Here is a 115,343-nt window from a genome sequence, read left to right as displayed (position 1 = left end):
GAGAAACGTTTTGCTGCTGCCAGATTATCTGTATCAAGATAACAAAATTTGACTAATTCCTTATGTTCTGACTGATTCCGTATCCATTGAATTGATTCTTCGTATGTCAAATTATAAGTCATATCTATTCACCTAAAACAACAGCTTAAGTTATCAACTAATATTGATCAACTTCATCCATTCATGTCTAATTAGTAGAATTTTCTAATCGTTATACTATATAAGTCATGCCTTTTTACTTACGGTAAACATATTATGCTCATTAAATATTCAATTGCAACTCATATGCAACTGTGATGATCAGCAGAAGTATTCTTGAATTAGACTGACCATTGTGCTGCTGATAGGATTCATTTGCTACCAAAATCTACTACTTTATCTAGCAGCATTTTCTTTGTAACACTTTGGTTTGATTAATAAAAAACTTGGAAAATAAGAGCCTTACTGAATAAAGGTTTTAGTCTCATTATGCTTTCTAAATTCAACTCTAATTGAGAATATTTAAAATTAAATAGTTTTTATAATTCATTATGCCAATTAACTTAATTATCTTAATTGACAGAACTATAATTTGAATTAAGTAAATTTACATAATTAAGCTTTGAGTTTACTGTTTTCTGCTGACTATACTTTAGATTATAGGGTAGTTTATTATACTTACAGCTAACTAAATACTAGAGTAAGCTATCCAGGCAGGAAAAGGCAATACATGATAGAATTATATCAGAATATGGCAATTATTCAAGAGAAATTTAGAATAATTTGGTGCTGTGTCGATTAAAAAAGCTAAAATCTACGATTTTTGGAGATTTTTAGGTTATGACAACCTCACAGGAGAGGATTATCCCGACAGACTTGCGAAACGAAATGTCGCAGTCTTATCTGGAATACGCCATGAGCGTGATAGTGGGTCGGGCGCTGCCAGATGCGAGGGATGGTCTAAAACCTGTGCATCGTCGCATTCTTTATGCAATGCACGAGCTAGGTTTGCTGCACGATCGCCCGTTTAAGAAATGTGCCCGTGTGGTGGGGGAAGTGTTGGGTAAATATCACCCCCACGGTGACACGGCTGTGTACGATGCCTTGGTGCGGATGGCGCAGGATTTTTCCATGCGATCGCCTTTAGTTGACGGGCATGGTAACTTCGGTTCGGTGGACAACGATCCCCCAGCGGCAATGCGGTATACAGAATGCCGTTTGAAAGCTTTAACTAGTGCTGGTCTACTGCACGACATCGAATCTGAAACTGTAGACTTCGCCGATAACTTTGACGGTTCCCAGCAAGAACCGACAGTGCTACCAGCCCGGATTCCCCAACTGCTGCTCAATGGCTCCTCTGGAATTGCCGTGGGTATGGCAACCAATATTCCACCGCACAACTTGGGGGAGTTAATTGATGGTTTGGTGGCACTGATTCACAATCCAGAAATCACTGATATCGAATTAATGCAATATGTCCATGGCCCCGACTTTCCTACTGGGGCACAAGTTTTAGGGACAGCAGCGATTCGGGAAGCTTACACCACCGGGCGTGGTTCGATTACCATGCGCGGTGTTGCGAGCATTGAAACCATTGAACAGCGGGGACGCCCAGATCGAGAAGCAATTGTGATCACCGAATTGCCCTATCAAACCAACAAAGCGGCGCTGATTGAAAAAATCGCCGAAATGGTCAATGAAAAGCGGCTAGAGGGCATCGCAGATATCCGAGATGAAAGCGATCGCGATGGAATGCGGGTTGTGATTGAACTCAAGCGTGATGCTTATCCCCGCGTTGTTCTAAACAACCTCTACAAACAAACCCCACTGCAAGCCAACTTCGGCGCAAACATGCTGGCGTTGGTGAATAGCGAACCGCTAGTACTCACCCTCAAGCAGTTCTTAAGCGTCTTCTTGGATTTCCGCATTGAATCCATTGCCAGACGCACTCGCTACGAACTGCGAAAAGCCGAGGAACGCGACCACATTTTACAAGGGTTATTGATTGCCCTGTCTCACTTAGATGCAATTATTAATTTGATTCGCCATGCACCAGATGCACCCACAGCCAAAGGCGAGTTAATCGCAACTTACGGACTTTCGGAAGTGCAAGCAGATGCTATTTTGCAGATGCAATTACGGCGGTTGACTGCCTTGGAAGCAGACAAAATCCGTCTAGAACATGAAGAATTACAAGCCAAGATTGCCGACTTGCAAGATATTTTGGCAAAGCGGGAGAGGGTGCTGCAAATCATTGAGACCGAAGTCACCCAATTAAAAACTAGCTTCGCCACGCCCCGGCGGACGGTAATTTTACCAGGGGAAGGTGAAATAGACGAACGTGACTTAATTGCCAACGATAAAGCGGTAATTTTACTGACGAAGCAAGGCTACATTAAACGGATGCCCGTCAATACCTTTGAAGCCCAAAGCCGTGCTACCAGAGGTAAAGCCGCAGCCAAGGTCAAAGATGATGACACCGTTGAGCATTTCTTAACTTGCTGCGACCACGATAGTGTTTTATTCTTTAGCGAACGTGGCGTAGTTTACTGCCTGAAAGCTTATCAAATTCCCGTAGGTTCTCGTACCAGTCGTGGTACACCCATCGTCCAAATGCTACCGATTCCCAAAGAAGAAAAAATCACTTCCATCGTCCCCGTTGACGAATTTAGCAACGAAGAATATTTGGTGATGCTTACTAAAGGCGGTAACATTAAGAAAACCGAATTGGCAGCCTTTAACCACATCCGCGCCAATGGCTTGATTGCCATTTCTTTAGAAGAAGGTGACCAACTGCGGTGGGTACGACGCGCCAGAGTAGAAGACAGCGTGATTATTGGTTCTCGTCAAGGAATGGCGATTCACTTTAGGTGCAACCACGAACAATTGCGTCCGTTAAGTCGGGCTACTCGTGGGGTGAAAGCCATGAAGTTGAAAAGTAAAGACGAATTGGTGGGTATGGATATTCTGCCTGCGGCAATTCTCGATACTTTGGATACAGTTACAGAAGCGGAAATTGAAGAAATCGAAACAGAAGAGATTGAAATTACTGAAGAGTCCGCAGAAGTACCTGGCAACGGTAGTGTTGGTCCTTGGGTATTGGTAATTACAATGGGAGGATATGGTAAGCGCGTACCAGTCGCCCAATTCCGCCTGCAAAATCGTGCTGGTCAAGGTTTAATGGCAACCAAATTTAAAAACCGTAAAACCAAAGACCAATTGGCAACCCTACGCATTGTCAACAACGATGACGACGAAATTATGATGGTCACCAATCGCGGTATTATTATCCGTCAAGCGGTGAATGCGATTTCGGTACAATCGCGATCGGCAACTGGGGTAAGAGTGCAGCGTTTAGATGAAGACGATGCTATTACCGGAGTGGCAATCGTTCCACCTGATAGTGGCGATGCGGAAGAAGCAGAGTAAACAACACAGGGAGGGGTTAACTTCCTTACTCCCTTACTTAATTGCTTTAGCTAGCGGCATTTTAATGGGGCTAACCGTTGCCCCTGTCGGCGCATGGTTCCTAGCTTGGATTGCCCTAGCTCCCCTTTGGGCATTAGTTATTACTTCCTCCAAATCCAAAAACCAATCCTCCCACATCTCCCCTTCCCCCCATCTCCCCATCCCCCCCTCCTTCCTCTGGGGTATCGCCTATCACGGAATCGCCCTCTCTTGGATTACGGGAATTCATCCCATGACTTGGTTGGGCGTTCCTTGGTTGCCAAGTTTGGCAATCACACTTTTTTGTTGGGGATTCATTAGTGTCTTAGGAGGGATATTCCTGACTATTTGGGCGGCTGTAATGGTTCGTCTAGGTGGGCAAAAATCCTGGCTACGTGTACTGATTGGTACAGCAGTGTGGTGCGGGTTAGAGAGTCTGTGGAGTGCTGGCCCCCTGTGGTGGACTTCTCTTGCTTACACTCAAAGCCCGCATAATCTCGTGATTGTACACCTTGGTCAACTTTCTGGGCCTAATACTGTGACAGGGGCAATAGTTGCTGTGAATGGCTTGATTGCCGAAGGATGGATAAACCGTAGAAGTGCAGCAGACACAGAGGAAATTACCTCTGCGTCTGTGAGGTTGTTTAATAAATACTTAGCTACTGCCACCGGACTATTAGTTACCTTACACCTGATAGGTTTTATCTTATACAGCCGTCCCATTGCCCAACCACCAGAAGCGGCATTGAAAGTGGGGATTGTGCAAGGTAATATTCCTAACCGACTTTTGCGGAGTTCTGAAGGGTTTCGTCGCGCCGAAGAAAACTACACTACTGGATATATAACTTTAGCAAATCAAGGTGTAGATGCAGTTCTCACCGCAGAAGGAGCCTTACCTATTTTCCAGCGTGACTTGATGGCAACTGCCTTAGTTGCAGCAGTGAAGGAAAAACTTGTAGTTGCTTGGATTGGCGCTTTTGGCGAACGGGGACGCAGCTATACAATTAGCTTATTTACTTTTGATAGTGAAGGTGAAATTGTCAGCCGCTACGACAAAGCGAAATTAGTACCTTTGGGAGAATATATTCCCTTTGAAGGAATTTTAGGTGGAATAATTCAGCGGTTATCGCCTTTGGATGCACATCAAGTTCCTGGTTCGGCAAATCAGGTATTTGACACTCCTTTTGGGAGAGCGATCGCTAGTATATGTTATGAATCTGCTTTTGCAGAACAGTTTCGCTACCAAGCTGCGGCGGGTGGGCAATTTATCCTCAGTTCTTCTAATGATGCTCATTATACTCAGTGGATGCCACTCCAGCATCACGCACAGGATATCATGCGGGCAATTGAAACTGATAGATGGTCAGCACGGGCAACTAATACCGGATATTCTGCTTTTATAGATCCTCACGGGCGAACTTTGTGGATATCTGGATATAACACCTACGAAACTCATGCCCAAACAATTTATCGCCGACAAACAAAGACTTTATATGTGCGTTGGGGTGATTGGTTGACACCGTTATTGTTAATATCGTCTGGAGGATTTTGGCTATTTGAAAAAGTAAAACGAAATTAAATTGTCAACAGTTATCATTAAGAAACTCTCAAATTAACAATTTTCAAGAGGTCTAAAAATGAAAACTGAACAAGAGCGCGAACAATTAATTAAAGTATATTAACTTACTGTTATATCAAGCTTATGACAGTACCTTAGACGAAATCTATGCCGTACTTAAAAAAATCGAAGAAGAAGATTTAAAAGCTTATGAAAAAGCTAAAAAAGATGTTGAAATTAACGGTAGTGTGTCATGGGAAGAAGCTAAAAAAGAACTTAAGGCAGGAACAAAAAAGGAAGTTGTGTGAGTTATCAAGTTGAAATTTCCCAGGGTGCATTAAAACAACTAAAAAAATTATCGTCAGAACTTCAAGAACGGACACAAGTTAAAATTGATGATTTAGCCACAGAACCCCGTCCAAACGGGCTGAAAAAGCTAAAAGGTAAAGAAAATGCTTATCGGATTAAAGTAGGTGACTATCGCGTTATATACAATATTTTGATGATGTTCTACTGGTGAATGCTGTGGAAGTCGGACATCGTAGTAAGATTTATAAATATAAAAGTTGAAAAACAATTCACTTGTTAAATATCTGTGAGAAATCTTGCTTTTCTCAAAAGAAACTGTAACACTGTTTCTTGAGAAGAAATAATATCTGCTCTACCTTCCATGCCCGATTGAATTGCACAGTGGCGATCGCCAACTCTTAATACTAGCTTTTCTGGTTGAATAGTTACTTGGTAATTAGCGGCATTTTTATCCTGTTGAGATACAATTGCATCTGGAGAAATGCTACTGACTTTACCTTTCAAAGTTCCATATTCAGTATAAGAACAACCAGAAACCCGCAGTTGTACTTGTTGACCTGTTTCTACTTTCCGGATATCTTGAGATTGCACTAATGCCTTAATTATTAAAGGTGAATCGTTAGGAGAAATTTGAGCAACAATATCGCCAGAACGCAACACTTGAGAAGGATTACGCAAATTTAATTCCTGAATAATACCAGATGCAGAGGCACGAATCACTGTATCTGCAATCTCTCGAAGAATTTGTTGTAGTTCTTGTTCATCCCGGCTGAATTGCTTTTGAATTTCTACTTTTTGTTGTAATAATTGCTCTCGTTCTTGATTTAATTTTCCCAAACTGACTTTACCTGTAGCACTTTCAGCAGCAACCTTCTCCTGAGAAATTGCCACATCAGCATCGTTAGGATTGAGATTAACCAATACCGCTTGTAATTTAGCTGTGGCTGCTTCTACTGCTTGTTGTTGTTGTTGAATTGCTTGTTGTTGTTCTTCTACACTAGCTTTTTGAGATTCTAAAAGTTGTTCTTGTTGTTCAACAGCTAGCTGCACTTCTTGAAATTGATCCTGAGAAATCGAGCCGGTTTGGAGTAAAGGTTGATATCTGTCTCGCTTGGCTTTTGCTGCTCTTAGGGAAGCATCGCTAGACTTTAAATTCGCTATTGCTGATTTTAACTGTGTTTGAGTTTTTTGTAATTCCTTGTGAGCTTGGCTTAAATTTGCTTTAGCTTCCCTGACTTCGGCAATTGAAGTGGTTCGCCTGTCTTGAATATCACGTTGACTGCGATTGAGTTCAGCTTTAGCTGAGGCAATAACTCGGTTAGTGCGATCGCTTTCTGCTACTATTTGCCCATCTAACGCTAGAATTTGGGCATCAAGTTGAGATAGTTGCAGTTTGGCTTGCTGAATATTCGTTTGCAATTGGCTTTTTTGAGTTTGAAGACGATTATCGTCTATCAAGGCAATAATATCTCCTTTTTTCACTGGCTGATTTGTCTGCACAGCAATGCTTTTAATCGTTCCTTCTGTTGCTGCTTGTACTAAACGCAGTTCTCCAGCAGGGCGAACAGTCGCCGGGACTTTGACTGTAATTTTATATTTAAGAACGCTTGCCAGGATAATGCTTGCAGCAAAAATGGTAAGTAGAACTATGCCGCCGACAGTTGTCCAATTATTGATAGGAGGCAAAAATTCATTAGGATTAGCTGGACGGAGAAATTCGGGATTAGTTACCATCTCTGCGTTGGAATCGGAAACAGCAGGTAAAGGTAAGTTTGCATCAGCCATTTTAGAATTCAATACTTCAACTGTGATTATTTTGACACATAGCTGTTCCTACATGGGTAAAGTAACTTGTGTAATTAATTTTGTAAAACCTCAGCGATCGCCTGTGAAATCGGTAAGCCAGGACAGCGTTCCAGCCAGAAAAACTCGCCAACTGGGTTAACCTCAAGAAATACATACCGATTATCAGGAGTTAAAATAATATCAATAGCTCCATAATTCAAACGGAATTCTGCCATTAGTTTGAGCAGTTTCTCTTCAACATCTTCAGGTAAACTGTGTGACTCCCAAGCATTGAGTAAAGCAATTCCCTGTTTGCGCCAATCGTAACGTGCTTTATCCAAAGCTTGAGAATCAACCGCAGCCGTCAGCACGCGTTTACCTACAATAATTGTCCGCAACTCCAATGCTTTGGGAATTTTTTCTTGGAATGTCATAGGGCAAAAACGTAGGCCATCGAGGTTGTCTAAATCCTCAGATGAAATTGGATTTGTAAATACAACTTTTTCTCGTCCTTGTTCATCATAAATAGCGAAGGAAGAGAGCATTTTTGTAATTATTTCCTGCTGACACTCTTGGGCAAATTGCTTTACTGCCAGTGGATTATTTGTAGTCAGGGTGTATGGGGTATCTAAACCTATCTTTCTTGCTATTTGTAATTGCAATTGCTTATTTTCGGCTCGGCGAATATTCGGCAGAGGGTCGAGATGAAAACCTTTGATACTGGCAATCATTCCTTGAATGGTGACACGAGATTCTTTGAGTGAAGCTTGTCTGAATTGTCTATCCATATCAGGGATTTTTGAGCCAATGGCAATGCGTCGATACCAAACTGCTGACACCTCATTTAAATCTAATGTTTGGTCATCAACGCTAAGAGTAACCCGTTCGGTTTTGCCATAATAAACATCTAGCTGTATTTCTGTAGGAAATCGGTCTGTATCAAAACGAAATGCTTTTCCTCCTTCGGCTTCAATTGCGTGAATAACTAAAGGAATACTTTCGTTGTCTTGGCTGTGAGTAATGATTAAAACAGTCATTTCAAGAATGAATCAGTTGGTTTTAGATTTTTAAAAATGCGTATTATCTTTAGGATTTTTTGCAAGTAGCGCATCAGCGATCGCCGATGCAATCGGATAGTCTAAATCTCTCTCTAACATTCCCCACTCTCCTGTAGGATTAATTTCTAAAAAAATATATTCTCCTGATGGTGTTTTAATTAAGTCAAATGCTCCAAAAACCAGTCCAAATCTTGCCATAAAACCATCTAGACAACGAATTAGGTTATCAGGTAATTGATATGGTTGCCAGGTCAAAACTTCTTTTGTTCCACGTCGCCAATCTTGAGTAGATGCTGCATATTCAGATGCATCTAACGCCCCAACAAACAGATTACCATTTACATACACTGCGCGTAATTCTAACTCTTTGGGGATTTGTTCTTGAAATACAACTGGACAATAACGCAGTGTTTCAGCATCAATTAAGTCTTCTTCTTTAACGGCGCTAGTGTACATGAAAAAAGAAGAGGCTTGCATACCATAAGAAAGAGGTCTAAGCAGCTTGGCAACCATTTTTTTGTTAACTTGGTGGAAAAACTCTCGTGCTTGTTGAGGATTGTTGGTTACGAGAGTTTGAGGTATCACAAGACCTACTTCTGATGCAACCCGCAGTTGACGCAACTTGTTTTCAGCTGCACTGATGCGCTGTAAATCATCCACCCAGGTAGCTGTCCTGAGGCTGTCCCAAAAGCCATTTAATACTGCGAGTGATTCATTAGAGCAGGCTGCTTGAAACTGTGGAGCTAATTCTTTACCTAAATCGGGTTGCCAGATTCGCCGCATCCATACTGCTTGTACTTGCTTGGTGTTGAAGGAGCTTTCTTTATATTTGAGTGTATGATTACTGCCAGAGTTGCTTAAATTAGCCTGGAGTTGAACTGCTGTTGGAAACTTATCAGTATCAAGACGAAATGGCTGTGCGCCTCGTTTGGATACAGCTTCGGCAACTCTATCTATTGTGAAGTAATCACCACTGTGGCTGATTAATAAAACTACATCGCGCTCAAGGTGCATAAAATATTTTCATTCAATTTTTATACTTTCCCTATTGTCAACTTTTAAGGAAGCAAGGTATTAAAAAGGTGAACTTAGTTTTAATGGGAAGCCAACCCCTAGATGGGGTTGGCAAAGCTAACAGTATTTTATTGTGATAATTTTTCAAAACCGCACCATTTGATGTACTCAACAGTATGCAGTTATTCTACAGGAAAATTATGATCGTCCCCATCTGAAGGATACTTATTAGTATAAGCCTCATCAGAATCAGAAGGTGCTTTTTTAGTTGCTATTGGGCTATCTTCTTGATCGGATGGATACTTCAGAGTTTGATTGACTTCATTAGCCTTCTTCTTAGTTACACCACATTTTCCACCACTAAGCGCTTGTGATTCTTCATCAGATAAGTCTTCAAAGCTTTGCCCTTCTAAAAATCGGGCAAAGAAGGGTATTGCTTGTGAATTTGGTTCTTCTGGTTTGTTTTCAGGCATAATTTTTGATTACGGTAAACTAAAGATAAATTTACACTCGTATCAATGATATTACATAGTACTTAATCTATCAAGTAATAATTTAATCTTAAATTATTCTTAATATTTACATAAAAATACTTATTTACTTATTTAAAGTTTATTATCTATTGATACCAAGTAATATTTCAAGAACAATGTCAGACATACAGGACTACCATTTGATTGGGTGAAAAAATAACTTGTACCTCAAGTAACAAGCAAGATGCAATTAATACTTTCGCCATGCTTATAAATTCACAAATTAAACAGGAGTGTTATAGAAACAATGAAATATCAACTCGTGCTGCAACATAGTGAGGAAGATTGTGGAGCAGCGTGTATTGCCAGTATAGCTAAACATTACGGACGTAGTTTTGCGATCGCTCGTGTTCGGGAAGCTGTTGGTACGGGAGCGCAGGGTACAACTCTTGTGGGTTTGAAACGTGGTGCCCAAAGCCTTGGGTTCAACGCTCGTCCAGTCAGGGCTACACCAAAACTAATTGAGAAACTCCATGAAGCACCTCTCCCCGCGATTATCCACTGGAAAGGATACCACTGGGTAGTTTTATATGGAAAAAAAGGTAAAAAATATGTAATTGCCGATCCTAGTAGTGGTATCCGCTATCTGACTCTTGAAGAATTAACTATAGGTTGGGCAAATTACGTCATGTTACTGTTATTTCCAGATGAAATCGGTTTTTATCAACAAGAATCAGATAAAATTACGGGTTTCAGTCGCTTTTTAACGCGAGTTTTACCTTATCGGCATATTTTAATTGAAGCAATTTTAATTAACATAGCAATAGGAATCTTTTCCCTTGCAACTCCTTTTTTAATTCAAATTCTCACCGACGATGTATTAGTTAGAGGAGATACCCAACTTTTAACAACAGTTGCTATTGGTGTAGTAGCGATAAATCTCTTTACCAGCACACTAACACTCGTACAGTCTAACTTAATCGCCCACTTTGCTCAACGTTTAGAGTTAGGACTCACTTTAGAATTTGGCAGACAAATTTTGCGCCTTCCTCTTACTTACTATGAAACCCGTCGTAGTGGCGAAATTGTTAGCCGTCTCCGAGATATTCAAGAAATTAATCAGATGGTTTCCCAGGTCGTTATTGCCATTCCCAGTCAGCTTTTTGTAACGGCAATTTCACTAGTTTTTATGGTATTTTATAGTATAAAGTTACTAAGTTTATCTGTAATAGTCGCCCTATTAATGTCTTTATCAACTATTATCTTTCTGCCTACTTTACGGCAAAAAATCCGTACTCTCCTTGTTACACAAGCCGAAAATCAAGGAATGCTGGTAGAGATTTTTAAAGGTATACTGACTGTAAAAACTGCTAATGCTGCTCCCCAAGCTTGGGAAGAGATTCAAAGCCGTTTTGGTAATTTGGCTTATCTGAGTTTTGGTACTATTCAAATTGGTATTATTAATAATGTATTTTCGGGATTAGTCTCTGGTTTTGGAAATCTTGCTATACTTTGGTTTGGTAGCAGTCTAGTTATTAACCAAGAATTAAGTATCGGTCAACTGTTAGCATTTAATGCAATGAATGCTAATTTTAATATATTGATTACTACAATTATTAGTTTTGTAGATGAATTTGCCAGAATCCAGACTGCAACCCAACGGATTACCGAAGTAATTGAAAGTACGCCCGAAGACCAAAATGAAGAAAAGAAGCCTTGGGCAGTAATCTCTGGTAATACTGATATTATTTGTACTAACATTAACTTTCACCATACAGGTAGAGCAGACTTATTACAAGACTTTTCCCTAACTATTCCTGGAGGTAAAGTCACAGCACTGATTGGTAAATCTGGCTGTGGAAAAAGTACTTTAGCTAAATTGATGGCTGGGTTGTATCCCTTGCAATCAGGTAATATTCGCTTTGGTATTTATAACCAGAAAGATTTATCTTTAGAATGCCGGCGACAACAGATAGTATTAGTACCGCAAGAACCCCACTTCTGGAGTCGTTCAATTTTAGAGAATTTTCACTTTAGCTATCCTCAAGCTACATTTGAACAAATAGTTCGGGCTTGCCAAATTGCTGGTGCTGACGAATTCATCTGCGAATTACCAGATAATTACCAAACTGTATTAGGCGAATTTGGTGTAAATATTTCGGGTGGACAAAAGCAGAGATTAGCCTTGGCCAGAGCAATAGTTGCACAGCCACCAATACTAATTTTAGATGAATCTACTAGTGCATTAGACCCAATATTAGAATCACAAGTATTAGATAAACTTTTACATTACCGACAAGGTAAAACCACAATTATGATTAGCCACCGTCCTAGAGTTATATTGCGTGCAGACTTTCTGGTTCTATTAGAGAAAGGGCAGTTAAAAATGCAAGGTGTTGTTAAAGAAATGCAACTTCTATCTGGAGAACATTTAGATTTTTTAACTCCGTAAAAGTGACTGGGGACTGGGGAACTCGGCGCTCCCATGAAGTGGGGATTAGGGGCAATGGAGACAGACGGGCAAGGATGCAGAGGTGAAAATTTTTAACTGCTAACTCGCTGTTATAAAATTGAACTACACAGTTTTATTTAATTAACAATCATTCATAAGAATGAAATTTTAATAGATAATTTCATACCAAATTAAGTTTAAAAAAACTGTATGAGCGATAATTTCCTGATTTTAAAGTGTTTTAATAAAGTTATTACTAAAGTTTTAGAGAAGCAAAAGCATGAAAGGTTTCAGTCAGCTATCCTCGATAGCATTATTGTTATTTGCCTTTGTGTATCCACCCTCAATAGTACAAGCGAAGGATATTTCTCTAAATAATGCTGTTAATGAACAGAGTATGACGCCAGAGGCTAACCTAGTTGGAAATGGAAAAGCAGAGCTTTTAATTGCTCGGCGGCGGGACTCAGGACGATATCAGATTATTAGACGGCGGGACTCAGGACGATATCAATTTATCCGACGCCGCCAGTTCCCTACACGATACCAAAATATCCGACGACGGGAACGGTTTGAACGATACCAAAATATTCGAGAGATACAGTTAAGACGACAACGGGAGTTAAGACGACAACGAGACTACAGGCATCAATGGTATTAAGGACATCCGAGCCAAAATTAATTGGCGTTGAATATTTGCAGGATGGGTAGGAGAGCTTGTCCCTTGTATTTTTGTGCGGGCTTTCTTGCCTATCTGGGTAAGTATCATAGCCTATTTTATGCAACGCCAGTTAATAATTGGTTAGTGGTTTCCTATTAACCACTAACCATTAATTGTTGTCACATTTTAATGACTTGCTACAACCTCTGTTTCCAGGCGAACTAGTCTGTCTGCCAAAAGTTTTTCTAGGTCTTCTAGTGCCTTAGTGAAACCTTTGATGCCTTCGTCTAGTTTTTCATTTGCCATGCGGTCAGCAGCGTGCATCTTGTCATAGGCAGCTTTGTCAATGGATAATTTTTCAATTTCCAAGTTTGCTACTTTGGCAGGGTCGAGTTTGCGTGGTAGATCTCCGATAGTTGCGTGTAATTCCGCCAAAAGCGATGGGGAAATTGTCAACAAATCACTACCTGCAAGTTCAGTAATTTCACCAACGTTACGGAAGCTAGCTCCCATGACTTCGGTTTTATAGCCGAATTTTTTGTAGTAGTTGTAGATTTTGGTGACCGACAAAACTCCTGGATCTTCGGCTGCTGGATAGCTATCGCGTCCGGTATCTTTTTTGTACCAGTCGAGAATCCGACCAACGAAGGGAGAAATTAGGGTAACGCCGGCTTCTGCACAGGCGATCGCTTGGTGCAAACCAAACAACAAGGTAAGGTTACAATGAATACCTTCTTTTTCCAGAATTTCCGCAGCGCGAATGCCTTCCCAGGTGGTGGCAATTTTAATTAACACGCGATCGCGGCCAATTCCAGCAGCTTTATACTGAGCAATTAATTCCCGTGCCTTCTCAACGGTCGCTTCAGTATCATAGGACAATCGAGCATCTACTTCCGTAGACACGCGACCAGGAATAATTTGCAAAATCTTCAATCCAAAAGCCACTGCTAGACGTTCAAACGCCAGAGAAGCTATTTGTTCTTGGGTAGCTCCGGCTCCAGCATCTTTTTTTGCCTGAAGTAAAGTCTGATCGACAACTTCCTGATATTCTGGCATCTGCGCCGCAGCTGTAATCAGGGAGGGATTTGTAGTGGCGTCTTGGGGTTTGAACTTTTCAATTGCTTGAATATCCCCTGTATCTGCAACCACAACAGTTATTTCTCGCAATTGCTCTAGTAAACTTTTAGACATAAAATACTCCGTGATGTTTGTTTAGGATTTACTTAATTCCTTAGTAAGTGTTGACTGTTGACTGTTGAGTGGAGCTAGAGATTCCGAAGCAAGGCATAAGGAGTTATATATTTTCTGTTTTGCTCCCTGTCTCTCAAGCCCCTCACCTCCTCATCTCCCTACCTCCCCATCTCCCCTTATCCCCAGTCCCCAGTCTCTCCAATTCTGATTCTGGCAATTTTTCTTAACGATTGCCTAATTTTGTTTGCTATCCAGAGCCACAGCCCTATTCTAGATGCCTATGCAGAAATTGGTTGTCCAATGGAATGCACTTTGATTAAACTGGTTGTTCCTGATTTACCAATTGGAACGCCAGAGGTAATCACGACCTGATCTCCCTTGTTCGCTAGACCCAAATCTAGGACTCTGTTCACCACATTTGTAAACATTTCTTCAGCATTGTGCACTGGTGGCATTAACAAAGGTTCAACTCCCCAGGAAAGCGCTAGCTGGCGGTAAGCGGTAGCATCAGCAGTCAAGGCAATAATTGGAGAAGTTGGGCGATATTTTGACACCATTCTCGCCGTACTTCCTGAGGTTGTGTTACAGAGAATTGCCCGTGAGCCGGTTTCATAAGCGATGCGACACACTGCTTCTGCCACAGATTCGGTGACGCTGAGACTACCAGGTTCATGACACCAGGAATGTCTGCCGCCCTCATCTAAAGCCTGTTCTGTTCGTATGGCAATGTTATGCATCATCGCGACAGCAGCGATGGGATATTCTCCCACGGCAGTTTCACCAGAAAGCATTACCGCATCTGTACCATCCAAAATGGAGTTAGCAACATCGGTGGCCTCGGCGCGGGTGGGGTCGGGGGCGCTAATCATCGACTCTAGCATTTGCGTGGCTGTAATCACGGGCTTGCCAGCTTGATTGCAACGGCGAGTGATATCTTTTTGAATCAGAGGGACTTCATGAATCGGCATTTCCACACCCAAATCGCCACGGGCAATCATGATGCCGTCGGCAACTTTCAAAATGGAGTCAAACTGCTCTACTGCCTCTGCTCTTTCAATTTTGGCAATTAAGCGGATAGAAGCGCCAGCAGCTTCAATCATCCTTTGAGCGGGTTCTAAATCTTGTGGCGATCGCACAAAAGACACCGCCACCCAGTCTACACCCAACTGAATCCCAAAACGCAAATCTAGCAAGTCTTTTTCGGTGATTGAACTCACGGGCAAAGGAGTTTGTGGCAGGTTTACTCCTTTGTGGGTGGAAATTAACCCGCCAATTTTCACCTCTGCCCGGATGCGATCGGCATCGCGATCGGTGACAATCAACTTGACACGACCATCATTAATTAAAATTGGTTCGCCTGGTCGCACCATTGCAAACAAAGTCGGCAACGGTAAAGGCAATTCGTCAATACTCTCACCCTTGTCTTGTAAAACAAAGGTAACTTCACTCCCAGCTTCCACATTTAACCCTTCTGGTGGTAAGATACCCAAACGGATCTTTGGCCCACACAAATCTTGCATAATAGCGATCGGCCTTTGTTGCTCAGCACTAATCTGCCTCAAGTACTGAGCCGTTTTGGCATGGAATTCATAGGCTCCGTGGGAAAAATTCAATCGCGCTACATTCATTCCAGCTTCTACTAAAGCTTGGAGTTTTTCAGGTGCAGATGTAGCAGGCCCAACAGTACAAATGATTTTGGTTCGACGCATAGGGATTAGGGGTTGAGGAATAACCTGCGACATTGATGCTTGATACCAATTAACAGACTTCAAATTTAATTTAGGTTTCCCGGTTTAAATCTTGAGTCTGCTTTTAGAGAATTGGTATCATGCGATGCGATCGCATAAAGCATCTCAACTCGCAGGTTTTTCATATCACTGGTTTGCTAAGTAAAAATACTAGATTGCGTTTTATTTTCAGGTATTTACCATTTGACCTAAATCCCAAAAGGCAATGGGCAAAAGTCAAAAGTCAAGAGTCAAAAGCTAATGACTAATGACCAATGACTAATGACTAATGACGAATTAAACCACAGCAGGCGTCGGTGCGGGTTGTTCTTTTTGTGACATGGATAACATCAAGTCAACCACGCGATTCGAGTAGCCCCACTCATTGTCATACCAGGCAACCACTTTAAAGAAGTTAGAATTCAACTCAATACCAGCACCAGCGTCGAAGATGCTGGAATGGGTATCACCTTGAAAATCTGTAGAAACTACTTCTTCGTCTGTGTAGCCCAAGATACCTGATAACGAGCCTGCGGCAGCCTCTTTCATGGCAGCACAGATTTCCTTGTAACTGGTGGCTTTGGCAGTTTTGAAAGTTAAATCAACTACAGAGACATCAGGAGTGGGAACTCGGAATGCCATACCAGTTAACTTACCCTTCAATTCTGGCAAAACCAGTGCTACAGCTTTAGCCGCACCTGTGGAGGAGGGAATAATATTCTGGGCTGCACCTCGACCACCCCGCCAATCTTTTTTACTCGGGCCATCTACAGTTGGCTGGGTGGCAGTCATAGCATGAACTGTGGTCATCAAGCCTTCAGTTAACCCAAAGTTATCATTGATGACTTTAGCAATCGGGGCTAGGCAGTTTGTAGTACAGCTAGCATTGGAGACAATTAGATCCTTGCTGGCATCAAATAAGTGATGATTAACACCCATAAGTAGGGTAGGAACTGTATCTGGATCTTTAGTAGGAGCAGAAATTACCACCCGCTTTGCACCTGCTTTCAAGTGGTTCGCTGCCCCTTCATAACCAGTGAATAGTCCCGTAGATTCCACGACATAATCAGCACCTAATTGTCCCCAAGGCAACTCAGCAGGATTCCTCACAGATATGCAAGGAATAAAGTGACCATCAATGACGATACCATCATCCTTGGCTTCAACCTTGCTCGTCAATTTACCGTGGGTTGAGTCGTACTTTAATAGGTAAGCGAGGTTATCTGGTGGTACCAAGTCGTTAATGCCAACAAACTCGATATCAGGGTTATCAATGCCAGCGCGAAGCACAAGTCGCCCAATTCGACCGAAGCCATTGATACCAACTTTTAATTTAGTCAAGATTAAACCTCCTGTTGTGGAAAGTTGAACAAAAGGAGAAAGTTAAAAGTCAAAATAGATTGCCTTTTACTCTTTACTTTATGATCGTGACAGTCTCAGTCAGCGAAGGCATATTTACTTGGCATATTTTAAGGTTTGGGCAGGTGGAAAGACGCGGGGACACAAAGAAAAACAAATGACTAATGACCAATGACTAATTTTTTTGATACCGCATCCCTGGTAGTTGGGAGAGTAAACCCATAAGTTCTAACTGTAACAAAGCGCTGGAAACTGAGCCAGCAGGCATATCGGTTTGTTGGACAATTAAATCGAAGGGTAAAACATCAAAAGCGATCGCATCCATTACCCGTTGCAATTCAACTGATAAAGTTGGTATTAACTGTTGTGCTGTTGACAATTGCTCAAGTTCATCAATTTGTGGTATTGCTCCCAGCATTGTTAATAATTCATCTAATTCTTTGAGAATCAGAGAAGCACCTTGAGTTAGTAACTTTAAGCAACCTTGGGATGGATAATCGTCCACTCTCCCTGGTAATGCATAGACATCTCTACCAAATTCATTAGCGTAGGTGGCTGTAATTAAAGCGCCAGATTTTAATGGGGCTTCTATCACCAGGATAGCGCGGCTCATTCCTGCAATAATCCGGTTGCGCCGGGGAAAATGAGTGCGATCGGGTGGGGTTTTTGTGGGATACTCACTCACGACTAAGCCAGCCGTCAAAATTTGCTTGTACAAATCTCGATTTTTCTGGGGATAAATAACATCTACACCAGTTCCTAAAACTGCGATGGTTCTTCCACCAGCTTTCATGGTGGCGGCGTGGCTTTCTGTATCAATTCCCTCTGCCATTCCAGAAACCACTGTAAAGCCATTTTTCGCCAAAGCTGTGCTAATTTGACGAGTCCAACGAATCCCATATTCTGAAGGGCGGCGGGTTCCGACAATCCCAACTAAGGGTTTTTGTCCGAGATTTTCTTGCAAATCGACTTCACCGCGATAGTACAAAATCGGCGGTGGACTGGGAGTTTCCAGTAGTAAGCGGGGATAATCTGCATCTGCTGGAGTCCAGAAATTAGGATTTTCCTGTTGGTGTTTGGTGAATAGCTGTTCTGGATGTAAGCGCGCTCGCTGTTGTACTATTTTTTCAAGTGTTTGAAAACCAAAACCCTCTACWTCTCCTAACTGTATCTTAGTAGCGTTCCAAGCGGTTTCCAGGGCGCCAAAATGCTGTTGCAGCCGTCGCAATAATACCGGGCCAATCCCGGAAATTTGCGACCAAGCTAGCCAATACGCACTTTCTTCTACCACTTTTTTATCCTCACGCCTACTGATTTGAGTATTCCCAAAATCAAGTAATAAATTCTTGACTGTTGACTCTGAAACATTGAATATTAACTATTGACTATTAGTTCTCTCACTAACTTTTGTGATGAAATCTTTTTATCGTCTTTTAGTTTGCCTATCTGGTTACTCAATCTTTCCACTACTGCATAGTCTTTTTGGTGTATCGCCTAGTTTAGCAGCGGAGAAAGTTGTTGTTAGATACGGTTTATTTGAGCAATCGATTCCTGTGGCAGATATCCGCAATTACGGTGAGACACAAAAAGTTTCTGACGATTTGCAATCTATCTTAGGTCATCTTAGCCCTGAAGAAAAAGAAAAGCTTCAAGATGCATTGCAAGTGAAGATGTCACTTGATATTGTGGCTTTAGACAAGCTAGTAAACACACAAACGGGCAAGCAAATTTTATATTTTGTTTCCCAAGCGATCGCCCGTCGTGACCAAGCCAGTATTCCCGCGCTACGAGCTGCTATTATCTTAGGAGCAAAATCACCAGAAGGTTTAGGACTCCTGACATTTTTAGAAGCTTATCCCAGTAATGAATTAGTCATTGATGTGTCAAAAATTTCTCGATTAGTCGGCATGGCAGATTCATCTTCTGGTTCTACTAATACACCTCCAAAGGACAATGTAACTTCTTCTCCTTTAGGGAAAATTGCATTGCAATATCAGACAATCGCTGCCCAAGATAAACAGTTTTCAGGTTGTTTATTTGGTGATTCTGTTTCGGCTGAACTTGGCAATACCCTTGGTAGGGGTACTTTTAACTTTGGGTTAAATGGCTTGAGTACAATTTCATTATTAGAACAGCTGAAGACTTTAATTCCTACTAAGGTAAAATGCGAAAAAGCGATTATTGCCGTAGGTGGAAATGATGCTTGGTATGGAATTAGTAATGAATTGTTTAGCAAGAATCTTCAAGAGGCGATCGCACTTGTCCGCACAATGGGAACTAAAGAGGTTTTTCTGATTCCCGCCTTTTATTCAACAGCTGAAGTTAGTTCAAATCCAACTGTTGCGGCACCCAATTCTCGAGTCGAACAAATTAATACTCTAATTAATCAAATTGGCGAAACAGAAAAAGTACCAGTTGCCACAGCCGGAGTAGCACCATTGTATGAGAATAACGTTCTGAAAAAAGATTTCACCAATGATGGCGACCATCTCAATACAGAAGGATTAAAGATTTATCGACAAGCATTACTACAAATTTTAGGAAAGTAATCTCAAAAGCGATCGCTGTTTAAATTTTTTTTTAAATCCTAATAACTGCGATCGTTTTTTTTATAATCTTTGTTTAAAAATAGTCAAAACAACCAATAATGCTTTCATACGGCGAGACTCAATCTTTTACAAAATATTTCAACAATCACCAACATTATTATTTCAATTATTGACAAATCGTCCAATGAATGCTGATAATTATCGATTTGATTCAGTCGCCATCAAAGAACCAAAATTTGAAATTGACGGGGTATTTTTACCACCAGAGAATCAAGGTGCGGGTGTTGTATATTTCTGCGAAGTACAGTTTCAGAAGAACGAACAGCTTTATGAAAGAGTATACTTGAGGGTTTGAGATAATCGCCAAAAATGCGATCGCCCCTTCAGATAGCAGAATTGGTTAATTTAGGAGCAAAGCAAGACAAAGTAAAGCGCAGAGGTACGCCAAGAAAAAACTCTACCTATGATTGCGTTTAACCTCTGCTTGTCCACCGTACCCCTGCTCTTACAGCTATTTTCAGGTAAATGAACCATATCTTTTTTATCTCACGCAAAGCCGCAGAGGCGCACAGAGAAATACAAGAGTGTGGTCTAAATACATGAAAACTGCTGTAAGCTAGTTAGTAACAGCGTCTTTCAAGGAGAAGTTATGATCGCCCCAAACCAAGCTCATACTTTTCTGTGCGTTAAAAAATGATTTATGCAAATTATTCGCTCATTCATCCCTGATTAGCAAAACAATTTTACCTGTTACAGTGCCACTTTCAACTAATTGGTGAGCTTTAACGGCTTCTTCTAAAGGAAACTTGTGACTAACATGAATTTTTAACTTACCTTCGTCGATCCAAGTGGCAGATTGTTCGAGAATTTCTGCATGATGCTGGAGACTTTCTGATAATCCTAGTAATGCTGGTGCTAGCATTATTTCTAAGCCGATGCGGAGATTACGTAGTCTAGCAGTTTTCCAAATAGTATTGGCATCTGGTTCGAGAATCGTCACAATATCACCATATACTCGTACTGCGGGAAAAGTTTTGTGAAAAGTTTCGCCGCCTACGGTATCAAAAGCTAACTCTACGCCTTCGCCGTTAGTCCAATCTAATACCGCTTGCACAAAGTCGGTTTGTTTGTATAAAATTGCATGGTCAGCACCTAATTGTTTAACGAAATTAGCTTTCTCCTGAGAACCCACAGTGGTAGAAACAGTAGCACCTTTAATTTTCGCCAATTGAATTGCTACATGCCCGACACCACCAGCACCGGCATGAATCAAAACTCGTTCCCCAGGTGCCAATCGTCCCCGTTCGTATAAAGCTTCCCAAGCTGTAATTAAGACTAAAGGTGCTGCTGCTGCTTCGGCAAAGGAGATAGACGCAGGTTTACGTGCCACAAACCGCTCATCCACAACGGTAAATTCAGCATAATTGCCTTGATCTGCGCCCAAACCACCATAGCAAAAATATACCTCGTCGCCTGAGCGAAAACGTTGCACACTAGCACCCACAGCTTCCACAATACCTGCACCATCACATCCTAAAACTGTTGGCAAGCGATCAGGGTAAAAAGTACCTCGGCTACGAAGTTTGGTATCAATAGGGTTCACACCAGCCGCCACTAAGCGGATTAAAAGTTCAGTATTTCCTACGGGAACACCAGGGTTTGGCACTTCTTGTACTTGCAGAACTTCCGGACTGCCAGCTGCTGTCATCAAGACTGCTTTCACGACTTTTTCCTCTTGCCTCTAGATGCACGGTTATTTGCAACTTTAGCGCAATCGGGTGGACACAGAGTCGAAAAATTACGAATTAGTAATTATTCGGTCATGGCTAAGGAAAAACTGTGATCGCATTTAGGACTAATATCATTTTATTTAGTAATTGACCCTTCAATTCCTTCAACATACCAATCCATCGCCAGTTGTTGCTTATCATCTAATACTTTACCTTTTAGTACTCGCACTACACCTTTTTGGTCTTTTATCGGTCCATCAAAAGGATGGGCAATACCTTGAATAAACTCACCGCGCTTATCATTTACTAATTGCTGCACATCAGCCGGAATTACTTGATTCATTGGAGAAATATCTACCATTTCTTGACCAATACCATCCCAAACATCTTGAGATTTCCAAGTATTAGTCATTACAGCCAAGGCTTTCTCTGTATAGAATTTGCCCCATTTATTAATAGCTGATGTCAGATGAGCTTTTTGACCAAACTTGCTCATGTCAGTGTTATAGCCAAAAGCATAAATGCCTCTTTCTTCAGCAAATTGTACAACAGCGCTAGAGTCAGTATGCTGCGTCAGCACATCCGCACCTAAATTGACCAAAGCTTGAGCCGCTTCTTTTTCTTTAGCTGGATCGTACCAAGTTTGCACCCAAAGTATCTTAACTATTGCCTGGGGATTTGTTAGCCGCACTCCTTGAGTGAACGCACTGATTCCCCGAATTACTTCAGGAATTGGATATGACCCAATAAAACCAATTACATTTGATTTTGTCATCTTGCCAGCAATCATGCCAGTTAAATAACGCGGTTCTTCAAAACGTCCCAAATAAGTGCCAACATTAGCAGCACGTTTGTATCCCGTACACTGTTCAAAGATAATATCAGGAAACTCCTTTGCAACTTTCATTGTTGGGTTTATGTAGCCAAAGGAAGTTGTAAAAATCAACTTGTTGCCATCTAATGCTAGTTGGCGAATTACTATTTCAGCATCAGCACTTTCATTCACATTTTCCACAAAGGTAGTTTTTACCTTATCTTGAAGATTGGCTTCCATGTGTCTGCGACCTAAATCATGAGCATAAGTCCAGCCAAAATCACCCACAGGTCTGTGATAAACAAATCCCACTTTCAGAGGTTCATTTACTGCCACAGACGATGCCAAAGGAGATACTTCACCAGGCGAATTGGAATTTCTGCCTTGAATACAACTAGTTAAGGCAAAGCTAGATCCTGCTAAAGTAACATAGTTGAGAAATTTCCGACGATCCATATTTATTGATTTGATTCAGCAGCAGAAAAAACTTTTTTTAATTGTTAGTAGCGACAGACACAATATTTACTTAATTTTAGCTCTTAATTTTTCGTGACTGGGGAAGGTGGGGTTCCCTCTGGGGATAAGGGGTAATGGGGACTAGGGACTGAGGAACGAATTAAAATAATTCTTTCCCGGTCCCCAATACTCAATACCCAATACCTAATCCCCAATACCCAATCTTTTTTGGAGGTTTTGAAATGAATTTATTTGAGCTTTTAGCAGGAGAAGACAATCATTTAGCCCTGGTTACCCCTGAGGGGCGATCGCTAACTTATAAGCAATTGCGCGAAAATGTTACTGCGCTGGTATCTCAACTCCACAGCTTTGGATTGCAAAAGAGCGATCGCATTGCCATTGCCATGACTAATGGTTCACCTATGGCAATTACCTTTTTGGCTGCTGCTTTATGTGGCATCGCTGCACCCTTGAATCCCAAATACAAGCAAGAAGAATTTGCCTTTTACTACGCAGATACCCAAGCAAAAGCACTAATTACCCTGTCTGAAGAACCAGAAGTAGCCATTACCGCCCTCACACCGGATATGATGCTGATTAATGCCAATGTCAATACTGACGGGACTTTAAGCTTTGAACTCGCGACTGGGCATAAGGCATTTCCCTCATCTCCCCATCTCCCCACCCCCCAACCTTCCTCTGACGATATAGCAATGATTCTCCACACCAGCGGCACCACGAGTCGTCCCAAGCGTGTGCCAATTCGTCATCGTAACCTGATTGCCTCTGCTAACAACATTATTGGTGCTTACTCACTCGCCGCAGCTGACACTACACTTTGTTTAATGCCCCTATTCCACGTTCATGGTTTGGTGGGCTGTTTGTTGGCAACTCTGGGTTCTGGCGGTACACTGGTTTGTCCCAATGGTTTTAATGCCCTAGAGTTTTGGAAATTGGTAGATACTTACAAACCTACTTGGTACTCCGCAGCACCAACGATGCACCAGACAATATTGGCACGCGCTAGCCGCAATACAGAAATTGTCCAAGCGAATCGCTTCCGTTTTATTCGCTCTAGTAGTGCTTCTTTACCGCCAATTATCATTGAACAGCTGGAGGCAACTCTGAATGCTCCTGTGGTGGAATCTTACAGCATGACTGAAGCATCCCACTTAATGACTACCAACCCTATACCGCCGAAAGTCCGCAAACCGGGTACTGTCGGTTATGGCTTCGGCGTAGAAGTCGGCATTATGGACTCGGAAGGTAACCTGTTACCCCAAGGAAGTTTGGGTGAGGTGGTGGTAAAAGCACCAAATGTGATTGATGGCTATGAAAATAACCCAGAAGCCAACGCCACTGCTTTTGTAAATGGTTGGTTTCGCACAGGGGATCAAGGCACACTTGATGAAGATGGCTATCTTCGCCTGACTGGACGGATAAAAGAATTGATTAACCGGGGTGGGGAAAAAATTTCTCCTTTAGAAGTAGATGATATTTTGTTGCGCCATCCCGCCGTCGCTGAAGCCTTAGCCTTTGCTGTTCCTCACAAATCTTTAGGAGAAGACATCCATGCAGCTGTTGTCCTGAAAGCAGAAGCTAGCGAAAAAGAACTTTTAGCCCATTGTTCAAGTATGCTGGCAAACTTTAAAGTCCCTAAGCAAATTCATATTTTAGAGCAACTACCTCGTGGTGCAACTGGGAAATTGCAACGGTTAGCGATGGCGAAATTGCTTGAGATCGGTGAGTAAGCAGTGGAGGATGAGGGAGATTGGTGCGACCTAAAAGCCTAAGCTATCTATCAGGGAACAGAGGGAAGCTGAAGTTCAATTCCTAATTTGCTTCCTAAATCTAGAGCGTTATTAGTAAAATCAGTAATCCCGGCAATGGGAGTGGCAATCATTGTACCAACTGCTGCTAAAGCGAGTAGACGCTTTTTCAAACGCGTTCCATTACGTTGATTTTCAGGCTTTTTAATTTCTTGCTCTACATCATCAATGTCAACAATTATTTCGTCTTGAATGTTTTTTGGAAATTGTGCGGCTGTTTGACGCATAGTAGCAATAATTTGCAGAAGTTCAGCAGTGCTGGCACCACTGGTTTGGCTAAAGTTAGATGCTGTGATTTGAGCATTATCTTTCGCTTGATTAACAAAATTAGCGATGTTTGCACCTTGATTATTATTTGTAATATCACTCATAGGTTTATAATTTCCTTGATTATTAGTGTTATATATATTGTTAACTATCTGTAGCTTATCATTGAATTCAAATTCTCTTTCTGGCGTCTCTATATCAGCTGAATCACCATCTCTTTTTCGGCGTTTTTGTCGCATTTCTATTGGTTCATAACCATCCAGAAGTTGACGCAAATTGACCTTGATTCGCAGTTTACCAATGGGATATTCTATTTCTCCCATTGCCTCTAGCCCAAGCAGTTCTTGATAGTCGAGGGGTGGGTGGTCGGGATAGCCGGGAACAGGAACCCACTCACTGATTTCAGGTTTACTGAAAGTGTTGTGAATTTTGTTGAATACATCACGAATCATTAATAGAAATGAGCGCCGCGTAGCTTCACGACCGTCAATGGAGATGAAAATTTTCTTATCTTCAGTATCAGCTTTGATGCGGGCAACGTTGTAGGTTTCTTTGCTTTCAACATATGCCAGCATTACCCCACTGCGCCAGTAGATTTGATTGTGAATTTTTTCGTGGGCGAGAACGATGAAGCGAGACATGATGCTTTCTGGCAAAACGCGATAGTGATATTGGAATTCTAGAGTGTTGCCTGTAAGATTCGTGTCGCTGGGTTCATCTTTGGGTAAGAGTCCAGGAATTAGAAATTTTGGTTTAGGGCAGTCGGGAAGCTGAAAGCAAATCTGAAATTCTTTCATCAACTCAGTCAGGAAACAGTGACGCTTTTCAGGGTAGCGTTTTAGGTCAAGAATACGGTTGGTGTCGTCGTAGGTGATGATGCCTTTAGTTTTAGTTTTTAGTGTTTCATCGCTGAGTAAAGCGTAAATACCTTCAGTAACCCAATCGGGGTTAAGGACGTTGGTGGATTGAAGGATGGGGTGGTCGTGKAAGTGAAGCACCAAGCCAAGCCGATGTAGCAGGTCGATGAGTTGTTCTTGATTGCGTTCTTCAGAAATATTTTTCCCTTGACAAATAGAGGTATATTGAACGTAACTAATGAAATCCTCATTCATCTTTTCGAGGGATTCTTTAACCTCAAACCACGAAAGAGGCAGCAAATCGTATACCTCCTTCATTTCTCCAACTTCACGGGTAATGGCTTGGCAGAGTTCATCAATACCTTCGTTGTTTTCGCACGAGGTTTCGATGATGGCTTTGATATTAGGATATTTTTCGCGTAATGCTTTAGTGTTGATGTCTAAAGGTTGTTCATCTTTTTTGTTTCCTACAATAATTACAGGCGACTGATCGCCGAAGGTTTCAATCAGTTTCAGCCAGTATTCAAGGCGGTTTTCCTCTTCGCTAATACGACAATTACACACCAAAAGATAGAGACTTCGTTTGGTGAGAAAAAACTGGTGGGTGGCGTGGTAAACTTCCTGTCCGCCAAAATCCCAAACGTTAAGGCGTACATCTTTACTGTTAACATGGATAGTCCAGTTTGTGACACCGAGACCATCGGTTTTAGACTGATTGGGGTTGAAGGTGTTATGAATCAGACGATTGACTAAAGAGGTTTTACCAACACTACCTTGACCAACTAATAACAACTTTGCTTCGTTCAAAGGGCGAACATCGCCGCTACGAAGTTGGCGACAATAGTTAAATATTTCTTGGATAGAACCAGGGTCTCGATCTAAGTCCGGCAAACCTAGAATTTCTGGGGAAACAGGTAGAGGATTTCGCCGCAGGTCTAGTTTTTGAAGATTTGGCAATTTTTCCAGATATTCTGGAATTTCAGTTATTTGGTTTTCGTCGAGGTAAAGCTCGATCAGATTACTTAATTGTCTTATGCATTCGGGAATTTCTGTTATTTGGTTTTTGTGGAGGTAAAGCTTTATCAGATTACTTAATTTTCCTATACATTCGGGAATTTCTGTTATTTGGTTAGTGTGGAGAAAAAGCTCAGTCAGATTGCTTAATTGTCCTATCCATTCGGGAATTTCTGTTATTTGGTTACTACTAATAGAAAGCAGGGTCAGATTACTTAATTGTTCTATACACTCAGGAATTTCTGTTATTTGGTTTTTGAAGAGAAAAATCTTGGTCAAATTGCTTAATTGCCCTATGCATTCGGGAATTTCGCTTATTTGATTATTGTGGAGGGAAAGCTCGGTAAAATTGCTTAATTGTCCTATACATTCAGGAATTTCTGTTATTTTGTTAGTGTGGAGATAAAGCAGGGTCAGATTGATTAACTGTCCTATCAATTTGGGAATTTCTATTATTTGGTTTTCCTCGAGCCCAAGCTTGGTCAGATTGCTTAATTGTTCTATCCATTCGGGAATTTCTATTATTTGGTTATTACCTAGAGAAAGCTCGGTCAGATTGCTTAACTGCCCTATGCATTCAGGAATTTCTGTTATTTGGTTATTAGTGAGGTAAAGGTTTGTTAGATTGCTTAATTGTCCTATGCATTCGGGAATTTCTGTTATTTGGTTATTACTAAGGTAAAGCTCGGTCAGATTGCTTAATTGTCCTATGCATTCGAGAATTTCTGTTATTTGGTTATTACTAAGGTAAAGCTCAGTCAAGTTGCTTAACTGCCTTATCCATTTAGGAATTTCTGTTATTTGGTTATTACCTAGAGAAAGCTTTGTCAGATTACTTAATTTTCTTATGCATTCGGGAATTTCTGTTATTTGGTTATTACTAAGGGAAAGCTCGGTCAGATTGCTTAATTGTCCTATCCATTCGGGAATTTTTGTTATTTGGCTACTACCAATAGAAAGCAGAGTCAGATTACTTAATTGTTCTAAACACTCAGGAATTTCTATTATTTGGTTTTTGTAGAGAAAAATCTCGGTCAAATTACTTAATTGCCCTATGCATTCGGGAATTTCGCTTATTTGATTATTGTGGAGGGAAAGCTCGGTCAGATTGCTTAATTGTCCTATGCATTCAGGAATTTATGTTATTTTATTATAACCGAGGTAAAGCTTTGTCAGATTACTTAATTTTCCTATACAGTCCGGAATTTCTGTTATTTGGTTAGTGTGAATATAAAGCTCGGTTAGATTGCTTAATTGTCCTATCCATTCGGGAATTTCTGTTATTTGGTTACTACCAATAGAAAGCAGGGTCAGATTACTTAATTGTTCTAGACACTCAGGAATTTCTGTTATTTGGTTTTTGTAGAGAAAAATCTTGGTCAAATTGCTTAATTGCCCTATGCATTCGGGAATTTCGCTTATTTGATTATTGTGGAGGGAAAGCTCGGTAAAATTGCTTAATTGTCCTATCCATTCGGGAATTTCTGTTATTTGGTTATTATCGAGGGAAAGCTGGGTCAGATTGCTTAATTTTCTTATCGATTCTGAAATTTCGGTTATTTGGTTATTACCTAGAAAAAGCTTTGTCAGATTGCTTAATTGTCCTATCCATTCGGGAATTTCGGTTATTTGGTTATTACCTAGAGAAAGCTTTGTCAGATTGCTTAATTGTCCTATCCATTCGGGAATTTCTGTTATTTGATTAGTGTAGAGGTTAAGCTTGGTCAGATTGCTTAATTGTCCTATCTCTAGTGGCAGTTCTGTTAAACCTTTCCCCGATAGGTCTAGCTCTTTCCACCCCTCATCCAATGCCTGATTAATCAGAGGCAATACATCTTCCATTAGACTCGCCCAGAATACAATCTAAGTATAACGCCAATAAATTGAGCCTTTGAGGCTAACATTTGAGTCTTTGAAGTTAAAAGTTAAACCAATGACAAATTACAAATAACAAAATGAAAATCTGTATTGTTGGTGCAGGTGCAATTGGTGGATATTTAGGAGCAAAATTAGCACTGGCTGGTGAAACAGTGACGCTGATTGCTCGTGGTTCTCATTTGGAAGCAATTAAAAAAGATGGGCTGAAATTAGTCATGGCGGACGGTTCTAGCCAAGTTGCTCATCCGGCTTTGGCAACTAATAATATCCAAGAAGCGGGTGAACAAGATGTAGTAATTTTAACTGTTAAAGCTCACAGTGTTCCAGCGATCGCCCCCTCCCTCTCTGCACTCTACAATCCCCACACGACAGTTATCACAGCCCAAAATGGTATTCCTTGGTGGTACTTTCGTCATCATGGCGGCGAGTATGAAGGTACGCGCATTCAATCAGTTGACCCGGAGGGAATTGTTGAAGCTGGTATCGGTATTGACCGCGCTATTGGTTGTGTTGTTTACCCGGCAACAGAAATAATTGAACCAGGTGTAATAAAGCATATTGAAGGCGATCGCTTTACTCTCGGTGAAATTGACGGCAGTAAAAGCGATCGCATTCAATTATTAGCCCAAACTCTCAAACGAGCAGGCTTCAAAGCTCCAATCCGCAATCAAATTCGCACGGAAATCTGGATTAAATTGTGGGGCAATGTGGCCTTTAATCCCATTAGTGCCCTAACTGGTGCGACTTTAGAGGATATTTGCCGTTATCCCCTCACCCGCGAACTAGCGCGGCAAATGATGAGTGAAGTGCAAGCGATCGCTGAAAATTTGGGTATTAAATTTGGCATTACTTTAGAACAGCGAATTAATGGGGCTGAAAATGTCGGTGCCCACAAAACTTCCATGCTACAAGATATTGAAGCTGGACGCCCCACAGAAATAGATGCGATCGTTGGGGCGGTGACAGAATTAGGAAAACTGACTCAAATTCCCACACCCCATATTGATGCTATCTACGCCAGTGTTAAGCTGCTGGAAGCCACTAAACAAAAGATTTAATGATTACGAATTATATTGACTGTTTTCGCCAGTTGTGTTTAAAAAACTTTGTCTGCAACGATTCCATGTAGGTGTAGAAAACGGGGGTTAAATAAAGTGTCAAGAACTGCGAGAACACTAACCCGCCAACTACTGCCAAACCAAGGGGACGGCGTGTATCTGCTCCGGCTCCCAAACCAAGGGCAATGGGTAATGTGCCCATCAGCGCTGCCATTGTAGTCATCATGATTGGGCGGAACCTCACCAAACAGGCTTGATAAATCGCATCATAAGGAGTTTTGCCATTCTGACGGGCTTCAATTGCAAAGTCAACCATCATGATCCCGTTTTTCTTGACAATGCCAACCAGCAAAATGATGCCCACGAACGCGTAAATATTCAAGTCAACTTGAAACAGCAACAAAGTCAGCAGTGCCCCAAATCCAGCCGAGGGTAAGCTAGAAAGAATGGTCAGGGGGTGAATGAAGTTCTCGTAGAGAATTCCCAACACGATATAAATTACCAAAATGGCAACCAGGAGTAATATTCCTAAACCTTGAATTGAAGACTGGAAAGCTTGCGCTGAACCCCTAAAGCCTGTACTAATGGTAGCTGGTAGCGTTTCCCGGGCTAGTTGTTCAATTTTCCCAGTGACATTACCTAGTGAGATTCCTGGTTTGAGATTAAAAGAAAAGGTGACTGAAGCTAGCTGCCCTTGGTGGTTAATGGTCAGCGGCCCCACGTCTTTGGTTAAAGTGGCTACAGCATTGAGAGGTACAAGTTGTCCACTGGGGGCGCGAACTGAGAGCAAATCTAGGCCACTGGAATTTTGCTGATATCTTGGTTCCACGCCCATAATCACTTGATACTGGCTATCGGAGGCGTAGATGGTGGAAACTTGGCGAGTACCATAAGCATTACTCAAGGCAGTTTCGATTTGATTGGCAGTCAAACCGAGAGATGAAGCTTGGTCGCGGTTAATATTTACTTCGACTTGAGGATTTTTGATTTGTAGGTCACTGTTGACATCTTGCAAATCTGACAGGGTACGGAGTTTAGTTTCCAGAAGTGGGGCGTACTGGTAAAGCTCTTGAATATTGGGACTTTGGAGAGTAAATTGATACTGTGCTTTTGTCTGTTGTCCGCCGATATTAATCGCGGGAGGGTTTTGCAAGAACACTTTGATTCCAGGCACACTTGATAACTTGGGCCGAAGTTTCTCAACTACTTGATCGGCACTGAGATGGCGCTCATGGATAGGCTTGAGTTCGATTAAAAGTCGTCCGCTGTTAGCAGAAGCATTTGGGCCGCCAGCCCCAACACTGGAGTTGATGGAATCGACATTCGGATCGTGATAAGCGAWCGCAGCTACAGCCTGTTGATGTTTTACCATTTCATCAAAGGAGATATCCTCTGATGCTTGAGTGGTTGCAGTAATTTGTCCAACATCAGCGTTGGGAACAAATCCCTTGGGCACAATTGTAAATAAATACACCGTCGCTAAAAGAATCGCACCCGAAATCACCATTGTTGTCCGGTGATACTTCAGCGATTTCTTTAAACTCCAATCGTATCCCCGCAACAACGAATTAAAGAAGCTTTCCGAAATATTGTAGAGACGAGTTTGGAAATTTTGAGATTTTGGTTTTTGGATTTGGGATTGCGAATTGAGAATTTCTCCTTCATCTCCCTCATCTTCCTCATCTCCCCTACTCCCCTGCTCCTCTGCTGCCTGATTCTCCTCCTGATTATGAGGTGGACGCAGGAATCTAGAACACAGCATTGGAGTTAGACTCAAGGAAATTACGCCAGAAACCAAGATGGCAACGCTGATGGTAATGGCAAACTCGCGGAACAGTCGCCCCAGAATCCCTTCCATGAACAGTACGGGAATAAATACTGCTACCAAGGAAATGGTCATAGATAAAATTGTAAAACCAATTTCTCTAGAACCATTTAGAGATGCTTCCAAGCGGCTCTCACCCATCTCCATGTGGCGGACAATATTTTCTAGCATGACTACAGCATCATCCACCACGAAACCCACTGATAAAGTTAATGCCATCAGCGAGAGGTTATCGAGTGAAAAGCCCAGCACTAACATCACTGCAAAGGTCGCTACGATTGATAGCGGTACTGCCAGACTGGGAATGACTGTAGCCGAGATATTACGAAGAAACAGAAAAATTACCAGTACTACCAAAGCGATGGTGAGCAACAGCGTGAATTGTACATCATCTACCGATTCGCGAATTGATTGGGAGCGATCGTAGAGAATATTCATGTTCACAGCCGCCGGAATCTCTTTTTGAAAGTTAGGCAGCAGTTTTTTAATTGCATCTACCACTTGGACAGTATTAGTTCCTGGTTGGCGCTGAATTGCCAGAACGATCGCCCGCACGCCAGAATTTYGGATTTGGGATTTTTGATTTGAGATTGAAGACTTCTCCCCTGCTCCCCTGCTCCCCTGCTCCCCTGCTCCCCTGCTCCCCTGCTCCCTATTTCCCTTCTTAGTAGGAAAATACCAACTGGCAATCTTATCATTTTCCACGCTGTCTAGCACTTGACCGAGTTCACCTAGCTGCACAGGTGCGCCGTTTTGATAAGCTACAGTTAAAGAGCGATAACTGGCGGCATCGTTGAGTTGACCGTTTGCTTGAATTGTATAATTCTGCTGTTGCCCGTAAAGCGTGCCGGTTGGTAAATTGACATTGCCGTTAGCGATCGCATCAGCCACTTCATCGATTCCTATGCCTTTAACACTCAATGATTCTGGGTCAAGCTGAACCCGTACAGCGTACTTTTGCGAGCCGTACACCTGTACTTGCGCCACCCCATCCACCATTGACAGACGTTGTGCCAACAGCGTTTCGGCATACTTATCTACAGTTGACAGTGGCAAAATAGATGAATTTAAAGAGATATAGAGGACTGGTTGATCTGCTGGATTTACCTTGCGGAAAGAAGGAGGACTGGGCATATTAGTTGGCAACTGCCTCGCTGCTTTAGAAATAGCAGACTGTACATCCTGTGCTGCCCCGTCAATATTCCGATTCAGGTCAAATTGCAGCGTAATTTGGGCACTACCTAAAGAGCTGGTAGAGTTCATTGAACTCAATCCGGCTATGCTAGAAAATTGCTCTTCTAAAGGAGTTGCAACCGAAGAAGCCATCGTTTCTGGACTGGCTCCGGGCAGACTAGCCGTTACCTGGAGTGTTGGATAATCCACATTGGGCAAGTCACTAACAGGTAACTGTTGGTAACTCATCAGCCCAAATATTAAGATGCCAACCATCAATAGGGTTGTCATGATTGGACGGCGGATAAATAGCTGGGAAATGTTCATTTTAGTAGAGAGTGGGGAGTGTTGACTGTTGAGTGTTGACTACACTTCTTGCAAAAGTCCTTGTTTACGTTCTCTTGTGTGCGCCTCTGTCTTGAAAAGTCTGTAGACGCTTGTGCGTGAGACAATAAAATGTTTATGCAAGAGGTCTACTGTTGAGCAAAGCCGGAGACGCGTGGCCAAGATGTGAGAAGTTATTCTCCCCTCTGCCCCTCTGCTCCCCTGCTCCCCTGCCCCTCTGCCTCTCTGCTTCCTACTTCCGGTTTCACCTGCACTGCGGCACCAGGTACTAGATTGAATTGTCCATCGGTGACGATTTGCTCACCTGGTTGCAACCCTTGTTTAATCGCCGTTTCGTTGCCAATGGTGTCGCCTACGGTAACTGGACGCATTTCTACTGTTTTATCCGCTTTCACTAAAAAGACAAATTGCCCCTGCTGTCCAGTTTGGATGGCTGGAGAAGGCACAGTTATTACATTCGGTTCTTCAGCTAACTTAAGTACTACGTTGACAAACTGCCCTGGAACTAGGCGTTCCTCTGCATTGGCAAAGGTCGCTTTAAGTTGAATCGTGCCTGTTTGGGTATTAAGTGCGCTATCAACAAAGGTAAGTTCACCCTGTACCGGACGCCCTGTCTCTTTCGGAGGTATGGCGTTGACTTGTAATTTGCCGTTATTAGCACTGTACTTCTTCAAGTCTGGCAGTAACCTTTGAGCAATGGAAAAGGTAACGTAAATCGGGTGGATTTGGCTGATGGTAATTAGCGGATCGGTAGCATTCGCCTGTACCAAATTGCCTTGATTAAGCTTCAGACTACCTGTGCGTCCAGTAATTGGTGAGTAGATAGAACTGTAGGAAAGCTGAACTTTGGCATTGTCGATCGCCGCTTCGTCTGCTGCTACTGCTGCTTTGGCATTTTGCACATCTGCTTCGGCTGCCACCACTGCTGCTTCGGCGTCTGCTACTCCATTTTGATCTGCGTTCACTGTTGCCCGTTGAGCATCAGCTGTTGTCTGGAATTGATCCGCTTGTTCCTTACTGATTGCCCCTTTCTGGAGTAAGCTGTTATATCTTTTGGCTTGGACATCTGCATTTTTGGCTTGAGCGATATCCTTGGTTACATTCGCTTTTGCCTGGTTGACTTGAGCGATCGCTTTGGTCACATTTGCCTGTGCCTGTTTCACCTGCGCTAAATCTTTAGCTTTTGCAGCATTAGCTTGCATCAGCGCTGCTTGTAGAGAACGGGAATCAATTTTAAATAACAAGTCTCCTTTTTTCACATTCTGTCCTTGCTGAAAATAAACCCCAGTAAGTTGTCCACCTACCTGGGACTTGACAGATACCGTGGAATATGCTTCCACCGTTCCCGTAGCTGATAGCTGTATTGGAATAGTCTTTTGAGTCGCAGCAGCAACCACCACAGGCACAGGTCGCTTTTTAGCTGCTTTTCCACTTGATTGTGCATCGCTAGCATTACAAGCAGCACACAAGTAGGTCAAACCCAGCAGCAGTAGCCACAACCGTCCTCTTGGAATTAAGCTGTAAAGACGAGGAATACTTTGAGCAACCAAAGAAAAAGGTTTTGTCGTCTCAACGGAGTTCAAACAGCGCATATCAACAATCAGGAGAAAGGGAAAGCATACAAGACACGTAGCAGCACAGTAGTTTTATTAGAGTTAGCCACAGCTAATACTAATTCGTAATTCGTAATGACGCTCGTTCCGACGCTCCTCCGTCGCTAACGCTTCGCTATCGCTACCGCTTCGAAGACAGTAATTCGTAATTAAGAAAGTCTGATTTGGTCTGGCTTCGTGGGTTTGGATTTGTATCATTATTTTTGGGAAATGGTATAAACGAGTAGATTAATCGCCTAACCTTAGCAATTTCGGAGAACGAGCCTCACCAAGTCCCAAAAGGGTAGAGTTCGTTACCAGACATTGCATTTTATGCAAAATCGTTGCAGTCAATTTTCAGTAGTTCGACTTAATATTAGTTAATCTAAATATTAGCATACTAATAATTATGAATTTCGCCTAGCTCTTGAGACAGAAATTTATCCGAAGCTTTTTTCACTTAAGTAGGAATCTGTTGTCAGATTTGTAATAAGTAAACGTATTTTAAATCGCCGCTTTTTGAAGTTAATCCTATTGAAATTGGATAAGTCCTAAGCTAAACCACATCTAGTTTGCATATCTAAAGTTTATATAACTCTTGTGGAGTGGGCATCTTGCCCGCTCTAATTATGCAAGTTAAATGTGGAATAGCTTACTTAGACATAAACTTGATCGCTATCACAACTTTCGCTGACCTACTTAATATTGAGGTTTTGGTATTAGTTCTTTAACTTCGCAACCATTTGAGCGCCTGACTTTTCATGTTATGTGGAATCATGAGCGAGGGTGTGGGGTTGCAGTTATTGCGGTGTAGTGAGGCTTTCTTCTTTCCCGTGTCTTGAGAGAGGTTTTAGGACTTCCTGGGAAAAGTCAGAAAAATGGAGCGATCGCGCTTGATATTCAACTGTTTCCCCAAAATTAAAGATTTTCTCAAATTAAAGATAATTTGCAAGCAAACAAGGGATAACTAAGGATAGTTTCATGTATGGTGACTATTTTTTGAGTTTTCTATGACCTATTGCCTGAGAATTGCCGACTTACCTACAAATGAGCGTCCGCGTGAACGACTAATGACGYATGGTGCCAAAATTTTAGGCACAGCCGAGTTAATCGCAATTCTACTAGGCACCGGTCAAGGGCCGGGAAAACTGTCGGCTGTCGGTTTGGGACAATATATTTTGAGTGAGTTAAGTAAACATCAACGCGATCCTTTGGCAGTTTTGCGAGAAGTTACACCCGCACAATTGATGCAAATTCCTGGCGTTGGCCCAGCGAAGGCGACAAGTATTTTAGCAGCAATTGAATTGGGTAAACGCGCCTTTCAATCTCGTCCCAATGATGGCACACTAATTGATAGCCCACTTGCTGCTGCTGCTACCCTCAGTCAAGATTTGATGTGGCAAACAAAAGAACGTTTTGCAGTCTTACTATTAGATGTTAAGAATCGTTTGCTGGGTACGCAAGTAATTACTATTGGCACTGCAACCGAAACCCTAGCCTCTCCGCGTGAAATCTTTCGGGAAGTTATTCGCCAAGGCGCAACGCGGGTAATAGTTGCTCACAACCATCCTTCTGGTAACCTGGAACCCAGCCAAGAAGATATAGAATTGACGCGCCAGTTGTTAGCAGGAGCGGAGTTTTTAGGCATTCCCATACTAGATCACCTGATTTTGGGTAATGGCAATCATCAAAGTTTACGGGAATTGACAACCTTGTGGGATGAGCATCCACAGGAGGATTAAGGAACTTCCAATCAAAAAATATTCTATCGCTTTGAGGGCAGGGGAGCAGGGAGCAGGGGGAGAGAAAGTCGTTTTGATAGACGTGAAATGGGATAATTTATTTTCTGGAAGTCCCTAAGAGGAGATGGGGAGGTGGGAGAATAAACAATGCTTAATGCTCTATTTGCGACTCTGGTTTAATTTTTAACTTTACAAACATTTATATAAGATTTCTTAACTTCAGATACTAAATTCCTAAAATTTGGTTGTATAGAATAAGAGTTATATTGCATCATTCAAATAACCACATTTGTGGAGATCATCTATGTTGATGATGCAAATCAGGAGCAGGATTGACCGAAAATTCAAATTACTGTTGCAGTAGCTGTAAGTTTTTGCTGCTGCTTGTAATTTGGCACTGAATTTCTGATCGCGACCATCTCTTTTAGAGGTTATTTATAAAGTAAATATTAAATTTAAGTTATGCAAGGCAGGATGCATGGTGAATTCTGCTGCTAATAGCTGCTGTTGTGTTAACGTGAGTTCGATAGCTCATATCCTAAGCTCAATCAAAAAACCTCTCCCTGGTTTTACTACACAAAACCGTCCCTCTCCGATTCAAAGAAGGACAGACTCGAACTTTAGTTTAAGGCAGAGAGAGGTTCGTCGAACTCACGTTAATCTTTAATGCACACTTCAAAACAAATCCAAATCCGTCACCGCACCAATACTACTAGAAGATACCAACTTCGCATATTTTGCCAACACACCTTTAGTGTAACGCGGTACTGGAGGTTGCCAGTTTGTACGACGGCGAGCTAATTCTTCATCGGAGATATTTAACTGCAATAAACGAGCGGGTGCATCAATCGTAATGCGATCGCCTTCTTCAACAAGAGCGATCGCACCTCCAACTGCGGCTTCTGGTGCAACGTGACCAACTACCATCCCATAAGTACCGCCAGAAAATCGCCCGTCAGTAATTAATCCCACCGCATCGCCCAAGCCAGCACCAATAATTGCTGAGGTAGGAGCTAACATTTCCCGCATTCCAGGGCCGCCCTTAGGCCCTTCGTAGCGAATTACTAAAATATCACCTGGTTGAATCTTACCCGCTAAAATGGCGTCTAATGAAGCTTCTTCCGATTCAAATACCCGCGCAGGCCCGGTAATTACTGGCTTTTTCACTCCAGTAATTTTAGCTACAGCCCCTTCCGTTGCCAGATTCCCTCTGAGAATCGCTAAATGTCCTTGAGCATACATGGGATTATTCCAAGGACGAATCACATCTTGGTTAGCAGCTGGTTCTTCTGGGATATCTACTAATATCTCTGCAATGGTTTGACCGCTGATAGTCAGGCAATCAGTGTGTAGTAGATCGTGTACGAGTAGCATTTTCATCACTTGGGGAATGCCGCCAGCTTTATGCAAATCTGTAGCTACATACCTACCACTTGGTTTTAAATCACATAAAACAGGGACACGAGCGCGGATAGTTTCAAAGTCGTCTATAGTTAACTCTACCTCGGCAGCACGAGCGATCGCCAAGAAATGCAATACTGCATTTGTGGAACCACCCACTGCCATAATTACAGAAATCGCATTTTCGATGGATTTACGGGTGATGATTTGCCGAGGTAAGATTTGTTTCTTGATGGCTTCGACCAAAACAAATGCTGATTTTTCTGTACTGTCGGCTTTTTCGGCATCTTCAGCTGCCATTGTGGAAGAATAAGGCAAACTCATTCCCAGGGCTTCAAATGCTGAAGACATGGTGTTAGCCGTGAACATTCCCCCACACGAACCAGCCCCAGGACAAGCCTGAGTTTCAACTTCTAATAATTCCTTGTCGTCAATTTTTCCAGCACTGTATTGACCAACAGCTTCAAAAGAACTGACAACAGTTAAATCGCGTCCGTTGTAATGACCGGGTTTAATTGTGCCACCGTAAACAAAGATAGCAGGGATATTCATCCGAGCGATCGCCAGCATTGCTCCTGGCATATTTTTATCGCAACCACCAATTGCCAATACCCCATCCATACTTTGTCCGGTACAGGCGGTTTCAATGGAGTCAGCAATCACTTCCCGCGACACCAGGGAATATTTCATCCCTTCAGTTCCCATTGAAATCCCATCGCTAATGGTAATCGTGCCGAATAGTTGCGGCATCGCTCCGGCAGATTTGACCCCAACTTCTGCCCTTTGCGCCAGTTTATTAATCCCCATGTTACAGGGAGTGATTGTACTATAGCCATTGGCAATGCCGACAATGGCTTTGTTGAAATCTTCATCTTTAAAACCAACTGCACGCAGCATAGCTCGATTTGGCGATCGCTGCACTCCTTGAGTGACAATTTGGCTTCTCAAGTTCTCCTTAGTCATATTACTTCAAGACCCCTAGAGTATATTTTTCTGACATAGTTACATCATCCTATGACTCCGATGTATGAGTATCATAAGTAGCAATTTTTCCGCTGTCCAATATATATTTATGAATATTTGAGACTTATAAAATATCAAAACTATGGAACTCCGACATTGGGTCAAGAAATGATATCAAGTCCGGCTAATTAGTTATAATTTCTAAATCTATGCAGAAAAGCCAAAACCCTTCCCCTCTGTTTCCTGCTCCTCTGCTGCCTTAATGAGAAGTTTATCACCGGACACGAGATAACACCCCGCTCCCTACTTCCTTTTTTAAAACAGACATGGAAAGAGAAATCAAAGATTCAGATGGCATTACCTGGACTTGTATTCAAGCATTTTCAGGTCTTTCTGATATAGCAGAAGCTCAAGATGCAGCTCAAGTCAAAGATGAACCAAATACTTATTGGGTTGTTTGTACTCCCAGTGGCGGCGCGCGGTCTGTGCGGTTAAAGCTAAAAGACAAATGGCAAGAAAATTATTCTGATGAGGAGTTACTTCAGGAAATTAAGACACAACAGTAATTAGCGACTGACAAATAAAAAAATATCCCAAATTTTCTTGTGGGATGGGTATCCTCACCCGTCCTATATTTAGTGCGGGCAAGATGCCAAAAAGAATTGACAGTGTTCAGGAAATTACCAACCTGAAGCTTAAAGTAAACTTGATTGATATTAAATTCGCTACCCACCTCTATCTAGTAAATATAAATTAGAAAGCTACTAAATCAATCCTTTTAATGATATTAGAAGATTTTTCTTAATACAAATGACCTGACGAAATTACGAACTTATACTTCAATTGTCAGGATTTATTTACCAATATATTTGGTAAATACCTATTTTACTGGTAGAATTTCATCATTCTATCCCTTTTGCTCTCTGTTTAAGTAAACCTACTGGAAAATCATCAATTTTCATCGCTGGAAACGCTTTCGGCAATTCTGGCTTTGTTTTTTGTTTCCAGGTATTGATATATGCGAGTGATGGGATTTCATCTCCAACTATGACTTTATGAACAGAAGAAGACTTATTGCTTGGATTGCTACAGCAGTTACCAGCATGATGTTGGTAATAGGCTTACAGTTTGTCAATTTATCCCCAGCAAGCTCCACAACCACACTTAACGTGTTTGCAGCTGTCAGCTTGACAAACGCGCTCAATGACATTAAGACTCAGTACCAAAGTGCTAACCCAAGCGTCAATATCGTCTATACCTTTGGCGCTTCTGGTACCTTGCTCAGCCAAATACAAGCAGGCGCAGCAGCAGATATTTTCATTTCTGCCGCCACTGACCAAATGGATGTCTTGCAGAATTCAAGCCCAAGTAAATTGGTTGCAGGTAGTCGTAAAAACATTGTCAAAAACCGTCTAGTTTTGATAGCTCCTACAACAGCTCCTGTTAGTGCAGGTAGTGCTGCACTAACAAGCTTCAATGGTTTGACCAATGCCAATATTACTGGCATTGCTATAGGTGATTACACAGGTACTCCGCCAGTTGTGCCAGCAGGAAATTATGCCAAACAAGTTCTGACTAGCCGAGGTATTTTCACTACTGTTAGTCCTAAAACATACCTTGCCAGCAATGTCCGTAACGTCTTAACTGCTGTTGAAAATAAAACTCTTGTAGTTGGAGGCGTAAGTAAAACTATTGATGCAGGTGCCGTTTACAAAACTGATGCTGCAATTTCTAGCAAGGTAAGAGTCGTAGAAACTGCCCTAACAACAGAGAGCGATCCGATTGTCTATCCACTGGGTATACTCACCAGCACTACAGTTTTATCCACGGCACAAAGTTTTTCTACCTACTTAAGTGGTACTACTGCTCAGAATATTTTCAAAAATACTTACGGGTTTATCTTGCCTTAATCACCACAAAGTAAATCAATCCAGTACTAGTTGTCGTGAATTTTGAACTATTTGGAGTTATGTCTTGTGAAGTTCACTAAAAAGCTCTCAATTATTGTTTGTGGTTTGACTACTGCTCTCCTTAATACTGCTGTGATTACCAATACTTATAAGTCAGCAGCACAAGCAGATGGATCAGAACTGATTACCAACGGGGGATTTGAAACCGATGGTCTTGTAGATCCTAATAATCTCAACGCTACAAATCCTAATATTACAGGATGGATTAAAAATGGCGATCCGATAGATACATCAGGTACTAGGATTGACAATTTTGCTAACACTGGTAAGCAAGGTTTATCACTTGGTGGATTTTCAGACTTGAGCTACATATCACAGAATGTCCCTACAGTCGTTAATCAATACTACCGACTTACTTTCTATTTAGCATCCACAGAAGAAGCACCTGATCTGGATAATAGATTTCAGGCTTTTATACGTGAAAAGCCGGTTTGTACCAAAAAAAATACTTCTTACCAACCCTACACACAATACACGTTTTATTTTCAAGCCAAAGAAACATCCACCGAGATCAGGTTTGCTTCCAGAGCCAGGTATGCATTTTTATATTTGGATGATGTGAGTTTCAAATCTGTAGATCAACAAGAGCAAAACTCTGTATGTGAATGATGCTTCTGGGTGTGAATAAGCCGCACATCGCGAGCTAACCCTCATCTCTTAAAATCCCAAGCGATATCTGGCTCTATAGTGTTGAGAATGCCACTTAAATTCATCTGAATTAAAAAACTTGAGCGTCGGTTTATGGAGAGATTATCTATGGTGAATAACGAACTCTTATAAACCTGAATAAAGTATTTATTTTTTGACACCAATTAGAGCCAGTATAAATGTAACTATCAACTCGTTTGAATTGTCGTGATTTTGAATTATTTGGAGTAAACTTTAATGAAGTTCATTAAAAAACTCTCAATTATTGTTTTTAGTTTTGCCACTACCTTAGCTAGCACTGCTGTGATTACTGGTACTTATATTCCAGTAGCACAAGCACAATATAATCCCAACTATGTTGTAGATCCTCAAGACCTTGTTTATAACGGAGGATTTGAACTCGACCCTCTCGTAGATCCTAACAATCCCAACACTACAAATCCCAATGTTACGGGATGGAATAAGTCTGGCGATCCGTTCGATACATCAGGAATTAAAATTAGCAATTTTCCCCAAAGTGGTAACCAAGGTTTAGCAATTGGTTCATTTGTAAATCCCGCTTACATATCGCAGAATTTTGCTACGACTATTGGTAGTAACTATAGTCTGAGTTTCTTTTTAGGAACGGACGAAGATGGTAGTGAAGTTGATAATATATTTCAAGTTTTTGTTGATGAAAGCAAAGTTTTTGAGAAAATAAATAGTGCAAATACTGTTGGAAATCCGTTCACACAATATAACTTGAATTTTGTCGCGACAAAATCATCTACAGAGTTAAAGTTGGGTGGTAGAGCTAGTTACGGTTTTCTATATTTGGATAGTGTGAGTGTAATACCTGTGCCTGAACCATCGACTATTGGAGGAATAGCAATTGCTGCTGGGTTGTTGGGAATATGGATAAATAAAAAGAAGGTAATAAGCTAGAAAGAATAATTTTTTCGTCATTTTGGAAAACAACAGAGCGATGACTACATAATTTAAATAAAAAAGCTGTGTCACTGCACAGCCCATTGTAGACATCGCGTTACTTTTTATATAGCTGAACAAAGTTGAAGATGCCAAAACTACAAATTTAAAAATAACATCTTGTTTCTATCTCTATTTTTATTAAAAATTATAGTTTAGTCAATTATAAACAACAGAAACTTATTTAAGATCCTTACTTGAATAATTCATCGATCCTTCTTTTGCTTTTTGATGACTTTTTTAGCAGATCCTAAGTAAATTACCAACCTGAAGCTTCAAATAAACTTGGTTGGTATTTAATTGGCTATCCACTTCTATTTAGTGAGATATAGGCTACAAAGCCACTAAATCAATGCTTTTTAACCTTTATTTACATATCAGAAGATTTTTATCGGTGCAAGCGAACTGAGGAAATTACGAACTTATACTTCAATTGTCAGGGTTTAATTACCATATTACTTGGTATACACCTACTTTACTGGTAGAATTTTATCATTCTATCCCTTTTGCTCTCTGTTTAAGTAAACCTACTGGAAAATCATCAATTTTCATCGTCGGAAAAACTTTGGGCGATTCTGAATGGTTGTTTCCAGATATCGGTGTATGCGAGTGATCGGATTTCGTCTCAAACTACAACTCTCTATGAACAGAAGAAGATTTATTACTTGGATTGCTACGGCAGTTACCAGCATGATGCTGGTAATAGGCTGGCAGTTTGTCAATTTCTCACCAGCAAAGTCCGCAACCACACTTAACGTCTATGCGGCTATTAGCTTAACAAACGCGCTCAATGACATTAAGACTCAGTATCAAAATGCTAACCCAGGTGTAACCATTAATTATACATTCGGTGCATCTGGTACTTTATTAACTCAAATACAAGGAGGAGCACCAGCAGATATTTTCATTTCTGCTGCTACCGACCAAATAGATGTCTTACAGAATTCAAACCCAAGCAAAATAGTAGCAGGTAGTCGTAAGAACATTGTCAAAAACCGTCTAGTTTTGATTAAACCCACGACACCTCCTCTAAGCGCTGGTACCACTGGCCTCACTAGCATCAATGGTTTGACCAATGCCAACGTTACTGGTATTGCTATAGGTGACTACACAGGTACTCCTCCAGTTGTGCCAGCAGGAAATTATGCCAAACAAGTTCTTACTACGCGAGGTATTTTCACCACTGTTAGTCCTAAATTATCCCTTGCACCCAATGTACGTGCTGTCTTAACTGCTGTAGAAAATAAAACTATTACAGTTAACGGTGTCACTAAAGCTATTGACGCAGGTTTTGTTTACAAAACTGATGCTGCCATTTCTAATAAAGTAAAAGTCGTCGAGACTGCCGGTGCAACAGAGAGCGATCCGATTGTCTATCCACTGGGTATACTCACCAGAACCACAGTTCTATCTACGGCACAGAGTTTTTCTACCTACTTAAGTGGTACTACTGCCCAGAATATCTTTAAAAATACTTATGGGTTTCTTCCTCCTTAATCACTACAAAGTAAATCAATTAAGTAGTCGTTGTCGTGAATTTTGAACTATTTGGAGTAATGTTTCGTGAAGTTCACTAAAAAATTCTCAATTCTTGTTTGTAGTTTGACCACTGCCTTTGTTTCTACTGCTGTGATCACCAATACTTATAAGTCAGCAGCACAAGCGGAAGGACAGGAATTAATTTATAACGGTGGATTTGAAATCGACCCTCTGGCAGATCCTAATAATCCCAACGGTGTAAATCCTAATGTTACAGGATGGATTAAATCTGGTGAGGCAATAGATCAAGCGGGTGTGACAATTAGCAACTTTCCTCACGATGGTAACCAAGGTTTATCCCTTGGTGCATTTTCAGGTCTTAGCTACATAGCACAGACTATTCCTACAATTCCTGGTCAACACTACCAACTTACTTTCTGGTTAGCATCCATAGAGGAGGCACCTGATCTGAAAAATAAACTTAAGGTTTTTATCAGTGGAAAGAAGGTTGACGTTAAAAAGAATACATCTTTACAGCCATACACGCAATACACATTAGATTTTAAAGCCAAAACAACATCCACAGAGATAAAGTTTGGTTCTAAAGCCAAGTATGCGTTTTTATATTTGGATGATGTGAGTGTTAAAGCTACACCGGAACCTCAACCAGCAAATTATGGAAATATAGACGGAGATAATGATGGGGATGAATAAACCACAGATGACAAGGTAATCCTCATTCTCTAACAAGTCAAGGTGATATCTAGCTCTATAGTGTCAAGAATACGACCATACCCATAATTAGACTTAAGTGCGAATTTACCCATAACTTAATACATTTGAGTTAACGTTTATTGGTAAAATTTTCGGCTTGTTGAGACGCGTTAATGTAGCAGGGCAAAGCCAAATCCAATTTCGTATCTCTAACTCTTATAAACCGGGATGAATCCATTTTTTTGACACTATTTTGAGCCACGACGAATGTAATTATCAACTTGTCTTAATTGTCGTAATTTGGAATTATTTGGAGTCAAATTTCATGAAATTAACTAAAAAACTCTCAATTCTTGTTTTTAGTGTTACTACTACTTTAATTAGTACTGCTGTGATTAGCAATACTTATAATGCAGCAGCACAAGCGGTAGAACTTGTTAAAAACGGGAGCTTTGAACTCGACCCACTTGTTGATCCTAATAATCCCAATGCTACAAATCCTAATGTTACAGACTGGACTAAATCTGGCGATCCGATGGATGTATCAGGAATAAGAATAAGCAATTTCCCTCAGCAGGATAGTGGTAATCAGGGTTTATCACTTAGTGGATTTTTAGGTCTTAGTTATATATCACAAACGCTTTCTACACAACCTGGTCAGCAATACGAACTTAGTTACTATTTAGCATCTATAGATGAAGCCCCTGACCTTGATAATCAATTTCAGACATTTGTAGGTGGAAATAAAATTTCTGATCTAGAAGATATTTCTTTTCAACCATACACACAATATAAGTTCAATTTTACGGCAGACTCATCAGCCACAGAGCTAAAGTTTGGGAATTGGGATAAATATGGATTCTTATACTTGGACAATGTGAGTGTAACCTCTTTGTCTGTGCCTGAGTCATCAACTATTGGAGGAATAGCAGTTGCAGGATTACTAGGAATTTTGCTGAAGAAAAAGAAGGCAATTATCTAATACATTACGACAAAAAAGCTACCAGCCTTCCTTTCTAGATTTACCTTGCGTGTACGTGAGGTGCAAACAAAACAAAAGCCACTTTTTTGGCTGTTTGCAATTGCGTCTTAGAAGGATAAGGCTGGTAACTTTTTTAGAGGTTACATACTAAAAATAAACGAACTTAATGCTCATTTCCTACTATCTCAGGACTTACGCACTGACTAGGATTTTAGGTCATTACAAGCCTACTCCTTTGCTACGGAACGTTACGCGAACCCAGAAGCAAGCTATGCAAAGCGTCTGGTAGAGAAGCGAGGTAATCGCCGAAAACTCTGGGATTGATTCCCTACACTATGTTCTGGTCGCAATGGCAAAATAGTACTTGCGTAAGTCCTATCTCTTTTGCAAGTTAGAAAAACTAATTGCAAAAGAGGCTAGTCACAAGCAAATCTGTATGTTAGACTCGTATAATGACTAAAAACATGGCTCAGTAGCTCAGTTGGTTAGAGCACGGGACTCATAAGCCTGGGGTCGTTGGTTCAAATCCGACCTGAGCCACTCTATAAAGTTTACTAAATCAAGGTTTCAGCTTTCTGTTATTGGTGGTCATGGAAGCTGAAACTTTGTTTTAACCCTCCTTTGACTATCCAGTGACTATCCAAAATAGTCAGAGGATTACCATGAAAGTTGGTATTGAAGTATCTAAAGGTTATCTTAGATTAAGATTTCCTAGAGCTTTATTTAATGGCAATCAGAAATACTTATCTCTGAATTTGGCTGACACTCCAGAGAACCAAGTTGTTGCTGAACTAAAGGTACGCCAAGCTGAATTAGATATCTTAGCTGGCAACTTTGATTTCAGTCTGGGTAAATACAAAATTCAAACCACTCTAGTCAATATTGCTAGTAAGCAGAAAACTTATAACTTACTGAGTCTATGGGAGAAATATACAGAATTCAAAAAAGGCCAGGTAGAAGAATCTACCTTGGTTCGTGACTACTCAATCATAGAGAAAAGGATTAGGAAGTTCCCCAGCACTGACCTTAATGAGGCAGTACTGATTAGAAATCATTTGTTGAGTATTTACTCTGCTGAGACCACCAAGCGCACTTTAAAGCAGCTTAATGCCTGCTGTAATTGGGCTGTATTATCTCAATTAATAGAAATTAATCCATTTAAGGATTTAAGCAAAGGTATCAAAACTAGAAAAAAAGATAATACTATTCTCACTTTCAATAAAGAAGAAATTGCGATTATTATTGATGCTTTTATTAGCAATAAATATTGCCATAAATATTCTCCTATACCCCACTCCTTCTATGCTAATTATGTCAGATTTTTATTTCTTACTGGATGCAGACCTGAAGAAGCTGTAGCTTTAAAATGGAAACATATTAGCTCAACACATATTACTTTTACTGAAGCAGTGCCTTCTGATGTCAGGATAAGGAAAGACACAAAAACTCACCAAACAAGATTATTTCCTATCAATAATCAATTGAGAGAAGTTTTTAATGATATTGGATATGGGGAACCTGAAAAATTATTGTTTCATTCCCGTAATAAAAAAGAGCTAGATTCTCATAACTTTTTGAATCGGATATGGCGACCAGTATTAACTAGATTAGTTAAAGATAGGTTAATTAGATATTATCTGCCCCAATATAATTGCCGCCACACATTCATTACAATATGTTTGGAAGCAGGTATTAGTGTTAAACAGATTGCTGATATGGTAGGTAATTCTCCTGAAGTAATATATAGGCATTATTCAGGAGTAATTAAACAACTAGAAGTTCCAGCAATATTTTAAAAATACTCAAACAAAAGGAGAAGCAAAATGAATTAAAAGGAGATTTTTTGAGAAAGAAGATTACAAGCTACCTGAACTTTAAACAAACGTAAAATCAACAAGGAGTCACTTCACTAATGATGGAAATAAATGTTCATGAATTCAAACGATATATAGATTTACTCTGCCTACTGGAGGAGGGCGATCAAATTAATTTTGCTGATGGTAAGATTGTACGAAGAATGGATAACCGAGCTTGGGAAAGTGTATTCGTTTATGATGATAAAGAAACCTTGGAAGATTTAGAAGATTTAGAAGAGGAAGTTTAGGAACTTACGATATAGCACTGGAATCTAAGTCTTTCTTAATTAATTGCTCTGAAGTGAGTTACTAAAGTAAAGACTTAGGTTAACCTAGCTTAGGGTTACATACTTATAATTAGCCACACCAAGGTTAATGTTCAACCACTCTAAGGAGTGGGCTGTACCCTTTGGTGTTTTACACAACTTAACGTTCAACCCTCTACACAGGGGCCGTACCATTGGTGGCTGTTTGTATACATTATAGGGTTAGCATCAGAGACTGTCCAGTATCTGATATGAGGGAGGCGGCTCAGTTTCCGATGATTCTACTAAAATCAAGCTTTTTAAAGAATATCTATTGTGCTAGCTATTTGAATTAGTCTAGTTCTTAACTCGTTAGCTTGTTGCTCATTCTCTATAGGTTCCTCATCTATTTGCTCGACTTCTATGATCCCTTTTTTAGTTTTAATTCTTAACTTTAGATTGTGAAAAGTAGTATTATTTACTTGTTTTTTCTCCCACACAATAAAAAAATTTGACATACCTGTAACCATATCTTGAACATTGCTATATAAATAATTATTCTTGGATTTATATACAGTTATACCAGGGTATCCTCTACCTCCAAGCGCTCCAGGGTTCTTAGATAAACAGTCAAATAATTGATAGGTTCCATTATCTGTAAAATCTATTGAGCCATCTGCTTTAGCTATTGCTCTATAGTTAGCTGGAATTTCTATCTTTATTCCCATTTTACTTAAAGCCACTGTTCTTTTAATTTCAGAAGGGTCTTCAATATCAAAGCTACAGATAACTGGTTTTGCTTGAACTACTGCTGCTGGGCAAACTATTATAGAAGCCATGATCGCAGGTAAGAGAAGCTTAATGAGTTTCATTTCTATCACCAATTAGATTTCTATACTTAGATTACCCAAATGGCAAAGGGGATTAGCAGCACAGGTAGTCAAATTTTACTGTGACTCATATTTATATGTTTAATGAGGGGCCTGTTCTTAAATTACTAAAATAGCTGAACTTAGTGATTAATACATAGCTAAATCAAAAAGGCTAGACCCTGAAACATTAATAAGTTTCATTATTCTCCATAACTATTTCCACAGCCTTCTTTATCCAGCTTTCAAAGCTTCTATAATAGGTTCCTCCATCATAAAAACCCTTTTCTTGCTTAACTCTCTTTTTAGGTAGAACAAATGCTTTACTTGATTGTAAATTAGAGGTTGTACTAACGTGTTTGAACTCTTGTTTGTTTTCCATTTCTAGAGTTATCATTGCTTTATCTTAATTAATTATAATGCAACTTTACTTGCGGTAGGAGGGTTCATAAAGGCTGAAGTACTGTCTATATAAGGATTATAGCTACTAACAATACTAACTATTCCTGTTTCTTTGTCTCTTTCTCTTTCCTTTTGTTCTCTTCTTTTGGTTTCTTTCCTTTGGTTTCCTTCTCTTGGTTCTTTCTTCTTGGTTTGTTCGCTTTGGTTTGCTTGGTTGTTTGTAAAAGATTTTTCTAGGTTTTCTGTTAAAGGTTTTTCCTCAAGTTGAGCGTACTTGAGAAAACATTTTTCTTTTGCTTCTTGAACTGCTGCTTCTGGGATCTCACCTACAGTTAACATTCCATCATGAGCATTCCCTACTACCTTAAATCTATACTTCTCTTGTAACCCTGTTAAGGTGTAGATGAATTGAGCTTCAGCCCCTTGAAGAAGGAATGCTGCAACCTTTCTCTTAAGATCCCCTACATTTTTGAATTTTCGGTTAGCACCTACATAATCTGTCAACCAGTAAGTCATTTCTACCGCATTTTTGATGTAAGGTTCTCTGTCCTTAATACTAATCTTAGCGTTTTCAGGGATATAGGTTTTTATTAACCACTTATGCCATTCTTTTAATGAATCTCTAAATCCTGAAGTTACTTTCTCTAAAGTTTGTAAATACTTAACAGTAAGCTCAATATCTCCTTGAGCTTCTTTATATAAATATTCTAAAATAGAGTAACTCTCTACTAAATTTTTTGTAAGCTTCCCATTATCTTTTTTATTTGGTATAATTGCTCCCATTATCATAGCCATACAGCATTTCTTCCAGCAGTCAACAGAAATTCCTACTTGAGAAGCAAAGTGATATTTGCCTTTGTCTAGTAACTCTTGGATGCTAGAGGTATCTATATTAGCTATCTCAAACCATTGCTTTAGTCCAAATAGCTGAGAGGATTTTAAATCATAATTTCTAATCCCTGGAATATTCAGCCCTACTGACCTAGTTACTCTACTCATTGATTGGAATCCTCCTCCAATTTCACCAATTCTACCTGTGTATTGATTTCTATATGAAGGGGTATATTCTCCTAATCCATCTTCTCTTATTTTCCAATTTTGTCTTCTAATCCTGTTAAAGCAGCTTTGGTCATTCACCCATCTTCTATAAAGAGTTTCTCTATTGTCTGAGTCTAAAGGTAATGACTGCCACTCCTGTTTCATTGCAGCTAGCTCTGCTTCTATAGCTTTAAAGTTCACAGAGCATCTAGAAACCCCTTCTATCCCTACTCTTATTAGCTCAGGTAAGGAGTTTCCTTTGTCATCTGTTAGTTTAGAAGGTTGAAATTGTCCTACTTTCTTGCCAGTAAAGGCATTGTAAAATTGACAATTTAAATATTCTTCTGATGTTTTAGGAGCAGCTTCTATCAACTCATTTAACAACCAGTCAGGTAACTTATACTCCCTACATCTTTGCTCTTCCCAAGAATAATCTGTTACCTCTAATAACCAATCTGACTGTACTTGCTGCCATTTAACCTTCTTTTGCCCCCAATAGTCAACTATTGTGGAGTAAGGAACAGGGCTAAATCCTTTCTGATCTCTTCTTATAGAAATTTGAGTACAGTCATAAATATGGACAATAAATTCAAAAGTTTCTTTTTCATACTTGCTGAAATAGTTTTTTAGTATATCCAACTCACCTTTAGTAACAGTCAAGTGTTTAGAAATGAAAGATTTATTTAATTTTGCCTTCTTCATTAGTTAATTTATATATTAAAATCTAAATCTAGTTTTATAAAACCAAAGACAAAATTGTAAGTTTTTCCTTTTTTGCTACTTATTAAGTTAACTTTTAAAATTAGTATTTATTCATTTTGATTCTATAGCTAAATTATTAACTCTAGAAGCGATAAATTCTAAAATTGCTCTTCTATGGATATCAGATCTATCAATTCCTTCTTTATCAGCAATGTCTTGAAGAATTTGATTATGGCCTTTAAATAATCTAATGCTTGTAAGTTTATCTAATTTCATCAATCTAAAATTTGTATTTTAATATATATCTATTGTATTCTATTAAAATAATAGTTGCCATAGGTAAATTTGCATTTTTTAAGCAGTCTAAAAACGCACCGCCATAATTAACATAATAGAGAGAGAAGACATAATATTCATTCTCCCCACCCCAAAAGATTTAATTTTATTAAATCTTGGTAAACTGTAATAGTCTTCTTACTGAAGCTTTTAGATATTTAAGTCTATTTATTTATAGAAAACTAAACTTAAATAAAATAAAATAAATTATAAGGTTTCTTAATTAAAGTAAAATTAAGTGAAGAGAAGTTGTAGTACTACAAGTAAAGTTGTCTCTATTTATCGCACCTGAAGCTTTAAGAATAGTTATTGAAGTTACCTAACTTGGAGCTTAGTGGATAGCGATCGCTAATTGAGTTTTCTTGATTAGTTAGCTGAATGTAAACAGCATTAATCAGCCATCGCTAAGCTTCAGTCTACTTATTAAGAAAACTTGAAGTTAAGTCTTCTTAATTGTAGCGATCGCTAATGAGTTCACTCAATCAAGTGAAGCTAATTAAGTTTTCTTTACTAGCGATCGCTAAAGTTAAATAACCTCAGATATTAATCTGTATCTCCTTCTCTGAAGCCTAAAGAATTATAATGAATGGATACTTAGGGAGTAGCATACCTTAGTTAGCAGTTACTTAATAAATTTTAAATTAAGGGTTAATAACCTTTATAACCCTACTCAGATTTAACTGGGTCAAATATTTAAATATAGACCCCCGCGCTGGAGGAGCCTGCCCCCAGATACTTACATATTAAGTATATATTTTAACTCTCATAATATTTAAATATCTAATTTACCAAATCTAATTTATCAATTGCTTTATCCTACTTTTTTTACTAAAATTTAACTAAAATTTAATTATTAAATAAATATTATTTTTTACATGTGGCTACTAAGCAAGAATTGTCAGATGMCTATAAAGGTATCAATCCTGCGAGTCAAAAACAGTTACCCGTTAAGCTAATTGAGTTAGTTGTAGAGCAGATTAAATCATTTTTGCTAGGTGATGGATACTCTAAGAAGATTAAATTTTTGGCTACTAATTCTGACCAGCAAGCAGATTTGGATAAGAAGTTAGATGAGTTAAAGTTATATCACTTGCTTAATGATTTATACAGTGAAGTTCCCTTATATGGGGAATCTTTTATTGACATCTCTAATGGTCAGTTACGTCACATCAGGACTCTGGATGTAACGGAAGTAAAAGTAGACCCAGATGACCCATTAAAGGTTGTCTACCTTAAAGAGAAGAGAGAAATATATCTCCCCTCCAAAAACGATTATGAGAAAGTTGAAGTTGAACATTTCTTGGCTTTGGCTAACTCTACTCAGGATAGTAATAAGCTAGACTTGCTCAACCTACCTGAATACAGATATTACTTAAAGGTCGGGGATAATGAGCCTATTGAAGCTGGCGATCGCTTGCCTATTATCAGAGTAGTAAATTGCCTTGATGGTAAGGAAGCTCAGTCTTCAATAGATTCTATAGTCTTCCTTCAAATGGAATACAATGAAGTCAGAGCAAGAATTAATCTATGTGGAAAGCATTCTAAGCCTCAGCTATTTACAATTGGTACAAGCGCCCCAACAGTTATAGGAAGAACTAATGCTTCCAAACCAGAGCCAATTGATTCACCTACAGGTTCAGTAGAATTTCAAACAGCATTTACTAATGATGCAGCTAGTATTCTCCACTTACCTATTTCTGCGGCGGCTGCTGAAGCTGGGATTACTCCTAAGATTGGTTATTTACAACCAGTTGATTCAACTTACTTAGAAAGACAACGGTTAATTATATTACAAGATATATATAACCTAACGGGGGTAATGGTACTTGAGTTGCAAAATGCAAGGAGCGCTAGTAGCTCCTCCTCCCTCTCAGTCCTTTATGAACCCTTATTAAGGTCTACTTTGAATAGAGCTAGTTATTTAATAGCTGCTATATCTTCCATCTTTGAACAATTAGGGATTACTGTTAGTTATCGAGTTGAGATTCCTGATATGCGACCTAGAGATTTGCAAGATAAAAAATTGCAAATTCAAGCAGTTGAATCAAAGCTTATTAGTCGGAAACGCTATTTGATTCAAGTTGAGGGACTGTCACAAGAAGAAGCTGATAAGGAACTTGAACAACTCGATGCAGAGAAGGCATTAAATATTCAATATTCTGCTGCGCTTATTGATTCTAAAGATGCTCCTAATGCAGATGGCGGTGACTTATTTTCAGACAAAGCAATTTCCAATTAATTAAATTATGAGTGAAGAAACTACTCAAGAAAATACTATTTCTGAAGAATTAGATTTAGGAATAGTAGCCCCACCCCCTCAAATTGATTATGAGGTAGCGATCGCTAAGACTAAACCTGACTTTCAGAGGATGGTAAAGCTTCTAGGAATCCAGCCTTCTGGTAGTACTCAAGAAGAGATAGAGCAGGACTTGTTAACTAAGCAAACAGCTTTTGAAGCTGACTTAAAATCAAATTTAGTTCCTAAAATACAATCTGCTCTACAAAGTCTCAATATAAAAGCTTCAGGCAATTCAATCACCCATAAACCTGGAGTTTCAGTAACTTCTAGCTCTACTCAAGAGCGTAAACTTAAAGCCTGGAAAGGTTATTAATCCCCTACTAATAATTTATAAATAAAAATATGTTGAATGTAGCTTACAATACAATCCTTTATCGTTTCATTGCTTCTGCTAACCTAGATGGTTCAATTATTAATTTACTTACTGCAGTTGACATTCCTGAAGGCGCAATTGTTGCAGTTGATTCTGCTGGCTTAGCTATTCTTTGCACTGCTTCTACTGTTCCTGTTGGTGTAGCTAGACACTCTCGTAAAGCAGGAACCATGATTGCAATTGAAGGTGCTTGCATAATTGAAAACAAAGGCACTTCACTTGCTTTAACTCCTGGGACTGCTGTATTTGCGGCTGCTGCTGGTGCTGTAGCTGGGACAGGAACCAATAAAGTTGGTGTAGCTCTAACTGCTAACAAGATTAAAATCTCGATCTAAATTAATAATTAACCTTTAAAAATATATGACTTATATTACCACCTATTTTGGTGAACTTAATTCAAATGATTCTGAATTAGTTACCGTTGATAATATTTCAGTTGTTAGTATCTTACGTGAACTAGACCAAGACTTTAAATTTTATTCTGATATGAATGACCGCTTCTTTGGGTCATTAACAGAAAGTGTTGCTACTCCTCAAAAAGTAGTTAAAATTTATGATGGTGAAGATTTAGAAAGTTACACAGAAGCAGCTAGACCTAGCTCTAGAGAAACTGTGTATGATTACACTCAAGAGATTCCTTTCCAAGAATTTATTACTGCACTCACTTTGACCAAGAGAGCAGTTCAATTGATGACTTCGGAAGAAGTTGCGGCTTATGTTCAATCTAAGCTAACCAGCTTCCAGAAGGCTAAGTTCTCTGCAATGCGTCAAGCTATCTTTACTAATACCAACCGTGTAGTAGTTGATAGTATTAACAAATATCAAACAACTTCTCTTCCTTTTTATAATTCAGGTAGCTCCACCGCTTCTCCTTCTATTAATGGTTATACCTTTGTAGCGGGTGATTTGCAACATTATAATGCTGTGGCTTCTGCTAACAACCCAACTCTCTCTGAGATTCGCAGTAAGCTAATTGATAAAGTTAGACATCATGGTTTCCGCCAGCTTGAAATCTGGGTTTCTGATTATGATTATAGTTTTGAATCTTTAGCTGGGTTTGTACCTGCTGAAGGTCAATTAGGTCGTAGTCTTGAGATTGCTACTGGTGGAGCTAATGGAGAACGCCAACGTCAACTTTCTCCTTTTGAAGGTTTAGTAGGTTTCATCTCTAATGTTCCTGTTATCAAAACTCCAGTAACCCCAACAGGTTATGCAGTTTGTGTAGGTACTGATGGTGGTCCAAACCGCACTCCTTTGTTAAGCCGTCAACCTGCTGTAGCTTCCTTAGCTGGATTGCAAACTGATGTTAAATCTACCTTTGCTCTAGAAAATACAGTTATGAGCGAAGGTTGGGGATTTGCTCCTAATCATCGTGGGGCTGCTGCTGTTCTTCAACTGAATGCTACTAGCTACAGTGTCCCCACTGTGTAAGTTAATTAAAGTAAACATTAGGGGAGATTACTCCCCTAATCAAATAGAACAGGAGAAAGATGGCTGCACCTTTACATAAAAATAAAGTAATTCAATTCATAGAAAGGTATCCCCATGATGACGACTTTATATTAACTAAAGGCAATACACCTTTAGCTAATGGTAATACCACCACTTCCTTTAATCCAGGATGCTCAGTAGGTTTATCTAATGAAGCAGGTAACCCCGCAGACTTTAATTCTTTAATTGATATGTGGGTAGCTGGGGGACTTACCAGGAATAATTTAAATCCCTTTGGTCTAATGAGACTGTGGGCAGCAACCTACCGAACTTATTACCATTGGTGTAAATCAGTTACCAGACCTTATTCAAATCCAGCTTCATCTACAGTTGTAACTCAAAACAGATTACTGAATCTAAATGAGTATGAAGTAAAGTTTACTTCTAATTTAAACTCAGGAACTATTGAAGACACTCAATTAACTGGAAGTTTTACCCAAGGTAAATATGATTCCGGCAGTGGAGAGTATGGAATAAAAAGAGTTAGTACTGCTGGCTCCTTTAAAGAAATAACTTTAGCTCCTTATATCCCCTCAGTTTTATTTGAAGTAGCTGATGTATCTGCTAATTTATTAGCTAGTCTTCCAGTAGGGGGAATTGCTGCACTTTATGGAGGCCCAGTTAAGTGTGAATTAATATTTGATAGTGCGGTTGATATAGATGCAATCTTAATCCCTCCTCCATCAAATGTTGCCGACCCTGCTTTACCTGAAACAACTAATCCTTTCAATTGGTTTTTCCCCTCTAACTTTAAGATTCGCTCCTCTTATGATGGAATTAGTTATACTTCATCTCTTGAATTTAATAAGTTTATTACAGCTTTAAACCAGTTAGTTAAAACTGCTGTTAGCCCTGATAAGTATTACGATTGGAGACAAATCCTTTATACCTCCACTAGCACTGTCAGTTATCCAGCTTTAATAACTGCCATTAATAATGCCTCTAATTATTCTTCTTCTACTACAGCTAAAGCTAATTTAGAAACTTGGTCTACTTCACTAGCAACCAACATTTCTACATACGGATTTATTAATGATACTCCTTTCCCAACTAAAATTAAGAGTATAAGTTATAAAGACCCTAGTTATGATTTAAGTTCTTTTGTAGTTAGTAGAGCTTTAAAGGGACATGAGCTAGAACTATTAACAATCAACAAAAGTAGCACTCCTAAAACTTGTATAGTAAGAACTTGGTTCAAGCAGAATGGTGTTTCTAGATACACCACTGGCACTTCTATGAGCTTAATTCCTTTACAATACAGGACTAATGCTCTCGCCCCTCTAGATTATGGTTACTTTGAAGTAATTGATATAGCTGCTGGCGGAGGAATAATTTGCCAGGGAGTATGCGAATCTCCTATCTCTATGAAAGGAGTTAGAGCTTTAGAGTTAACTTCAGGTGTAGTTGATAACACAACATTAAGACCTTATCTTGCTAGCTTTCCTTATGTTAAAGGAACTATTAAATCTATTGTTACCCAGCTAAATAATAATTTAACAATAGGTGCTTACACTCCAACTTATACAGATGCTTACTGGACAACTTATTCTCCTGAATCATTTGATATTGGTAGCGTAACCTTCTCTGATTCTATTGCTAAATCTGCTTTTGATTTATTAGGTTATACAGGCACTAACGTAAATAAATGGGAGTTAATGCCTTACACTTTACCTACTAGCTCAGTCTTTTTAGAAAGCCAAATTAAATCTAGTTCAGCTACAGTTCGCAACGTACCTACTAGTTTCAGCTACACTGAGGACTATATCAATAACAAGATTATTCCTCTACCAACTTCTACTGAATTAACTCAATATGCCACAGATGCAGAAGCTAGAGGATTAGACCCAGTGGTTTACTACTTCAGAGTTAAGTTTAGTGCTTTCTTAAAAGAGCTAATCAATTATTGTAAATCCACCTGCTTAAAGTTCTGGCAGTACTCTTCTTCTAATCGTTCAGTCTCCAACTTTGAAACCTATACAGTAGATGCTTTACAGTTTGATAATGCTACTCTTCCTGTAGGGGATGTAATAGCTTCAGGAGTTAAGGTTTATGAGATTGTTACCTCTGGTCAATTTGATATAGAAAGTAATCTTCCTGCTGGTAGGTTGTGGTTTCTTTCAGGAGGCAACTCAAGTCGAATAGATATAGATATTGCAGTCCTCCAACAACTATTAGATATAGCAGGGATAACACTATGAGCCTAATTACATCTATTGAACATTATGAATTAATAGCTAAAAGAGTTTCTTTATCCCATTTAATCTCTCAGTTCTCTGGGATATTAGCTGTTGATTATAAAGGTAATATAAGCTCTGCTGTTAATTATTTTATAGATGATGGTGCTGTTAGGTTTAAGGAAATTGAGAAAACTTCAACTGGGCCTAGAGTAGTTGAGAAAACTCAAAGAGCTTGGGCTTTGCCTGGTTACCTTTTAGAGACAATTAAAAGACCCCAGATTAGCCCAGGAATAGAGCTACCCACCCTCCCCACTGGTTCGGTGAATACAGTTCCAGCAGACGTTTTGTTAATTACTACTATTCCTTATTATTGGTATCCTCAGGTTCCCAATGGTAACAGACTTAATTCCTATGAACTAAGATTTGATATACCTTTTCTAGATTTAAAGTCTAATAGACAGCTATTTAAAGTTGCTCAAAACTCTATTTTAGAAGAAGGAGTAATGGTAATTCAATTATCCGCCCAACCTGCTGCTGCCACTAACATTTCTACAAGTAATGGAACATTTCAGTTTAACTTTACATGAATAATGGATATTTTAAACTCAGGCTTAATTCAACTTAATTTAACCCCAGAGATTATTGACAATATCTATAACATTATTTATGGGGATGTAGAAGACCCCAAAGCCACCATTTATTATAATTATCAAATAATAAGTAATTATAAAGCTAATTACCTTTTATATAATAATGGGATTAGTCTATTAGCAGTAGCTACTGTCTCCGATAAAACAACAAGAGTTTTAAATTATATAGATAATTTACTTACTCAACTAAAGAGTGAACCTGATTTCTGGGAGAAGATGGCTATTGCTATTAGGAAAGAAAAGAAAGTTTTTAATCCTAAGGTAGTCAGAAAATATGAAGTGGATGGATACGGGGTTATTACTGCTATTACTACTGAATTTGCCAGAGACCAAGACTACTGAGTTTATGATATCAACGCTGTCAATAGTATTACAGGTGGCAGTGTACTTAAGAGTAAGGAAGTAGAACAAATTAAAAGAGGTAGTAGGGTATCCAGCCTTAAGTATAAACCAACTTTAGTAGGGTATCTTGACCCTACTTCCCTTGGTGGAGTAGATGGACTTGTAGCCTATTCAGACTTAATAGTAGATGAGGAAGAAGGAACTGTTACTGAAAGAATTAAGTTTAAAGCAGTTACTAACAAAGCTAAGAATATAGAGTTACTTAAGCGAAATGGTTACTATTTTAAATCAGATTTAAAGTTACTATTAAAACCTGATTTCCTATCTAAAACATTTACAGGTGGCTTATACATGAAAGTAGAAAAAGTTGGTTACAAGTTAATGGCTAACTTTGAAGAAAATAAACAATAAATAATATTATGCCTACTTCTATTAGTTGGGATTTATTTGAATCCACTTATCTTAGACCTCAAATATCTGATATTTATGGTGCTCAATATGATGAAGACACTTTAAAGAAAACTACCTTTGCTGCTATTACTGATTTAGTTAGTAAAGGTTTAACAGATATTGGCCCACTCCCCACATCAACCACAGTACCCGCTACAGCCCAGGTAACTTATCTAAATCCTAACCAAGTTACTATTGGTAATAATTTCTCCTTTACCTACAATAATGTTTCTGTTACATTCACAGCTACAGCTAATACAATCGCTAATGTAACTGCTGGCTTAATAAGTTTAATAAATGCTAATTCTACTTTTAATGTTAAGTTCACAGCTTATGATGACTCAACCAGAGTTCGCTTAGTCGGCTCTACTGCTGGGGAATCACAACAATTCTATACTGTAGCAGAAAGAAATACTGGTTCTGGCAACCCCCTTCTAGAGATAGTAATAGCTTCCAAGCCTACAGACCAAGAATTATTGGTAACTGATTTAACTTCTATTACAGCYAACTTTGCTGATGCCTTCACTACGGTAGCTGCTGGGGTTAAATACTTTTTAGTATCTGACCCTGTTATTAAATTACAAACTGCTGCTGGTTTAGATATTCAAAAGAATGAAACTCTAACTACTGCATGTAAAGCTAATTATGAAACTTTAATTCTTGCTTACTTAAGAATTCATATATTAGGTGAGATAACAGCTTCCGCCTTTTGGAAGGAAAGATTACAAATTTCTTCTACCCAAGTAACCAATAGTTCGGGACAATTAACATTAGCTGAAAGATTAGCTTTAATAGATGCAGAGAACACTGCTAAGTTATCTCAAATAGCTAGAGAAGAAGATAAAGAAATAGCAATAGGAGACCAAAAAAGATTAGCGGCTATTGAGTTAAAAGAAGTAACCAGAGCTTATGAATTAGAAGATAAGGCTGCTCTTGTTGAAAAGTCTGCTACTAATGGAGCTTGGACTTCAGCAGGTCAGTTTACTATTAGTTATTTAGATTACTATGCAACTGATTTAGAAGATACTGTTCCTCTAATGGTTAAAGATTTCTTTAATGATGATTATGGTATACCAACTTTATTATCAGTAGGATATTACTTTACTAATATACCAGTTACTCACTATAAGAGATTAGATATCAGGTTAGTAGCTTCTGCAAATATTAAATTTAAATTACAAGAACTTGTGAATATAGATTGGGTTGATGTTAGCCCAGAAGTTATAGATAATGCTATTACTAAGAGCTACTCTTTAATTAACACTAGTATTATCAAATTAAATATTACGGCACTTGAGCCTAATACCGAACTTTTAGTATCTGGACAATTACATAGCAACTAAAATGAGTGATGGTCTATCAGTAATATGGGGTGGAGATTATAGCCCCACAAAAACTTATTATAAAAACCAAGCTGTTTTTCATGAAGGTTCTTCTTACAGAGCTATCAGAACTACCACAGAAGAACCAAGCCCAGAAGCCTTAGATTGGGATTTATTAGCGTCTGGTTCTGATAATGGAGAACCTATAGACTTAAGCGATTATTATACTAAAACTCAAACAGATACCCTTTTAAATAATAAAGCTAACCAGTCTACAACTTACACTAAAACTGAAGTTGATAACTTAATCCTTGATAACTTAGTTGAGTTAGATGATGTTGCAATATCCTCTCCCTCTGATGGTCAAGCCCTAGTTTATGATAGCTCCATTTCAAAGTGGACTAATGAAACTATTTCTACTGGAGGTGGAGGAGGAGAAGTTAATACTGCAAGTAATGTTGGAACTGCTGGAGTTGGTATTTATAAACAGAAAACTGGAGTTAACTTAGAGTTTAAAAAGTTAAATGCTGGGTCTAATAAAATAACAATTACAGATGATACTAGCAACTCTGAAGTAGATATTAACGTCAGTGAATCTAATCTAACTCTAGACAACTTAGGAGGAACCCTTTCTATTAGTAAAGGGGGAACAGGTAGCACTTCTGCTTCTGCTGCGCTTTCAGCCCTTGGAGGAGCCTCTAGTAGTAGTCTAAGTTCCCATACAGGTAACACTTCTAATCCACATTCAGTAACAGCTTCCCAAGTAGGCAACACAACTTCTCAATGGAATGCAAATAAACTTCAAGGAGTAGATGTAGTTAACACTGCTCCTACTAATGGGCAAGTACTAACTTACAATTCAACAACTACTAAATGGGAACCTACAGCTTTTAGTAGCAGCCAAGGCAAAGTAGTTCAAGTAGTTTATAGTTCAAGTAACACAATAACTACGGTAGCAGCAGGAAGCTTTACAAATATTGGATTAAGTGTACAAATTACCCCTGTTAGCACCTCTAATATACTTTATTTTACTGTTGTAATCCAAGGCATTGAGAAGGTTTCAGGAACAGCAGACACAACTTATATAATAGGTGCTCAATTATATAACACCACTACTTCCTCCACTGTTTATAGTACAGGTAGTAGCTATGGTGGAAGGTTCACTGCACAATATTTACCTCCTTATAGTTTCCAAGGACAAGCTTCAATTACAACTACTGGTGCGTTAACTTTTAATGTTAGGATAGCTGCTCAGTCTGGAAGTATTAGATTTCAAAGTAACAATGCTATATCAAACATAATAATGATGGAGGTAGCCTCCTAATGGCTTTAGAAATTACTCCTGATAAACCTAATAAGCTTACTAATAAAGTTATTTCTATAAATGGATTATCAGTAATATGGGCAGGAGATTGGTCAAGTACCAAAACATATAGAAAGAATCAAGGAGTAGCTTATAATGGTTCATCTTATAAGGCAAATAAAACTACTACCCAAGTACCTTCTTCAGAAAGTGTGGATTGGGATGTACTAGCTTTAGGCGCACTTAGCGCAGAAGACACACTTGAGAAAGATATATATTTTAGTTACGGCGATGTAAATTCTAGATTAATCTACACAACTGGTGATAATGAAATTATCTTAACAGTAACAGTAGTAATCCTTACACCTTTTAATGGCACTGGGGTATCTATTTCTATAGGGGATTCATCTGTTAGCGATCGCTTAGTAAACAACACCCAAGTTTACCTTGACCAAGCAGGGGAATATTCAATTAATCCTGTTTATAAATACACTTCAGCTACTCCTATTAATTTATATTTAATTCAAGGAACTGGAGCTACCCAAGGTAGTGGTTATATTCTTATTGAAAGTAAATAATTAAATAATTATTAAGAAAAGATATGGCTCAAATTTTAGATTTGAAAGGTACTTCTATTTCCTCACTACAAATTGAAAAGGGTGGGGTACGTCTAAAGAATAATTCAGGTGACCTTCAAGTTAAAGATTCTGCTGATAGTAGTTTTAAGAAAGTAACTGCTCTATCTTTAGAAACTACAGCCGATGCAGGTATAGTTATTAACTCTGATGCTGCTGGCAGTGGTTCAGATTATAAGATTACGATCGCTAGACCTTCTAGTGGTCAGACTGCTGATTATACGCTTACTCTACCTACAAGTGCAGGTTCACCTAGCCAAGTACTCACAACCAATGGTTCTGGTACTTTAAGCTGGACTACCGTTTCTGGTGGTGCTAGCAATGGTATGTACACAGATACCACTTCTTTAGCTTTTAACAGTGCTTCAAGTGTTTCAATGTTCACCCTTCCCGCCAATGCTGTAGTTCACAGAGTAGAAGTCATCTTAGACACAGCTTGGGTAACTGGAACTGCAACTATGACAGTTGGTATCTCTGGGACAACTTCTAAATACGCAGGTAGTAACTTAATTGATTTGTATGGTAGCGCAGGGGATTGTTATGTTATTACCCCCAACCAAGCTGCTAATGGAAGTAGTGAAAGTTTAATCATTACTTATGCTGCCTCTACAGCCAGCGCTGGTGCTGCAAGAGTCCTAGTTTCTTACTCCAATCCTGGTTAATAGTGTAATAGGACATATTTCAGGCATAGTTTAACATAAGGGTAATGCGAGTTTATCCTTATGACTTTTTTATAAATTAAAGATAAGTAAAACAAAATAATATGGCATCAACTTTTGATATTAAAGGAACAAGTTTAGATTCTTTTAAAATTGGTATTGGGGGGCCTACTCTAAATAGAGATGGCTCAAGTATTAAAATAAATGATTCTAAAATTATTACGACTTCTGATTTAGGTGCTCGTCAACATTTAGGTTATAGGTCAACCAGATGGTATAGTACACTTCAGTTTACTGATGGACTAAGTTCTGGTACTGGGGCTAGCACTCTTAATACTTTAAGCTATTATCCTTTTTATATTCCCAGAAGTGTAACTATTGATTACTTTAGCTTTAACCAATCAGCTACGGGTACTGCTAATACTTTATTTAGACTTGGAGTTTATTCTCATAACTCTAGTACTTTTTTACCTGATACTTTACTTTTCCAAACTAGTGAAATCACTACCTCTGCCACTGGTCAAAAGGGAGAGACAGTTAACTATACTTTTAATGCTGGGTGGTATTGGAGTGCTGTTTGGTCAAGTCAAAGTATTGCTATAAGTGCTGAAACCGCAGCAGATAGTCTAATATATTATTTGGGTTTGTCCAGTTGGTCAGCCTCAGCTACTTGTTTTGGTTATCGACAAGCTTCCACCTATTCAGCAGGTGCTAGCCTTCCTTCTACAGCTTTAACAACTTCTTTAACTGATATTACTGCAAGTATTCCAGCCTTCTTTTTTAGGGTAGCTTAGGCTTTAAAGGTGTAATCATCCTATTTATCTATTGTATCCATGCAATATCCTTTAGTTGTATTAATAATTAAAGGATATATTTTTGTCTTCATATAAGGAAAGTGCAGTTTACAAACATAGGTATCTATCAGGAAGAAGAGAGGAGCCTGTTAGGTGTCTTGTTATTAAGAAAGATGGTACTCAATGTAAAAATAAAGTAATGCTTGGCTATAAATGTTGTGCGGCTCATGGAGGTAAAGCAGCCAAGGCTAAGATTACTCATGGTCTACATTCTAAGTTAATTAAAGAACAAAATATGAGAGCTATCAAATCATTAAGTAATAAGGAAAGGAAGGAGCTATTAGCTACTGATTACAATAAAGAAAGTTTACTAGATAACAGTATCATGTTAACTGATGCTATGATTAGTAGACTTATTGAGCATCAATCTGAAATTATAGAAAGGTATAATACTGCTGTTGAATTATTATCTGTTTCTGAAAGAAGAGAACCAAGAGAGCTAGAAGTACTAACCAATAATATTAATGGATTAAGTAAAGCAATCGCTGATATCTCTAGAGTTATCCAAATTCATCAAGCTCAGATTAATTCCACACTCAAAACTAGAAAAGAGCTTAGAGACAAGAATGAGAATAAATCTACACTTAAAGCTTTATATGAGCAGTTGAGTGTAGAACCTAAGCAATTGATTCAAGATATGATTAAGGGTTATCTATCTGCCAATCCTGATGCTAAAGTAGATGACTTACTCTCGCTCAAGCCTGCTGATGTAGAAATCCAGTATGAATTGGGGGACGATGACTAATGAATGTTGTCCCTTGTGATTTAGAAAGTGTTCTTAAGTCAGATACTTTAAGATATCAATTCCTTGCTGGAGCTAATGACCCTGTATTATTTGTTAAGTATTTTTTAGGTGATAAAGTTAACTGTTACTTAAACGAAATTGAAAGGATTCATCCTGAAACTGGGAAAGTAGTTATAGGACATCCTAAACAAAGACAATGGTTAAGGCAAGCTGTTAATTGCCAAGAGGGAATATTAAAAGCAGGTAGTAGAAGTGGTAAAACTTTTGTTACTGCCCTCATGCACCTTTGGTTTTTATTCTATAGAAAGAGACCTACTACCTCTGTTTTTTATGGAGACTATAGTAAAAGATTTCAGTCTATTAACTGCGCCCCCTCTTTGAAGCAAGCTAAGTTAGTAAAGGATGAAATCATAGGTTTAGTCAATGATAGCCCCTTCCTGACGAGTATAGGCTTCATTAAGCATATCTCTGATGGACAGCAACCTTTTATAGAAACTTGTTTCAATAGCATTATTTGGTTCCAAGCTACTGTTCAAAAGGGAAGGTTCATTTTAGGTTTGTATTTGGATATAGCTACCCTAGATGAGTCTGCTTCTGAGTATGCTTTAGAACATCTACGGATGAAGATACTTAATGTTAGGGGTACTGAAGTTAGTGGACGTAAGTTTTTTATCTCCACCCCACAAGGAGAAGGGGAGTCTGCTGGTCAAGGAGCTATTTACTTTAGAAAGATATGGAATGAACTGAAGGAACGCAGACTTAAAAAAGATAATTCAGTAGCGATCGCTGAGTTTTCTCAGTTTGATAATCCTGTTAATCCCCCTGAAGTGATTAAAGCCAACATGGTTAACATGACTCAGGCTCAAATCAGAGAGGAGGTTTATGGTAAGTTTGCTAACTATGGTTCTACTTTCTTTGCTGGTAATTATCTAGACCTAGCAATTGAAAAAGGAGAAAGGCATACTTGTTTCTTCCCAGTCGATGACCCAATTACAGGCTTCTGTTTACCTGAAGCTGGTACTCATCCTGATTTTCCTTATTTACCAAAAGGTGGACCTGGAGCGCAATTCTTTACTGGAGTTGATGTGGCTGGAGATACTAATGGTGACTCAACTGTGCTTACCACACTTCAATTTATTGATAGGGAGTTGAGGATAGTAGCTTTTGAAAGGATTAGTAAAACTCCTTTGTTTGATCAAGATGGAGTTATTGAAAGGGTTAGAAGAAGGTTAAATCAATTCCCTGGTGAACTTTATTATGATGCCACTGCTTTAGCTGGACAATATTTAAAGGAAGCTATTGAAAAGGAATTAGACCCTAAAGAGGTATTGCTATGTACACCTATTAACTCTACTAAAAAGCCTTTTAGACATAATAAACATAATCATAAAACTCTTATGCTTTCTAATCTGGCAGGGATTGTAGAGAAGGGTAAGCTTGTAATTCCTTATAGTGAAGAAGACAAGTTAAAGCAACTTAAAACAGAGCTTCGATTCTATAAGTTGGATGACAAAGGTCTACCTACAGACTGTGTTATGTCATTAGCTCTAGCTGCTTATGCTTGGAAGAGGAAAGAGAGTAATGATAAGTATATTGAGGATGAGGAGGCTACAACTTATTTAATGGATAGGGTAGCTTAGTTTATACTCATAAAATTTTTACAATATGCTTTTTAGATATTGTGCATTAATAATTAAAATTCATAGTATTTATTTTATACAACTGAAATCTTAATTATAAGAGCCTATAATCATCAAAGTCCAAATAATTATTCCAACCATTATCCAACCAATCATCCCTCCTGAAAAGAAACTAAGCTCATTATAATGAGAATAAGTTTTTTTCGCATAATAATTAAGAGAGTCATGAATATGTATGCTGGGATAAAATCCCAATAGTACTGGTATTAACCCTGCTATCCCAGAGATCTTTCCTGTTAGTACATTCATAGACACTGTTATAAATAAAATATTAAATGGCTTCATTTTTGTGGAATAGCCTTTTTCTTTTGCTATCGCAAAAATACGTTTTGTCAATGAATATGTAGTTATTGTTGGAAAAGCTGCACATAAAACAGTGTTAATATTTAATTTTTGTAATTTTTTAATAAATAACCAATGCTTGTAGAACCAATAAAAAATATATATTCCACTTGTAATACTACAAAGAAAAGCATATCTCCCTAAAGATTGAATTATTAAAGTATTTGATATCTCAGAGTTTTGTTCAACTTCGTAATTAATAGATGAGTTTGCTAGAGGAATTTCTAATGTTTGTTTACTGTTATTAAATATGTTTATAAATATTGTGACTGAAGAAATTATTAAACCTATACCAAAACCATATGCTAAACTATTTCCAGGGAAGCTTGTTATTAGTAGTATGCCCATTATAGTTAGCGCAAGTACCTCTAATATAGGTAGTAGTATACGAGATGATTGATCAGTATTTTTTGATGAGTCAATTGCTTGTCTATAAGTGCTAATTGTAGGATTTTTACTTATATTGTGACTTGATTGGGGGGATACTAGTGAAGAATCAGAATTTATCTTAATTAATTTGGTCTCTATCTCTGAAAGTGTTGAATAAAGATGGGCTAAAGCCATATTTTCATATGCCTTAGATTTTTCTATAGGACTGAGTTCCACTACAGTAAACATATCGAAATTCTTTCCAAACATATTATCTATTCTATCAATAGATAAGCCAATGCTTGAATCTTGAAGAATATTTAAAATACTATTAACCCATTCTGTTACCCCGTTAAAATACATTGCCCCGTCTTGATCTACTTTAATATTTATGGGAGATTTTGATGCTTCTGTAGCAAAGCTAATTAATCCTTTAATATCATTTGTCTCAGAATCCAATATTGTAGGAAAATTTATTGGTATAACCCAACTATCATTATTGTCTATTCGTGCTAAGTCTTTAGGAACCCAATACCACTGTATAGAATCTTCATCAAGAAGAGCATTAATATAGGAATTATATTTTTTACTATAATAAATAAGTGAAATCCTATTTCGATATATAAAATTATGAGAAAACTCATAACCTTCATTACTAATAATTATTAAATCTCTAATAAAGTTTTTAATATTATAAGCTCTCATTTTATAAGAAGGATTGATTGCTTTTTTTGTATTTTGAATTAGAAGTAGATTTAACATATTAATGATTTATTAGTTTATTTAGCAGATTAATTTACTTTATTGGTAATAACATAATGCATGTTAAGTTAATAACACTTAATTTAAGTGTTATTTATTGGTTACAAACTGTATAAAGTTTAGTCAGTGAAAGCTCTAGTGTCAAGTAATACTATTAGTAAAATAAGATTATATATTGACTATTACTTGACTATCAAATAATATGAGTGAAACTGAGGCTCTTGATATAGTTGGCTTCATATAGGGACTCATAAGCCTGGGGTCGTTGGTTCAAATCCGACCTGAGCCACTCTATAAATTATTAAAACTACGCTACTAGAAAAATTTCAGCTTTAAGTAATTAATGGGGCGATCGCCTTTGATGTCTGCAAGGTGATTGCGATCGCCCCAGCACATACGCTATCTATCAAAATCCTGCCTCGCTATTTCACTCTAAAGATTCAAGATTAAGGTTAATTCATCGAACAGGACAAGAGGACATTCTCCCCTTGTCCTGTTTGTAATTAGAGCTTGACATTCTTGAATAGTACATTTAACCTATTAATTAATTAACCATTAGGTTAAATAAAAATGTCTAGCGATCAATTGAGCCTCACCTTTGCTGCCCTTGGCGATCCTACACGGCGTGCGATCCTGGCTCACCTCGCCAAGGGTGAGGCATCGGTCACTGAGCTAGCCAAGCCCTTTGAGATGAGCCTTCCAGCAATCTCCAAGCACCTCAAGGTGTTAGAGCGTGCCGGACTGATCGTGCAAAGTCGTAAGGCTCAATGGCGACCTTGCCAAATCAAAGCACAGCCGCTCAAAGACGCGGCAGATTGGATCGAGCAATATCGTCAATTCTGGGAAGAGAATCTTGATCGGCTCGATGATTACCTGCACGTATTACAAACCCAGGAGGAACAAGATGAGTAATAAAAATGATTACGTTGATGCTCAATCCCAACGTGAGATTGTCATCACCCGCATCTTCAGGGCGCCGCGTCAACTCGTGTTTCAGGCGTGGACTGATCCGAAACATATAGCGCAGTGGTGGGGACCAAAAGGCTTTACGACTCGGGTGAGCGAGCTGGATCTGCGTCCGGGTGGTAAATGGCGCTACGTGATGATTGCTCCAGACGGCACGGAGTACCCGGCCAAAGGCGTTTTTCGCGAAATCGTGCCCCTTGAAAGGATTGTTACCAGTGATGAATTTGATGAAGGTTTTGAAAAGGTGGTGAACGCCGAACTACCAAAGGGAATAGTGATGACGGCGATTTTCGAGGATTTGGACGGCAATACCAAACTCACACTCAGGATTGTGCATGAGTCTTTTGAGGATCGGCAAAAGCACGAAAAAATGGGAGTCATCGGCGGCTGGAACTCCAGCTTTGACTGCCTTGATGAGTTCTTGACTGAAGCTTGAGTTTCCCTTGGAATATTAGCGTCATGTCGATATTTCATCTAGATAATCAACTTTCAAAATTAGAAAATATGGCTACTAAAATTTTCGTGAATCTGCCAGTCAAAGACCTGAATCGGTCTGTGGAGTTTTTCACCAAACTCGGCTATTGAAAATGCGCCACTCGGCACTATTTAAGATGGCGGATGACTTCAGCAACTGACCAAGCTTGAGCGATCGCTCCTCTAGGTGTATGAGGTGGATCGCCATCAAAAATCTCAGAAATAGAACCAATACAAGCGGCAGATAAAAAGTGATCTAGCAGTGGTTGCCAATCAAAAGGCAGTGGTTGTTGTGGATAAAAACGTTGCCAAGCCCGAATATACGGGCCAATTAGCCAAGGCCAAACACTACCTTGGTGATAAGCGCGATCGCGTTGCTCTTGGTTACCCTCATATTTCCCTTTGTATTCTGGATCTCCTGGATCGAGACTGCGAAGACCATAGGGAGTAAGCAAGCTCCCAGTTGCCAAATCTAGTATCTGACACCCTTGCTGTCGAGAAAACCCACAATGTTGCAGCGATAGCGCCAAAACAGCGTTGGGACGAATTTGAAAATTTCGGCGATCGTCCGGCTCAATAGTATCGTAGAGATAACCTAGCTGAGGATTCCAAAACTTTTGCAAGGAATTTTTCACCCGTTGTGCTTGCTGAGCATAACGTTGTGCTTGTTTACTTAGACGCACTGGCTCACCTAACTCCAGTTGGCTCAGGCGTTTTGCCCACTGACTTAGCCAACATAAAGCAGAATACCACAGCCCATTGATTTCCACTGGTTTACCATAACGAGGAGTAACAGGGTGTGCCCCAATTACCACATCCATCCAAGTAAGGGCTACACCACGAGCATCCCAACCAATTAGTCCATCAGTAGCATCAGCTTGGATGTTATAGCGTGTACCACCAACAAAGGCTTTATGAATTTGCTGCACTGTCGGGAACTGCTCTGCCAAAAACTCCCAGTCTTGTGTAGCTTGTAAATAAAGTCCTAAAGTCTCAATCCACCAAAGGGGCGCATCAATACTGTTATAAAATGGTTCGTTATCAACATCAAAAAAGGCATTAGGAATCAAACCGTGGCGACAGTAGTGCCCAAAGGCTCGTAATAGTTCTTTTGCTAAATCGAAGCGCTGGGGAACTAGCATCAATCCGGGCAGGGCAATTAATGTATCCCGTGCCCAGTCAGAAAACCAGTGATAACCAGCAATCACTGTAGGGCCTGCTATTGAAGCTCGATAGACGATAAACTGATCGCTGGCTTTAAGTAGTTGTTGCCAGAGTAGGGAGTGGGGAGTGGACACCGAGAAAGAAGCAGAGAAGCAAGGTGCAGGGGACACAAGTGATTCCTCTTTTTGGCTTGCTGCTCTTTGCTCCCCCGCTTCTTCGCTAGTCCCTAGTCTCCAGTTTCTAATCCCTCCCGCGCTCCATCCAAAAATCTCAGAGAGCCTTTTTTGTTCTGCTTCCACTGCTTGTGCAAAGGTTTCCGAGGTGAGAACGCCTAGCAGGGGGTTGGGAAAACCTACTCGTGCTTCTAAAGTTACTGCATCTCCTGGTTGGAGTGTAACTATTAAGTAACCAGGACTGTAGAGGTCTTCTTGATCGCCTAATCCCCGTTTTGTCTCTTCAGAGAAGCGATAATTCCAATACCAAACTGCATCTGGTTGGTAATTTCCTTGTGTCCAGCGCAGATGCCAAGGTATACCAAAATGCCCAAATTTTCTTGCTTGCAGACAGACTTGCTGTTGTTCAAGCAATTGTGAGAACTGTAATTCTGAGTTAGCAGTCTGCTGATGGTGAAAGTCACGTTCTGCTATCAGCAGTCGTAGCCGTAAAATCGCTCGTTCACTTCCCTCATAGCGATAGTGGATTAAAATCCGATGAGAGAATGGGGATTGGGAAGAATTCTTTCCTGTTTCCAGTTCCTCGTTCCTAGTCCCTTCCCAACCATAGGGCATCACCAATTGTCTAGTTAACTGCCAATTATCTCGACCCCAAATCCATTTTGGAACTGGGTTAATATCAAAAGAGCGCAGCAGTTCGTAGCCCGTCTGTTCAATGTGACCATTACCCCAAATATTTGTCCCCAGTCCCACAACACCCCCTAATACTTCCAAGCTAGCTTCTAGGTGCGATAACAACAAAGTACGTTCCGAAGGGGGGTTTATAGCGGCAAACAGCCAACCGTGATAAGTGCGTGTACGGGTATCAGAAATCGTACCACTGGCAAAACTTCCTAGACCATTGGTAAGCAACCATTCTCTTGTATCTAAATCTGGCATTTGCTACTCAAAATCGTTATGAGTATGATATAGTTGTAACAGATCGTAATAAAACTGTGAGAGCGTAGATGGGTGAGTTTTACCTGACCCAAATTCCACGCTACTAAATCGATAAAGGAGAATTAAGTTAATGTCCCTGACTTATGGAACAGAAGGATGCCTCCGCGTTGGTCAACAAGCTCCCGATTTCACGGCAACAGCTGTGATAGATCAGGAATTTAAGACAATCAAACTTTCTGATTATCGCGGAAAGTATGTCATCCTGTTTTTTTACCCCCTAGACTTTACGTTTGTTTGTCCGACTGAAATTACAGCATTTAGCGATCGCTACGAAGAATTCAAGAAAGTTAATACGGAAATCCTTGGTGCTTCCGTTGATAGTGAATTCTCTCACCTCGCTTGGATTCAAACCGATCGTAAGTCTGGTGGCGTTGGCGACCTGAATTACCCTTTAGTCTCTGACATCAAGAAAGAGATTAGCGCTGCTTACAACGTCCTCGACCCAGCAGCAGGCATTGCCTTGCGTGGTCTGTTCATCATAGACAAAGATGGTATCATACAGCACGCCACAATTAACAACTTAGCTTTTGGTCGCAGCGTTGATGAAACCCTGCGGACATTGCAAGCAATTCAGTATGTTCAATCTCACCCCGACGAAGTGTGCCCAGCTGGTTGGCAACCTGGCGACAAGACAATGAATCCCGATCCAGTGAAGTCCAAAGTCTACTTCTCTGCTGTTTAGATTAGGTTTTCTGAAATTCAATTCGACTTGCTGAAATTAGTTCGGCAATCTAATGAAATAACCACAGATAAACAAAGAATCTATCTGTGGTTTTCTGCTCGAAGGGGAGCAGTGAAGCAGAAAACAAGTAGTACCACTGTTTTCCTTGCGCCCTTTGCCTCTTTCAATGCCCAATCGTTTTGAATAATCTCAAAAATATGCTGACTTCAACTGATTTTAGTGGGTTATTAAATGAGCGATTTTTTCGCAACTTTCTCCCAATTCCAGCTAGAAACGAACTCCGGCTAGGAGTGGCAACACCAGATTTTCAACTGCCAGATATTACCAACGGAACTTTAGTAAAATTGTCTGATTATAAAGGTAAGCAACCTGTGTTACTTGCCTTTACTCGCATCTTTACTGAAAAGCAATATTGCCCTTTTTGTTTTCCTCACATCAAAGCTTTGAAAGAAAATTACGAACAATTTAAAAATCGGGGAATAGAAGTTTTGATGATTACTAGTACTGATGAACGACAGAGTCAAATAGTCGTTAAAGATTTAGGCTTGCAAATGCCTTTACTTAGCGACCCTAGTTGTCGAGTATTTCAATCATATGATGTAGGACAAGCTCTGGGAGCGCCTTTACCAGCACAGTTTGTACTAGACAAAGAAGGTAAGCTTCGATATTGGCATTTATTTTCCTTCTGGGATCGCAATGCTAGTGTCGAAACATTGTTAAAACAATTTATTGATTAGTAAAAGAGATTAGGTAATCTAAATAATTCGTAATTTGTCATTAGTAGTAACCTACAACTTAAGTCGTAGGCTTGAAATAACAACGCCTTAGCGCCCAGTAGCTCGCCTGGGCGCTTTGTATCTAGCAATATGCATCTGTTGACAAATATATATTTTAAGTGAGCTTATTTCCACAACTGAAGTTATTTTAATTACGAATTACGTAGCTTGCTTCTCGCTGGAGGCGAGTATTACGAATTACGAATTGTTTTGTAGCAAGTCTAGGTGTAGCGTCTAGTTCGCTCAAAGCCACAGAAGCCAGATGCTTGCAGACTAAGCTTATGCTCAGACTTCTGGTTTGTGTCTGTGTGTGTTTGTCTGAGCCTCAATCATCCCTTCATTCAGCAATACCGATTAATTATTCTCTTGCACACATTTTTTGATTTTCTCTAGCTAAAAGAAGTGTGTAATGAGTAAATATACTTTGTGATCCGCAGATGCATCTTGTGGAAGTTCCTCAAATATGGATATCCATAGCAGACTATAGAAAGAAGAAAATATATCTGACACGTTTTCAAGCAGCAAAGGCTTTTTGTAGTTAAGGAGGATTTATGCGTGCAGTACTTATGGCAGGCGGTTCGGGAACGCGGCTTCGTCCGTTAACTTGCGATCTGCCAAAACCGATGGTGCCTATCCTCAATCGACCAATTGCCGAACATATTATCAATCTGCTCAAAAGACATCAAATTACAGAAGTTATTGCGACATTGCATTATCTACCTGATGTTTTGCGAGATTATTTTCAAGATGGCAGCGATTTTGGCGTCCAGATGACCTATGCTGTGGAAGAAGACCAACCTCTAGGTACAGCTGGTTGTGTAAAAAACATTGCCGAACTTCTTGATGAAACTTTTTTAGTGATTAGCGGCGATAGCATAACAGATTTTGACCTGACGGCAGCGATCGCATTTCACAAACAAAAAAAGTCAAAAGCGACTTTGATTTTGACCAGAGTTCCCAATCCAATTGAATTTGGGGTGGTAATTACCGATGAAGAACAACAAATTCGGCGATTTTTAGAAAAACCCTCTACTAGTGAAATTTTTTCTGATACCGTCAACACTGGCACTTATATTCTCGAACCAGAAGTTTTGGAATATCTACCGATAAACACTGAATCTGACTTTTCCAAAGATTTATTTCCTTTACTTTTAACAAAAGATCAGCCAATGTATGGTTACATTGCTGAAGGATACTGGTGCGATGTTGGTCACTTAGATGCTTATCGGGAAGCTCAGTATGACGCATTAGACCAGAAAGTGCAATTAGATTACGCCTACAAAGAAGTTTCTCATGGATTGTGGGTAGGTCAAAATACTTATATTGACCAAACGGCTGTCATTGAAACCCCAGCGGTGATTGGTGACAATTGCCGCATCGGCGCAAGAGTCCAGATTGAGGCAGGAACCGTAATTGGGGATAATGTTACTATTGGTGCTGATGCTAATCTCAAACGTCCCATCGTTTGGAATGGAGCAATCATTGGTGAGGAAGCACAGCTTTCCGCCTGTGTGATTTCTCGTGGCACTCGTGTAGATCGCCGCGCCCAAGTATTAGAAGCTGCTGTTGTAGGTTCGCTTTCCACGGTAGGAGAAGAAGCTCAAATTAGTACTGCTGTGCGTGTTTGGCCGAATAAAAAGATTGAGTCAGGTGCCGTTTTAAACATTAACTTGATTTGGGGAAATATTGCCCAACGAAATTTATTTGGGCAACGTGGTGTCCAAGGATTAGCTAATATTGATATCACCCCAGAATTCGCAGTGAAATTGGGAGCTGCTTACGGTTCTACCTTGAAACCTGGTTCTAAGGTAACGGTTTCCCGCGACCAGCGTAATATTTCTCGAATGGTGACGCGATCGCTGATTGCTGGTTTGATGTCAGTAGGTATTGATATTCAAAACCTTGATGCGACGGCTATCCCCATCGCCCGCACGGTTATACCACTCATGGGAGTAGCAGGTGGTATCCATGTGCGCGTACACCCCGATCGCCCTGACTACATTTTGATTGAATTCATGGATGCTAAGGGGATTAATATCACCAAAGCGTTGGAAAAGAAAATCGAAGGGGCTTATTTTAAGGAGGATATGCGGCGGGCACAAATTCATGAAATTGGCGATGTGTCTTACCCCAGCCAAGTCATTGACCGCTACTGCACTGCTTTTGAAAAACTTTTGCACGTTCATACACTCCGCAACAGTCGCGCAAAAGTGGTAATTGATTATGTTTATGCCGTATCTGGGGCAGTTCTACCCCAAATGTTAGATAAATTTGGCGCTGATGCAGTGGTGCTGAATGCCAGTGTTAATAAAACGGCGATGTCGGTAACTGACCGCGAAGGACTGCTGACTCAGTTAGGTCATGTAGTGGAAGCGCTGAAAGCTAACTTTGGCGTACAAGTATCGGCAAATGGGGAACAACTGATTTTAGTTGATGAATCAGGCTATGCAATTCGCGGGGAAATGCTAACGGCACTGATGGTAGACATGATTTTAACTGCTAATCCCAGAGGAACAGTAGTAGTACCAGTTCATGCTTCCAGCGCTATCGAACAAGTCGCCCGTCGCCATGATGGCAGAGTAATTCGCACCAAAGCCAACCCTACAGCTTTGATGGAAGCTTGCCAGAAAAATCCCAATGTGGTGCTAGGAGGTAGTGGAGAAACTGGTTTTATTTTTCCGCAACTGCATCCGGGATTTGATTCCATGTTCTGCATTGCGAAGATAATTGAGATGTTAACTATACAGGAGCGATCGCTTGCCACTGCCCGGTCAGAATTGCCCCGTGTAATTCACAAAACTTATACAGTACGCTGCCCGTGGACGGCTAAGGGTGCTTTAATGCGCTACTTGGTGGAAACTCACCCAGCCCAAAATCTAGAACTAATCGACGGCGTGAAAATTTGCCAACCCTACGATGACAGTTGGCTATTAGTTTTACCAGATGCCAGCGAACCACTGGTACATTTGTATGCGAATAGCAACGATCGCGATTGGGTAGATGAGACTATGAGAAACTACCGCACCCGTGTCCAGGCTTTTGTAGAAAGACAACAAGAATATCAACCCGCCGAAGTGTAATTAGTCGATTGTCCAAGTTGCTAGTTATCAAATACACCTCTAATTAAACTTGAGTTTAATGGATTTAAATTGACCATTCTCCAAACCTCTTCTTGAAACGAGAAGAGGTTTAAAAATCTAATTTTTTCATTACTCTTTTATCTTTTTATCGGAAAGGTTCGTCTAATAACTGACGTTAATTAAGTACCAAACTTTAAGTTTTTATATATTATTGGTATCGAAGATTGTAATTTTTGTATTATCTTGATACTATTCAATGGCACTAACTAGGCTTACTTTTTAGGTTATATCTAAAAACTAACGCTAAATTATCCTCTAGTTCCTTTTCCACCTCTCCCTAACTTTTCTTAAAAGGAGAAGGAAACGGAAAAGCTTCTGTTACCTGGAAAAGTCAAAATTAAAAACCTCTCCCCTAAAAACGAGAGGTTTTCCAGATGACGTGAGTAAGGCTAACTAGCAATTCACATTAATTTGTAATTCGTAATTGAACTCTTTAATTACGAATTATAGAGCGCTTTTTTCAGGCTGTACATTATGCAATTTGAATACCATCAATGAATTTTGGATTTATTTGACAGTTTCCGCTAGTAGATTGTCATAAAAGATACGCTTTTGTAACCTAAATTTACCAACTTACCTACACCTCCCATGCCAGCAACTACCAAATACGTCTCACCCGGAATTATTGATGTTACCGATGCTAACGGCAAAACTTCTAGACTTCAATTTACAAGCACAGGGCAAATAAATAATATTAAAGACCCCTTAAACCGAGTTACTAGCTTTACTTACGACACTAACGACAACCTAGCTCAAATTACAGCTCCAGGTAACACAATTTACAAATACTCCTACGACACTCAAGGACGCTTACTCAGTCAAACTGACCCCTTAAATCAAACAGTCAGCTTTACCTACGGTGCCAACTCCGATTCTCTCACCAGCGTTACAGACCAACAGGGACAAAAACTCCAATATAGCTACAACACCTATGGTGAGCTAAGTAGCATTACTTATGCAGATGGCAAGTCAGAAACCTTTAGCTATGACCTATCAGGCAACCTCGCCCAAGCCAAAGAACGCAGCGGCGATATTTTTAAATATACTTACGATGCACAGGGACGAGTTACCCGCAAAACTTTTGATGACAACACGTATGAGCAATACACTTACGACACCAAAGGCAACTTAACTTCAGTTCGAGATGTTCAGGGCGGGATTTCGACCTTAGTATATGATGTCAACAATCGCCTGACGAAAATTACTTATCCGAATAGTCGTTTTCTGGAGTTGACCTACGACGCTGAAGGTCGGCGAACTCAAATGAAAGACCAAAGCGGGTTTACGACAAACTATAGTTATGACTCAGATGGTCGTTTGGCAAAATTAACCAATGCCGCAGGTGCAACGATTATTTCCTACACTTATGATGCTGTAGGTCGTCTGTCGCGGGAAACTAACGGCAATGGGACTTACACAACCTACAGCTACGATGATGCAGGGCAAGTCACGAATATTACAAACTATACGCCCACGAATACTATTAACTCTTCGTTCCAGTACAGCTATGACAATTTAGGGCGGCAAACGGGGGCAGTAACGCGAGATGGTACTTGGGCATATACCTATGACACCACAGGACAGTTGACCCGTGCGCGATTTACTTCTACAAATCCCAGCATTACCAACCAGGATTTACAGTATGTCTACGATGCTGCGGGTAATCGGATTCGCACAATTGTTAATGGAGTTACAACCAATTACACGGCAAATAACTTAAATCAATACACCACTGTTGGCAGTGGGATTTATACCTATGATGCTGATGGAAATTTAACTAAGGTTGTTGATGGAAGTAATACCTGGAATTACACATATAACGATGAGAATAAACTGATTGGGGGAACGACACCAACAGGAACGTTTATTTATGAATATGATGCGTTTGGAAATCGGAAGGCGGCGGTTTTCAACGGTCAGAGGACGGAGTATTTAATTGACCCGTTTGGGTTTGGTGATGTTGTTGGTGAATATAGCAGTGGTGCTGCGACCAATTATGTTCATGGAATTGGTTTGGTAGGTCGCTTTGCTGGGACTAATGCGGCCTACTATGATTCGGATTTTGTGGGTTCAACAGTTGGGTTGACGAACGCAGCAGGTAGTTATGTTAACCGTTATGCTTATCGTCCGTTTGGAGAGAATTTGCTGACAACGGAGGGAGTTGCTAATCCTTTTGAGTTTGTTGGGCAATGGGGGGTGATGGATGAAGCGAATGGACTCGATTTCATGCGGGCTAGGTTCTATGACAATAAGTTAGGCCGGTTCACCGCACTTGATCCCATTGGATTACAAGCAGGCGACACTAACTTTTATCGATATGTTAGCAATAGTCCTCTAAATGCCATTGATCCAACAGGGAAATGGGCATGGGTTTGGCCAGTTGTACGGAGGATAGGTACCACTATAGGTGAAGGTGTAGCTGGAAATGCAGTATGGGAAGGTCTAAAAAAATTGTGGGAACCTGAACCTAGTTCTGACCAAACAACCAAACCCCAACCCCCAGCAAGACCAGACCTTGATGATGACAATGATGGAATTCCCGACAAAGATGATAGAGACGATGACAATGACGGCATTCCTGACGCAAATGATACCGACGATGACAATGACGGCATTCCTGACGCAAATGATACCGACGATGACAATGATGGCATTCCTGACGCAAATGATACCGACGATGACAATGATGGCATTCCTGACGCTACGCCACCAATACCACCTGAACTACCAAATAAAGTTATTTCACCATTAGTTCTGGATTTAGACGGCGATGGTATTGAACTCATCTCTCTCCAAAACTCATTTACCTTCTTTGACCTAGATGCTGACGGCTTTGCAGAACAAACAGGTTGGGTAAAATCAGACGATGGACTTTTGGCGCTTGATAAAAATGGCGACAAACGCATCAACGATATTACCGAACTATTTGGTAACGCCACCACCGATGGATTTATCATCCTCAAAGAACTCGATAGCAACAACGATAATGTCATCAACTCCCAAGACACTCAATTTGCCAAACTGCTAATTTGGCGAGACAGAAACCAAGATGGTTTTAGTGATGTTGGCGAATTACGCAGCTTAACAGATTGGGGCATTAAAAGTATCAACCTCAACTACCAAAGTGTAGAGCAAACAAATCAAGGCAACCGCGTGAGCAGTATCAGCAGCTACACTCGCACTGATAACGCGACCAGGGAAATTGTTGACGTTTGGTTTGCCCTCAGCCAATTAAACACAATTTATGACGAAGAATATGAATTAAAAGCCGAAACTCTATTCCTCCCATCACTCCGAGGCTTTGGCGAGTTACCAAATTTATACATCGCTCTGAGCAAAGACCCAACTCTGTTGGGTATGATGCGAAATCTTGTTACTTTAAGTACCGAAAACTTCCAGCAATTTCACAGCCAGTTTATTTCCCAAGTGGAAGCACTGCTTTACCGTTGGGCTGGTGTAGAAAATGTTGCCACAAATAGCCGAGGCTCAAATGTTGACGCTCGCAAGCTCACTTTCCTAGAGAAATATGTTGGTGAAGACTTCATTCAAGATGGTTGGGGGGCAAATCCTGGACCACAAGCGGGAAATATTATTAATGGAATTTGGAATGACCTTTTCGGCGAACTTGTGGGACGTTTGCTTGTTCAAGGGCAAATGCGTAATTTATTCCCCAACTCCACTTTTAATCACAATAGCGACACCTTAGAAACTAGTACCAGCCTCGATACAATTTTGAGTGGGCTGATAACCAATGCACCCACTAGCACCAATGAAGCGATTTTATATTGGAACTTTGCAGTTGCCGCTTTAGATGCTTTTGAGGGTCGATTTAATCTATCTTCAGAAGATTTTGATGCTCGCATTAGTCAAGTTTTAGCAAATGCTGGATTTTCAGGATTCCTCAACACCCTCCGCCAAGCTGATTTTCTCCAAGCATTCACTAATGTTATTTTTGGTACATCTGGTAACGACACACTCAACGGTAGCACGGGTAACGACCAAATTAACGGCGCTGTCGGTAATGACGTAATTTCAGGTGGAGCCGGAAATGATATTTTGGATGGTGCTCTGGGTAATGACACTATCAACGGTGGTGATGGCAATGATACTATCAAAGCTGGACTTGGAACAGACAGAGTAGATGGAGGCAACGGTCAAGATACCCTAGAACTCGATTTATCTGGGCAAACAGCAAATCTAAACATCACCAACCCGCTTAACGGTGGTAGCTTACCGGGTATTGCCTCTGCAACAAACTTTGAATTTCTCAAACTTACAACAGGTAGCGGCAATGATACTATCACCCAAGCCACCGTCATCAATGGAAACGTTTTCCGCAGCGATGATGTGTTTAATGGTGGCGCAGGAAATGATGTTATTAATCCAGGGTTGGGCGTTAACGATCGCGTAAACGGAGGGTCTGGTGTTGACACCCTCATTCTCAACTACTCTATTAATGATGTTGGCAATAAAATGCAGTTTACCGTTGCGGATACTAACGCTAACGGTTTTTCCGGTAGTGCTGGACGAACTGCTACCACTGGTGGCTGGCTTGATTCAATTAGTTTCACTGGCATAGATCGCTTTAACATCACAGCTACCCGCAATGCAGACACTATTGATATTGGTGCTATTAATAGCACGGTTAATGCTGGCGATGGTAATGATACCGTCACCTTCAGAACTATCGGTTTTACAGCTGATGGTGGTGCAGGTACAGACAAGCTGGTGCTAAATCTTTCATTTCAAACTACAGGTGTTAATGTCACTGTTACCCCATCTGGGATTACAACACCTAGCGTAACAACAACTATTAGCAATTTTGAGTCCATTTCACTTAGCAATACTGGCAGCGGTGATGATGTAGTTAATATGACCGCCACCATTGGAGAAGGTAATTCCTACAATTACGGCAGTAACGTCAGCTTAGGTGCAGGAAACGACTCGATTATTGGTGGTAGTGGAAGAGATGCCTTTTTCGGCGAAGCAGGTAATGACACCCTCGATGGTGGTGCAGACAGAGACCGCTTGGAAGGTGGCGATGGAAATGACATTCTACGCGGTGGTGTTGGAGATGATAATGATAGTAGCTTGACCGTTAAAAGCTATGGTGGATTATTTGGAGGTGCAGGTAACGACACCCTTGATGGCGGTGATGGTAATGATTACCTCGACCCCGGTACAGGTGTTGACTCTGTAATTGGTGGTCTGGGCAACGATGTTCTCAACCTGGACTTGTCAACACAAACAACTGCTGTTACCGTCACCTACACTAATACTACTAATGGAACAGTTTCTGGTGGAAGTAGCTTTCGAGAAATTGAACAAGTCTACTTGAAAACTGGTAGCGGCAATGATGTGATTAACCTCAGCGCCACCGTTGGAGAAGGTAATTCCTACAATTACGGCAGTAACGTCAGCCACCGTTGGAGAAGGTAATTCCTACAATTACGGCGAGAAGGTAATTCCTACAATTACGGCAGTAACGTCAGCTTAGGTGCAGGAAACGACTCGATTATTGGTGGTAGTGGAAGAGATGCCTTTTTCGGCGAAGCAGGTAATGACACCCTCGATGGTGGTGCAGACAGAGACCGCTTGGAAGGTGGCGATGGAAATGACATTCTACGCGGTGGTGTCGGAGATGATAATGATAGTAGCTTGACCGTTAAAAGCTATGGTGGATTATTTGGAGGTGCAGGTAACGACACCCTTGATGGCGGTGATGGTAATGACTACCTCGACCCCGGTACAGGTGTTGACTCTGTAATTGGTGGTCTGGGCAACGATGTTCTCAACCTGGACTTGTCAACACAAACAACTGCTGTTACCGTCACCTACACTAATACTACTAATGGAACAGTTTCTGGTGGAAGTAGCTTTCGAGAAATTGAACAAGTCTACTTGAAAACTGGTAGCGGCAATGATGTGATTAACCTCAGCGCCACCGTTGGAGAAGGTAATTCCTACAATTACGGCAGTAACGTCAGCTTAGGTGCAGGAAACGACTCGATTATTGGTGGTAGTGGAAGAGATGCCTTTTTCGGCGAAGCAGGTAATGACACCCTCGATGGTGGTGCAGACAGAGACCGCTTGGAAGGTGGCGATGGAAATGACATTCTACGCGGTGGTGTYGGAGATGATAATGATAGTAGCTTGACCGTTAAAAGCTATGGTGGATTATTTGGAGGTGCAGGTAACGACACCCTTGATGGCGGTGATGGTAATGACTACCTTAATGGCGGTGCAGGCAATGATACCCTAACAGGGGGAAATGGCACAGACAAATTCGTTTACGATACTAATAGGATATTTGTATCTGCTGATGTTGGGAGCGATCGCATTACCGATTTCCTTATTGGCACTGATAAAATTGTCCTTGACAAAACTACCTTTACTGCTCTCACCAGTGCTAGTGGGATCTTAACTAGCAGCGAGTTTGCCATTATCAATGCCACAACAAATAGTGAAATAGTTGCCGGAAGTAGCAGCGCCAAAATTATTTTTAACCAAGCCAATGGTGACCTATTTTACAACCAAAATGGTACGACAACAGGCTTAGGTACGGGTAGTCTATTTGCTACTTTATCTGGTGTCAGTTCTCTATCGGCAACTGATTTTGTTGTGCAAGCTTAAAAAAGTGCCGATAAAAATCTGAGTTCTCGATCCTCTAATTTTAGATTACAGGAGCGGGAACTCAGCTTAATTCTCTTGTATCACTCTAGGAAAAGAAAAATAAATGTAGGTTGGGTTGAACAGACTCAAATCGAAGAATACCTAGGTCTTTAGGTATTGGGTTTCGTTCTTAAAACGCCACTTGCTACTTACGGTAACGATAAGAGCGAACAAGTCGGGGAACCACCCAACGTAGTGGCTCCACAACTTACACTTCATCGAGGGCATTCTGGTAAATTTCTCTTAGCGTAATAGCAATCAAAATAAATTAGAGCTTCTCTACTAGAATCGAATCCTCTAGTTGTGTAGTATGGGCTACTTGTTGGACTTGCTTCAGCTGACCAAATTTTTAAGTAGTAATTACTATTATCACCAGACCATAATTCATAACGGTAGTCACCTCCTGTACCCTGACTGTTTAAATAATCAGCTAGTGCTGTGTTTGATACAGAAACAAAACTAAATGCACTCAAAACAGGAATTACAGCCACTTTTAATATTTGGATTAATTTCATACATCGACAAAAAACTAACTTTCTCTACCTTGTTAGACCGATGTATTTTTTGAAATCAGTAATGGTCGGGAATATTCTGTGAGGATATCGTAAGGCATTTACTACAATTTMGCTTTAACTCACTCCTTGTTGGGATCGAATCAATCCCCGCCTACCTTTTGGGCTTACTTTTTAATCCTTCACAAAACTTTACTTCCAATAAATGAAAAAACTTTTCAATAAGTCTGATAGTATATCTTCAGGCTTATTGATATAGATATTCATTAAGCTGACTAGATATTTCAGCTAGTTGCAAACTTTTTGAGGAGAAAAAGCCATGACAAGCGTGGCTGTTGAAAAACCAGAGTCGATTCCTTGGTGGGCAGGCAACGCCAGCTTAACCAACTTTTCAGGACGACTTTTGGGCGCTCAGCTCGCCTTGCTCATGTGGGGTTAATTCTGTAGGTTGGTGCAACCAGCCTATTTGAACTTGCCCATTTTAACCGAGCGCAACTAATGTACGAACAGGATATTGAGGTGTCAAGATGTCAAAAAAAATCGGTCTGTTCTACGGTACTCAAACCGGTAACACTGAATCTGCTGCCGAACAAATTCGAGATGAATTTGGTGGTGATGTTGTAACATTACATCCTATTTATGATGCGGATACTTCTTCTTTTGATGAGTATCAATTGCTGATTATTGGCTCTCCCACTTGGGATATTGGTCAACTTCAGAGCGATTGGGAAGGCTTTTATTCCGATCTCGATGAAATAGATTTTAAAGGGAAGCTGGTTGCCTATTTTGGTGATGGAGACCAATATGGCTATGCAGATAACTTCCAAGATGCGATCGGGATTCTGGAAGAAAAAATTTCCCAAAAAGGTGGGAAAACTGTTGGTTATTGGCCAACTGAAGGGTATGACTTTAATGAATCTAGAGCGGTGAAAAATGGCAAGTTTGTTGGCTTGGCACTTGATACAGGTAGCCAATCTGATTTAACAGACGAGCGAATTAAAAAGTGGGTCGGTCAGTTGAAGACAGAATTTAGTTTGTAGAAATTAGGGGCGTACAGTAGTACGCCCCTACTGAAATTGATAATTGAGAAGTTATAGGTATTTATGTCTGATTCATTTGATGTTTTGTGGTTAAGTGCTAGTCCTGTTTTGCAGCGTTTTGACCGACCAGTAGTTGAATATTTATCTAGGTATATGAGAATTGCTCATTGGGAATACCAGCAAACTAAAGATGAAGGCAGTTCCATAGACCAAGCTGTAGATTTAGTGTCTGAATTTTTAGAATCCTACGATCGCCCTGTGCATTTAGCAGGACATGGTATGGGTGGTGCGATCGCTTTGAGCTATGCGCGACGATTTGGGCAAAAAGTGCGATCGCTAACTCTACTGGCTGTAGCATCTCAACCCGCCAATACTTGGCACGCTCACTATTACTTTCAACGACAACTTTTTAGCATCAGCCGCGAGCAAATTTTGGCAAGCAGCGCTCGCAGTCTTTTTGGAAATCAACCGCCTCATACAACTAAAAAGTTAGTAGCTGCTCTAGATAAAGATTTGGAACAATCTCCTTCGCCACACTCTTTGTTTAAGTTAGTTTATTTACCTAAAGGCGGAGTTTCTATGCCAATGATGATATGTGGCTGTAAAACCGATCCAATTGTCAACTCCCCTGCATTGTATGAATGGTTGAATTGGTTCAAGCCAGAAGATGACCTGTGGGAATGTCCACAAGGCTATCATTTTTTTCACTACTTTTATCCTCAACAAGTTGGCGAACAAATTTTGGGTTTCTGGCAACGCCAAAATGCATATTTGGTGGAAACATCTGCACTATCTTTTAGCACTTCTGCAAGTTAGTCTGAAGAAGAATTCACAATTCAGAATCAATCGCTACTGATATTTTTTGTAGCCGAGAGCAGTTTAAGCTGTAGTAGTTAATACTATTGCTTCATTTTTACTGCTTAATTTTTTCTCTATTTTTCACAAGAAAGATACATGCGTTAGTCGCCAGAATTCCGAATTGAATTAGAGTCCGACTGGCAGATGAATAAACGGTGAAACACGACACCAAGTTAGAAATTTGGTAGTCTTCAATCACCTATAAAGATGAGAATCCCCCAGTGATTGATTCTCACACCTTAGCGGAGCATCTAATTATTTTACAATAATTAAGTTTTGTAAAGACCATTGACTAATAGAAAATGTTTTCAATAAACTAAGTTTGTAATCTCAATTATTGGCAATTAGTAGGGATGTCTGACAACAATACTAGCGCCTGCAACAAATTGTAAAAAGCTCTATACACAAGATAAAAGGCTTCATATCTGAGCGGATAGCAACCGATTTGCTGTATTAACGAGACATTTAACTGCTGAAATAAGAATCGATTAATTGAGTATTATTAGCAACAATTACTAACTGACTGAACAATGCAGACATACGACAATCCTAATATCAAATATGATTGGTGGGCTGGTAACGCCCGCTTCGCCAACCTCTCTGGCTTATTTATCGGCGCTCATGTGGCACAAGCGGCACTGACAACACTCTGGGCTGGGGCGTTTACATGGTTTGAAATCTCTCGTTACAACCCCAATGTACCGATGGGGGAACAGGGATTAATTTTGCTACCCCACCTAGCTACCTTGGGTTTTGGTGTAGGAGAAGGCGGTCAGGTAATCAATACTTATCCCTATTTTGTTATCGGCGCTTTGCACTTAATTTCGTCTGCTGTACTTGGTGCAGGGGCACTTTTCCACACCTTCAAAGCTCCAAAAAACTTAAAAGACGCCACTGGTCGCGCTCGTAAATTTCACTTTGAATGGGACGACCCGAAAAAATTGGGCTTTATCTTAGGACATCACCTGATTTTCTTGGGAGTAGGTGCCTTACTCTTGGTAGGAAAAGCCATGTTTTGGGGAGGAATATACGATTCCACAATTCATGATGTCCGAGTTGTTACTGACCCCACCCTCAACCCATTAGTCATTTATGGCTATCAGACCCACTTTGCCAGTGTTAACAACTTAGAAGATTTAGTCGGTGGTCATATCTATGTAGGCTTATTACTCATTAGCGGTGGTATTTGGCATATCTTAATAGAACCTTTACCTTGGGCGAAAAAGCTTCTAATTTTCTCGGGTGAAGCGATTCTTTCTTATTCTTTGGGTGGTATTGCCTTAGCAGGATTTGTTGCAGCTTACTTTTGTGCAGTGAATACCCTAGCTTATCCCGTAGAATTTTATGGCGCTCCTTTGGAAGTAAAACTCGGAGTTAGCCCTTATTTTGCTGACACGATTAAGTTACCTAATGGTGGTTATACTTCCAGAGCATGGTTAGCAAATGCTCATTTCTTCTTAGCTTTCTTCTTCCTGCAAGGTCATCTGTGGCACGCCTTACGAGCAATTGGCGTTGACTTTAGCCGAATTGAAAAGGCCTTAAATGCCATCGGTAGCGAATCATAAAACAATTTTGGATTTTGGATTGTCATAATCTAAAATCCGAAATTCAAAATGCTTATTAAGGTATTTAACTATGACAGTTTCAACTGATAGAACCTTAGCAGAAGATACAAATTTATCTTGGTTAGTAGGTAATGCTCGTTTAATTGATTTGTCTGGTCAATTATTAGGCGCTCACATTGCTCACGCAGGCTTGATTATGTTTTGGGCAGGAGCAATCACAATATCCGAAATTACACATTTTGTTCCTAGCGTACCAATGTATGAACAAGGACTAATTTTATTACCCCATTTAGCTACTTTAGGCTGGGGTGTAGGTGCTGGGGGTGAAGTAGTCAATACCTATCCCTATTTTGTGATTGGCATTTTGCATTTAGTTGCATCTGCTGTATTGGGTGCGGGTGGACTTTTTCATGTTTTTCGCGGTTCAGCAATCTTATATAATGCTGGTGGACAAGGAGCAAAATTTCACTATGAATGGAATGACCCCAAACAATTAGGTATAATTTTAGGTCATCACTTGATTATTCTGGGTTTAGGGGCATTTTTGTTAGTGTTAAAGGCAATAGTTTTTGGCGGAATTTATGATACAAATGTGGAAAATGTTCGCTTAATTAGCAATCCTAATTTAAATCCAGCGACAATTTTTGGTTACTTAGTTGGTTTTAAACATGGTAGCTGGACTCCATTAGGTATGGCAAGTGTTGACAACTTAGAAGATGTGATTGGTGGTCACATTTGGGTTGGTTTAATCTTAATTGCTGGTGGCGCGTGGCATATTCTTGTCCAGCCTTTTGCGTGGGTGAGAAGAATTTTACCAATACAAAATGGTGAAGAAATTCTTTCTTACAGCTTGCTTGGTTTGGCTTTGATGGCTTGGATTTCTGCCGTGTTTGTGGGATATAACACGATAGTTTTTCCAACAGAATTTTACGGAACAGAACGTCTAGGATTGGCTAATATCCAGTTTTTTCTTGGTGTATTGGCCTTCTTAGGTTACGTTTGGCATTCTTGGCGTTCATCGCATCAAGTTAATTATTAATTAACGCCGTGTGTAAGTTTCTCTCAAACCTAACCCCAACTTCTTCCCTACAAGGGAAGGCGAGCAAGAATCAAAGCCTCTCAGGAGTGGGGGAGAGGTTTGGAGAGGGGTTCTAAAAATAAGTTGCACATCCCGTTAATTAGATTTTGGATTTTGGATTGTATAGTCCTAGTCATATGGGTTAGGACATAATAACAAGCGTGAATGTCAGGAAGAGTAATGTTTTTAGCTCCTTGCTATACAGTCCTTTGAGCGAATCATTCCGAATTCTGACGCTTTGGCCGAGCGTCTTTGGCTCCGCTCCAGAATCCTAAATTCGTTCAACGCTAGCTAAATAAACTCCTATGCCTGCGGTGCAAGGCAATAGACTGCGGGCATTTTTTTGAAATTTTATGAGGATAACTAATGTTAGGTATGATTTTGTGTGCGTTTTGCACTTGGACAATCATGATTTTATTTATTTCAAGTGTTTGCTTAACCTTAAAAAAAGGAATAATTCATTTAAAAAAGCTGCATCAAATTCCTTGCTCTGGTTGTGATTATTTCACCAATGATTACCGTCTCAAATGTACTGTAAATCCCAAAAAAGCTTGTACAGAACAAGCAATTGGTTGTATTGATTTTGAACCGAAAACTTCTGGCTGTAATGCTTGCCAGAAGGGACGGCGAAAGCTTTGTTAAATTGAATAGCAATATATTGAAGGTGCGATCATCTTTGATACTGGCGCAGCGCTATTACTAAAAATTTTTTGCTGTCAGGCACTACGACTTAACTTATAGTTAAGAATAGGCTGATCGCTAATCACTGCATAAAGTACATCTGGATCGAGGTCGGCTCCCGATCGCCATTGAATTGTGCCTACTTCGTGGTTGAGTTCAACCTGAGCAAAGTATTTTTTATCTTGCAAAGGTGCAAAAACACCTGTAAATTTAATTAGCTTACTTGTATCAACTATTCCTTCCACTTCGTCTTCAAAACGGACATACAGTTGATAATTCTCTCTTGGTTCCACTGCAATAATATCTTTTAACATATTTTACTACTCCAATGGTAAGACGCTATTGAGGGTTTGATTGTCTCTAGCTAGTTCCCAGTTTTCCATTCAGMTATTCAAATTATTGCTCCGAAAGCTTTAAAGTTACCTCCTTTATTTCTTGTGCGATAGCTAGCAAACTTCTCTGTCAAGTTCGCATCAATCTTTTGATAATTTTCAAGATTAATTTTAAGGAAATATCGCCAACTCTGTTTCTGGGTCAAAAAAGTGAATTTTTTCTATATTGAAGGACAACCAAAGTTGTTCCCCAACTTGGACAAATCGCTCTGGTGGTATTCGCACTTGTAAATAATTACTGATAGATTTAGGTTGAGAATCAGGCTCAGCAATCTTAACTGAGAGGAAGGAATCGTTACCTAAATTCTCTACTAAATCTACTTGCACGGGTAAATTTTTAGTAGCAGGTAAACTCAAATTTAAGTGTTCTGGGCGAATGCCTAAAATTAAAGTTTTCCCATCATATTTTTGTAAAGCTTTTGCCCAAATCTCTGGAAGTGTAAAACGAAACTGGGAATGAGTAATCAACTGCGGAGCATGAAATTCTATGGGAATAAAATTCATCGGTGGCGAACCAATGAACTCTGCAACAAAAAGGTTGGCAGGATGATTGTAAAGTTCTAAAGGAGAAGCAACTTGCTGAATTTTACCCTCAGACATAATTGCAATGCGATCGCCCATTGTCATCGCTTCAGTTTGGTCGTGGGTAACGTAAATCGTGGTTGTCCCCAATTGGCGCTGCAATTTCACAATTTGAGCGCGAGTTTCCGCCCGCAGTTTGGCATCTAAGTTAGAAAGTGGCTCATCCATTAAGAATACTTGCGGATTGCGAGCGATCGCCCTTCCTAATGCAACTCGTTGTCTTTGTCCCCCAGATAGCTGCTTCGGTAAGCGTTTCAGCAATGTTTCAATTTGTAACAAGTGAGCAACACTACGCACCTGTTGATCTATAGCCCGTTCTTTGTCAGAAATGTAGCGCAGTCCTTTAGGTAACTTTCTTGTTACTCCTACAAGGGAATTTTCTGCCCACGCCCGAAAATAAGGAGACCAGGAAGTATTTTCTCCTCTACTCCTCTGCTCCTCTGCTCCCCTGCTTCCCCTGCGGCGTAACCCAAAGGCAATGTTGTCATACACACTCATGTGGGGATAGAGAGCGTAATTTTGGAATACCATTGCGATGTCGCGTTCTTTGGGTGGTAAATCATTTATCAAGCGATCGCCTACCCAGATATTACCTCCAGTCATCACCTCTAACCCGGCGATTAACCGCAGCAAGGTGCTTTTGCCACAACCAGAAGGGCCTACCAGCACCATAAATTCGCCATCTGAAATTGTTAGGTTAATCCGCCGCAAAACATTGACACTTCCCGCACGCTCTTGTGGTGTATCAGTTTTCTCTGCAAGCGTTAGGGGAGATTGGGTTTGTGAGGTCACAGTTTCCCCTTGACGTGGGGAAAAACTTTTATAAACGTTTTCTAAAACAACTTGAGACACAACTAATTATTTGATTAGGAATTGGGCATTGGGCAAAGGACAAATGACTAATCACACTTTAGCGCCCATAATACATGTTCTGTCTAAATACGAAAAGCGAAATACGAAAAGTTAAAAAAATAGTCCGGACGATAAAAAGCAAACTACCCTAAATTTAGGGCTGTTAGGAGGTGTTGTGATGACTACCCATGTACCCAATAATTCTTCTCAAAACCCAAACCCAAACGTTAACGCTGCTCATGACATTGTAGACGTACAAACTACAGATTGTTGCATTGTAGGTGGAGGCCCAGCAGGAGCAGTTTTAGCGCTGATGTTAGCGCGTCAAGGCATTTCTGTAATGCTATTGGAAGCACACAAAGACTTTGATCGCGATTTTCGTGGCGATACAATTCATCCATCGGTAATGCAAATTATGGAAGAATTGGGATTAAGTGCAGCTTTGCTAGAACTCGCGCATACCAAAATGCGTCGCCTGAGTATTCAAACTCCTCAAGAAACTGTCACATTCGCTGATTTTAGTCATCTAAAAACCCGTTATCCATACATTACGATGCTTCCCCAGGTGAAATTCTTGAAGTTTATCACCGAAGAAGCCCAAAAATATCCTAGCTTCCATTTGGTGATGGGTGCGAATGTCCAGGAATTAATTACTGAAAATGGCGTGATTCAAGGTGTCCGCTACCGAGGAGGCGGTGGCTGGCATGAAGTTCGGGCAATCCTCACAGTTGGTGCAGACGGTCGTAACTCGCGTTTACGACACTTGGGTGAGTTTGAGTCCATTGAAACCTCGCCACCAATGGATGTTCTCTGGTTGCGCCTACCCCGTCAGCCAGAAGACCCTGAGGGGGGAATGGGGCGCTTTGGTCAAGGTCACATCATCGCGATGCTTGACCGTGGCGATCAGTGGCAAGTTGCTTATGTGATTCCCAAAGGAGGCTATCAAAAACTACGGGCTGAGGGTTTAGAGGAATTAAAAAAATCCATTGTCAAAGTAGTACCAGAATTCCAGCAGCCGATCGCAAATTTACATGACTGGTCGCAAGTAGCCTTTCTCTCAGTTGAATCCAGTCGCGTCAAACACTGGTATCATCCAGGATTGCTACTCATCGGCGATGCTGCCCATGTCATGTCTCCAGTTGGCGGAGTTGGGATTAATTATGCAATTCAAGATGCCGTAGTGGCGGCGAATGTACTCAGCAAACCACTCAAAAACCGACAAGTACAACTGAGTGACCTCGCAAAAGTACAGCGTCAACGGGAGTTACCCACACGGATTATTCAAGCATTTCAAACTTTTATCCAAAAGCGGATATTTGCCCCAGTTCTCACCTCAAATCGTACCTTCGTACCACCTGCGTTTTTGCGCTTACCAGTTTTGCGCGACCTCCCAGCCAGGTTGATAGCCTTGGGTATTTTTCCAGTTCATGTGAAAACTTAATTTTTCTTCTCGAATTTTCAATCTGTCTGGCAATCTGGTACAATTATACTACTCAAATGCAGAATTCAATGCTCATCTTAGTCAGGCGGGAGTGGCGAGCAGTATATTTAATGCTGTTCAAAGCGATCGCTTGGCTTTTATGCTAAAAATGACTAAAAGCTAGGAGTGCAAGAATTCAGAATTTAAAAGTTAGAATTCTTTAATTGAATTTGTAACTCTTGGTGGATGAATAAATGGTGAAACATGATAGTAAATTTTAAATTTTGTGGTGCTTCTAGGTAGTCGGTTCCAGTTTCTCACCAAAAGTAATTCTGAATTATTCTTCAAACATATCTAGATATTAATTGGCACTATAAAGAAAACCCCCTCTTTTTCAATCAGCACTTTTTGCACTCAGGAGAAATTTTAATGAACAGCTGCGTTTTAATGGCGGAAATTATTAACGAACCGCAACTGCGCTACACAGCAGATAATCTCGGAGTCACGGAAATGTTGGTGCAGTTTCCCAATTCCCAGAAACCAGAAGATCCGCCAGCCACCCTGAAAGTTGTTGGTTGGGGGAATTTAGCAACAGAAATTCAGCAAAACTACCATCAAGGCGATCGCGTTATCCTGGTAGGACGTTTAAGTATGAATACTGTTGACCGTCAAGAAGGTTTTAAAGAAAAACGCGCTGAATTAACAGTACAACAAATTCAATCTGTTGGAAGTAGTTTTAATACTACATCATTCTCGTCAACCGTAACTCCATCATTTACCGAAACTTCCCCACGACAACCATCTGCATCTCATCAGCCAGAGACAAATTTTTCCACTTACGAGTCACAACGTCCAGCACCTACCCCAACTAAAAGTCCTGTTGGCGTTACTCCCCCAGCAACAAATTATGAACCCATCCCCCAACCCACAAATTACGAGCGAACCACTTATCCAGCAGTGAAAGAGGAAGAACCAGATCCAGATGATATTCCCTTCTAAAGTTAGTAATTGAGCGTATATTCAATTTGCTAAGTTATGATTAGCAAAAAGGATTGCGATTAGACAATTTCTACAAGTAGCCATCCTTTAGGATGTGCTATTTTTTGTTTGCGTTGACGCTTTGCATTTTGTTGTGAGACATTTACCTACTCTTACTCACCGATTCTCCATACATATCTGGGTTGTTATGAGCACTATCACCCTAGCGACGCATTGTTATTGATTGTTAATTAAGAGATTTGCTTTCTATAAAGTTGACCTGCTCTACATTTTTTAGCAACCGTGGCATTTTGAACTGTGCCTCTGAAGTACCTTGAGAAATAATTTGGTTTTTAAGCATTTTGAAACTGTCTCTTTTAAGAAGTTTAATTTCAGGTGCGCCAATAATATTCGCTTTCCTCGTATTCAGATAAAGCACATTTAAATCATAAATAACCTGTTCAAATTTATCTCGAAATGATGTTAAATCAGGAAGAGTTGTAAATATTTTTGAAACCTCTAGGTAAATATTGTACTTCACCGGAAATGATGAAATATCAATGCTGGTTGTATAGTCTATTATTTTGCAGTCTTCTCCCAAAATTTCGCTAGCTTCAGTAATGGCAGCAAAAATTTCACTTTCAGAAATTCTCACTCCTCTAATAATTAGCAAAGAACCTTGGCGATACAAAAATTCAATCATGGGACTTTGGTTATAATAGCCCACACATTTAACGATATCTCCCATCCTGTACCTGTAAAGTCCAGCTACTGTCGTCACAACTATTTCATAACTTTCACCCACATCTAGAGAAGTCAAGTCAACTGTAGTGGGTTTTTCTGCATCAATTTGGGAAATAGGTATAAACTCAAAAAACGCCGAATGAGGAGTAATTACGTAAGCTGGAGAATCTTTTTGTGGCTCTAGGTTACACCCGATCCAAGCTTCAGAAGCACCATAACCATGTGAGTAAATTGGTATTTCACCTGCATAAAATTTCAAACTTTCTTTATAGAGTTGCAGCGATCCAGTTATGATACATTGTATGCTAGACAACTGCGGCCATATTCTGGGTATAATACCCTCAAATCCTTTTTCAAATTCTGTTCGGAGTGTGTTACTTTTTTCTGGATTGGGTTTGAGCCTATTTTGTAGCTCATTTCTTGTAGCTGTATCCAGATCCAAGTTGGAGTTAATTTGACCGTGGTAAATATCATTTACCATTTGTGGCCACTCTCGTTCTAATATTTGTAGAGCATCCAAAACATTAGAGGCAAAATTTGCCGTAATATAAGTAAGCTTTGGCTCTAAGAGAGCAAAAAGCATATGGCAATAATAAGCGCTCCTATAATCGGGAATCAAGAATATGCTAGTAGGGCTAGAAAAATTGAGACTGACTATTTTTTGAAATGACTTAGATTGTCTAATCCCTCCGCTAGATCCTGAACCTCTAGGAATACCGCTAGGTGTAGATTTAAGTGGTTGTGTACTAGCCAAAGCCAAACCACGACTGTTTTGTGCGTATGCTTTACCATTGAGATAGTAAGAGCGTGCGATCGCGTTTACAGCCTGAAAAGATTTTTGTGAAGTTGATAGTAAGCGTTTTGTTCTGGGTATAAGTTTAGATTTGCCCGTTGTCCCCGACGTTTCTTGAAAAAGAATAATTGGCTCTGCTACCAGTTGAGAGAAATTTCCACTCTTAGCAATATCTTCGATAACTTCGCGGTAATTTTCATAAGTCGTAAGAGGATGTATCCTTTGAAATTCTGCAACCGAATCTATAGCCGCAAAGTTATACTTCTGAGCGTATTTTGTATCCTTTTGAAGTTTGAGAATATTTTTTAGAAGCTTTTGTTGGACAGAGACAGCATTAACAGTGTCTTTTTGCAAACTTTTCAGGCTTCTTTTCGCTGCTACTTGCAACAAATAAAGGAGAAAAATATCCGGAATTTTATTGAATATTTCTTCTGCTTGTTCTCGAATCTTTGAGTTCATACGCAGCAATGGTTATAGAAAATACCTTGTCTCAATATGGAAGTCTTGTATCGCCTCAAAAGAATTAAATCTGAGCTTTAATCATTGTTTGCGACCGAAGTCAAGGATGAGTAACCTGTAGGCAATTGCTCAAAGCGGGAAGTTAAGAGACATCACCGCTATCTGTTCAATGTGGACGCTCTTGAAGCATTGTTTGGTACAGCACCTGATAATCCAAAATCTTTTTTAGCGGTAGCAATCGAGACAACAGAATTGTTTCAAATTACAATAGCAGATTTGGCAGCACAAATAGCTGTGAGGAAAGCTAATGCAACTCAATCAGCCAAAAATTATCTTGATGGATGAGGCAACTAGTTCTCAAAACATTAAAAATTGTGGTTGAGGTCTAAGCAGTGAAAAACCGTCAAGGAGTGTAAAAATCAAATTTATCGACACATACATCAAAACTCTTGTTAAAATCCAAATAATTTTCAGTTAAGATTCATACCCAACTCCTATGAGAGAAAGTGTCCTAGAGGTTCGCAATCTACAAGTTGAATTTCCCGGTGATGGCAATATCGTCAAAGCTTTGGATGGTATTTCCTTTGAATTGCGTCGAGGTGAGACTCTAGGAATAGTAGGAGAGTCGGGAAGCGGAAAATCAGTCACAGCCCTAGCTGTGATGGGTTTGTTGCAAACTCCCGGTATAATTAGTAATGGTGAAATCTGGTTTCGTCCTCAAGAGAACGCCAACCCCATCGATTTGGTAAAATTGCTTCCTCAGGAAATGCAGCTACACCGTGGTGGCGACATTGCCATGATTTTTCAAGAACCGATGAGTTCGCTCAATCCAGTTTATAACATCGGGTTTCAGCTCACAGAAGCAATTATGCGGCATCAAAATGTCTCCGCCGCCCAAGCAAAACAAATTGCGATCGCAGGTTTGCAAGAGGTTAAACTTTTACCTAGCGATGAAGAGATCCAGCAACAGTATACCGATTGGCATCAAACCAACAACAATTCATCTAAACCAAATACATCTAACTTGGCACAGTTGGTGAGGGAACACAAAGAAGCGATGCTGGAACGCTACCCGCATCAACTTTCTGGGGGTCAGTTGCAACGGGTAATGATTGCAATGGCAATTTCCTGTAATCCATTAATATTAATTGCCGATGAACCAACTACAGCTTTAGATGTAACGGTGCAAGCAACTATCTTGGAGTTGTTGCGAGAATTGCAGCAAAGCCGTGAAATGGCAATGATTTTCATCACCCACGACTTAGGGCTAATTTCTGAAATTTCTGACCAAGTAGCGGTGATGTATAAAGGCAAAGTTGTCGAATCTGGTGTTTGTCAGCAAATTTTTAGCAATCCCCAACATCCATATACTAAAGGTTTGATAGCCTGTCGTCCCACACTTGAGAGCCATCCCCAAAAATTACTCACCGTTTCCGATTACATGAGTGCAGAAGAAACAGTAACCGGACAAGTAGTAATTCAGGCGAAAGAACCCGTACAACCTGCACAAGTTACTAGTCAAGAGATTGCTACGAGATTAGCAAACTTGCACCAGAAGCAACCCCTGCTGGAAATTCGCAACTTAAAAGTTGGTTTTCCAGTCCGGGGGGTATTTGGTGGTACAAAACGCTACACTATGGCAGTTAACGGTGTTTCCTTTGATGTCAAACCAGGAGAAACAGTGGGATTAGTGGGAGAATCTGGTTGTGGCAAAACTACCCTTGGCAGAACGTTGCTGCGATTAATTGAACCGATGAGTGGTCAGATTATCTTTGAAAAACAAGATATTACTAGCCTCAAAGGAGAACCGTTGCAAAAACTGCGCCGGGAAATGCAAATAGTCTTCCAAAATCCTTTTAGTTCCCTTGACCCACGGATGAAGGTTGGAGAGGCGGTGATGGAACCGTTGTTAATTCACTCCGTTGGTAAGACAAAACAACAACGACGCGAACGCGTAGCCGAACTTTTAGAACGAGTAGGTTTGAACGCAGATGCAATGAACCGCTATCCACATCAATTTTCTGGCGGTCAACGCCAGCGGATTTGTATAGCGCGTTCTTTGGCATTAAATCCTAAGTTTATTATTTGCGATGAATCAGTTTCAGCCCTGGATGTGTCGGTACAAGCGCAAGTATTAAATCTCCTCAAAGAATTGCAACAAGACTTTCAACTGACTTATATTTTTATTTCTCACGATTTAAGTGTAGTCAAATTTATGAGCGATCGCATTTTAGTCATGAATCGCGGACAAATAGTCGAAGAAGGTACAGCCGAAAGCATCTACCAGGAACCCAAAGAGGAATATACCCAAAAATTAATTGCTGCAATTCCCACTGGTAGTCCCGAACGTGTGCGAAATCGCCAACTCAGGGCGTCGTAAGAGGTCAATCATACTGAGAGTAACGCTTTTGATGTTAATCGCTGCATAGATAAATTATTAAATTTAACAAACATCTTCTTAAGCCAAAAGCTTTGAAAGTTTACTCTCCACGCTAACTTTCAGAGCTTTTTTTATTTCTATCTATATATAGATTGACAAATTTTCTATCACCTTAGATATATTTAAGAATTTAAATTAGGAAATATTAATTTAGTAATATTACTGAATCTATTTTGAGTAAGACAGATGATATGTCTGTATTTATTCGGTAATTTATAAGTAATAAGAAAAATAATTTGTTACCGTTTTTCTCTATTGTCAAATATTTTTATGTGTAACTACTAGATAATAAGCGAAAACCACTAAAATCTATCACTATTTTGGCTGTTTTGTATTCTACATTACAAATTGTCATTTGCATCAATATGATAGTATCAAAAGCGTTCGATAGTGTTATAATTACGAAGTATCTAATAAATACATTTTATTAATTAATCTTTGAGCAACAAAAAAATATCATCTATAATATTGGTAATAAAAACTGTGTATATGTAATTAATTAGACGATATAAGTAAAAAGTTGAAAAGATTAATTACCAAAATCAACATAAGATATTTGGTTTTAACTCTGGATTAAGAATTTGATGTATAAAAACGTTACTATGACAGTTATCAAACTGGTTTAGATATTTGAATACCAGAAATCTTACAGTTTAAAACTAGCTAAAATAACATCAAAACTCTCTTTTGAGAGTAGACCTATACAGTGATCCGAATAACTTCAATATTGTATGAATTCAAATAGCCCATCTGCCAATTCTGCCGACACATACTCACACCGCTTGGCAGACGTTGTGGGAACTGCGATCGCTCTGTTGACTCTTACCTTACCCGTATTTGTCATCGCTCACTATTCTTCGAGTAACGTTCAAAATAACCAGCAACCCCCAATCCAAAACCTACGAGAAAGTCAAAATTGACAAACAGGATGCAGCATCAACCAATGCAAGCGAATGTCAAATACTGTTTAACTTTGGCTAGCTTTGTCTAAGCGTTCTAGAACGCAGATCTATACTACCCTGTTGGAAAAAGCGTTGCGTTCCTGGCAACGCTTTTTCCATTGTTTGGCTAATTCAAGGGGAGAGGGATGTGGTTGGACTTCTCTACCAGACGCACTCGCGTTCGCTCACCGACTGGAAGATGAGGAAGAATAATTCTTAACTGCTAACCGCAGCAACTCAAACGTCTTTGGCTGCGCTCAACAATCATCAGTCATCAATCAACACTGCCAACCTCTTGGGAAGAGATCCATATTGCCCTAAAATTCTACACGGGGAGCGAAGCTGAGTGCCCCCGTGATTCACTGTTAGCAGAGGAGTTTTTTGTGGACTTATCTCGTATTCCTGCCCAACCAAAACCAGGTTTGATCAATGTTTTAGTTGAAATTACTGGTGGAAGTAAAAATAAATATGAATATGACAAGGAACTAGAAGCATTTGCTCTAGACCGAGTACTTTATTCGTCGGTAAAATATCCTTATGACTACGGCTTTGTACCCAATACTCTGGCTGATGATGGCGATCCCCTAGATGGGATGGTGATAATTGATGAGCCAACCTTTCCAGGCTGTATTATTGCTGCACGCCCAATCGGCTTTTTGGAAATGATTGACGGAGGCGATCGCGATGAAAAAATTCTTTGTGTTCCAGACAAAGATCCGCGCTACGCTCAAGTCAAATCTCTTAATGATGTAGCACCACACCGTTTGGATGAAATTGCTGAATTTTTCCGTAGTTATAAAAATTTGGAAAAAAAGGTGACTGAAATTCTCGGTTGGCAAGATGCATATAAGGTTGCAGCCTTAGTAGAAAAATCCGTCAAAGCTTATAAAGCATAATAGAAGAGTTATAAGTTAAGAGTTGCTTTTTGAACTGGTGACTGTTGATTGTTAACAGTCATCAGTCAGCAATTAAGGTGAAATCCCATCTTTTTTAGAGGTGGGATGAGGTTAATCCTAACTCCTGACTTTTCATCTTTGATAACTTTCGCTTGTTACGGCTTTAAAAACTGCCACTAACCCCAAACCAAAATGCAGCGTACTCTCCTTTTGGCAAAAATTCACAACTGTACCCTTACTGGGGCGAATATCAACTATGTGGGTAGTATCAGTATCGATAGAGTCTTACTGGAAAAAGCTGGCATCTTACCCTATGAGCAAGTGCAAGTAGTGAATAATGCCAATGGCCAGCGCTTTATTACTTATGCAATCCCGGCTCCAGCCCATTCAGGAATCATTGAGCTAAATGGGGCTGCGGCACGTCTAGGCATTATTGGCGATCGCTTGATTATAATGACTTACGGGCAGTTCACTCCAGAAGAGTTAAAAAGTTACTCTCCTACGGTAGTCATTGTGGATGAAAAAAATAGGCTGTTAGAAATGCGGCGCTACGATGACCTGCTCAGTAAGGTCTAATTTCAAAGAAAATGTCAAACTTTGAGTTGTCGGGTTCCCAGAGCTATATACCTGAAAAGTCAACAAACCTGCCTAGTAGTCCAGCAGGTCAGTTAAGAGTGCAATTCTGGGGTGTAAGGGGTTTGATTCCCACTCCCAGCAATAACACCAGCCGTTATGGCGGTAATACCGCTTGTGTAGAAATGCATGTAGCCGGGAAACGCTTGATTTTTGATGGCGGTACTGGCTTACGTATACTGGGTAAAACTTGGCAAGAGCTGCAAAAGTCACTAGAAGCCCATTTATTTTTTACCAATTCTCAATCTAACCGCATCCAAGGGTTTCCCTTTTTTGCCCCCGCATTTATTGCCGAAAATTGCTTTCATATTTACGGCACAGCTGCCTCAAATGGAGCCTCAATCAAACAATGTCTGTATGATCAGATGCTCCAGCCACATTTTCCTTATCCTTTACAGGTAATGCAGTCGGAATTACAGTTTTACAATCTCACTCCAGACAGTGACCTGAAGCTAGATAATGTAATTATTACAACTGCATTAATCAATCAAACTCAGCGGTCAGCAGGCTACCGAGTCACTTGGCAGGAATATAGTGTTGCCTACGTCACAGATTTGCACCAAAATGCAGAGCAAGCAGAGCGAGAGCGGATTTTACAGTTCGTTCAAGGTGTTGACTTGTTGATTGCCAATGCCACCTATACTCCTCCAACATCTCACAACCATGATTGTGCTGATTCCCTTTGGCAAGTTGCAGTGAATGTAGCTCTTAGTGCTGGTGTGCGACAGTTAGTAATTTCTCACCACCACCCAGATGACCATGATGATTTTCTTGACCAAGTTCAAACCGATGTGAAATCTGCCTTTCCGGAAGCATTACTAGCTTATGAGGGTTTAGTATTGGTTGTTGGTCATTAGTCATTGGTCACTTGTACTGAGCGTACTCCTACGGAGAAGCAAGCTACATGTAGTGTCTTTTAGAGAAGTAGAAGTATTGGGCATTAATTGTTAATAAACTGACAGCGATAAATATAAAAAATAGAGCGCTGGGGCATCGCGTTCTTAAAGCTCTGTTAATGTCCCACGGGATACTGGGAGTTATTGAGAAGCCTACACTGTACTGCTTGCAGTCAGTGTAGGAAATATCACAAAAGTCTACCTGCTATGACTTTCATTGAGTCTACTTGTTACCGTGTCATCTGTGGAGTTTTCTCCCTAATCTGCTGGCTTTGGTGCCTAATTTGTTGGTTTTTCTGCACCAGTTGTCGGACTTGGGTGATAAGCTGTTGGCTTTTGTTTCTAGTCTGCTGTAATTTCTGTTTAGACAGCGATAATTCCTTTCTAAAGAACGAGTCATCGCAGATGTACAGCTTTGCTAGAGAAGCAATCTGATTTACTTCTAAATTTTCAGTTTGCTCTTGACTGTACACAAGGCAAGCACGTCCTGCTTTTTTTGCTTGATACAATGCTTTATCTGCGGCCACAATGATTTCTTGAAAGCTAGAGTTAAACATAGGAATTACAGTGGCTAACCCAGCACTCACAGTTACATAACAACTCACTTGTGAATATTGATGAGGAATTGCCAGTTTCCACACAGCAAAGCAAATTTTTTGGGCAATGTGAATTGCACCAAGTGTATCTGTGTTAGACAAAATTACAGCAAATTCTTCCCCACCATAACGGGCAACTAAATCAGTAGGACGTTGAACAACATCTTTGATGACTTTAGCAATTTTCGCAAGAGTGCGATCGCCCATTGGATGACCATAGGTATCGTTGTAGGATTTGAAGAAATCTACATCAATAAGGATAAGGGAGAGGAACTGTTGTGAGCGTGCCATGCGCCGCCACTCAGTATCAAGATACTCATCAAATCGCCGGCGGTTAGCTACTTGAGTTAAACAATCAATAGTAGCTATAGTAAATAATCGTTGCAATTCATAATTAGCGGCTTCTAGTTTTTGCTGAAGTTGGCGACGCTCTAGTTCTTGGCTGGCTAGCAAAAACTGATAGTCCAAATTGCTTAAGCTTTTGCCTTGTGCCCAGTCTAAGACCTCTTGCAATGCTTGCCCCCGTAATAAACGTGACTGATCTTGATAGCCGGATGCGACCCAAACATTTAATGCTTGGGAATAAGGAGGGAGATTGTGTGACTGCCGAGTCATTTTATTTAAAACTCTAATTATATTAGACGTTCATCTGATTGATATTAAGTAGATGTCAATCTAAATACGGCTAATATTACAAAGTAGATAAGTAGGTCGGTGTGAATATTTATCGTTGGGGTGAGGCAGTTCGCGTAGCGTGTCGAAGACAAGGCAGGATAGCGCCGCTAAGCCGTGTCCACGCACGCAGCGTCTCGTAGAGAGCGTCGGTTGCTATGCTGGAGGGAAGAGGGTTTAAGCCTACTTAATTTTTCTTAATATAGTTTTGTTTTTCCACACCGTTATACTTATACCTTTTGTGTATTAAAGTTACGCCATATAGGAACAAACTGCAAAACAAAGGCAGCACAAGGACAGGAGATTTCACTTTAAAGTTGACATCAAAGGAATTTTCGGCTGTGGTTATCTCCATTTAAATTTGATACAATACGCAGCACGATAGTACATTTGTGCTATCGTGCTGATGATTGAAATCGGGTATATTCCTTTTAGGAAGCGTTTTGCAATTCAGCTGTGCGTATTGAAAGCTGCTGTGTTTGATTACCCCGTTGCACTTTTACCTGTAATACTTGACCAAGGCGACTGTCTTCCACAAGATTCTGCAATTGTTCAGCACTGGTAATTGCTTTACCATCTACTTGAACGATTACATCTGCGCGCCGGATACCCGCAGATGCAGCTGGAGAATTGGGAATAACTTGCATCACAAAAACACCATTAATTTCTGGTATTTGAATCGGAGAGTTAGGATCGGTGTTATTTTGCTTGGCAAGATCGGGTGTTAAAGTTACCATTTGCACCCCTAAATATGGGTGAGGAACTTTGCCTTGACGTTGCAGCACAGATGCGATCGCTTTGGCTTTATCGATGGGAATGGCAAAGCCAATACCCATTGCATCAGGACGAATAGCTGTGTTAATACCAATCACTTCACCTCGTCCATTTAACAGTGGGCCGCCAGAGTTACCGGGGTTAATAGCAGCGTCTGTTTGAATGAAGTCTAAGCGTTTATCAGTAATACCGACTTGGGCGCTGGAACGTTTGAGCGTACTGACAATTCCCAAAGTAACAGTGTTATCAAATCCCAAAGGATTACCAACTGCGATCGCCCAGTCTCCTACTTGTACATTACTGGAAGAACCCAAGGGCGCCACTGGTAAATCGTTACCAGCGTTAATCTTGACTACTGCCAAATCTGTAACTTCATCTATACCTTGAACTTTGCCTTCAAAGCTGCGACCATCTTTGAGCCTGACTGTTACCTTATCAGCTTTATCTACTACATGGGCATTAGTCAAAACTAATCCGCTCTTGTCAAGAATAAAACCTGAGCCTAAACCGCGTAGTTGTTCAGAAGGCATTTGTTGGGGCAAACCGTCACCAAAAAAGCGACGGAAAAAGGGGTCTTGTAAAAATGGGTCCATGCGCCGAGTAATTGTCCGTTCCGTATCAATTCGGACAACTGCTGTACCCACGCGGTTGACTGCTGCTGTGACAAAGCTACTGCTACCAATGGTAGAAGTTGTAGGTGATTGTCGTTGGGCAATCATTTCTGGAGTATCCACAGCAGGTGCAATCGGTGCAGGTTCGGCTTGGGACGGCAACACTTGCAATGTGCTAATTGTGAGTACAACTCCTAGCGCGATCGCTAATACATGAGTGGTTAGTTGACGCACAGGTCTGGGTAATTTGGGAAATCGCATAATCACAACCTAAATCTAGAAGCTTAATTGTTACTTAGTCGTGACAGATCTATTTACAATTATTTTTACAAATTTGACGTTGGCTTTTTGCTTTTGGTTTTGCTCACTCTAGCCACTATTAGGGTTAGGGTATTTTGCAAGTTACCTTTAATCAACTTAATGGAAAATTTACCCCAAAAGCTATTATGGAGATTTACACTTTACAGGTTCGGTTTTTACCCAGACAGGATACTTTAGAAATCAGAATTTAGAAATCTGCTGTTAATTACCAATAAACTAACTTTTGAATAAAATTTCATTGCGAATGGCTGCGCCTAGCTGGGGTAGAGTGTTGATAGCTGAGTGGGGAGTGATGGCAAAAGGGACGGTTTGAGGTACTTGTAATTGTTGGACAACACGTTGCAAAAGTTGGTCTTGTCCAGTACGTAAACCCCAGACATTTGTACCACGGTTGATAATCGCAAACCAAACCAAACCGCGATCGCGTGTAGGCATTACTCCGGCTAAAGCGCTAACATCGCGGAGAGTGCCAGTTTTGATGACAGTAGCAGAGGGGATGTGTCTAGTGTGGAGTGTTCCTCGGCGATCAAAGCCAGACATGGGGAACAAGTCAGCTAGATTCAGTTGATAAGTGTTTGCTTCCCCTTGAATAGCCATGAGCATAGAACAAACAGCTCTCGGGGAAATCCGATTTTCTGGTCCTAATCCAGAACCATTGATTAACTGAATTTCTGATTGCGGCACTTTAGCAAGATAAGCAGCAGTAGATTGTACTACACTGGCTCCTCCCACTGACTCTGCCAGCATCTCTGCCATATCGTTGTTACTGTAAACGTTCATTTCCTTGAGCAGTTGCTTCAGGGGTAACGAACGATGACGTACTAATAAAGTTTGGCGCGGATTTGGTTGTGCCTCAAATTTGACAGCACCCGCAATCACAACTTTCGGCTTGGGTGTTCCCTTGGGCATGATTGAGTATATGTAAACAGCAGGGCGGCCCCAAGTCGCAGAATTTAATGTTTGCTTGAGTATTAGACCCGCTAGCATTGGCTGACGTTGGAAATTCATGGCGAAATTACCACTAATCACCAAATTTCCCTTTACTTGCTTGATGCCCATCTGATTTAAAGTATTACCAAGGGCGATCGCTTCTTCCCAAACAAACATCGGATCGCCGCCACCAGTAATCACCAAATCGCCTTGGACAACCCCATTTACCACTGGCCCAGTGATACTCACCAAAGTATCAAATTGATGGTCTGGGCCCCAAGTTTTCAAAGCAACTAATGAAGTAGCAATTTTAGTTAAAGAGGCAGCCGGTAGAGCTGTTGTGCCTTGATGATTTGCCATCAGCATCGGCCCTGACTGCATCCAAATTCCCTGACTTTCAGCCAGATTTGCCCCTACTACTTTTGATGTTATTAATTGCTTGAGATATGCTTGTACCGTAGTCGCCCCAGTTGGATTGGGATCAGGGGCTAGAACCAAGCCAGGCCTACTTTGCCAAGCCAATGCATCTAAAGCATCTAGGGGCTTGATGTGTACCCCAGCCATTTCTAGCCAAAGTGACACCAAACCTGAACCTAGTATTTCCAGCATACTTTATTCCTCTATCTTTGTTTAGGATGTTCTATATTATTTCCTGTGCTAATATACAGGTTTTTTTATGTCCATCAGCACTCAGCCATAATAACTGGTGTTTTTGTCATCTGGAAGTAGGTTAAATTACCTGATTTTCGTTAAACCTTTTACCAAAAAATACGAACTCTAACAGCCACCTCTGTTGAAAACCAGTATAAAGGAGGCAAGGCGAATTTTCTTGCCATATTGAATCATTTTTTTAGTTTGACAATAATTTATATACACTACTTTTCCAAGTGCGATCGCCATTAATGATAAAAAGAAATACAAATTAAAAAGCCGTAGTCATGGTTAGAAATTTGTGGCGATCGCCTGCGCTGCGAGTTGACTTTTCAGAGAATGTGCAAAAGTCCGGATGTCGATAAGGATAGTTTTGCTTTTGTGGGGATGGAGTTAGTCCAATTGGGTTATTTGCAGTTCTGCATCAATTGAATTATCCCAACATAAATTGTAAAGATTTTGAGAAAGGAAAATAGATATGGATGTAAGATCATGACCCAAGCCTTGCCGAAATTACTCACCTTCAATCGCTGATTTAAAAAATATTAAAATGACGTGAGTTCGACGACTCATATTGCATTTGCCTAATTAATCGAATCAAAAAAATTTCAGATATTTTACTAAGCAAAACATGTCTCTCTTCGATTCTCAGAGTCACAGATTTTGAATTTAGTTCAAATTAGGGAGAGGTTTGTCAAACTCATACCAATTTGAAAGAAGAATGTGATAGATGTATAGCTGGGGGCATACAGTTTGTACACCCCTACAGCCGGTTCATTTGTTGCAAATCATTTTTGCGAATAGTATTACATTAAACTGGCAACAGCAGTCTATGAAGACTCACAAAAATATAGGGATACGGGTGAATTTTTGCACCCTAAAACCCTACTTCCTTTCTGGATGCGCTGCATCTTCTGGTGAAGGAGTACCCATCTGGTTAATTGTGGCAATCATCTGATATAAGCGCCCCAAATCACGTTGATTGAAATACAAAATCAGGCGGGGTAGTCCAACAGTTTCATCTTGGGCTTCTTGGGGTAATGCCTGACTTTTTTCAATCCGTCCTTGAATAATAATGTCGCTGAAATCAGCATTRAGTTGCTCTACCTGAGCGTCAGGTAAATCTGTCTTGAGACGGATGATTAAGCGATTTGCGACATAACGGCTAGAATGATAAACCTCGTAAAAACGGGTAATAGCATTGCAAGCCACATCCAGGTTGTCTGTCACCGTGTAAAGACTGGGGTCATCAGGACTGACAAGACCTTTGTGGACTAATTGCTTATCAATATATTCGCTCCAAGAGCGCCAGTAATCACCACCAGGGTGGTCAATCAAAACTAAAGGTATGGGGCCAAATTTACCATTTTGGCTTAACGTCATACATTCAAAAGCTTCATCTTGAGTACCAAAGCCGCCAGGAAACAAAGCTATAGCATCGCTTTCTTTGAGGAGAAACAGCTTGCGGGTAAAGAAATATTTGAAATTAATTAGCTTGGGATCGCCTTCTATAAACGGGTTCGCTTGCTGTTCAAAGGGTAACTGAATGTTTAAGCCAAAGGAATTTTCTCGCCCAGCACCTTCGTGACCTGCCTGCATGATTCCACCGCCACCGCCGGTCATTACCATAAATCCCAATTTAGTAACGGCGCGAGCAAACTCCAGCGCCATTTGGTATTCTAGTGTATCTGGTGCGAGGCGAGCAGAACCAAAAATCGTGACTTTGCGAACGTGTCGGTAATTATAAAAAAGTTGGAAACCGCGCTCCATATCTGCTAACGCAGCTGATAAGATTTTCCAATCAAGACGCTCAATTTCGGTATCAGCAAGGCGAACAATAGTAGCAAGTGCTTGCTGAATAAGTTGTTGATTTTTTAAAGTCGGTAGACGAGCGATCAATTCAGCGATATCCGCCTGTAAAGACTCTAATGTGTCGAACGACGCAGATGAAGTCATGAGAACTGCCGCAATAATGGCACTATATTTTACGTGAACGACTTACACTCTAGCAAGCGGGATATAACCCTCTGGTTTGCAGTTAGCAAGTTTAGAACTGGCTTTGAGGTAGTATTGGTCATTGCTCAAGCTAAGAGACCCATCTTTTGATGTTGAAAGTAGAAAAATTGAGTTCGGAACTCGAATGATGGCGATTGAAACTCGAACCATGCAGTTTTAAACTAGAACGATGCAGTTCAAAGGCTGAATTTTACCTTTCCTTCGATCTCACTTCAGCCCCAATTCTTCCTTCAATGCCTCTGGTACATTAACTGCTGTCTCTAGTCCCCGCACATCTTCCCACTGCTGCTTTTGACCCCAGGTCATTTGTTCCATATTGGCGTCACTGAGGTCGGCACGTCCAAGAATGGCACTGCTGAGATTACTGTGGCTGAGATTCGCACCATTGAGGATCGCACCAGTCAGGTTACTGCCACTGAGGTTAGCGTTATTCAGGTTGGCATAGCTGAGGTCTGTGCCGAAAAGTATGGCGTCGGTGAGGTCTGCACCACTGAGGTCGGCGTTGTTGAGAATTACGCCGGTGAGGTCGGCTTCGTTGAGAATCACCCAACTCAGGTCTACGCCGGTGAGGTCAGCGCCTAAGAACATAGCACCGTTAAGTCTAGCGTTGTTGAGCTTGGCGCCATTGAGTTTGGCGTAACTGAGGTCGGCGGCGACGAGGATGGCGCTGTTGAGGTTGGTACTAAAAAGAATTGTGTCACTCAGGTTCGTACCGTTGAGGATAGCGTGACTCAAGTCAGCACCACTGAGGTCGCCACGGCAAAGGTCAGCATGGCTGAAGTTGCTGCTGGTGAGGTTGGCGTCACTCAAATTGGCACCGAAAAGGATGGCGTTACTTAGGTCGGCAGAGTTAAGGTTGGTGCTACTGAGGTCAGCGCGATTGAGGTCGGCGCGGCTGAGGTTGGCACGACTGAGGTCAGCACAGCTAAGGTCAGCGCGACTGAGGTCGGCACCACTGAGGTTGGCACCACTGAGGTTGGCACCGCTGAGGTTAGCGCTACTGAGGTCGGCACCACTGAGGTTGGCACCGCTGAGGTTGGCACCGCTGAGGTTGGTATCACCCAGGTTAGCGCTGCTAAGATTGGCACGGCTAAAGTTGACGCCAGTTAGGTTGGCATCGCCGAGGTAAGCACGGCTGWGATTAGCACAGCTGAAGTCTACCCCAGTCAGGTTAGCATCACCGAGGTAAGCACCGATAAAATTGCCGCCTTTAAGAAATTGCCCAATTATAGTGCTAAAGTTGCCAATCTCTAAGGCATCACTATAGTTAACGATCCGCAGCAGTTGGGATGTGAAAAAATTGTCTATGTTTGGTTTGGCAGATGGATAGAAAGTGATTTTTTGTCTGAGTCGCTCTTGCCCTTGAGCATAGCGGTGTAACTCTAATAGTAAAATCAGTACGTTTAGCCCTGTATATATATCTATTTGTCTCAGCCCAATCTCAATATTTTTTTCTGCCAACTGTAACATTTTTTTCTGAGGCAAGTTATTCTCTGGTGTGGCATCGATAAATTCTCCTTGACACCAGCGACAAAAAAAATTTTCTAGCCGCAAGAAAAGTGATTCTAAGCAAATTTTTTGACCTGTTATCAGAAATCCCATCAGTTCGTTGACTATTTCGGGTTTGAGCGCACTATTACCCAATAAATCGTAAATCTCTTCATGCATCTGGCGATCGCACACTCTAAAGCCAAAACCAGTAGCTTGCCTATTCAGCGTTTTCTCGTCTATCTTAGAAGTCCTACCACTCCCTGCTATTGTCCATTTTTCTAAGCTTTTTTGTAATTTTTCAAACAATAAATATTCCGGCAAATTATCTTGGATAAATTTAACACTTTTGTCTGGCTCTTTAATACTATTTGTTAGAGGCAAAGTTGCTTCAGTTTCCACAGATGTAATTTTTGGCATCTCTTCTAACCTTGTAGCTCTCACACAATTTATCAGCAGTTTCCAAACTTGAGATAAATATGTTGACATTTCTGTGTCCGTTGATACATTTAAACTAATTGTTTTGATAATCCGCAACTAAAATTTTTTCTCTGCTAATTTGCTTTTTATGAATATATTATTCGTATTAATTAATACTATATATACTAAGAGATTGGCAATAACCTTTGTCAAAGGCTTTGCTAGAAGGCGGTTTTAATTTCAAGCTGATTGTGGTGGTGTAAATAAAGTGCCAACTTAAAAATTATTTACAAAATGACATAATTTTGAGGCTTTGGAAAATTTATTGTATTTTTTTCCAAGATATTTACTAGTCTGATGTAAAAATAATACTTACTCTTTGTCAGAGACGCAATTGTTAGGAAAAATTCTAGTATAAAACAGTCCAAGAAAACGGAAAAATGGCAATTAAAATTGTAGTCAAAGTTTACTGCTTGAGATCAAGTAGGTAATAAATCGGCTGAGGAGGGAGTGCATGGCTTTGCAAAACTTAAAAATTACCAGGGATAGTTATTAGGGATGAATGCGATGAACAGATTAAGTTTTTATATGATTTTGTTACAAGGTTTGTTTTTAGGAATAGCAACCGCTAGCGCCAAGTCAGTGTCTATTGATGGAGCAAAGCAACAGTTGTCTGGCAATGATCAGACAGTCTTAGTTACAGCTACAAATAAAGACAAGTCCAATACTTTATTAACTAAAGAAACTTCAACTAAAACCTCAGCCTTATCGCCAAAAAATATTAATATTTCTCCTCAACAGAGACTAGCAGCAGGGCAAGTTTGGGTAGTTGATCGCCATAAAGACGCCCAGCCTGAACCGTTTATTTGGATAGTAAAAGATTTAAAAAAAGCAGCACAACAACCATTTTTGCAAGTTGCCAAAGCCGCACAAAAACCGAATTCCAAGCCTAATTCTAGTGCTAAGCCAGCAGCAAAGGATGATTTAGAGCCATTTGATGAAGTAGTGAAAGACACAGTCAAGCAGGGGGGATTGTTCACTCTTTATCGCAATAAAGAAAAGAATAAAATTTATTTAGAAATTAAGCCAGAACAACTGAATAAAAATTTCTTAGCTACGGCAACATTGGAATCAGGCATTGGCGAACGAGGTATTTACAGCGGTATGCCTCTGCAAGATTTTTTGTTTTATTTCCAGCGGGTGGATAATAATTTACACTTTACGATCCGCAATGTCAATTTTCGGACTCGTGACGGAGATCCGCAAGCGCGATCGCTTGCTCGTTCTTTTAGTGACTCTGTTCTCTACAATATTTCGATTAAAAGCATTCATCCGCAACGCAAAACTATTCTCATCGATCTGAGCGATTTATTACTCACAGACTTGGCTGGATTATCTTCAAGTTTAGGAGTTCCAAAAGACCCAGATCAGTCATATTTTGGTACTTCTAAAGCTTTTCCCCAGAACGTAGAAGTTGAGTCAATTTTAAATTTCTCTGGTGACAGTGACAGGCCAAGCTTCGCCTCGCTACCTGACAGCCGTGGCTTTACCTTACGCGTCCACTACAGTTTCTCCCAACTACCTGATAAAAATTATCGTCCCCGCTTTGCCGACGATCGCATCGGTTATTTTATCACCGCCTATCAAGATTTATCTAAAGACGATCAAGGCGATTCTTTCGTCCGCTACATCAACCGCTGGAACCTAGAAAAACAAGACCCAAAAGCAGCAATTTCTCGTCCCAAAAAACCTATTGTCTTTTGGATTGATAACGCTGTGCCTTTAGAATACCGCGATGCGATGAAAGAAGGCGTTTTGATGTGGAACAAAGCCTTTCTCAAAGCCGGATTCAAGGATGCCATAGAAGTCCGCCAAATGCCAGATGACGCCACTTGGGACCCAGCAGATATTCGTTACAACACGATTCGCTGGATTAATACAGTAGATGGATACTTTGCACTGGGGCCATCCCGCGTTAACCCATTGACAGGAGAAATTTTGGATGCAGACATTCTCGTAGATGCTAGCTTTGTCCGGGCACTCAAGAATGAATATCGCAAAATCGTCCAACCTAGCCAAGCACAAAATACCACTACTTTATCGACATTGATGCAAAATCGTTTACTTTGCAATAATGGTTTAAATGCTAAAGACAAGAATGCACCCCAGCAAACGCAAGCACAACAAGGGTTGTTGGGTAATTTATCTAAAATGGCAGGCGAATACGATTTATGCTATGGGATAGAAGCTACTAATCAGTTTGCCTTTGGTTCCCTGGCTATGTCATTGCTGCCAGATAATATGCCCAGCCAAGACAAAGTCAAAGAATATATCAATCAATATTTACGTTTAATCATCGCCCACGAAGTTGGACATACACTTGGTTTACGGCATAACTTTCGTGGTAGTACTTTGTTACCACCACAGGAGATGAATAATACGGAAATTACTAAAACTAAAGGTTTGACAGCTTCTGTGATGGACTACATTCCCCCAAATATTGCTCCTCAAGGTACAAAACAGGGAGATTATTTTCCGAGTATGGTAGGGCCTTATGATGAATGGGCGATTAAGTACGGCTACATGCCAATTCAGACATCGACTCCTGTAGCAGAAAAGCCAATTTTAGAACAAATTGCTGCACAATCTTACAAACCTGAGTTGAGTTATTCCACAGACGAAGATGTGTATGACCTTGATCCCACAGCCAATGCTTGGGATAATAGCGGCAATGTGCTGCTTTATTCTCAATGGCAGTTGAATAATTCTCGTATTATGTGGGAACGTCTCGATCAGCGTTACCCAATGGCCGGAGATAGTTACAGCGATGTCAGCGAACGTTTTAGCACAGTATTAGGGAACTATTTTCAGCAAATATATTACACGACTAAATACATTGGGGGACAGTCTTTCTATCGCATCCACCCCAGCGAAATACCCTCCGGAGTTACCCAACATCAATTACCATTTGAACCAGTACCAGTTGAACAACAACGGCAGGCTTTAGAAACGCTTCAAAAATATCTATTTGCAGAAGATGCCTTGAATTTCTCACCAGAACTGTTGAATAAATTAGCACCTTCTCGTTGGCGACATTGGGGTAGTTATCCCCAAGTTGGGCGTTTGGATTTTCCGATTCACGATTTGGTGCTACTTTTGCAGAGTTCTGTACTGCGGGATTTACTTTCAGCCGATCGCCTTTCTCGTCTCAAAGATATCGAACTCAAAACCAAGGCAGACAATGCATTGACTTTACCAGAGTTATTTGACACTTTGCAATCTGGTATTTGGACGGAAGTACTCAAACCAAAAGCTAAACCAATGAAGATTGCCAGTTTGCGGCGAGGCTTGCAACGGGAATATCTGGACATTTTAAGTGGCATGGTGTTGCGTAAAGAATATGTCCCAGAAGATGCTCGGACTTTAGCGTGGTATAAACTCAAACAATTAGATGATAAACTGAAAAACGTGAATTCTGATGATGAATACACCAAAGCACATTTACTAGAAACACGCGATCGCATTGAGAAAATCTTGAATGCGCCGTTGCAAGCAAATTAAAAAAGTAAAGACAAGGGTTAACCCTTGTCTCTACAAGAGTTAGGAGTTGATCATAAAATTTCTAACTCCTATTGTTTGTTGAGTATTTTGGCAAAATATATAGAAGCTGAAAATCTGCTTTCTCCTAACTACTCAACGCCTTTAAAAACCGCTGCAAACTCTTAAACACACTCGGCTTTCTTGCAGGTACAGCATTAGTTGTTGTTTGCGGTTGTCCCTTCATCAGGATGAGATCCAACTCATCACCCGATGGTCTTGTGGGTAATTCGGCAATTTTTTGATATTCACCGCCGTTTTCTATCCAAACTTCCCACTGTCCTGGGTAGCAGCGATATAAGGCAGTTTGGTCGTCTACCGGCCGCAGGTAATAGCAGGATTCAATGGTACTAATAAAACGATCGCGGACTTTTCTAGCTGCGTAACCAATGCCCACAGTTCCAGAATCTTCAAGGCGGGGATTTAAAAATATTAAAGGGCGATCGGCGATTGCTTCACATAACTTTTCCAACTGCGGTACTTCTACGGAAGTGGGGGCGATGAATAAGAAAATTTCATCTTCTGGCTGAATTTTTGTTTGCAAGGAAGCAGCCCTCCCCGTCCCGATATCCAAAATTTGAAATGGTGCATCACTCCAATCACGGCGGGCCAAGGCCGCCGCCCCAGCGTCAGCAAAGAAAATTTTGAAGCGAGAATCATATTCAGTAAACAAAGGCACAAATTGTTCTGCCACGGGCATAAGTTTTAATTCCGGGAACAGGAAATCAACTTGTAGCCGAGTACAGCCATCTGTAAGGGCAGCTTGGACAGCTGACTGAGATTGGGCGATCGCATCTTCAAGACTATTAGGAAGTTCACTCATAGTTTATTATCTTGGTTTAGCATTACTTCCATTGTTCCAGTATTAGCTCTGATTTTGGCGTTGCTAAATTTGAGTATGAATTATTTGATATTGAGATGAGAACCTTAAAAATGAAGTATCGATATCAGGGTCTTTCATGAAACCTGTTTTGCATAAAGGTAAATTAATAACATGGAAAGATGACAAGGGTTTTGGCTTCATCCGCTCTAGTCAAAGCAGTCAAGATGTTTTTCTTCATATCACTGCACTTAAACAAACAAATCATCGTCCACAAGTTGGTAATGTGATTTGCTATCAGCTAAAGGTTGATAAAGATGGAAAAATTTATGCTTGCAATGCCTTCATTGAGGGAGTTGTATCCCAACCTGTTCCCAAAACCTCATCTTCTGTAAAAAAAGAAACATTCCAGCCTACAGCCAAATCTTCTTTTATGTTTGAGGTATTGCTCTTATCCTTATTGCCAGGTTTAGGAGCAGTGCATTTTGCATTGACGACTTTCAACCCAATTCCTCTGATTCTTTATCCTGTAATGAGTTTTCTTACCTTCGCATTGTATGCGGATGATAAATCTCGTGCAAAGCAAGGGCGTTGGAGAGTACCAGAAAAGATATTACATTTGTGTGAATTCATGGGTGGATGGTTAGGGGCATTTATAGCCCAACGAAAATTACGCCACAAAAGCAGCAAGGCTTCATACCAAGCTGTATTTTGGGTAATAGTAGTCATTCACATTATATTTTGGTTGGATTGGCTTTTCCTTGGTAAAAGACTGGTAGATTTATTTCTCAGTAGTGAGTTTAACAGTGTTTATAATATTGTCTAGTGATTGCATTGTTCGTTAAGTAGCTCAACCTAATTAAATGTAAAATGTGATTACGAGCAAAACGGAGTTTAGACGCGAACGTGAGTGCGTCTCGTAGAGAAGCGGCTTCCTGAAGGGTAGCCAAGTAATCGCAAATATTCTATCTTACGTTTTTCAATGTTGACCTACTTAGTGTAACGCTGTGTTGCCAAAAATCACTGTCATACAAAATAGCTAAAATCTAACTTGACTAAATTTTTATATCTATAAATGGGCTACGCTTACGCATTTCCCAAACGAGCGAAGTAATTTGGATTGAGCCTCAACAGAACAGCTACCTGTGCCTTGAAGGCAGAGATAGCTGTTGAGACTATTGAAAATATCGCTACTAGGAAACTTTAAAGTTGTTATCAGGCGGGCTGATATTCTGTAAATAAACCTCAGAGATTTAGATGCGATTTTAATTGAAATTGCAAGCCGAAGGTAGACAGTTAATTTTTGGAAGTTGAAAAGTTCAATTCCTGTTGAATGCTTTTAGCATCATCATACAAATTTGTCACTCTCGAATCATTACTTGGACAACTAACGTCTGGTGATTTTTGCCGCTGATACCTGACTTCAGTTGACGTACCGAACGAAACAGATTTCGCACATGATGTATATGGTAATTTGGACAATGGCTTAGCTGCCGAAATATCATTAAAAAGTTTTGTCGCTGTGTCCACTTTTATTTCGCCTGAACCTTTTTTATTGCAAACAGTGTAATTGGCTTTTCCAGATGGCAACACATGAATTCTATATCCACAGGCATTTGTAGAACCACTATTAATAATAACTGCCCACTGTTTATAATTTGGGGTTTGTGCAAGTATCCTCAAAGGAAAAATACATAAAGGTGCAGCAAATAATACTGAAGCCAAACTAATTTTATATATATTAAAAACTTTCATTTTCACCTCACATGATTAGAACAGAACTGATTTGAGATATCTTGTGGAACAAAAGATTTTGTAATAGCACTTGCTTGGTTAATATTCGATTAAGCAATATTAAATTTGTCACCAGTGCAATTACTAGACAGAAATTGTTGTGATTTTTTAAAACTATAATTGACTGTATATATTTTAAGCATGTCATTATGATGTCAATGTTGTGTCATACCAATTGTTGATGAAGATACACACAATATATGACTAAAAATTAGTTGTATTTCTGAGTGTGTTAGAGCTTTGGCGCGTCCATGCCAATTACAGCAGTTTTCAAATGAATAGACCACAGTGGGCAAACCAACCCCAAGCATCATCAGAGAAAATTTGCTGATTCACAATCTGAGTTAAAAGTTGATTTAGTGCCTCATGTGTTGTAACTTTTGCTGCTCGCAAACAGTGCTTCAGTTTTGACCAGCATAATTCAATTGGAGATAAGTCAGGTGAGTAAGGAGGTAAAAAGACAAGACGTGCGCCAACTGCTTCAATTGAGTCTTGAATCACCGCAGCAGTATGTACTGATAAATTATCCATCACCACAATTGCTCCAATCCATAATTGTGGTGCTAGAATCTCTCGCACGTAAGTTACAAAGACATCATAATTGTGGTGCTAGAATCTCTCGCACGTAAGTTACAAAGACATCAGTGTTAACACTACCGGAAAT

General features: G+C 40.2%; 88 protein-coding genes, 1 tRNA gene and 5 pseudogenes (1 of these 94 running past the window's edge). 60 read left to right on the top strand and 34 right to left on the bottom strand.

Going from position 1 to position 115,343, the window contains the following annotated elements:
- On the bottom strand, positions 1 to 122 hold the beginning of the coding sequence (locus tag FCR06_RS21435; protein ID WP_138503320.1) for a class I SAM-dependent methyltransferase. The gene continues 742 nt to the left of window position 1, outside the view; only the first 122 of its 864 coding nucleotides appear in the window; its start codon is at positions 120 to 122; its stop codon lies beyond the left edge, outside the window.
- 697 nt (positions 123 to 819) lie between these two features.
- On the opposite strand from FCR06_RS21435, the gene gyrA reads away from it, so the two are divergent.
- The 4 genes and pseudogenes from gyrA to FCR06_RS21415 all read left to right on the top strand — a co-directional run bounded on the left by gyrA (position 820) and on the right by FCR06_RS21415 (position 5,504).
- Entirely contained in the window at positions 820 to 3,408 is a 2,589-nt protein-coding gene (gyrA, locus tag FCR06_RS21430; RefSeq protein WP_138503317.1) for a DNA topoisomerase (ATP-hydrolyzing) subunit A, read from the top strand.
- Positions 3,389 to 5,005 carry an apolipoprotein N-acyltransferase gene (gene lnt / locus FCR06_RS21425; protein ID WP_138503356.1) on the top strand — a complete coding sequence of 539 codons (1,617 nt, stop codon included), beginning with the start codon at positions 3,389 to 3,391 and terminating at the stop codon, positions 5,003 to 5,005. The genes gyrA and lnt overlap by 20 nt, the downstream gene beginning before the upstream one ends.
- A 58-nt stretch (positions 5,006 to 5,063) precedes the next feature.
- Positions 5,064 to 5,292: pseudogene (locus FCR06_RS33660) on the top strand (hypothetical protein).
- Complete coding sequence (locus FCR06_RS21415; protein WP_223280214.1) at positions 5,289 to 5,504, top strand: type II toxin-antitoxin system RelE family toxin; 216 nt, start codon at positions 5,289 to 5,291, stop codon at positions 5,502 to 5,504. The pseudogene FCR06_RS33660 and the gene FCR06_RS21415 overlap by 4 nt, the downstream one beginning before the upstream one ends.
- Positions 5,505 to 5,569: 65 nt before the next feature.
- Here FCR06_RS21415 and FCR06_RS21410 read toward each other — a convergent pair whose 3' ends face one another.
- From FCR06_RS21410 to FCR06_RS21395, 4 genes are all read right to left on the bottom strand, one after another.
- Positions 5,570 to 7,078: an HlyD family secretion protein gene (locus FCR06_RS21410; protein WP_223280213.1), complete on the bottom strand. Its 1,509-nt coding sequence runs from the start codon at positions 7,076 to 7,078 to the stop codon at positions 5,570 to 5,572.
- A gap of 74 nt (positions 7,079 to 7,152) precedes the next feature.
- Entirely contained in the window at positions 7,153 to 8,115 is a 963-nt protein-coding gene (locus tag FCR06_RS21405) for an MvdD family ATP-grasp ribosomal peptide maturase (protein WP_138503315.1), read from the bottom strand.
- Positions 8,116 to 8,145: 30 nt separating this feature from the next.
- Positions 8,146 to 9,150 carry an MvdC family ATP-grasp ribosomal peptide maturase gene (locus tag FCR06_RS21400; RefSeq protein WP_138503313.1) on the bottom strand — a complete coding sequence of 335 codons (1,005 nt, stop codon included), beginning with the start codon at positions 9,148 to 9,150 and terminating at the stop codon, positions 8,146 to 8,148.
- 182 nt (positions 9,151 to 9,332) lie between these two features.
- The gene (locus FCR06_RS21395; RefSeq protein WP_138503311.1) at positions 9,333 to 9,623 is read right to left on the bottom strand and encodes a microviridin/marinostatin family tricyclic proteinase inhibitor; all 291 of its coding nucleotides are present in this window, start codon (positions 9,621 to 9,623) and stop codon (positions 9,333 to 9,335) included.
- Between the two features lie 307 nt (positions 9,624 to 9,930).
- Between FCR06_RS21395 and FCR06_RS21390 the strand changes: the two genes are divergently transcribed.
- Both FCR06_RS21390 and FCR06_RS21385 read left to right on the top strand, forming a co-directional pair.
- Entirely contained in the window at positions 9,931 to 12,075 is a 2,145-nt protein-coding gene (locus FCR06_RS21390) for a peptidase domain-containing ABC transporter (protein ID WP_138503309.1), read from the top strand.
- Between the two features lie 280 nt (positions 12,076 to 12,355).
- Positions 12,356 to 12,733: a hypothetical protein gene (locus tag FCR06_RS21385; RefSeq protein WP_138503307.1), complete on the top strand. Its 378-nt coding sequence runs from the start codon at positions 12,356 to 12,358 to the stop codon at positions 12,731 to 12,733.
- Positions 12,734 to 12,919: 186 nt separating this feature from the next.
- On the opposite strand, the gene FCR06_RS21380 is transcribed toward FCR06_RS21385, so the two are convergent.
- From FCR06_RS21380 to dprA, 4 genes are all read right to left on the bottom strand, one after another.
- A complete protein-coding gene (locus tag FCR06_RS21380; protein ID WP_138503305.1) occupies positions 12,920 to 13,924 on the bottom strand; it encodes a transaldolase in 1,005 nt (334 codons plus the stop codon).
- Positions 13,925 to 14,202: 278 nt separating this feature from the next.
- The gene (gene pyk, locus FCR06_RS21375; RefSeq protein ID WP_138503303.1) at positions 14,203 to 15,633 is read right to left on the bottom strand and encodes a pyruvate kinase; all 1,431 of its coding nucleotides are present in this window, start codon (positions 15,631 to 15,633) and stop codon (positions 14,203 to 14,205) included.
- Between the two features lie 315 nt (positions 15,634 to 15,948).
- Positions 15,949 to 16,992, bottom strand: a complete 1,044-nt coding sequence (gene gap / locus FCR06_RS21370) for a type I glyceraldehyde-3-phosphate dehydrogenase (RefSeq protein WP_138503301.1) — start codon at positions 16,990 to 16,992, stop codon at positions 15,949 to 15,951.
- Between the two features lie 193 nt (positions 16,993 to 17,185).
- Positions 17,186 to 18,301 carry a DNA-processing protein DprA gene (gene dprA / locus FCR06_RS21365; RefSeq protein WP_138503299.1) on the bottom strand — a complete coding sequence of 372 codons (1,116 nt, stop codon included), beginning with the start codon at positions 18,299 to 18,301 and terminating at the stop codon, positions 17,186 to 17,188.
- A gap of 121 nt (positions 18,302 to 18,422) precedes the next feature.
- On the opposite strand from dprA, the gene FCR06_RS21360 reads away from it, so the two are divergent.
- Both FCR06_RS21360 and FCR06_RS21355 read left to right on the top strand, forming a co-directional pair.
- Entirely contained in the window at positions 18,423 to 19,559 is a 1,137-nt protein-coding gene (locus FCR06_RS21360; protein WP_138503297.1) for an alpha/beta hydrolase, read from the top strand.
- Positions 19,560 to 19,665: 106 nt separating this feature from the next.
- Positions 19,666 to 19,902: pseudogene (locus FCR06_RS21355) on the top strand (DUF2887 domain-containing protein); the annotation flags it as partial.
- Positions 19,903 to 20,274: 372 nt separating this feature from the next.
- On the opposite strand, the gene FCR06_RS21350 reads toward FCR06_RS21355, so the two are convergent.
- The gene (locus FCR06_RS21350) at positions 20,275 to 21,282 is read right to left on the bottom strand and encodes a zinc-dependent alcohol dehydrogenase family protein (protein ID WP_138503295.1); all 1,008 of its coding nucleotides are present in this window, start codon (positions 21,280 to 21,282) and stop codon (positions 20,275 to 20,277) included.
- Positions 21,283 to 21,425: 143 nt separating this feature from the next.
- Positions 21,426 to 22,559 carry a BMP family ABC transporter substrate-binding protein gene (locus FCR06_RS21345; protein ID WP_138503293.1) on the bottom strand — a complete coding sequence of 378 codons (1,134 nt, stop codon included), beginning with the start codon at positions 22,557 to 22,559 and terminating at the stop codon, positions 21,426 to 21,428.
- Positions 22,560 to 22,801: 242 nt separating this feature from the next.
- Between FCR06_RS21345 and FCR06_RS21340 the strand changes: the two genes are divergently transcribed.
- Positions 22,802 to 24,310 carry an acyl--CoA ligase gene (locus FCR06_RS21340; RefSeq protein ID WP_138503291.1) on the top strand — a complete coding sequence of 503 codons (1,509 nt, stop codon included), beginning with the start codon at positions 22,802 to 22,804 and terminating at the stop codon, positions 24,308 to 24,310.
- A 50-nt stretch (positions 24,311 to 24,360) separates the two neighbouring features.
- On the opposite strand, the gene FCR06_RS21335 is transcribed toward FCR06_RS21340, so the two are convergent.
- Both FCR06_RS21335 and FCR06_RS21330 read right to left on the bottom strand, forming a co-directional pair.
- The gene (locus FCR06_RS21335) at positions 24,361 to 27,633 is read right to left on the bottom strand and encodes a leucine-rich repeat domain-containing protein (RefSeq protein ID WP_223280219.1); all 3,273 of its coding nucleotides are present in this window, start codon (positions 27,631 to 27,633) and stop codon (positions 24,361 to 24,363) included.
- A gap of 30 nt (positions 27,634 to 27,663) precedes the next feature.
- Positions 27,664 to 28,368, bottom strand: coding sequence for a leucine-rich repeat domain-containing protein (locus tag FCR06_RS21330; RefSeq protein ID WP_138503288.1), 705 nt, complete (start codon positions 28,366 to 28,368; stop codon positions 27,664 to 27,666).
- A 113-nt stretch (positions 28,369 to 28,481) separates the two neighbouring features.
- Here FCR06_RS21330 and FCR06_RS21325 point away from each other — a divergent pair, with 113 nt between their 5' ends.
- Complete coding sequence (locus FCR06_RS21325) at positions 28,482 to 29,462, top strand: 2-dehydropantoate 2-reductase (protein ID WP_138503286.1); 981 nt, start codon at positions 28,482 to 28,484, stop codon at positions 29,460 to 29,462.
- Between the two features lie 10 nt (positions 29,463 to 29,472).
- On the opposite strand, the gene FCR06_RS21320 is transcribed toward FCR06_RS21325, so the two are convergent.
- Complete coding sequence (locus tag FCR06_RS21320; RefSeq protein ID WP_138503284.1) at positions 29,473 to 32,787, bottom strand: efflux RND transporter permease subunit; 3,315 nt, start codon at positions 32,785 to 32,787, stop codon at positions 29,473 to 29,475.
- 191 nt (positions 32,788 to 32,978) lie between these two features.
- Positions 32,979 to 34,397 carry an efflux RND transporter periplasmic adaptor subunit gene (locus FCR06_RS21315; protein ID WP_138503282.1) on the bottom strand — a complete coding sequence of 473 codons (1,419 nt, stop codon included), beginning with the start codon at positions 34,395 to 34,397 and terminating at the stop codon, positions 32,979 to 32,981.
- Between the two features lie 1,010 nt (positions 34,398 to 35,407).
- Between FCR06_RS21315 and radC the strand changes: the two genes are divergently transcribed.
- Entirely contained in the window at positions 35,408 to 36,139 is a 732-nt protein-coding gene (gene radC, locus FCR06_RS21310; protein ID WP_138503280.1) for a RadC family protein, read from the top strand.
- 675 nt (positions 36,140 to 36,814) lie between these two features.
- Here radC and ilvD read toward each other — a convergent pair.
- The gene (gene ilvD, locus FCR06_RS21305) at positions 36,815 to 38,503 is read right to left on the bottom strand and encodes a dihydroxy-acid dehydratase (protein WP_138503278.1); all 1,689 of its coding nucleotides are present in this window, start codon (positions 38,501 to 38,503) and stop codon (positions 36,815 to 36,817) included.
- Positions 38,504 to 38,829: 326 nt separating this feature from the next.
- Between ilvD and FCR06_RS21300 the strand changes: the two genes are divergently transcribed.
- The 10 genes from FCR06_RS21300 to FCR06_RS21255 all read left to right on the top strand — a co-directional run bounded on the left by FCR06_RS21300 (position 38,830) and on the right by FCR06_RS21255 (position 47,366).
- Positions 38,830 to 39,069, top strand: coding sequence for a hypothetical protein (locus FCR06_RS21300; RefSeq protein ID WP_138503276.1), 240 nt, complete (start codon positions 38,830 to 38,832; stop codon positions 39,067 to 39,069).
- Between the two features lie 489 nt (positions 39,070 to 39,558).
- Positions 39,559 to 40,413 (top strand): molybdate ABC transporter substrate-binding protein, encoded by an 855-nt coding sequence (modA, locus tag FCR06_RS21295; protein WP_138503274.1) that lies wholly within the window; start codon positions 39,559 to 39,561, stop codon positions 40,411 to 40,413.
- Positions 40,414 to 40,479: 66 nt separating this feature from the next.
- A complete protein-coding gene (locus FCR06_RS21290) occupies positions 40,480 to 41,082 on the top strand; it encodes a DUF642 domain-containing protein (protein WP_189523510.1) in 603 nt (200 codons plus the stop codon).
- Between the two features lie 276 nt (positions 41,083 to 41,358).
- Positions 41,359 to 42,045: a PEP-CTERM sorting domain-containing protein gene (locus FCR06_RS21285; protein WP_138503352.1), complete on the top strand. Its 687-nt coding sequence runs from the start codon at positions 41,359 to 41,361 to the stop codon at positions 42,043 to 42,045.
- Positions 42,046 to 42,729: 684 nt separating this feature from the next.
- Positions 42,730 to 43,584 (top strand): molybdate ABC transporter substrate-binding protein, encoded by an 855-nt coding sequence (modA, locus tag FCR06_RS21280; RefSeq protein ID WP_138503270.1) that lies wholly within the window; start codon positions 42,730 to 42,732, stop codon positions 43,582 to 43,584.
- Positions 43,585 to 43,650: 66 nt separating this feature from the next.
- A complete protein-coding gene (locus FCR06_RS21275; RefSeq protein ID WP_138503268.1) occupies positions 43,651 to 44,280 on the top strand; it encodes a DUF642 domain-containing protein in 630 nt (209 codons plus the stop codon).
- A 325-nt stretch (positions 44,281 to 44,605) separates the two neighbouring features.
- Positions 44,606 to 45,262, top strand: coding sequence for a DUF642 domain-containing protein (locus FCR06_RS21270; protein ID WP_138503350.1), 657 nt, complete (start codon positions 44,606 to 44,608; stop codon positions 45,260 to 45,262).
- Between the two features lie 466 nt (positions 45,263 to 45,728).
- A tRNA-Met gene (locus tag FCR06_RS21265) sits at positions 45,729 to 45,802 on the top strand.
- A gap of 122 nt (positions 45,803 to 45,924) precedes the next feature.
- The gene (locus FCR06_RS21260; RefSeq protein WP_138503266.1) at positions 45,925 to 47,058 is read left to right on the top strand and encodes a tyrosine-type recombinase/integrase; all 1,134 of its coding nucleotides are present in this window, start codon (positions 45,925 to 45,927) and stop codon (positions 47,056 to 47,058) included.
- 116 nt (positions 47,059 to 47,174) lie between these two features.
- Positions 47,175 to 47,366, top strand: a complete 192-nt coding sequence (locus tag FCR06_RS21255; RefSeq protein WP_138503264.1) for a hypothetical protein — start codon at positions 47,175 to 47,177, stop codon at positions 47,364 to 47,366.
- 317 nt (positions 47,367 to 47,683) lie between these two features.
- Here the strand turns inward: FCR06_RS21255 and FCR06_RS21250 are convergent, their stop codons facing one another.
- The 4 genes from FCR06_RS21250 to FCR06_RS32830 all read right to left on the bottom strand — a co-directional run bounded on the left by FCR06_RS21250 (position 47,684) and on the right by FCR06_RS32830 (position 50,650).
- Positions 47,684 to 48,235, bottom strand: a complete 552-nt coding sequence (locus tag FCR06_RS21250; protein ID WP_138503262.1) for a hypothetical protein — start codon at positions 48,233 to 48,235, stop codon at positions 47,684 to 47,686.
- Positions 48,236 to 48,422: 187 nt separating this feature from the next.
- Positions 48,423 to 48,629, bottom strand: coding sequence for a hypothetical protein (locus tag FCR06_RS21245; protein ID WP_138503260.1), 207 nt, complete (start codon positions 48,627 to 48,629; stop codon positions 48,423 to 48,425).
- A gap of 17 nt (positions 48,630 to 48,646) precedes the next feature.
- Positions 48,647 to 50,374, bottom strand: coding sequence for a hypothetical protein (locus FCR06_RS21240; protein WP_138503258.1), 1,728 nt, complete (start codon positions 50,372 to 50,374; stop codon positions 48,647 to 48,649).
- A gap of 111 nt (positions 50,375 to 50,485) precedes the next feature.
- Positions 50,486 to 50,650 carry a hypothetical protein gene (locus tag FCR06_RS32830; RefSeq protein WP_189523509.1) on the bottom strand — a complete coding sequence of 55 codons (165 nt, stop codon included), beginning with the start codon at positions 50,648 to 50,650 and terminating at the stop codon, positions 50,486 to 50,488.
- 937 nt (positions 50,651 to 51,587) lie between these two features.
- On the opposite strand from FCR06_RS32830, the gene FCR06_RS21235 reads away from it, so the two are divergent.
- The 14 genes from FCR06_RS21235 to FCR06_RS21170 all read left to right on the top strand — a co-directional run bounded on the left by FCR06_RS21235 (position 51,588) and on the right by FCR06_RS21170 (position 65,650).
- Positions 51,588 to 52,949: a hypothetical protein gene (locus tag FCR06_RS21235; RefSeq protein WP_138503256.1), complete on the top strand. Its 1,362-nt coding sequence runs from the start codon at positions 51,588 to 51,590 to the stop codon at positions 52,947 to 52,949.
- A 7-nt stretch (positions 52,950 to 52,956) separates the two neighbouring features.
- Entirely contained in the window at positions 52,957 to 53,322 is a 366-nt protein-coding gene (locus FCR06_RS21230) for a hypothetical protein (RefSeq protein ID WP_138503255.1), read from the top strand.
- Between the two features lie 29 nt (positions 53,323 to 53,351).
- Positions 53,352 to 53,717, top strand: coding sequence for a capsid cement protein (locus tag FCR06_RS21225; protein ID WP_138503254.1), 366 nt, complete (start codon positions 53,352 to 53,354; stop codon positions 53,715 to 53,717).
- Between the two features lie 25 nt (positions 53,718 to 53,742).
- Positions 53,743 to 54,813, top strand: a complete 1,071-nt coding sequence (locus tag FCR06_RS21220) for a hypothetical protein (RefSeq protein WP_138503252.1) — start codon at positions 53,743 to 53,745, stop codon at positions 54,811 to 54,813.
- Between the two features lie 59 nt (positions 54,814 to 54,872).
- A complete protein-coding gene (locus FCR06_RS21215) occupies positions 54,873 to 57,071 on the top strand; it encodes a hypothetical protein (protein WP_138503251.1) in 2,199 nt (732 codons plus the stop codon).
- Positions 57,068 to 57,637 (top strand): hypothetical protein, encoded by a 570-nt coding sequence (locus FCR06_RS21210; RefSeq protein ID WP_138503249.1) that lies wholly within the window; start codon positions 57,068 to 57,070, stop codon positions 57,635 to 57,637. Before FCR06_RS21215 ends, FCR06_RS21210 begins: the two co-directional genes overlap by 4 nt.
- Before the next feature lie 3 nt (positions 57,638 to 57,640).
- Entirely contained in the window at positions 57,641 to 58,042 is a 402-nt protein-coding gene (locus FCR06_RS21205; protein WP_138503247.1) for a hypothetical protein, read from the top strand.
- 419 nt (positions 58,043 to 58,461) lie between these two features.
- The gene (locus FCR06_RS21200; protein WP_138503246.1) at positions 58,462 to 59,835 is read left to right on the top strand and encodes a hypothetical protein; all 1,374 of its coding nucleotides are present in this window, start codon (positions 58,462 to 58,464) and stop codon (positions 59,833 to 59,835) included.
- 1 nt (position 59,836) lies between these two features.
- A complete protein-coding gene (locus tag FCR06_RS21195) occupies positions 59,837 to 61,138 on the top strand; it encodes a hypothetical protein (protein WP_138503244.1) in 1,302 nt (433 codons plus the stop codon).
- Positions 61,138 to 61,695, top strand: a complete 558-nt coding sequence (locus tag FCR06_RS21190) for a hypothetical protein (RefSeq protein ID WP_138503242.1) — start codon at positions 61,138 to 61,140, stop codon at positions 61,693 to 61,695. The genes FCR06_RS21195 and FCR06_RS21190 overlap by 1 nt, the downstream gene beginning before the upstream one ends.
- 23 nt (positions 61,696 to 61,718) lie before the next feature.
- Positions 61,719 to 62,414: a hypothetical protein gene (locus FCR06_RS21185; RefSeq protein WP_138503240.1), complete on the top strand. Its 696-nt coding sequence runs from the start codon at positions 61,719 to 61,721 to the stop codon at positions 62,412 to 62,414.
- Between the two features lie 101 nt (positions 62,415 to 62,515).
- Positions 62,516 to 63,205, top strand: coding sequence for a hypothetical protein (locus FCR06_RS21180; protein WP_138503238.1), 690 nt, complete (start codon positions 62,516 to 62,518; stop codon positions 63,203 to 63,205).
- Between the two features lie 82 nt (positions 63,206 to 63,287).
- Positions 63,288 to 64,010, top strand: coding sequence for a hypothetical protein (locus FCR06_RS21175; protein ID WP_138503236.1), 723 nt, complete (start codon positions 63,288 to 63,290; stop codon positions 64,008 to 64,010).
- On the top strand, positions 64,010 to 65,650 hold the full coding sequence (locus tag FCR06_RS21170) for a hypothetical protein (RefSeq protein WP_138503234.1): 1,641 nt from the start codon (positions 64,010 to 64,012) through the stop codon (positions 65,648 to 65,650). Before FCR06_RS21175 ends, FCR06_RS21170 begins: the two co-directional genes overlap by 1 nt.
- Positions 65,651 to 65,740: 90 nt before the next feature.
- Here FCR06_RS21170 and FCR06_RS21165 read toward each other — a convergent pair whose 3' ends face one another.
- Entirely contained in the window at positions 65,741 to 67,183 is a 1,443-nt protein-coding gene (locus tag FCR06_RS21165) for a hypothetical protein (RefSeq protein WP_138503232.1), read from the bottom strand.
- A gap of 570 nt (positions 67,184 to 67,753) precedes the next feature.
- Between FCR06_RS21165 and FCR06_RS21160 the strand changes: the two genes are divergently transcribed.
- Genes FCR06_RS21160 through FCR06_RS34855 form a run of 3 tightly spaced genes read left to right on the top strand, consistent with a single transcriptional unit; the run spans position 67,754 to position 68,734 of the window.
- Positions 67,754 to 68,095: an ArsR/SmtB family transcription factor gene (locus tag FCR06_RS21160; protein ID WP_138503230.1), complete on the top strand. Its 342-nt coding sequence runs from the start codon at positions 67,754 to 67,756 to the stop codon at positions 68,093 to 68,095.
- Positions 68,088 to 68,585, top strand: coding sequence for an SRPBCC domain-containing protein (locus FCR06_RS21155; protein ID WP_138503228.1), 498 nt, complete (start codon positions 68,088 to 68,090; stop codon positions 68,583 to 68,585). The genes FCR06_RS21160 and FCR06_RS21155 overlap by 8 nt, the downstream gene beginning before the upstream one ends.
- 23 nt (positions 68,586 to 68,608) lie before the next feature.
- Positions 68,609 to 68,734: a hypothetical protein gene (locus FCR06_RS34855; protein ID WP_411268014.1), complete on the top strand. Its 126-nt coding sequence runs from the start codon at positions 68,609 to 68,611 to the stop codon at positions 68,732 to 68,734.
- Between the two features lie 17 nt (positions 68,735 to 68,751).
- On the opposite strand, the gene FCR06_RS21145 is transcribed toward FCR06_RS34855, so the two are convergent.
- Positions 68,752 to 70,899 (bottom strand): amylo-alpha-1,6-glucosidase, encoded by a 2,148-nt coding sequence (locus FCR06_RS21145; protein ID WP_138503226.1) that lies wholly within the window; start codon positions 70,897 to 70,899, stop codon positions 68,752 to 68,754.
- A 130-nt stretch (positions 70,900 to 71,029) separates the two neighbouring features.
- Here FCR06_RS21145 and FCR06_RS21140 point away from each other — a divergent pair, with 130 nt between their 5' ends.
- The 6 genes and pseudogenes from FCR06_RS21140 (at position 71,030) to FCR06_RS21120 (ending at position 82,190) form a co-directional block, all read left to right on the top strand.
- The gene (locus FCR06_RS21140) at positions 71,030 to 71,641 is read left to right on the top strand and encodes a peroxiredoxin (protein ID WP_138503224.1); all 612 of its coding nucleotides are present in this window, start codon (positions 71,030 to 71,032) and stop codon (positions 71,639 to 71,641) included.
- A gap of 197 nt (positions 71,642 to 71,838) precedes the next feature.
- Positions 71,839 to 72,378, top strand: coding sequence for a peroxiredoxin family protein (locus FCR06_RS21135; protein ID WP_138503222.1), 540 nt, complete (start codon positions 71,839 to 71,841; stop codon positions 72,376 to 72,378).
- A 590-nt stretch (positions 72,379 to 72,968) separates the two neighbouring features.
- Positions 72,969 to 75,497: a mannose-1-phosphate guanyltransferase gene (locus FCR06_RS21130; protein WP_138503220.1), complete on the top strand. Its 2,529-nt coding sequence runs from the start codon at positions 72,969 to 72,971 to the stop codon at positions 75,495 to 75,497.
- Between the two features lie 648 nt (positions 75,498 to 76,145).
- The gene (locus tag FCR06_RS21125) at positions 76,146 to 80,996 is read left to right on the top strand and encodes an RHS repeat-associated core domain-containing protein (protein WP_138503218.1); all 4,851 of its coding nucleotides are present in this window, start codon (positions 76,146 to 76,148) and stop codon (positions 80,994 to 80,996) included.
- Positions 80,997 to 81,062: 66 nt separating this feature from the next.
- Positions 81,063 to 81,308: pseudogene (locus tag FCR06_RS34850) on the top strand (calcium-binding protein); the annotation flags it as partial.
- Positions 81,309 to 81,482: 174 nt separating this feature from the next.
- Complete coding sequence (locus FCR06_RS21120; RefSeq protein ID WP_223280218.1) at positions 81,483 to 82,190, top strand: calcium-binding protein; 708 nt, start codon at positions 81,483 to 81,485, stop codon at positions 82,188 to 82,190.
- A 254-nt stretch (positions 82,191 to 82,444) separates the two neighbouring features.
- On the opposite strand, the gene FCR06_RS21115 is transcribed toward FCR06_RS21120, so the two are convergent.
- Complete coding sequence (locus FCR06_RS21115; RefSeq protein WP_223280212.1) at positions 82,445 to 82,720, bottom strand: hypothetical protein; 276 nt, start codon at positions 82,718 to 82,720, stop codon at positions 82,445 to 82,447.
- A gap of 340 nt (positions 82,721 to 83,060) precedes the next feature.
- Between FCR06_RS21115 and FCR06_RS21110 the strand changes: the two are divergent.
- The 6 genes and pseudogenes from FCR06_RS21110 to FCR06_RS21085 all read left to right on the top strand — a co-directional run.
- Positions 83,061 to 83,257: pseudogene (locus FCR06_RS21110) on the top strand (chlorophyll a/b binding light-harvesting protein); the annotation flags it as partial.
- An 11-nt stretch (positions 83,258 to 83,268) separates the two neighbouring features.
- Complete coding sequence (fldA, locus tag FCR06_RS21105; protein WP_138503214.1) at positions 83,269 to 83,781, top strand: flavodoxin FldA; 513 nt, start codon at positions 83,269 to 83,271, stop codon at positions 83,779 to 83,781.
- 63 nt (positions 83,782 to 83,844) lie between these two features.
- Positions 83,845 to 84,597: an alpha/beta fold hydrolase gene (locus FCR06_RS21100; protein WP_138503212.1), complete on the top strand. Its 753-nt coding sequence runs from the start codon at positions 83,845 to 83,847 to the stop codon at positions 84,595 to 84,597.
- Positions 84,598 to 85,169: 572 nt separating this feature from the next.
- Positions 85,170 to 86,204 (top strand): chlorophyll a/b binding light-harvesting protein, encoded by a 1,035-nt coding sequence (locus FCR06_RS21095; protein ID WP_138503210.1) that lies wholly within the window; start codon positions 85,170 to 85,172, stop codon positions 86,202 to 86,204.
- Positions 86,205 to 86,274: 70 nt separating this feature from the next.
- Positions 86,275 to 87,243, top strand: coding sequence for a chlorophyll a/b binding light-harvesting protein (locus FCR06_RS21090; RefSeq protein ID WP_138503208.1), 969 nt, complete (start codon positions 86,275 to 86,277; stop codon positions 87,241 to 87,243).
- 405 nt (positions 87,244 to 87,648) lie between these two features.
- Positions 87,649 to 87,924: a hypothetical protein gene (locus tag FCR06_RS21085; protein ID WP_138503206.1), complete on the top strand. Its 276-nt coding sequence runs from the start codon at positions 87,649 to 87,651 to the stop codon at positions 87,922 to 87,924.
- 74 nt (positions 87,925 to 87,998) lie between these two features.
- Here the strand turns inward: FCR06_RS21085 and FCR06_RS21080 are convergent, their stop codons facing one another.
- Together FCR06_RS21080 and FCR06_RS21075 are read right to left on the bottom strand one after the other, a co-directional pair.
- A complete protein-coding gene (locus tag FCR06_RS21080) occupies positions 87,999 to 88,277 on the bottom strand; it encodes a DUF2442 domain-containing protein (RefSeq protein WP_138503204.1) in 279 nt (92 codons plus the stop codon).
- Between the two features lie 189 nt (positions 88,278 to 88,466).
- A complete protein-coding gene (locus tag FCR06_RS21075; protein ID WP_138503202.1) occupies positions 88,467 to 89,789 on the bottom strand; it encodes an ABC transporter ATP-binding protein in 1,323 nt (440 codons plus the stop codon).
- A 178-nt stretch (positions 89,790 to 89,967) separates the two neighbouring features.
- Between FCR06_RS21075 and FCR06_RS21070 the strand changes: the two genes are divergently transcribed.
- Both FCR06_RS21070 and FCR06_RS21065 read left to right on the top strand, forming a co-directional pair.
- Complete coding sequence (locus tag FCR06_RS21070; RefSeq protein ID WP_138503199.1) at positions 89,968 to 91,230, top strand: FAD-dependent oxidoreductase; 1,263 nt, start codon at positions 89,968 to 89,970, stop codon at positions 91,228 to 91,230.
- Positions 91,231 to 91,638: 408 nt separating this feature from the next.
- The gene (locus tag FCR06_RS21065) at positions 91,639 to 92,208 is read left to right on the top strand and encodes a single-stranded DNA-binding protein (protein ID WP_138503197.1); all 570 of its coding nucleotides are present in this window, start codon (positions 91,639 to 91,641) and stop codon (positions 92,206 to 92,208) included.
- Positions 92,209 to 92,434: 226 nt separating this feature from the next.
- Here FCR06_RS21065 and FCR06_RS21060 read toward each other — a convergent pair whose 3' ends face one another.
- A complete protein-coding gene (locus FCR06_RS21060; protein ID WP_138503195.1) occupies positions 92,435 to 94,183 on the bottom strand; it encodes a GH3 auxin-responsive promoter family protein in 1,749 nt (582 codons plus the stop codon).
- Between the two features lie 171 nt (positions 94,184 to 94,354).
- On the opposite strand from FCR06_RS21060, the gene FCR06_RS32825 reads away from it, so the two are divergent.
- From FCR06_RS32825 to FCR06_RS21035, 6 genes are all read left to right on the top strand, one after another.
- Complete coding sequence (locus FCR06_RS32825; protein ID WP_189523507.1) at positions 94,355 to 94,528, top strand: hypothetical protein; 174 nt, start codon at positions 94,355 to 94,357, stop codon at positions 94,526 to 94,528.
- 151 nt (positions 94,529 to 94,679) lie between these two features.
- The gene (locus FCR06_RS21055) at positions 94,680 to 96,563 is read left to right on the top strand and encodes an ABC transporter ATP-binding protein (protein ID WP_138503193.1); all 1,884 of its coding nucleotides are present in this window, start codon (positions 94,680 to 94,682) and stop codon (positions 96,561 to 96,563) included.
- A gap of 791 nt (positions 96,564 to 97,354) precedes the next feature.
- On the top strand, positions 97,355 to 97,543 hold the full coding sequence (locus FCR06_RS21050) for a hypothetical protein (protein ID WP_138503191.1): 189 nt from the start codon (positions 97,355 to 97,357) through the stop codon (positions 97,541 to 97,543).
- A 404-nt stretch (positions 97,544 to 97,947) separates the two neighbouring features.
- The gene (locus FCR06_RS21045; RefSeq protein WP_138503189.1) at positions 97,948 to 98,460 is read left to right on the top strand and encodes an inorganic diphosphatase; all 513 of its coding nucleotides are present in this window, start codon (positions 97,948 to 97,950) and stop codon (positions 98,458 to 98,460) included.
- Between the two features lie 192 nt (positions 98,461 to 98,652).
- Positions 98,653 to 99,036: an aspartate 1-decarboxylase gene (gene panD, locus FCR06_RS21040; protein WP_138503187.1), complete on the top strand. Its 384-nt coding sequence runs from the start codon at positions 98,653 to 98,655 to the stop codon at positions 99,034 to 99,036.
- 11 nt (positions 99,037 to 99,047) lie between these two features.
- Complete coding sequence (locus tag FCR06_RS21035) at positions 99,048 to 99,950, top strand: MBL fold metallo-hydrolase (protein WP_138503185.1); 903 nt, start codon at positions 99,048 to 99,050, stop codon at positions 99,948 to 99,950.
- A gap of 269 nt (positions 99,951 to 100,219) precedes the next feature.
- On the opposite strand, the gene FCR06_RS21030 is transcribed toward FCR06_RS21035, so the two are convergent.
- The 5 genes from FCR06_RS21030 to FCR06_RS21010 all read right to left on the bottom strand — a co-directional run bounded on the left by FCR06_RS21030 (position 100,220) and on the right by FCR06_RS21010 (position 108,537).
- Positions 100,220 to 101,200, bottom strand: a complete 981-nt coding sequence (locus FCR06_RS21030; RefSeq protein WP_138503183.1) for a diguanylate cyclase — start codon at positions 101,198 to 101,200, stop codon at positions 100,220 to 100,222.
- Between the two features lie 488 nt (positions 101,201 to 101,688).
- Positions 101,689 to 102,903 (bottom strand): HhoA/HhoB/HtrA family serine endopeptidase, encoded by a 1,215-nt coding sequence (locus FCR06_RS21025; protein WP_138503181.1) that lies wholly within the window; start codon positions 102,901 to 102,903, stop codon positions 101,689 to 101,691.
- Positions 102,904 to 103,179: 276 nt separating this feature from the next.
- Entirely contained in the window at positions 103,180 to 104,502 is a 1,323-nt protein-coding gene (locus tag FCR06_RS21020) for a D-alanyl-D-alanine carboxypeptidase (protein WP_138503179.1), read from the bottom strand.
- Positions 104,503 to 105,429: 927 nt separating this feature from the next.
- Positions 105,430 to 106,500, bottom strand: a complete 1,071-nt coding sequence (locus FCR06_RS21015; RefSeq protein WP_138503177.1) for an LOG family protein — start codon at positions 106,498 to 106,500, stop codon at positions 105,430 to 105,432.
- Between the two features lie 267 nt (positions 106,501 to 106,767).
- A complete protein-coding gene (locus tag FCR06_RS21010) occupies positions 106,768 to 108,537 on the bottom strand; it encodes a pentapeptide repeat-containing protein (protein WP_138503175.1) in 1,770 nt (589 codons plus the stop codon).
- A 498-nt stretch (positions 108,538 to 109,035) separates the two neighbouring features.
- Here FCR06_RS21010 and FCR06_RS21005 point away from each other — a divergent pair, with 498 nt between their 5' ends.
- On the top strand, positions 109,036 to 112,029 hold the full coding sequence (locus FCR06_RS21005) for a zinc-dependent metalloprotease (protein ID WP_138503173.1): 2,994 nt from the start codon (positions 109,036 to 109,038) through the stop codon (positions 112,027 to 112,029).
- Positions 112,030 to 112,153: 124 nt separating this feature from the next.
- Here the strand turns inward: FCR06_RS21005 and FCR06_RS21000 are convergent, their stop codons facing one another.
- Positions 112,154 to 112,888, bottom strand: coding sequence for a DUF1995 family protein (locus FCR06_RS21000; protein ID WP_138503171.1), 735 nt, complete (start codon positions 112,886 to 112,888; stop codon positions 112,154 to 112,156).
- A gap of 136 nt (positions 112,889 to 113,024) precedes the next feature.
- Here FCR06_RS21000 and FCR06_RS20995 point away from each other — a divergent pair, with 136 nt between their 5' ends.
- Positions 113,025 to 113,711: a DUF1294 domain-containing protein gene (locus FCR06_RS20995; protein WP_138503169.1), complete on the top strand. Its 687-nt coding sequence runs from the start codon at positions 113,025 to 113,027 to the stop codon at positions 113,709 to 113,711.
- Positions 113,712 to 114,181: 470 nt separating this feature from the next.
- On the opposite strand, the gene FCR06_RS20990 is transcribed toward FCR06_RS20995, so the two are convergent.
- A complete protein-coding gene (locus tag FCR06_RS20990; RefSeq protein WP_138503167.1) occupies positions 114,182 to 114,640 on the bottom strand; it encodes a hypothetical protein in 459 nt (152 codons plus the stop codon).
- 309 nt (positions 114,641 to 114,949) lie between these two features.
- Positions 114,950 to 115,267 (bottom strand): annotated as a pseudogene (locus FCR06_RS20985) (transposase); the annotation flags it as partial.
- Positions 115,268 to 115,343: the final 76 nt, after the last annotated feature.

The organism is Nostoc sp. PA-18-2419 (assembly GCF_005869855.1).
Taxonomy (GTDB): Bacteria; Cyanobacteriota; Cyanobacteriia; order Cyanobacteriales; family Nostocaceae; genus Nostoc.
The sequence above is the reverse complement of the archived record's forward strand: the minus strand, read 5'-3'. Positions and strand labels throughout refer to the sequence as shown.

Excerpts from the sequence above, each read along its gene's own strand:
- FCR06_RS21160 (WP_138503230.1), top strand. The coding sequence starts at position 67,754 with ATGTCTAGCGATCAATTGAGCCTCACCTTTGCTGCCCTTGGCGATCCT.
- FCR06_RS21240 (WP_138503258.1), bottom strand. The coding sequence starts at position 50,374 with ATGAAGAAGGCAAAATTAAATAAATCTTTCATTTCTAAACACTTGACT.
- FCR06_RS21080 (WP_138503204.1), bottom strand. The coding sequence starts at position 88,277 with ATGTTAAAAGATATTATTGCAGTGGAACCAAGAGAGAATTATCAACTG.
- FCR06_RS21210 (WP_138503249.1), top strand. The coding sequence starts at position 57,068 with ATGAGCCTAATTACATCTATTGAACATTATGAATTAATAGCTAAAAGA.
- FCR06_RS21185 (WP_138503240.1), top strand. The coding sequence starts at position 61,719 with ATGGCTCAAATTTTAGATTTGAAAGGTACTTCTATTTCCTCACTACAA.
- FCR06_RS21255 (WP_138503264.1), top strand. The coding sequence starts at position 47,175 with ATGATGGAAATAAATGTTCATGAATTCAAACGATATATAGATTTACTC.
- lnt (WP_138503356.1), top strand. The coding sequence starts at position 3,389 with ATGCGGAAGAAGCAGAGTAAACAACACAGGGAGGGGTTAACTTCCTTA.
- FCR06_RS21090 (WP_138503208.1), top strand. The coding sequence starts at position 86,275 with ATGACAGTTTCAACTGATAGAACCTTAGCAGAAGATACAAATTTATCT.
- ilvD (WP_138503278.1), bottom strand. The coding sequence starts at position 38,503 with ATGACTAAGGAGAACTTGAGAAGCCAAATTGTCACTCAAGGAGTGCAG.
- gyrA (WP_138503317.1), top strand. The coding sequence starts at position 820 with ATGACAACCTCACAGGAGAGGATTATCCCGACAGACTTGCGAAACGAA.
- FCR06_RS34855 (WP_411268014.1), top strand. The coding sequence starts at position 68,609 with ATGTCGATATTTCATCTAGATAATCAACTTTCAAAATTAGAAAATATG.
- FCR06_RS21245 (WP_138503260.1), bottom strand. The coding sequence starts at position 48,629 with ATGATAACTCTAGAAATGGAAAACAAACAAGAGTTCAAACACGTTAGT.
- FCR06_RS21230 (WP_138503255.1), top strand. The coding sequence starts at position 52,957 with ATGAGTGAAGAAACTACTCAAGAAAATACTATTTCTGAAGAATTAGAT.
- FCR06_RS21130 (WP_138503220.1), top strand. The coding sequence starts at position 72,969 with ATGCGTGCAGTACTTATGGCAGGCGGTTCGGGAACGCGGCTTCGTCCG.
- FCR06_RS21060 (WP_138503195.1), bottom strand. The coding sequence starts at position 94,183 with ATGAACTCAAAGATTCGAGAACAAGCAGAAGAAATATTCAATAAAATT.
- FCR06_RS21170 (WP_138503234.1), top strand. The coding sequence starts at position 64,010 with ATGAATGTTGTCCCTTGTGATTTAGAAAGTGTTCTTAAGTCAGATACT.
- FCR06_RS21005 (WP_138503173.1), top strand. The coding sequence starts at position 109,036 with ATGAACAGATTAAGTTTTTATATGATTTTGTTACAAGGTTTGTTTTTA.
- FCR06_RS21055 (WP_138503193.1), top strand. The coding sequence starts at position 94,680 with ATGAGAGAAAGTGTCCTAGAGGTTCGCAATCTACAAGTTGAATTTCCC.
- FCR06_RS21220 (WP_138503252.1), top strand. The coding sequence starts at position 53,743 with ATGACTTATATTACCACCTATTTTGGTGAACTTAATTCAAATGATTCT.
- fldA (WP_138503214.1), top strand. The coding sequence starts at position 83,269 with ATGTCAAAAAAAATCGGTCTGTTCTACGGTACTCAAACCGGTAACACT.
- FCR06_RS21300 (WP_138503276.1), top strand. The coding sequence starts at position 38,830 with ATGGAAAGAGAAATCAAAGATTCAGATGGCATTACCTGGACTTGTATT.
- FCR06_RS21155 (WP_138503228.1), top strand. The coding sequence starts at position 68,088 with ATGAGTAATAAAAATGATTACGTTGATGCTCAATCCCAACGTGAGATT.
- FCR06_RS21050 (WP_138503191.1), top strand. The coding sequence starts at position 97,355 with ATGAATTCAAATAGCCCATCTGCCAATTCTGCCGACACATACTCACAC.
- FCR06_RS21205 (WP_138503247.1), top strand. The coding sequence starts at position 57,641 with ATGGATATTTTAAACTCAGGCTTAATTCAACTTAATTTAACCCCAGAG.
- FCR06_RS21125 (WP_138503218.1), top strand. The coding sequence starts at position 76,146 with ATGCCAGCAACTACCAAATACGTCTCACCCGGAATTATTGATGTTACC.
- FCR06_RS21260 (WP_138503266.1), top strand. The coding sequence starts at position 45,925 with ATGAAAGTTGGTATTGAAGTATCTAAAGGTTATCTTAGATTAAGATTT.
- FCR06_RS21345 (WP_138503293.1), bottom strand. The coding sequence starts at position 22,559 with ATGGATCGTCGGAAATTTCTCAACTATGTTACTTTAGCAGGATCTAGC.
- FCR06_RS21025 (WP_138503181.1), bottom strand. The coding sequence starts at position 102,903 with ATGCGATTTCCCAAATTACCCAGACCTGTGCGTCAACTAACCACTCAT.
- FCR06_RS21380 (WP_138503305.1), bottom strand. The coding sequence starts at position 13,924 with ATGTCTAAAAGTTTACTAGAGCAATTGCGAGAAATAACTGTTGTGGTT.
- FCR06_RS21315 (WP_138503282.1), bottom strand. The coding sequence starts at position 34,397 with ATGCGCTGTTTGAACTCCGTTGAGACGACAAAACCTTTTTCTTTGGTT.
- FCR06_RS21215 (WP_138503251.1), top strand. The coding sequence starts at position 54,873 with ATGGCTGCACCTTTACATAAAAATAAAGTAATTCAATTCATAGAAAGG.
- FCR06_RS21000 (WP_138503171.1), bottom strand. The coding sequence starts at position 112,888 with ATGAGTGAACTTCCTAATAGTCTTGAAGATGCGATCGCCCAATCTCAG.
- FCR06_RS20990 (WP_138503167.1), bottom strand. The coding sequence starts at position 114,640 with ATGAAAGTTTTTAATATATATAAAATTAGTTTGGCTTCAGTATTATTT.
- FCR06_RS20995 (WP_138503169.1), top strand. The coding sequence starts at position 113,025 with ATGAAACCTGTTTTGCATAAAGGTAAATTAATAACATGGAAAGATGAC.
- FCR06_RS21085 (WP_138503206.1), top strand. The coding sequence starts at position 87,649 with ATGTTAGGTATGATTTTGTGTGCGTTTTGCACTTGGACAATCATGATT.
- FCR06_RS21100 (WP_138503212.1), top strand. The coding sequence starts at position 83,845 with ATGTCTGATTCATTTGATGTTTTGTGGTTAAGTGCTAGTCCTGTTTTG.
- FCR06_RS21395 (WP_138503311.1), bottom strand. The coding sequence starts at position 9,623 with ATGCCTGAAAACAAACCAGAAGAACCAAATTCACAAGCAATACCCTTC.
- FCR06_RS21250 (WP_138503262.1), bottom strand. The coding sequence starts at position 48,235 with ATGAAACTCATTAAGCTTCTCTTACCTGCGATCATGGCTTCTATAATA.
- FCR06_RS21035 (WP_138503185.1), top strand. The coding sequence starts at position 99,048 with ATGTCAAACTTTGAGTTGTCGGGTTCCCAGAGCTATATACCTGAAAAG.
- FCR06_RS21285 (WP_138503352.1), top strand. The coding sequence starts at position 41,359 with ATGAAGTTCATTAAAAAACTCTCAATTATTGTTTTTAGTTTTGCCACT.
- panD (WP_138503187.1), top strand. The coding sequence starts at position 98,653 with ATGCAGCGTACTCTCCTTTTGGCAAAAATTCACAACTGTACCCTTACT.
- FCR06_RS21180 (WP_138503238.1), top strand. The coding sequence starts at position 62,516 with ATGGCATCAACTTTTGATATTAAAGGAACAAGTTTAGATTCTTTTAAA.
- FCR06_RS21325 (WP_138503286.1), top strand. The coding sequence starts at position 28,482 with ATGAAAATCTGTATTGTTGGTGCAGGTGCAATTGGTGGATATTTAGGA.
- FCR06_RS21095 (WP_138503210.1), top strand. The coding sequence starts at position 85,170 with ATGCAGACATACGACAATCCTAATATCAAATATGATTGGTGGGCTGGT.
- FCR06_RS21410 (WP_223280213.1), bottom strand. The coding sequence starts at position 7,078 with ATGGCTGATGCAAACTTACCTTTACCTGCTGTTTCCGATTCCAACGCA.
- FCR06_RS21405 (WP_138503315.1), bottom strand. The coding sequence starts at position 8,115 with ATGACTGTTTTAATCATTACTCACAGCCAAGACAACGAAAGTATTCCT.
- FCR06_RS21030 (WP_138503183.1), bottom strand. The coding sequence starts at position 101,200 with ATGACTCGGCAGTCACACAATCTCCCTCCTTATTCCCAAGCATTAAAT.
- FCR06_RS21140 (WP_138503224.1), top strand. The coding sequence starts at position 71,030 with ATGTCCCTGACTTATGGAACAGAAGGATGCCTCCGCGTTGGTCAACAA.
- pyk (WP_138503303.1), bottom strand. The coding sequence starts at position 15,633 with ATGCGTCGAACCAAAATCATTTGTACTGTTGGGCCTGCTACATCTGCA.
- FCR06_RS21330 (WP_138503288.1), bottom strand. The coding sequence starts at position 28,368 with ATGGAAGATGTATTGCCTCTGATTAATCAGGCATTGGATGAGGGGTGG.
- FCR06_RS21165 (WP_138503232.1), bottom strand. The coding sequence starts at position 67,183 with ATGTTAAATCTACTTCTAATTCAAAATACAAAAAAAGCAATCAATCCT.
- FCR06_RS21340 (WP_138503291.1), top strand. The coding sequence starts at position 22,802 with ATGAATTTATTTGAGCTTTTAGCAGGAGAAGACAATCATTTAGCCCTG.
- FCR06_RS21190 (WP_138503242.1), top strand. The coding sequence starts at position 61,138 with ATGGCTTTAGAAATTACTCCTGATAAACCTAATAAGCTTACTAATAAA.
- FCR06_RS21400 (WP_138503313.1), bottom strand. The coding sequence starts at position 9,150 with ATGCACCTTGAGCGCGATGTAGTTTTATTAATCAGCCACAGTGGTGAT.
- FCR06_RS21020 (WP_138503179.1), bottom strand. The coding sequence starts at position 104,502 with ATGCTGGAAATACTAGGTTCAGGTTTGGTGTCACTTTGGCTAGAAATG.
- modA (WP_138503274.1), top strand. The coding sequence starts at position 39,559 with ATGAACAGAAGAAGACTTATTGCTTGGATTGCTACAGCAGTTACCAGC.
- FCR06_RS21135 (WP_138503222.1), top strand. The coding sequence starts at position 71,839 with ATGCTGACTTCAACTGATTTTAGTGGGTTATTAAATGAGCGATTTTTT.
- FCR06_RS21390 (WP_138503309.1), top strand. The coding sequence starts at position 9,931 with ATGAAATATCAACTCGTGCTGCAACATAGTGAGGAAGATTGTGGAGCA.
- FCR06_RS21145 (WP_138503226.1), bottom strand. The coding sequence starts at position 70,899 with ATGCCAGATTTAGATACAAGAGAATGGTTGCTTACCAATGGTCTAGGA.
- modA (WP_138503270.1), top strand. The coding sequence starts at position 42,730 with ATGAACAGAAGAAGATTTATTACTTGGATTGCTACGGCAGTTACCAGC.
- FCR06_RS32830 (WP_189523509.1), bottom strand. The coding sequence starts at position 50,650 with ATGAAATTAGATAAACTTACAAGCATTAGATTATTTAAAGGCCATAAT.
- FCR06_RS21195 (WP_138503244.1), top strand. The coding sequence starts at position 59,837 with ATGAGTGATGGTCTATCAGTAATATGGGGTGGAGATTATAGCCCCACA.
- FCR06_RS21065 (WP_138503197.1), top strand. The coding sequence starts at position 91,639 with ATGAACAGCTGCGTTTTAATGGCGGAAATTATTAACGAACCGCAACTG.
- FCR06_RS21270 (WP_138503350.1), top strand. The coding sequence starts at position 44,606 with ATGAAATTAACTAAAAAACTCTCAATTCTTGTTTTTAGTGTTACTACT.
- FCR06_RS21360 (WP_138503297.1), top strand. The coding sequence starts at position 18,423 with ATGAAATCTTTTTATCGTCTTTTAGTTTGCCTATCTGGTTACTCAATC.
- FCR06_RS21070 (WP_138503199.1), top strand. The coding sequence starts at position 89,968 with ATGACTACCCATGTACCCAATAATTCTTCTCAAAACCCAAACCCAAAC.
- FCR06_RS21385 (WP_138503307.1), top strand. The coding sequence starts at position 12,356 with ATGAAAGGTTTCAGTCAGCTATCCTCGATAGCATTATTGTTATTTGCC.
- FCR06_RS21225 (WP_138503254.1), top strand. The coding sequence starts at position 53,352 with ATGTTGAATGTAGCTTACAATACAATCCTTTATCGTTTCATTGCTTCT.